This window comes from Curtobacterium sp. VKM Ac-2884 (assembly GCF_015350945.1).
In the GTDB taxonomy this organism is placed as follows: Bacteria; Actinomycetota; Actinomycetes; order Actinomycetales; family Microbacteriaceae; genus Curtobacterium.
The window spans coordinates 171891-284552 of sequence record NZ_JADKSA010000005.1; the positions used below are offsets into that span (position 1 = coordinate 171891).

Here is a 112662-nt window from a genome sequence, read left to right on the forward strand (position 1 = left end):
ACCACCTGCGCCGCCGTCGCCGCCGAACTCGCCCGGTGGGAACCCGCCACCGCCGGCGCGACCCTCACCGTCATCACGAACTCCGTCCCGATCGCCGCGACCCTGCAGCACAGCGAGCACGTCGAGCTGCACCTACTCGGTGGCCGGGTGCGCGGGGTCACGAGCGCCGCCGTCGGGACCGCCACCGTCGAGCAGATCAGCGCCCTGCGGCCCGACATCGCGTTCGTCGGCACGAACGGTCTGTCCGCCGGCTTCGGGCTGAGCACCCCGGACGAGTACGAGGCCGCGGTCAAGGGCGCCTACGTCCTCGCCGCCCGCCGAGCCGTCGTGCTCGCCGACGCCGCGAAGCACGGGGTCGAGGCCCTGATGCGCTTCGCCCGGCTTGACGAGATCGACACCGTGGTCACCGACCAGGAGCCGCCGGCCGACCTCGCCGGTGCCCTGACCGACGCCGACGTCGAGGTCGTGGTCGCATGAGCCGCCGCATCGTCACCGTCACGCCGAACCCGAGCCTCGACCGCACCATCGAGCTCTCCGGCGAACTGCAGCGCGGCGCCGTCCAGCGCGCCACCCGCTCCACCGCGGAGCCCGGCGGCAAGGGCGTCAACGTGTCCCGCGTCGTCGTCGCGAGCGGTGGGGACACCATCGCCGTGCTGCCCGGCGACGAGCTCGACCCCGTGCTGCTCGGGCTCGCCACGCGGGGCATCCCGACCGCCGCCCTGCCGATCGGTGCGCCGCTCCGCTCGAACGTCACCGTCACCGAACCGACCGGCACCACCACGAAGCTCAACGAACCCGGGCCCTCGCTCGCCGGACGCCTCGACGACCTGGCCGACCTGGTCGCCGACACGGCGGCGGCGACCGCCACCGGACCCGCCGCCCGGTGGGTGGTCTTCGCTGGATCGCTCCCGCCCGGACTCCCCGACGACGCGCTCGCCGTGCTCGTCCGCGCCGTCCGTGCACGCCACGGCGAGGACGTCCGGATCGCGGTCGACTCGTCCGGCGTCCCGTTCACTGCACTGCTGCAGTCCGGCGAGCGGATCGACCTGGTCAAGCCGAACGCCGAGGAGCTCGCCGAGGTCGTCGGCGGCGACCCGGACACCTACGAGCAGGACCTCGACGCCGCCGTCGCCGCCGCAGAGCGGTTGCGCGACCGGAACGTCGGCTCGGTCCTGCTGACCCTCGGCAGCGCCGGCGCCGTGCTGGTGTCGGACGAGGGTGCCTTCGCCGCCGCAGCGCCGCGGATCGTCGCCCGCTCCACCGTCGGCGCGGGGGACTCCTCGCTCGCGGGCTACTTGCTCGCCGAGGTGGCCGGAGCGTCCCCCGAGCAGCGCCTCGCCCAGGCCGTCGCGACCGGAGCCGCCGCCGCAGCCCTGCCCGGCAGCGACGTGCCGGCCCTCGACCACACCGACCCGACGGCGATCTCGGTCCGGGTGCTCACGACGCACCCGGCACCCGAGCCCGCCTGACCCCCCCCAGCCCGAACACCGCCCGCTCGAACACCCCCCCCACTCCCCGAACACCTGCACGACCCGCGCGACCAGCGCCATTGCGAAGGAGCAAGCACATGTCCGCAGACTCGAGTCCGCGCCTCATCAGCGCCCAGCTCGTCGGCCTCGACGAGGACCTCGGTGCCACCTCGGCCGACGTCATCCGCGTCCTCGCCGACCGCGTCGCCGCGACCGGCCGCGCCGCCGACGGCCGGGTCCTGGCCGAGGACGCCATCAAGCGCGAGGCCAGCGTCGGCACCGGCGTGCCCGGTGGCATCGCGATCCCGCACGCCCGTTCGGCATCGGTGTCCGAGCCGACCCTCGCGTTCGCGCGTCTCGCCCGGAAGGTGTCGTTCGGCGCCCCGGACGGCGACGCCGACATCGTGTTCATGATCGCTGTACCCGAGGGAGCCGACAAGGACCACCTGACGGTCCTCTCGACCCTGGCCCGCGCGCTCATCCGCGACGACTTCACCGCCGCCCTGCGCGCCGCAGCCACCCCGGACGAGATCGTCCAGCTCGTCGACCGCGAGGTGAGCGGCGAGGTGTCCGAAGCCGGTGTCGGGAAGGCGAGCAGCGCCTCCAGTCCGACCGCCGCACCCGCGCCGGGCCGCAAGGTCTTCGTCGGCGTCACCGCCTGCCCGACCGGCATCGCGCACACCTACATGGCGGCCGACGCCCTCGTTGCCGCGGCGCAGCGCGCCGGCGCCGAGATGCACGTCGAGACCCAGGGGTCCTCGCAGGTCGAGCCCCTCGACCCCGCCCTCATCGCCCGCGCCGATGCCGTCGTGTTCGCGGTCGACGTCGACGTCCGCGACCGCGGCCGCTTCGCAGGGAAACCGCTCGTGTCCGGACCCGTCAAGCGCGGCGTCGACGAGCCCGACAAGATGATCGCCGAGGCCATCCGCGCCTCGGAGGACCCGAACGCTGCACGCGTCCAGGGTGGCGCAGCCGTCGACGGTGGGTCCACCGCCAAGAACGAGCACTTCGGCCAGGCGCTCAAGCGCTGGCTGCTCACCGGCGTCAGCTACATGATCCCGTTCGTCGCGGGCGGCGGGCTGCTCATCGCGCTCGGGTTCCTGCTCGCCGGCTACGGCATCGCGCTCGCGCACGGTGACTCGGGTCAGAACAACGCCGTCTACACGCTGACGAACTACACGCTGCTGAACCTGCCGCCGGAGGGCCTGGCCTACTACCTCGGCGCCGCCGCGTTCCAGATCGGTGGGATCTCCCTCGGCTTCCTGGTCGCAGCACTCGCCGGGTACATCGCGTACGCCATGGCCGACCGACCCGGCATCGCGCCCGGCTTCGTCGCCGGATCCGTCGCCGTCTTCATGAACGCCGGCTTCCTCGGCGGTCTTGTTGGCGGTCTGCTCGCCGGAGCCGCCGCGTACTGGATCGGTCGCATCCCGACCTGGCGCTGGCTGCGTGGCCTGATGCCCGTCGTGATCATCCCGCTGATCGCCTCGATCGTGGCGTCCGGTCTGCTCCTGCTCGTGCTCGGCGGCCCGATCGCCTGGCTGATGACGCAGCTCACGACCTGGCTCAACTCGCTCAACGGCACCTCGGTGATCCTGCTCGGCATCATCCTCGGCCTCATGATGGCGTTCGACCTCGGCGGTCCGGTCAACAAGGTCGCCTACGCGTTCGCCGTGGCCGGGCTCGGAGCGGGCTCCGCGACGAACGTCGTGCCGTTCGAGATCATGGCAGCGGTCATGGGCGCCGGCATGGTCCCGCCGCTGGCCCTGGCACTCGCCTCGACCGTGCTCTACCGCAAGGGCTTCACCAAGCCCGAGCGGGAGAACGGCAAGGCCGCGTGGCTGCTCGGCGCCTCGTTCATCTCCGAGGGTGCGATCCCGTTCGCCGCGGCCGACCCGCTGCGGGTCATCCCGGCCTCGATGGTCGGCGCCGCGGTCACGGGAGCGATCTCGATGGCAGCCGGTGTGACCTCGCGCGCACCGCACGGCGGGGTGTTCGTGTTCTTCGCGATCGACTCGTTCGTGGTCTGGGTGCTCGCGATCCTCGCCGGCACGGTCGTCTCCGCGCTCGTGCTGGTCGGGCTGAAGAAGTGGGTCCGGAAGGCGCCGGCGGCGGATGCCGCCGTGTCGGAGACCGCTGGCGACCGCGTGGCCGTCGCCGCGTAGTCGACGTCACCACCTGACGGACGGGCGCGCCCCGCTCAGCGGCAACGCGAAGCGTTGCGCGGGGCGCGCCGACCGAGCTTGCGAGCGAGGGGTGCCAGCTGGCACCGTGCCTCCCGTCCGTTCGTGGTCGCGACCACCCCGTGAGGTTCCGAGATCTCGGAACCTCACGGACGTACGGGGCCGTTCGTGGAACCTCGGCGGAAGTGAGCGGCGAGTCGTGGAACCTCAGCGCGGTGCGCGAGCGCGCGCGCGAGGCACCGCGCCCGCGCGTGCCCGGTGCCCTACTCCGCGATGTTGGCTGTGACCGCGTCGATGTAGGCGGCACGGTCCTCGCGCGAGTGCGGCCGCCCCGGGACGCCCGGGCGCTGCTCCCACGGGAAGGGCCCGGCCTCGTGCCGGTACTCGATGCCCATCGCCTCGAGCCGCGCGGTGTGCTCGGCCAGCCGGCCGCGGAACTCGGCGACGTCGCGCGGTCCGGTGACGTCGGCCGACCAGAGCGCCTCGGCCAACGCCGCCACCCGCGGGAACAGCTGGTAGTCGAGCTTCCGGGCGGTGTCCACGTGCTCTGTCCACATGTTGCCCTGGCCGCCGATGACGTGGGCACGCTCGGACTCGGTCAGGCCGGACGGCACCGGGTCGAACCCGAAGACGTCGTCGACCGTCAGCACGATGGACACCGGGATCGGCTCGGTCGCCAGGTCGCTCTGGCGGTAGTCGAGGTAGGCCTGGTCGTCGGGCGACGAGATGACGTCGTGTCCGCGCTTCGCCGCCGTCCGGGCGCCGGTCAGACCGCGCCACGACACGATGGTCGCCGAGGGGTCGAGGGTGCCGCCCTCGAGGATCTCGTCCCAGCCGAACGCCTGCCGCCCGTGCGAGGCGACGTGCGCTGCGAGCTGCCCGATGATCCAGGCCTGCAGCTGCTCTTCGTCCTCGAGTCCGAGCGAACGCAGGCGCTCCTGCGTGCGGGGGTCCTCGACCCACTGCACCTTCGGGCACTCGTCGCCGCCGATGCCGATGTAGCGCGAGGGGAAGAGCGCGATGACCTCGTCGAGGACGTCCTTGAAGAAGTCGACGGTGCTGTCGTCAGCGTTCAGGACGTCGTCGGCGATGCCCCACTCGGTCCAGACCTCCACCGGCCTCTCGGGGTGCACACCGAGCGACGGGTAGGCGGCCAACGCGGCACGGACGTGTCCGGGCGTCTCGATCTCGGGGACGACGGTGACGAACCGGTCTGCCGCGTAGGCGACGATCTCGCGGATGTCGTCCTGCGTGTAGTAGCCGCCGTGCGGGCGGCCGTCGAACGATGCCGGGCGCAGCACGCCGTCGGCGTCGGGGACGTGTGCGCCCACCTGGGACTCGCGCCGCCACGACCCGATCTCGGTCAGGCGCGGGTACTTCCGGATCTCGATGCGCCAGCCCTGGTCCTCGGTGAGGTGGAAGTGCAGCCGGTTGATCCGGTGCGCCGCGAGCTGGTCGACGACGCGCATGACCTCGTGCTTGGTGCGGAAGTGCCGGGCGACGTCGAGCATGACGCCGCGCCAGGCGAAGGCGGGCGCGTCCTCGACGATGGTGGACGGGACGGACCACGGCCCGGTGCCGACGCGGCCGCTGCGGTACACATCGGCGGGCAGGAGTTGGAGGAGTGCCTGGACGCCGTAGAACACGCCGGCGGCCGAGCCGCCTGCGACGTCCACGCCGTCGGGGGTGACGGTCAGGCGGAAGGACTCGGCGCGCTCGCCCTCGGGCGACGGCGGGCCGGCGGGCAGGGAGGGATCGTCGCTGACGCGCAGCGAGATGACGCCCGTCCGGACCGACACGTCGGCGGAGGCCGCCCCGTCTTCCGCTGCGTCGCGGACCGGCTGGCCGGTCGACGCCCGGAGCGTCTGCTGCAGGTACAGTCGGACCGATCCGCTCGCTGCGTCGGCTGCGATGCGGGTCGACGGGGTGATCTCGAAGGCGCCGGTGCCGGGGACGGCGCGGCGCGGTCGTGGGATGAGCATGTCGGAGTCCACCATTCCTCAATGATCTTTCGTAATGTGGAGGCTATGGCCGTGGACGAGACCGTGTCAACGATCCCGAGTGTCGTCGGGACGACGCCGGGCGTGCTCCGACTCATGAACTCCCGCGCCATCCTCGACGAGCTCCTGCGCGACGACGCGTCGCGCACCGTCAGCGAGCTCAGCCGCACCGTCGGGCTCTCCCGCCCCACGGTCGAGGCGGCGCTCGGAGACCTGGTCGACGAGGGCTGGGTGACCGAGGCCGAGGCGATCGCCACCCCGAACAAGGCCGGCCGCCGTGCCAAGCGCTTCGCCGCGGACGCCACCGCCGGTTCCGTGCTCGGCGTCGACCTCGGACTGCACGGCATCGTCGGCATCCGCGCCGACCTGCGCGGGAACACCCTCACCCGGGTCGAGGAGCGCTACGCCGACCTCGCCGACGCGGAGCAGGCCTGGACGAGCGTGCAGGACGTCGTCCGCCGCCTGACGGCCGACTCCGAGGTGTCCCCGGTCCTCGCCGCCACGTTCGGTGTCCCCGCCGTCGTCGACCGCGCCGGCGAGATCGACTACACGGTCGCGGTGCCCGAGTGGGTCGAGCGCCGCGTGCCCGGCCGGATCCAGGACCTCTTCCCCGGCATCGCGACGTTCTTCGACAACGACGCCAAGCTCGCCGCCACCGCCGAGGCGATGTGGGGGCGCTTCAGAGGCGTCCAGGACGGCCTGTACCTGGTGATGGGCCGGCAGATCGGTGCGGCCTACGTCATCGACGGGGCGTTGGCGCGCGGGGCGCGCGGTGCGGCTGGCGAGATGGGCGGCCTTGCCTCGACCGGGTGGCCCGGTGCGCCGGCCCGCCTGGAGGCCCGGATCACGTCCGACACGGACCTCGAGTCGGTCTTCGCCGCGGCCGGGCGCGGGTGCGCAGCGCCGGGTCGCGTCGGCGATGGCGTTCCGGATCCGGCGGCAGTCGACGTCGTCCGTGCATTCGCGAACGACGTGGCGCCGGGCGTCGTGCAGCTCGTCACGACGATCGACCCCGAGGTCGTGGTCGTCGGGGGCGAGGTCCTGCCGGCGGCGCCGGTGTTCGCCGAGGCGCTCGCCGCGGTGGTCCTTCCCCAGCTCCGGCACCCCGTCGAGATCGTGCCGTCGACGGTCGGTCGCGACGCCGTCGCCCGCGGTGCCCTCGCGCGGTCGTTGACGCATGTGCGGAGCTCGCACATGGGACTCGGCTGACGTTCAGGTACCGCGCCGGGTCCTGACAGGGCGCTCAGGGATGCTGGGGGCATGACGACTGCCGTGACCGCCCGTGCCATGACCGTCGCCACCGGCGACTCCACCGCTCCCTCGGACCTGGGCGGACTCTCCGGCCTCGTGCTCCAGATCATCGACGCCCTGGGGGAGTGGGGCGTCGCGCTCATGCTCTTCATCGAGACGGTGTTCCCGCCGATCCCGTCCGAGGTCATCCTGCCGCTCGCCGGGTTCCTGGCGGGTGCCGGGCAGATGAACCTCGTGCTCGTCCTCGTGCTGGCGACGCTCGGGTCCTACCTCGGGGCGCTGGTGCTCTACTGGCTCGGCGCGAAGATCGGGTTCGAGCGCACCACACGGTGGTTCGGCAAGCTCCCCCTGGTCGACGAGGACGACTTCCGCAAGGCCGCCGCGTGGTTCCACCGGCACGGCAAGAGCGCGGTGTTCTTCGGTCGTTTCGTCCCGATCGTGCGCAGCCTCATCTCCCTGCCCGCGGGCGCTGACCGCATGCACCTCGGCACGTTCTCGGTGTTCACGATCATCGCGAGCGGCATCTGGAACAGCGCCCTCGTGCTGCTCGGTGCCGCGTTCGGCTCGCAGTACGACCGCGTCGAGCAGTACACCGAGTGGATCGACCGGGTGCTCTACGTCGCGATCGCCGTCGTCGTGGTGACGTTCGTGGTCCGGCGGGTCCGACGGTGGCGGGCAGACCGTCGCGCGGACGGTGGCGGCAACGGCAACGGCAACGGCAACGGCAACGGCGACGGTGCCGCGAGCGGGGGCGCACGAGGTCGTCGTCGCGCCGAGCCCGCCCGCGACTGAGCCGGTCGTCGTCAGGCCTTGGTCAGCGCCGACTCCTTGTGCGCGGCCTGCTTGCCGCTCTTCTCCGACTCGACGATCCAGTACGGATCGTCGTCGGTCGGCTTGAACGTCTGACCGTCGAACTCGAAGTCGCTGGTGCGCTTCTGCACGAGTTTCCCGGTCGTCTTCCCTTGCGAGGTGTTCCAGTGCACCTCGTCACCCTTCGTCAGTGCCATCGCTGTCCTCCTTGCGTGATCGCTCACCCTGGTCGGAGGTCGAACGGTACCCTGATGCATCCGCATGAACACAGGGAAGTACGCCGATCACGATGTCATAACACCCGCCCAAAACGGGAGTCGGACGCGTACCGTTTCTCGTGAGCCAACACGCCGGCAGCAGCCGCGGAACCTGCGGCTCCCGACGGAACGACGGACACCATGACCCTGCTCGACGGCTTGCGGACGGAGACGGTCCTGTCGGGCCGGTACCGGCTGGTGAAGCTCATCGGCACGGGTGGCATGGGGACCGTCTACGAAGCCCGCGACGAGCACACCTACCGCGCCGTCGCCGTGAAGCTCTTCGCGACGCCGGACAAGATGACGACGGCCGACCGCGTCCGGCAGGAGCGCGAGATCCGGCTCCTCAGCATGCTGTCGCACCCCGGGCTCATCCCGCTCTACGACGCCGGCACGCACGACTTCCCCGACGGCCCGCACCGGTTCATCGTGATGGAGCTCATCGCCGACACGACGCTGCTGCGCCGGTTGTCCGAGGGGGCCCTGCACAACTACGAGGTGGCCGACCTCGGCGCCCAGCTCGCCGACGCCCTGGCCTACGTGCACTCGCGCGGCATCGTGCACCGGGACGTCAAGCCCGCCAACATCCTGATCAGCGACGAGGGGTCGTCCGGCTTCGCCCGGACCGTGAAGCTCACCGACTTCGGTGTCGCGCACTTCGTCGACGGCTCCCGCCTGACGAACGACGGCACGATCATCGGCACGGCGGCGTACCTGAGCCCCGAGCAGGTCGCCGGTGAACCGATCAGCTTCGCCACCGACGTGTACTCGCTCGGACTGGTGCTGCTCGAGTCCCTGACCGGCAAGCAGGAATACTCGGGCACCCTGATCGAGGCGGCACTGGCCCGCCTGCGGCACGACCCCGAGATCCCGGATGACGTCGCCTCGGAGTGGCGCGAACTGCTCAGCCGGATGACCGCCCGCGACCCGGAGCGTCGTCCGACCGCGGTCGCGATCGCGAACGCCCTGCGGGGCGGCTCCACGCAGGTCACCGGCCCTGTGCCGCTCGGACCCGAGCGGGTCAAGCACCAGCGCGACCACCGGATGCACCGTGCGGCCCACCGGCACGCGAAGCGCGGCACCTTCTCGGCCGTCCGCCGCTGGCGCCGTCGGAACGTGCTCGTGGGCTCGTTCGCAGCCTTCGGCGTGCTGGTCGCGTGCGGCTCCGCCTACGTCGCGGGCATGCTGCACTGAGGCAGCCCGCGCGTCCCGTTCGTCCGTGGTCCCTGGCAGGATGGACAGCATGACCGACCAGCGCTGGATCAAGATCTGCGGCCTGTCGACGCCCGACACCGTGGACGCCGCCGTCGACGCGGGCGCCGACGCAGTCGGGTTCGTCTTCGCCGCGAACAGCCCCCGCACCGTGACGGCCGACCTGGCGAAGGAACTCGTCGAGCGGCTGCCGGACGGCATCGACGCCGTGGGGGTCTTCCGCGACCAGAAGATCGACGAGATCGTCGGCATCGCGTCCGAGGTCGGGCTCACCACCCTGCAGCTGCACGGTGGCGAGGCCGCGACCGACTTCGCCCGAGCCCGCGACGCCGGCTTCTTCACCATCCGGGCCCTCGCGGCCGAGGACTACCTGCGCGAGACCCCGGAGCAGCGTTCCTCGTACGACCACGACCTGCTGTTGCTCGACGCCGCCGTGCCGGGCAGCGGTCGGCTGATCGACCCCGCCGTGATCGAGGGCGGGATCGACGAGGCCTGGATCCTGGCGGGTGGGCTCACCCCCGCCAACGTCGTCGCCGCGGTCGAGGCGCTCGACCCCGACGGCGTCGACGTGTCGAGCGGCGTCGAGTCGGAGCGCGGGGTCAAGGACCCGGCGAAGATCCGCGCCTTCGTCGAGGCCGTCCGCAGCCTGGGCTGAGCGCGCGCGGCTCTCGACGCGGGGCGACGACGGCCTGGAGGCGCGGGGTCAGCGCGGGGTCAGCGCAGGGTCGGGATGAGCTCGGTCAGGAAGGCGTCGGTGTCCTCCCAGCCCTCGACCGCGTGGCACGGCACACCGAGGGCCTTCACCGGGTAGTCGTTGCCCTCGGGGTCGAGCCGGTCGCCGACGAAGAGCATGTCGTCGAGCGCGATGCCGGTGATCTCGGCGAGACGCTGCATGCCGTACGCCTTGTCGATGCCCTTGCGGGTGATGTCGACGCTGGTCGAGCCGCCGGACCGCACCTCGAGGTCGGGGAGCTCCGCCTGCACCCGGCGACGCAGGTCGTCCTTCTTCGCGCCGGTCGGGTCCCACTGCTTCTTGACGTCGACCGGAGCGGCCTGGCCGAGCGCGGAGAACGTGATCTGCGACCCGCGGTCCTCGAGGATGTCGCCCCAGGTCTCGGACTCCCAGTAGCCGGCGTCCTTCGCGACGGACTCGACCACTGCGAGGGCGCGTGCCTTCTGGTCGTCGGTGAGGTCCTCGGCGTACTGCAGGGCCCAGTCGTCGTCGGCCCAGCGGTAGTACCGCGTGCCGCACGTCGGCAGCAGGTGCAGGTCGTCGAGGGTCAGCCCGTCACGGTGACGGAGCGGGGTGACGAGCTGCTGCTCGAACTGCGTGAAGTTGCCGCCGGAGATGACCGCGACCGGCACGACCTCGAGCAGGGACGCGAAGGTCTCGAGCATGCGGGGGTCGAGGGAGGACTTCGACGGGGCGAGGGTGTCGTCCAGGTCGAAGGCGACGAGGCGGGGCGTGGTCATGCCCCGATCCTGCCAGAGGCCACCGATCACGTGCCGGGTGCGGTGTTCACCGCACGCGACTGCTGCGCGATGTCTGCGGGGTCACGCGGGTCAGGCGCGGTGCGTCGCGGGGACCCGGTCGCGGTCGTACGTGATGTCCTTGTAGCCGTGCGGCGCCGGGTTGCCGTCGTCGTCGAGGTTCACGAACACGACCTCGTCGATGGTGAGGATGCTGCGGTGCGTGAAGAGGTTGCGCGCCTCGGCCCGCATCGTGAGCGAGCTGCGGCCGAAGCGGGTGGCGACGAGGCCGATCTCGACGATGTCACCCTCCTTCGCCGAGGACACGAACTCGATCTCCGACATGTACTTCGTGACGACCTTGCCGTTGCCGAGCTGGATGATCGCGTAGACCGCGGCCTCTTCGTCGATCCAGCGGAGCAGGCTGCCGCCGAACAGGGTGCCGTTGGCGTTCAGGTCCTCGGGGCGGACCCACTTGCGGGTGTAGAAGTTCATCTCGGGCTGCATGTCACGACATTCTACGCGTCGGCGGCGGCAGCAGCGGAGACGACAGCGGCCGCGCCCTACAGGGACGCGGCCGGACGTTGGTGCCGAGGACTACTCCTTGACGAGCACGACCTCGTCGAGGGGCAGGCGGGTGCGCGGTGCGACCTCGCGCTCGGCCGCCTTCTCATCGAGCTGGGACGGGTGCGCGACGGTGCCGATGGCGGTCACGGTGAAGGGCAGGAAGCGCTCCGGCAGGTCGAACGCGGCGCGGAGGCCGGCGGCGTCGATGCCCGCCATCTGGTGCACGTGCAGGCCCTCGGCGTGCGCCTGGACGGTGAGGGCTGCGAGCGACTGGCCGAGGTCGTACTGCGCGAAGGGACGCTCGTCGCCGTCCTCGGTCACGGTCTCGAGCACGCCGACGACGAGGGCGCTGGCGCGGAAGGCCCAGGCGGCGTTGAAGCCGAGCAGGTTCTCGTTGATCTTGCGGAACGTCTCGGTGCCACGACGGCCCGCGATGAAGCGGCGGGGCTGGAAGTTCATCGCCGACGCGGCCCAGCGAGCGGCCTCGAGGACGGCGTCGAACTGCTCGTCCGAGATCGTCGCGGTCTCGTCGTAGGAACGGGGGCTCCAGCGCTCTTCGAGCAGGGGCACGAGGGGCTGGCTGGAGTCGGTGGACCGGGTGAGGGTGTCGGCGTTCGTCGAGGTCATGGTGCCTGCAACGGTATTCGATGCGAACGCATTTCCGACCTGAGCGACGTCACATGGTGCAAGGATGGACGCGATGGGTGGCGTGTTGACCGGCTTCGCGATCATCGGCGCGATCATCGCCGGTGGGTACGTCGTCGGGCGCATCGGACTGCTCGGCCCGCACGCGCAGTTCGTGATGAGTCGCCTCGCGTTCTTCGTGCTCATGCCCTGCCTGCTCTTCCACACCATCGCCTCGGCCGACATCGAGTCGCTGCTGTCCCCGATGCTCTGGGTCTCACTGCTGAGCGCCTCCGTGGTCGCACTCGGAGCGGCGGCCGTCTTCCGGTTCGTGCTGCGGCGACCGGTCACCACCACCACGGTCGGGGCCCTGGCCGCGAGCTACGTCAACGCGAACAACATCGGCCTGCCGGTCGCCGTCTACGTGCTCGGGCAGGCGACCGCGGTCGTGCCGGTGATCCTGCTGCAGCTCATCGTCATCGCGCCGGTCGCGTTGACGATCCTCGACGCCGCGACCTCGGGCGCCGGCGGCTGGGGACGCCGGATCTCCGGGCCGTTCCGGAACCCGATCATCATCGCCTCGCTGGTCGGCCTGGTGTTCTCGGCGACGGACATCACGCTGCCCGACCCCGTGCTCGAGCCGTTCTCGCTGGTCGGCGCGGCTGCCGTGCCCGTCGTCCTGCTGTCGTTCGGGATGAGCCTGCACGGTGCCGCGCCGCTGCGGGACCCGGCGATCCGGACGGACGTCATCGTGGCGTCGTCGATCAAGCTCGTGGTGATGCCGGCGGTCGCGTACGTGTTCGCACGGTTCGTGTTCGGGCTCGGCGACCAGGACGTGTTCGTGCTCACCACGCTGGCGGCGTTGCCGGCGGCGCAGAACGTGTTCAACTACGCGCAGCGCTACGACGCGGCGGTCCCGGTCGCCCGCGACGTGGTGCTCCTCTCGACGATCGGCTCGGTCCCCGTCCTGGTCACGATCGCCGCGCTGCTGCACCCGTAGCGCGCCCTGGGCGCACCGCGAGGCGGACGGGAGGCCCGTGGCGGGGCCGCACCGTGCCTCCCGTCCGCCGTGGGGTCGCGTGCACCGCGGATGGTGAGCAGGAATGGTCGGTTCGCGGTCACCGACCCGACCATTCCTGCTCACGAAGCGCATCGGGGGCGCGCGTACGCTGACACCCACGGGGCGGACCCGCCTCGGGACCACGACGGACGGAGACCTCCGATGGACACGATGGCGATGATGAAGAACATGTCGATGACGGACATGCCCATGGAGATGGACATGGACGTGATGCAGGACACGATGATGGCGATGAACGCCGCGTCGATGGCCGCGACGATGTGCTCCGCGAGCGACATGCGCATGGGCGGCGACATGGCCACGTGCGCCGCGATGTGCTCCAACACGGCGATGATGGCCGACACCGGCATGCGGATGATGATGCGTCCGGCCGGCATGGACCTGCCGAGCATGCAGGCGATGCTCATGGCCGTGATGACGATGGGCACGATGTGCGCCGCCGAGTGCCGGCAGCACATGGACATGGACGAGTCGTGCCGCTACTGCGCCATGGCCTGCGACGAGATGGTCGCGAAGTGCGAGGCGATGCTCGCCTCGATGTCTGCCTGAGCCGACGGGCTACGCGCTGGGTGCCGTGGTCTGACGACCGCCGGCACTGAGGATCTCCGCCACCGGGTGGTGGGCGATCGGGTCGCCGACCGACAGGAAGGCGTCGGCGTCCGCCACCCGGAGCTGGGTCACGCCGCCGTCCAGGAACACCACGACGGCGTCGGCGGGGCGGGTCTCGACGACGATGCCGTCGCGCCAGGCGCCGGGGGCCGCGTTCGCCATGACGCGCTGGATGGGAAGGATCGTCGTGCGGGACATGGCTTCACCTGCTCTCGAAGGGGTTCGGTGCAGGAAATCTACGTCGGCGCTGTCACCTGCTCAACGAGAGCGGACGCCGGGCGTAACAGAACGCGTCACGACCGTGTGACCGCTCAGAAGATCATCGGGCGGTCGTCGTCGAGCGACGTGTCCAGGTCGAGGTCGACCACCACGGGGACGTGGTCGCTCGGGGCGTCGCCCTTCCGCTCGTTGCGGTGGATCGAGGCATCGGTGACGACGTCGGCGAAGGCCTGGGAGCCCATCACGAAGTCGATGCGCATGCCCTCGTTGCGCGGGAACCGCAGCTGCTTGTAGTCCCAGTAGGTGTAGCCGTCGGGGACGATCGGCCGGACGACGTCCTGCAGCCCCTTCGCCTCGAACGCCCGGAACGCGGCGCGCTCGGGTTCGCTGACGTGGGTGTGCCCCTCGAACACGCGCACGTCCCACACGTCGGTGTCGAGCGGTGCGACGTTCCAGTCGCCCATCAGCGCGAGCGGGGTCTCCGGCGACGCGGCGATCCACTCGGCGGTGCGGTCGGCCAGCTGCGCGAGCCAGTCGAGCTTGTACGTGTAGTGCGGGTCGCCGACCTCGCGCCCGTTCGGCACGTACAGGCTCCACAGGCGCACGCCGTCGACGGTGACGCCGATGGCCCGGGCCTCGACGGGCAGGTCCGGCCCCTCGTGCCCCTTGAGGAAGCCGGGCTGGCCGGGGAAGTCGCGGGCCACGTCCTCCATCGGCAGCCGGCTGGCGAACGCGACACCGTTCCACTGGTTCAGGCCGTGCGCCTCGACGTGGTAGCCGGCGTCCTCGAACGCCTGCACCGGGAACTGCTCCGGCTTGCACTTGATCTCCTGCATGCCGAGGACGTCGACGTCCTCGCGCACCAGCCAGTCGACGATCCGCCCCACTCGGGTGCGGACGGAGTTCACGTTCCAGGTCGCCACGCGCATGGCATCGAACCTACCGGGGACGACCGACCCCGCCGTGCAGCGCGCCGCCTGCCGCTCTCGGGCGCAGCGCGGCACGATGGTGTTCGCTGGAAGTCCAGCAAGCGAGCGCAGGAGGCACTGATGGCATCGACGACGAACCGCGTCGACGGGACCGTGACGACCGGCACCACGACCGGCACCACCACCACCACGCAGGTCACGGCCAAGGGCAAGACGATCATCGACGACACCGTCGTCGCCAAGGTCGCGGGCATCGCCGCGCGTGACGTCCCCGGCGTCTACGCCCTCGGCGGGAACGCCTCGCGGGCGTTCGGCGCCATCCGCGACGCGATCGGCTCGAGCGCGCTCGGCCAGGGCGTCCGCGTCGAGGTCGGCGAGACCCAGGTCGCCGTCGACCTGACGATCGTCGTGGACTACCCGATCCCGATGATGGACGTCGCGTCCGCTGTGCGCGCCGCCGTCACGAGCGCCGTCACCGAGCTCGTCGGGCTCGAGGTCACCGAGGTCAACATCGCGATCAACGACGTCAACATCCCGGCACTGAACGGCACCGCCGACGACCTCGACGGCGACGTCCGCGAGGGCCGGGTCCGGTGAACGCCACCGTCGTCGGGATGGGCGTCGGCGCCCTCCTCGCGATCGTCGCGGTGACCCTCGGGTTCTGGGCGTTCGTGGTCGTCGCCGTCTGCATGGCCGTCGGCGGGCTGGTCGCCCGCATCGTCGCCGGCGACGTCGACGTGCGTCGCCTGGTCGACGTGCTGCGCGGACGCCGGAGCTCGTCGTGACCGACGCCGCCGTCGCCACGGTCGGCGACAGCGGCGTCCGGCTCCGCGGCTCCGACCGCATCGGCACGTCGGCGCTGGTGCACACCGCGCAGGCGGTCGCCTCCGAAGCGCTGCGCGTGGCCTTCCGGGAGGTCCGTGCCCGGGTCTCCGACGACGGCCGCGGCGCGCTGGCGGTCGAGATCACCGCCCCGCTCACCCTGCCCGTGCTGGGGAGCCACGCGGTCCCCGACGAACCCGTCGTCACGAGCGCGCACCGGGCCCGCGGCACGATCGCCGAGCGCCTCCGGACCATCACCGGCCGACAGGTGTCCCGGGTGACCGTGACGTTCGCGTCGTCGGTCGTCGACGTCCCCCGGAGGGTCCGGTGACCGCCGTGGACGACCGGACCGCATCGGTTCCCGAAGCCGGCCCCGCCCCGTCGACCGAGCACGCCGCCACCTACCGCCGTCTGCTCCGCCGCGAGACCCACGTGTCCCGGTCGGGTGCCGTCGTCATCGCGATGCTCATCACCCTCGTGCTCGCCGCCGCTGCCGTCTTCGCCGGTGCCCTCGTGCTGCTCGACCAGAACGTCCTCGGCGTCGACCCGCGCGCCGTGGTGGACGCCGCCCTCGCCGCGCCGGACGGCCTCGACACCACGCTCGTCGTCGGGATCGCCGCGATCGTCGCACTCGTCGGTCTGGTGTTCCTGCTGCAGGGGCTCCTGCCGCAGCGGCGTCCGCGCCACGCGATGGCATCCGACCGGCTCGCCGTCGTGGTCGACGACGAGGTGCTCGCCTCCGCCGCGGCACGTGCCGCCCGTTCCGTCACACGGCTCGGGCCGGACGCTGCCGTCGGCACCGTGGGCCGCCGGACCGTCGAGGTGGTGCTGCGCCCCGCCGCCGGTGTGGACGTGCCCGCGGTCGCCGCGACCGAGGCCGTCGAGCACGAGTTCGCCGCGATCGACGCGCTCCCCGCCCTCGCTGCACGGGTGCGCGTCCAGCCGACCGGACGGGTCGACGGATGAACGCGACCAACCGCGGGCTCGGCCGGACGGCGCTCGTCGTCGTCGGGCTCGTCCTGCTCGTCGCCGGGGTCGGTGCGATCTTGGTGCAGACGGCCCAGGGCCTGCCGCTCGTGGCGTCCTGGTGGCGCACGGGCGGCGATGCACTCGCGGGCCTCGGCACGGACACGTCGCGCGATGACTCCCTGTTGTCGTGGACGTGGGTGCTCGGCGGCGGGGTCGTCGTCGGCATCCTGGCGATCGTGGTGCTGACGACGCTCGGCGGTGGCCGCGAGGGCACCGTCGTCGAGAGCGACGGATCAGCCGACGGCGTCGCGGGTTCGGTGCGCGTCGAGTCCACGGCCGTGCAGCACGCGCTGTCGTCGGCGATCGGGGAGCTGCCGCAGGTGGCCTCGCTCGCGGTCGACGTCTACCGCGTCCGCGGCGGCCGGGCGATCCGGGTGCGGGTCCGTCCGCGCCGGGGGGCCTCACCGCGCGAGGTCACCGAACGGGTGGAGGCCGTCGTGGCCGACCTGGACGCACTGCTCGGGGAACGCCTGCCGGTCCTGCTCGAGATCGCACGCGGTGGGGCCGGGTCCTCGCGCCCGGACCGCGTGCACTAGGGCCGTCGTGGTGCGGTCGATCGGCGGGCTGCCGGGGCCGGACTCCGTCCTCCCCGTGCCGCGGGTGGTCGCGGAGGCAGCCCGGGGCCGCGAGGTCGCCCTCGTCTGGCGCAACGAGATCGGGGGCACGACCTTCCGGATCGGCCCGGACGAGCACGCCGACGAGTTCGTCAAGGTCCTGCCGCACGCCTACGGCCGGTGGATCGGCAACGAGGCAGCGCGATTGGAATGGGCGTCACGGTACGTGCGGGTGCCCGAGGTGCTCGACCACGGCGCCGACGACGAGGGCGTCTGGCTGCACACCCGCGCCGTCCCCGGGTGGAGCGCCGTCGACGCGCGCTGGCACGACGAACCCCGGACCGCGGTGATCGCGGTCGGCGAGGGGCTCCGCGCGTTCCACGACACCCTGCCGGTGGACGACTGCCCCTTCGTGTGGTCGACCGTGGCGCGGCTCGACCGGGCCCGCGCGGCGGGTGCCGACACGGATCGTCTCGGGCGGGAGCCTCCCCGCGACCTGACGGTGGTGTGCCACGGGGACCCGTGCACGCCGAACACGCTCATCGGTGCCGACGGTCGGTGGAGCGGGCACGTCGACCTGGACGCCACGGGGGTCGCGGATCGATGGGCCGACCTGGCGGTGGCGACGATGGCGCTGGGGTGGAACTACGGTCCCGGGTGGGAGCCGCTGTTCCACGAGGCGTACGGGGTGCCCGACGACCCAGAGCGGACGGACTGGTACCGGGCGCTCTGGAACGCCGATGTCGACGACGTCTGAGTGACCACGGGCGTGCCGTGTCGGCGGCGTCAGATCTTGGGCTTGTTGACGATGGGGTCGTCCCACTCGGGGAAGTCCGGGTACACACCCGAGCGGGACCGATCCGGGAACGTGACGGTCGAGCGCCCGTAGATGGCAGTGGAGAGGGCGTTGGCGTCGTTGGTCCAGAAGGGTTCGCTGTAGACGGTGAGGGGGTTGTCGCCGTTCTCCTAGGCGGTGTACTGGATCTGCCAGCCGTCGCCGGTGGTGGCCCAGACTTCTCGGTCCCCGGTGATGGTGCGGTGTTCGATGGTCCAGCCCTGCTCGGTGAAGTAGTCGATCATCGGTTGCAGGTCGCGCTCCTGGTCGATCGCGCCGGGTGGGGACCAGAGCCGGGTGCTGCTCATGTCGTAGCTGTTCTTCGTGTCCGACCCCGGCAGCGGAGCGACGCCGTCCCCGCCGATCAGCGGCAGGTCGTCGCCGCCAGCCCACTCCCATTCGCCGTCGTGGACCTGGAGCTGCGCATCTTTGAGGAGTCGTTGCATGTGTTCGTAGTGGTCGCGGAAGGCGTCGAACTCTTGGTGCAGGGACATCTCCGCGACGTCGTCCTGGGTCAGGCCGGCTGCGTCGGTGGGCATCTGGTCTCCTCCTGCCGTGCACCCCGACAACAGCCCGAGGGCCAGGGCTGCCGTCGTGATGGTGCGGAGCATCTCAGATCTTGGGCTCGTTGACGATGGGGTCATCCCAAGAGGGGAACGGCGGGAAGACGCCCGGAATGGACCGGTCGGGAAACTCGACGGTCGAGCGTCCGTAGATGGCATCCGAAAGCGCGTTGCCGTCGTTGGTCCAGAACAGTTCGCTGTAGACGGTGATGGGGTTGTCGCCGTTCTCCTGGGCGGTGTACTGGATCTGCCAGCCGTCGCCGGTGGTGGCCCAGACTTCGCGGTCGCCGGTGATGGTCCGGCGCTCGACCTGCCAGCCCTGTTCGGTGAAGTAGTCGACCATCGGTTGCAGGTCGCGTTCCTGGTCGATCGCGCCGGGTGGGGACCAGAGCCGGGTGCTGCTCATGTCGTAGCTGTTCCTGGTGTCAGAGCCCGGCAACGGCGCGACACCATCACCCCCTATCCCGGGCAGGTCGTCGCCGCCACCCCACTCCCATTCGCCGTCGTGGACCTGGAGCTGGGCCTCTTTGAGGAGCCGTTGCATGTGTTCGTAGTGGTCCCGGAAGGCGTCGAACTCCTGGTGCAGCGACATCTCCGCGACGTCGTCCTGGGTCAGGTCGGCTGCGTCGGTGGGCATCTGGTCTCCTCCTGCTGCGCACCCGGTCAGCAGTCCCAGGGTGAGGACTGCCGTCGTGATGGTGCGGAGCATCGATTGCATGGTGTTCATCATGGCTTCCCGGTGGCGATGATCTTGGCGATGGTCTGCTGCGACGTGGCGTCACGGGACAAGTAGCCGACGCCGCTGTCCGGGTACATGTCGTGGCCGGTGACAGCCTTGCTCCCGGCGGCGGCCTCGGCACTGAACCTGCCGACGTCGGGCAGGTCGCGGGGGTCGGTGCGCCCGATCCTCCCGAATCTCGCGGTGTGGTCCTGCGCACCTTCAGTCGCGTAGACCCGGCCCACCTTGAGGTGCTCCGGTCTCGTGGTGTCGGTGAAACCGACCGAGCCGTAGGTGACGAACGAGTCGACTCGGTGTCGGGTCTGCGCGAGGGCCTCGGCCGCGGTGGTGGAACCGTAGGAGTGTCCGAGGACGGTCACGGATCGCGGTGCCGTGCTGCGGCTGTCGTGGACGCCGTCGAGGAACGAAGCGAGGTTCGCCCCGCCCGCGTACGCACGGTCCTGGCGCGGGACCTCGATGACACCCGGTGCTCGGTACCCGATCCACGAGACCACTGCGAAGGACTCCGCTCGTCGATGCTTCCGGGCGGTTCCCAGAAGGCCGTTGGCGGCGCGGACCTTCTCATCCATGCTGCCGAGCGTGGTCATCGCACCCGGCACGTTGACGGTCACGTTCGACGCCGTGTCCAGGTCGCCGAGTGCGACGGCGGCGACGAGCGCGCCGTTCGAGACGCCGAACCCGACCAGCTGCGCGATCGCTGCCGAGGGCGCCTTCAGGCGGCCCGCGAGCTGATCAGCGCGGTTGAGTCCGTCACGGAGCGCGATGACCTGCTCCGTGAACTCGTCCAGGCTGACCGCCCCGTAGGTGTACGCCAGCCCCATCAGCCGGTACAGCCGCTCCGGATCCCGCACGGCTGCGGAGAGGACTGCGCGAGATGCGATGTCGCGTTGCGCCGCCGGGACCCCGTCGAGTCCCGCGAACTGCAGCTGCGTCGCCAGCGGCAGCGCGCGGACGTCGGCGTCGGTGAAGCCGAGCGCGGCCCAGGCCGCTGCGACCTCGGCCGGTGTCAGGGAGGGATCGAGCAGCCGCTGCAGCCCTGGCGGGAGTGTCGACGCCGCGGCAGCGTCGAGCGCGGTGTTCGCCAGGGAGCCCCCGCCGGCAGCGCTGAAGGCGTCCGCGATCCGGTCGACCCAGGACGCGTCCTCGGCGTTCTCGGCGAGGTAGTCGCCGAACCCGCCCGGCAGCGTGGCACCGTCGATGGGGACCCAGCTGCAGCGGCTCGTGAACGCGGTCCAGGCGTTGCGCACCCGGACCAGGTCCTGTTCCGTCGAGGCGTCCTGTGCTCGGGCGGTCGCGCTGAACTGCCGCAGCCTGGTCGGATCAGCACTGCTGCGTCCGCCGGAGCGACCACCGCCGGTGCGCTGGCGGGCCTGGGCGCTGAAGGTCGCGGACACCGGGGACGGGCGCTTCGGTGTGCTCGACGGCTTCGGGTCGAAGACCGCACTGCTCCAGTCGAGTACGGGCTGCATCGGCACGCCGCCAGCGGTGCGCACGAGCTCACGGTCGGTCTCGCGCTGCCGCCACGAAGCCAGGTCGGCCAGGCGCTGCCGTTCCTCGTCCGCTTGCCGCTGGGCGATCCGAAGCTGGTCGACCATCGCCTCGAGCCCCTTCGCGAGCCGGATGCGGTCGGTCGACTCCGTCAGCCGTGCGGCCTCGAACAGGCGTGCGTACGCACCGTCGAAATCGAGCAGCGCAGCCTCGGCATTGCTCCGGCGCGGTGCGGCGCTGGCACGCAGGGTCATCGCCACCTCCACCGCGCAGTCGACCAACCGCGATGCCGCTGCGTCGTCGAACTCGATCCCCATCGTCCCCCCACCATCCGAAATGACCGATAGGTGAAACGTAGCATTTCAGCGGTGCAGTGTGAAATTGCAGAGACCCGACTGTGGAGAACAGCAAACCGCCGCCCGCGGGGAGCGGACGGCGGTTTGGTGTGCGATCGGAGGGACTAGAAGGCGACGCCCCGCGCGGACATGAACGGGACCGGGTCGGTCGTGGCGCCGTTGATGTGCACCTCGACGTGGCTGTGGCACCCGGTGGAGGCGCCGGTCGAACCGACGAGGGCGATGAGCTGCCCCGCCGAGACCTGCTGTCCCGGGCTGACCCGGAACCCACCGTTGACGATGTGACCGTAGGCCGTCTTCACGCCGTTGCCGTGGTTGATGCGGACGTAGTTGCCGTAGCCGCCGTACCAGCCGACGTAGTCGATGGTGCCGGCGGACGCCGCGACGATGGGTGTCGAGCAGCCGCTGGCGAGGTCGGTGCCGTCGTGCTTGGTGACGATCCCGGTGATCGGGTGCACGCGGTAGCCGTACGGGCTGATCACGTAGCCGCTGGCCGGGCGGACCCAGCCCTGGCCGCCGCCCGAGCCGGCGGAACCGCCACTGCCCGATCCGCTGCTGCCGGAGCCGCCGCCACCGCCGGACGATCCGCTGCCGGCGTTGGCTGCCGCTGCGGCTGCGAGGGCTCGTGCCGCTCGGGCTTCGGCCTCGCGCGCAGCCTTGGCTTCCGCCGCCTTGCGGATCTGCTCACCCTTGGCGAACTCGGCTTCGGTCCGGACACGGCCGGAGACCAGGGTCGCGAGCTGGGCGTCGAGACGGGCCTTGTTCGACTGCTGCTCCTCGTAGGCGGTCTGCACGGCATCGGACGCAGCCTGGGCTTCCTGCATGCGGGCCTCGGCCTTCGCGGCGAGCCGCTCGAGCTCCCCAGCAGCGCGGTCGGCCTGGGCCTCGAGCGAACGAGTGACGCCGGCGTCGACGGCCGCGGCGGCCTGCACACGGTCGGCCTGTTCGGACAGCTTGCTCAGCGCACCGAGGTCGTAGAGCAGGTCGCGGGCGTCCTCGCCCTTGGTGAGCACCGAGGTCGTGACGTCGGCGCCGCCGGAGCGGGCCATCTGCGCGGCGAACTGGCCGGCCTGCGCGGCGCTCTGCTCGGCGACCTTCGCGTGCTCGTCCGCCTTCGCGCGGAGCTGCTGCTCTTCCTCCGCCTTCTCCTGCGAGACGGCCTGGGCCTTGAAGAAGACGTCGCCGAGCTCCTGCGCCTTCGCCTGTGCTGCCTCGACCTTGGCGTCGAGGTCGCTGATGATGCCCTTGATCTCGGTGATCTGCCCCTGCTTCGCGGATTCCTTGCCGCGGGCGTTCTCGACCTCGTCCCACGTGGGGTAGGTCACCGCCTGGGCGGCGGGAGCATCGACGACGACCGTGCCGACGAGGCCCGCGAGTGCCAGTCCGGTGACGGCGAGGCGGAGGCGCACGGAGGCACGAGGGGTGCGGTGGCTGGTGGGGCGAGACATCGACCATGAGCCTATACATCCGTACAGAGAAGATCGGACGCCGACGCGCCGCTGTGGACAACTCCTAGAACCCGCGCTCCTGACGGATCTCGTCCGCGCTGCCGACCACGTCGCGCCGGAGGACGTCCGCGCCGGAGGTCCCCGCGTAGTCGTAGACGTCGAAGCCCGTGCAGTGCGTGATCGTCGCCGGGGCACCGAGGGAGTCCTCGACCGCGGTGGTCCACAGGTCGTGGGACCCGACCACCACGAACGTCGGGTCGGCGTCGCGGTAGGCCCCGAGGTCGACGAGCCACGGGTACGTGTCGAAGGTGTCGCGGACCTGCAGCAGCTGCACGTTCGTCGCGGAGTACGTGGCGAGCGGCCGCACCGTCCAGAACTGCCCGACCCCGGTGACCGACCGTCCGTCCGCCCAGCGGTCCAGGCAGGACGACGGGCTGTACCGGGCTGTGGCGACGGCGTGCGCGGTGCTCGGTGCGGTGGCGACCCCGGCGGCGAGGACGGCGACGGCGGCGATCGCGACGGTGGCCCGGACCCCGCGGAACGGCCGGTGCACGCGGGTGCGGCGGACCGCGGTGCGCGTGAGCTCGGCCACCGCGACGAGGGCCAGCAGCGGTGCGGTGACGACGGGCTCGAGGTACCGCGGCGTCTCCGACCCGACGAGGACCACCCCGATCGACGCCGCGACCACGGTCACCAGGGGCAACGCGGTCGCGACGAGCACGGTGCGCGCGGTCCGGACCCGCCAGGCCCACACCGTGCCGCCGACGGTGACGAGCACCCCGACGAACATCAGGAACAGCCCGGCGTCGCCCGCGGCCGTGCCGGCCCGCACGTCGGTCAGCGCCGCGAAGAACTGCAGGGTCTCCACGGCGCGCGACGGCTGGACGTAGGTGGACGGGTCGAGCGACACGAAGGGCTGCAGCGGGATCCGCACCAGGTACCCGAGCAGCGACCCGACCGTCACGGTGCCGGACAGCAGCAGCGCGGGACGCCACCCCACCCGGCGCACCGCCGCCAGCAGCACGAGCGTGACGACGACGGGTGCGGCCGACCACGGCACGTACAGCGGGTTCGACGCGGTCGTGCAGAGCGCCACCAGCCCGAGCACCACGAGCACGACGACGGACGCCCGCCCGACCCGCACGGCGCGGAGCACGAGCACCGCGGTGCCGAGCATCGCCAGCACCACGCCGTAGTAGTACGTCGTGGTCAGCAGCAGGGACGCCAGCTCGAGCGACGTCGCGGTGCCCGACGACTCCGTCAGCACCAGCAGGGTCACGAACGCCACGCTCACCGCCGACACTGTGATGCGGGCCGCTCGTCCGGCCGACGGCATGAGCTCGTTCGCGGCAGCCCGCACCAGTGCGTACACGGCCAGCAGGACGAGCACCCCGTTCAGCGCCAGGGCCTGCTGCGGGGTACCCGTGACGAGGGCGCAGAGCAGGTAGACCGGCAACTCGGGGAAGAAGAACAGCGCCGGGGACATCGCCCACTCGAACGGCTGCCCGAGCTGCATCGACCGGTGCACCAGGGGCAGCAGCACCGAGTCGCCGTCGTACCAGAGCAAGGCGACCCGTTCCGTGGCGACGACGTGGCGGAGGGCGATGACGGCCAGGGCCAGCGCGACCAGGGCGCCCAGGGCCTCCCGTCCGATCGCCCCGGCCACGCCGCCGGACCGACGGCCGCCGGACGGAGCCGGCGCCACGGCGGAGCGACGCGGTGCTCGGGGCATGTCCCGGAGCGTACCGAGGGCTGCTCGGGACGACCCCACAGGACGGGGCAGCGCGCTGCGAGTCCGACCGGCTACCCTTGTGCGCTGTGACCGACGCGCGCGAACAGTTGATCCAGTACATCTCCTCCGAAGCGGTGTTCCACGGCGACTTCACCCTGACCAGCGGGAAGAAGGCGACGTACTACATCGACCTGCGGAAGGTCAGCCTGGACCACCGGGTCGCGCCGCTGATCGGCCAGGTCATGACCGAGCTCGTGCAGCAGGTGCCGGACGTCTCGGCCGTCGGCGGACTCACCATGGGCGCCGACCCCATCGCCAGCGCCGTGCTGCACCAGGCCGCCGCTCAGGGCCTGACCTACGATGCCTTCGTCGTCCGCAAGGAGCCCAAGGACCACGGCCGCGGCAAGCAGGTCGAGGGCCCGGACCTCACGGGCAAGCGCGTCGTCGTGCTCGAGGACACCTCCACCACGGGCGGCTCGCCGCTCAAGGCGGCCGAAGCGCTCGAGCGCGAGGGCGCGATCATCGCCGCCGTCGCGGTCGTCGTCGACCGCGACACCGGCGCCAAGGAGACCATCGAGGCAGCCGGGTACCCCTACTTCGCGGCCATCGGGTTGGCTGATCTGGGGCTGACCGCGTGAGCGGGGAGCGTCCGGACGACGCGCGCGACCCCGAGGACACGGCCGGCCCCGCAGCGGCGGCCGACGGTGCCGACGGGGTGGACGGCCAGGAGGCCCGGCGCGCGTCCGACCCGGACGCTCCGTTCCACGGTCTCCGCAGCGCCGCGGACATCTTCGGCGCCCCGCGTGGCGAGGAGGACTGGCCCTCGCGACGGGAGCGCCGCGAGGCCGAGCGCACCGCTCGCGAGACGGGGGCACCGCTGCCGGAGCCGTTCGAGGCGACGGCGTCCGAGCCCGAACCCTCCGCACCGGCTGTGCCTGCTCCGACCGCTCCGGACCTGGACGACGCCGCGACGCAGGCGATTTCGATGCCCGAGCAGCTGTCGGCGCCGTCCGAGAGCCCGGACGCCGCCGCCGAGCACGAGCGCTCCACCCTGCACGACCGCATCCCGCCGGCCGCCGTCGTGCCGCCGAACCCCACCGCGCCGCACCCCTCGTCGATCGTGCTCCCGACCGCGCAGACCCACCGCGACGAACGCGCCGCGGCGTCGCAGGCCATCGAGGACGAACGTCGCCGCGTCGACCCGTTCGGCGAGGGCCGTGCCGACGTCGACTGGCTCGGCCGTGCGACCGGGTCCGGCGCGCCCGTCCCGCCCACCGGGCCCGTGGCACACCAGCCGCTCGGCGTCGAGAACGTGCTGCCCCCGTCCGAGGAGCCGCCGAGCTTCACCGACCTGCTCCGGATCACCGGCACGGGTCCCGTGCCCACGCAGGGCGCCGGACCGGACCGGCCGTTCGACTGGGCCATCCGCGACGACGAGACCGGCGAGGTCCCGACGACCCTGACCGGCGACTCGTTCGACACGACGGCGTTCGGTGACGGCGGTTCGTGGTCGTTGGCGGACGAGACCGAGACCGAGGCCGAGGCCGAGGTCGTCTCGGGCGAGGTCGATGCCGAGGTCGTCTCGGGCGAGGTCGACACCCCGGTCGACGGGGTGCCGCAGGCGCGTCGGACGTTCCCGGTGCCCCCGGCCGTGCCGGGTGCCGTCCCGCCGGCCGTCGTGCCGCCTGCTGCTGCTGCCGCTCCTGCTCCTGCTGCTGTTCCTGTTCCTGCTCCTGCTCCTGCGGCGCCGACCGAGGCACTGGACGTGCGTCCGGAGCCCGCCGCCGGTGACGGGGCGGAGTCGGGGACGGGCCTCCCGGAGGACGCGGCGACCACCGCGCTGCCGGCCGCCGCTGCTCCGCCGCTCGTCGAACCCGCTGCGTCGCCCGCGTCCCCAGCGCACCTGCCGCCTGCGGTGGGGCACGACCTGGACGCCGTGCTCGGCCTGCGCGGGGACGACACGGGGGCGCCCACGGCGTTGCCGGCCGCTGCGCCGGACGACCTGGACCAGTCCGAGTGGGACGGCCGCGAGACCAGCGACACGAGTGCGATCAAGGACCTGTTCGGCACCGAGGCCGTCGGGCAGCTCGGCGGCACGGGGTACGACCCGGAGGACACCGGGACGCGGATGATGCCGGCGGCCGCGGTGCCGTCGGCTGCTGCTCCGTCCTCCACGACCGCCGCCGCGTCGACCGGCGAGCGCGACAACTTCATCAACCAGGGGGCGGCGCGCCTGCGGAGCGAGGGCAAGCGCGGCAAGCAGCTGCTCGTCTACGGCTCGATCGCCCTGATCGTCGTGCTCATCGTCCTGGTGTTCCTGCTGTCGAAGTGGATCCTCGGCAACAACATCTCCGACCAGGAGATCGCGCCGACGAAGTCGCCGGCGGCAGCGTCATCGGCTCCGGCGACTCCCTCGGCTGCGGCGTCTGCCGCTCCCTCGGACGAGGCCGCTGCTCCGGCTGCCACGCTCCAGTTCGCCACCACGCCCGCGCTGCCGGGCGAGCACGCCTGGACCGACCTGGCCGGCGGGGAGTGCCTGTCGCCGTTCACCAACGCCTGGGCGCAGAGCTTCACGGTCGTCGACTGCGCGACGCCGCACATCGGGCAGCTCACCGCACGGATCGCGGTCGACGGGGATGCGTACCCGGGGGCCGAGACCCTCGCGACGCAGGCCGCCGACCAGTGCCAGTCGGACGCGGCGCTGAACGCCTCGGCGGCTGCGGCCGTCGGGGACGTGCAGGTGCAGGGGTCGTACGCGCCGGACCAGGCGACGTGGGACCAGGGCGACCGGTTCATCTCGTGCTTCGTGACGCGGTCGTCGGGGCAGGAGCTCACGGCGTCGTTGGCGCCGGGGGCGTAGGGCTGCGGCTGCGGCGGGCTGGTGGGGCGGTCGACGTGGAACGACACCGTCGACGTCGTACGACATCGATCTCGTCGCTCGTTGCGAGCCGGTGATGCCCGCGTGCGCAACGAACGACATCCCCGACGTCGTGCGACGTCGGGGATGTCGTTCGGGGTCGAGGTATGCGCGGGTCAGGCGGCCGCGGGGACCTTCGCCGACACGTCGGACAGGGTCTGCAGCTCGTCGGCGCTGAGCTCGAGCTCCGCCGAGGCCAGGAGCGCCGGCAGCTGCTCGGTGTTGCGGGCGCTGGCGATCGGCGCGACGACGTCCGGCTGCGCCTGCAGCCACGCCAGGGCGACGGTCGCGAGCTCGGTGTCGCGGGCCTCGGCGATGGTGGACAGGGCGTCGACCACGGCGAGCCCCTCGTCGTTGAAGTAGCCCGAGACCTGGCCCTCGCGGTCCTTGCCGGCGAAGTCCTCCTTCGAGCGGTACTTGCCCGTCAGGAACCCGGCGGCGAGCGCGAAGTACGGCACGACGCCGAGGCCGTGCGCGTGGGCGAGCGGGGCGATCTCGGACTCGTACGGCTCGCGGGTGACGAGGTTGTAGTGCGGCTGGATCGCGACCGGCTGCGCGAGGCCGTTCTCGGTCGCGATGCGGATCCACTCCTCGGCGCGGTCCTTCGAGTAGTTCGAGATCGCGGTGTAGCGGACGATGCCGTCCTTCACGAGCTGGTCGAAGGCGCGGACGGTCTCCTCGAGCGGGGTCGACTGGTCGTCGAAGTGCGCGTAGTACAGGTCGATCCGGTCTGTGCCGAGGCGCTGCAGGCTGGCACGGGCGGCAGCGGCGACGGTGTCCGCGCCGAGGCCCTGGAACTGCGGGTGCTGCGAGCCCTTCGTGGCGATGACGACGTCGTCACGCTTGCCCGAGGCCGCGAGCCACGAACCGATCACCCGCTCGGACTCGCCGCCCTCGTTGCCGGGGGCCCACGCGGAGTACACGTCGGCGGTGTCGATGAAGTCGCCGCCCGCCGCGCTGTAGGCGTCGAGGACCTGGTGGGAGGTCGACTCGTCCGCCGTCCACCCGAAGACGTTGCCGCCGAGGGCGAGGGGGAACACGTGGAGGTCGCTGGTACCGATGCGGGGCATACGGGGGTCCTTTCGTGGTCGGGCGAGCGGTCCTCGATGCGAACCGCTCCTCGGCCGACGCTATGCCCCGAGGCTTGACACGGCCCCGGTGGCAGCGGGTTGCATGGACCCATGACCGCACTCACCGATGCCCTCGCCGACCCCCGTTCCTCGGTGCGGCTGCAGGCCGTGATGGCCGCCGGAACCACCCCGGAGGCGGCCGACCTGGACGTGCTCGTCGAGCAGTGCGCCGTCGAGCCGGACTTCTTCGTCCGCGACATGCTCACCTGGGCGCTGACCCGGCACCCGTCGGCCGACGTCGTCGCGCGGGTGGTCCCGTCGCTCACCCGTTCCGAGCCGCAGGCCCGCAGCCAGGCGTTGCACACCCTGTCGAAGGTCGGCGAACCGTCGTCGTGGCCGTCGGTGCGCCCGCTGCTCGCGGACCACGACGACGAAGTGCTGCGCGCCGCCTGGCGGACCGCCGTCGCACTCGTGCCCGACGACGAGCGGGGCGACCTGGCCCGGACGTTGGCGGTGCAGCTCGGGGTCGGTCCGCGCGAACGACGGCTCAGCCTGTCGCGGGCACTGGTCGGGTTGGGCGAGGAGACGGTGGCGCCGGTGCTCGCGGCGGCTGCCGGCCGGGGCTCCGACGCCGTGCGGGACCACGTCGCCGACACGGAGCGGCTGTTGCACGACCCGGACGCGGCGTCCGCGCTCGCTCTCGAGCGGGCTCGGCGCGAGGTGGCGCTCGGCCGGACCCGGTCTGCCAAGGGGTGAGTGCGGCCGTGGACGTCACCGGCTGACGGACGGGAGGCCCGTGGCGACGCCGCCACGGGCCTCCCGTCCGTCACTGGCTGGGCTGGGGGTCGGCTGCCGGGCTCGCGTGAGGTTCCACGACATGCCGTCGGTTCGTCGCCGAGGTTCCACGTGCGGCCCCTGAGCGCGCCGAGGTTCCGAGATTTCGGAACCTCAACGGGCGCGCCCGCGCGCGTCAGTCGGCGTCGGGAGCCAGCCAGATCGCGGTCGCGGCGGCGGCGGGCAGGTCCACGAGCGCCTCGGCGCCGTCGGCCCCACGTCGGGAGACCGCGATGACGCCGGCGTAGTCCCGCACCCGCTCGACCCGCAGGTGGGTGCCGAGGCCGACCCCGAGCTCGTCGAAGTACCGCAGCAGCGAGGGGTCGTCGTCGGACACCCGGTCGACGGTGCCGCACGCACCGGGCTCGATCGCACCGAGCAGCGTGCCGAGCGTGGCGGGCACGGTGCCGTCGGCGGCGGGGATCGGGTCGCCGTGCGGGTCGTGCGTCGGGTGCCCGAGGTCGGCGTCGACCCGGTCGAGGAACCGCTCCGACACCGCGTGCTCGAGCGCCTCGGCCTCGGTGTGGACCTCGTCCCAGGTGTAGCCGAGGCGGGACACCAGGAACGACTCGATCAGCCGGTGCCGTCGGACCATCGCCACGGCGACCTGGTGCCCGAGTGTGGTGAGCACGACGCCGTAGTACGGGGTGTGCTCGATGAGGCCGTCGCGGTCGAGCTTCTTGAGGTTGCCGGACACCGTCGAGGCCGACACCTTCAGCGTCGCCGCGATGTCCCGCGTGGCCAGTCCGGCGCCACCGCGCTCCCCGGCCTTCCAGATGAGCTTGACGTAGTCCTCGGCCATGGTCGACAACGAGGGCAGGCGCATACCGCCAATCGTACGGCTGCACTGGTACAACCGGGACGTGCACCAACCCCGTCGCCGCCGCTGGCCGGTCCCGCCCTCGCTGCTCGTCGGCCTCGCGCCGCTCGTGGTGTTCGCGGCGATCAGCGCGTGGCGGTCGCGCCCGAGCGACGACTACCCGACCCTCGGCCAGACGGTGGACAGCGTCGTCCGGTCGTTGGTCGTCCCCGAGGGCATCGCCGCCGTCGCACTCGCCGTGGTCGTCACGGGACTCGGGTGGTGGCGGATCGCGACCGTCGACCGCACCCGGACACCGCTGCGCTGGTCGGCGCTGGCTCCGGCTCTGGTCCTGGTGGTGTGCGTGGTGCGCCTGCCGTTCATCGACTGGGCAGCGTTGCCCGTGCGCTACTTCCTGCTGCTCACCGTCGGGGTGCTGTTCGTCGGGGTGTTCGAGGAGCTGATGGCCCGGGGAACGCTGCTGGTCGGGCTCCGGCGCCGGGTGCCCGAGTTCGGCGTGTGGGCGCTGTCGTGCGTGCTGTTCGGGCTGCTGCACCTGCTCAACGCGCTCGCCGGGGCCGGCATCGGACCGACGCTGGTCCAGGTCGTGTTCGCGGCGTCGTTCGGCTCCACGCTCTACGTCGCTCGGCGGGTGACCGGGTCACTGCTCGTGCCGGTGCTGCTGCACGCGTTCTGGGACTTCGGGTCGATCGGGTACTCCGCGACCGCCGATCCGTCGGACACCGGTCGGCTCGTGGGCCTCGGGCTGATCGGCCTGTTCTCGTTCCTGGTGCTGGCGTTCGGGATCGTCGCGGGCGGCATGGTCGCGTGGCGCGACGACCGTCCGCGTCGCCTGGCGAAGCGGTGGCGTTCGGTGCCGCCGATGGCGGCGTTCGCCCTGGAGGCCCGTGGCTTCGAACCCGCACAGCCTGCGGTCCGGTTCACCTCGCGGTAGACCCCCGTTCGCGCGCCGGCAACCGCCTCTCCCTACCGTCGTGGTGATTCCAAGTCGGTACCAAGAGAGGAGCGCCGCTCGGTCCCCGAGCGGCCACCACACATGCGCAGAACCGCTGTCCGCGGGGTGACCGTCGCCGTCGCCGCGACCGCACTCGTGCTCGGGACACCCCTCGTCGCCCAGGCGGCCACGACGTACCCGAGCGACTCCGCCAAGCCCGACCTCGTCTCGCTGCTGAGCGGGTACGACCAGTTCTGGACGTCGAGCGGCGCCAACGACCTGCACGGCACCGTCGTCGACCCGGCCACGCTCGCGAAGAACGATCAGCTGACCTCGTGGATCAACCAGAACGCCACCGCGGCGCAGCAGTTCACCGCGCTGCAGGACTCCGAGTACCAGAACGCCACGAACACCGCCTACGACCAGTCCTCCACGGTCGCCCAGGGGCTCGGCGACGTGCTCGAGAAGGCGTACGTGCAGGGCCGGCTCGACGGCGCCCTGCCGTTGACGAGCGCGGTCATCAACAGCTCGAACGGCAGCACCGGCGCGTACGTGAGCACCGGGACCGCGAAGGCCCACTACAGCTACCCGCGCCCCTACCTGCCCGCGACCACCACCTCGACGCTCCCCGCGACCGACGACCAGACCGGCTGCGCCCCCGCGACGGTGAACGCCTCGTCGGTCTCCGCCAACCGCGCCGGCAAGGCATGGGCATCGGCCGACGGCACGCTCGACATCACCCGCGTCCCGGTCGCCACGGACACCACGCACGAGTTCTCGCCGAACGACGTCGTCCTCGACGCCGGCTACGGCACCGCGGGCATCTGCACCGGCGGCTCGTACCCCAGCGGACACACCACCACCGCGTACCAGGCCGGCATCACCCTGGCGACACTCGTCCCCGAACTCGCGCCGGAGATCCTCGCCCGCACGTCGGAGAACGGCAACGACCGCATCGTCCTCGGCGTGCACTACCCGCTCGACATCATGGGTGGGCGCATCGACGGCGAAGCCGCCCTCGCAGCCCGCTGGTCGGACACCCAGTACCGCACCGACGTGCTCGAGCCCGCTCGCGCCGAGCTCGTGCGGTACCTCGAGCAGCAGTGCGGCGACACCCTGGCGAACTGCATCGCCGAGGAGAAGCCCTACACGAACAACCCCTACGGCGGGAAGGCGATCCCCGGCGGCACCGCCCAGGTCGTCACCGACCGCGCCTCGGCCGTGCGGGTCTACCAGGAGCGCATGACCTACGGCTTCGCGAAGACCGGGACCGCCGGCCAGGCGCCGTCCGTCCCCGCCGGCGCGGAGAACCTGCTCCGCACCACGTTCCCGACGCTGACGGACGCCCAGCGCACGTCGGTGCTCGCCCAGACGGAGATCGACTCGGGCTACCCGCTCGACCAGACCGGCACGGCGAACGGCTCGTGGGAGCGACTCGACCTCGCAGCCGCGACGAGCGCGACCGTGTCGGTCGCCACCGACGGTGCCGTGGAGGTCCTGTCGACCGGCGGCACCGCGCGGGTGCTGACCGGTGTCCTCACCGCCCCGCACGGTTCGTCGGTCGCAGCCGGGTCGAAGCTGGCGCTGGCCGGCACGGGCTTCACCGCCGGTGCGACGCTGTCCGTCGTCCTGCACTCCGACCCCGTCACGGTGGGCACCCTGACCGTCGCCGCCGACGGCACGGTCGCCGGCACCGTGACGATCCCCGCCGGCACCGCCACCGGTGCGCACACGGTCGACCTGGTCGCCAGCACGGGCGACTCGGTGCTGGCCGCACCACTCGCCATCACCGTCACTCCGGCGGCGACCGGCGGAACGGGAACGGGAGCCGGCACCGGCGGGACGGGCACGGGCGGGACCGGCACCGGCGTGGCGACCGACCCCGGCGTGACCACGGGCGGCACCGGCATCCACCTGCCGGTCGTCAGCGGCTGACCCGCTCGCACCACCGCACCACCGCACCACCGATGCGACCGGCCGGTGCCCGCACCCCGCGGGCACCGGCCCCACCGCTCTCCACCCTCCCCGCTCGCCACCTTCCTCGGAGCCACGTCATGCGCACGCGCACCATCTGGACCACCGCCGGTGCCACCCTCGCCGTGCTCGCCGCGGCCGGGCTCGTCACGACCGCGCTCCTCGGCAGCGACCGCACCGCCGCCGCACCGGTGACGACCCCGGCCACGACCCCGGCCACGGCCGCGCCCGCGGTCCCGCACGTCGACGCCGCCGCGGTCGCGAAGCTGCCGGAAGCGCAGTACTCCGCCGTCATCGCCGGCCTGATGCCCTTCGACCGCACCGTGCGGTCGGACACCGTGTTCCACCTGACCGCGGACGCGCCCCTGTTCGGTGCCCACCGCCACCGCCCGGTCGCCCGTCTCGCCGCGCAGGACTTCCTGCGGCAACCGACCACCGTCGTCGGGGTCGAACGCGACGGCGACTGGGAGCTCGTCCTCACCCCTGCCCGCCAGCAGCTGCCGTCAGCCGCGGGGACCACCGGCGCCGCCGCGCAGACCGCGGCGTGGGTGCCGGTCCGCGCGCTCCGGAAGACGGCGACACCGCGCTCCCGGATCGTGATCTCGACGACCGAGCAGACCGTGTCCGTCGTGAACGCGGCCGGCACGACCCTGCAGCGGTTCGACGCCGGCGTCGGCACGGCGGACACCCCGACGCCGACGAACGTGACCGGGTACCTCGAACAGCGCTACGTCGACCCGGCCCAGGGCACGGGGGACCACCCGATCCAGCTCACATCGCTGCACTCGGGCGCCGCCGACGAGCCGTACGGCGGCCACGACGGCGGGCTGATCGGCCTGCACTGGAACGCCACGACCTCGGGCACGGTGTCGCACGGCTGCGTCCGGCTCGATGCCGATGCCGTCGCCGCGGTCAACGCGCTGCCGCTCGGCACCCTCGTCACCGTCGAGTGACCCGCCGCTGACGCCTCAGGCTTTGCGGCCGACGGCGAAGACCCGACGGAACGGGTACACCGTGCCGTGGGCGCTCGCCGGGTACGCCTCGCGCAGCGCCACCCGGTACCGCTCGACGTACTCCGCCGTCAGCGCACCGCTCGGGTCGGCGGCGTCGAGGGCAGCCAGTGCCGGTCGCAGCCCGGTGCCGCGCACCCAGTCGAGCACCGGATCCTCGCCCGGCAGCAGCTGCGCGTAGGTCGTCTCCCACGCGCGGGCCGCGAACCCGGCGTCGAGCATGATGCCGAGGTAGCCGGCGGGGTCGAGCACCGGGTCCTCGCGCAGCACGCCGTCGAGCGCCGAGGCCCAGGGCCCGGAGGCCCCGATCGACCGCATCAGCGCGTGCGACGGCGACCCGAAGTTGCCCGGCACCTGCATCGCGAACCACGACCCGGACGGCATCGCGGCGAGCCACCGCGGCAGCAGCGCCACGTGCGACGGCACCCACTGCAGCGCCGCGTTCGTCACGACCACGTCGTCGGTCGGCCCGGGCGTCCAGTCCTCGATCGCACCGAGCTCGAACGACAGGTTCGGCAGGCCCGCCAGAGCGGGGTCGGCCGCAGCCGACGCGAGCATCTCCGCCGAGCTGTCGATCCCGACCACCGGCGACGAACGCCACCGCGCTGCCAGCGTGGCGGTGAGGGCCCCGGGACCGCAGCCCAGGTCGACGACGCGACGCGGGGCCTCCAGTCCGTCACCGGCCGGCCACGCGACCTGCGCGACCAGGTCGTGGAACGGACGCCCGCGGTCGTCCGCGAACGCGGCGTACCGCGACGGGTCCCAGCGCATCGCTACAGCTCGACCTCGAAGGGGGCGGTGCGCACGAGCTCGTGCACGCCGGAGATGACCTCGCTCGGACGGAACGGGTAGCGGTCGATCTCGGCCTGGTCGCTGATGCCCGTCATCACGAGCACGGTGTGGAGCCCCGCCTCGATACCGGCCTGCACGTCGGTGTCCATCCGGTCGCCGATCATGCCGGTGTTCTCGGAGTGCGCACCGATGCGGTTCATCGCCGAGCGGAACATCATCGGGTTCGGCTTGCCGACCACGTACGGCTGCTTGCCGGTCGCCTTCTCGATCATCGCGGCGATCGCGCCCGTGGCGGGCAGGACACCCTCGGCCGACGGGCCGGTGGCGTCGGGGTTCGTGACGATGAAGCGGGCGCCGTCGCGGATCAGGCGGACGGCCTTGGTGATCGCCTCGAACGAGTAGTTGCGGGTCTCGCCGACGACGACGTAGTCGGGGGCGGTCTCGGTCATGATGAACCCGGCTTCGTGCAGGGCGGTGGTCATGCCGGCCTCGCCGATGACGAACGCGGAGCCGCCGGGCATCTGCGACTTGCAGAAGTCGGCCGTGGCGAGGGCGCTCGTCCAGATGCGCTCCTCGGGGACGTGGATGCCGGACCAGCGGAGCCGCGCGCTGAGGTCACGCGGCGTGAAGATCGAGTTGTTCGTCAGGACGAGGAACTCGGTGCCCTCGTCGAGCCACTGCTGGATGAGCTCGGGGGCCCCGGGGAGGGCCTGGTTCTCGTGGACGAGCACGCCGTCCATGTCGGTCAGCCAGCACTCGACGTCGTCGCGGGTCGCCATGGCCTCACCCTACTGCGCACGGCCGACGGGCCGGCCCGTCAGACGGGTTCCTTCGAAGGGGCCGGGAGGCGCGGATCGGCTCTTGCGCGTCGCCCACGGACCCGAGATGGTCGAGTCACCGAACGCCACTCGGCTTTGCCCTAGGCTTTTCGGGACACGTACCGAATCAAGGAGAACCCGCCGTGCTCGTCGAACCCGGATCCCCGACCGCCACGCCCCGCCCCGCTGCGGTGCCGGACCTGGAAGCGGCTCCCGATCTGGTCGAGGCGACGCCGCGGCGGCGACGCGGACGGCCCAACGTGCTGAGCCGCGAGCAGGTGATCGACGCCGCGACGGCGATCGCGAACGAGGACGGCCTCGACCGCCTGTCGTTCCGTGCGCTCGGGGTGCGGCTCGGCGTCGCGCCGATGACCGTGCACCGGACCATCGGCGGCCTCGACGACCTGCACGGTGAACTCGTCCGTCGCACCGTCGACGAGTTCACCGCCACCTTCGTCTGGCCGGACGAGTGGCACGCGGTGGTGCGCACCTTCGCGACGACGTTCCGCGACCTGATGCGCACCCACCCCCTGGTGCTCGAGTCGCACAGCCGGCGCGGTGCCCTGGTGTCCACCGAGTCCGACGCCGTCGTGGCGAAGGTCGTCGGGGCGCTCCGCTCCGCCGGGCTGCCCGATGCCGAGGCGATGTACGCGTTCTTCGTCGTGTACGACTTCGTGGTGGGGCACACCTCGGTGCAGATCGGGCGGGGCGATGCCGAGGCCGGGCGTCCCGAGCGGCACGCCCTCGTCGGAGAGCTCCTGGGGGAGCACTCGTACGACGCACGCTTCGCGCTCGGGCTCGACGTCCTCATCGCGGGGATCGAGTCGCGCGTCGCCCGCGGCGCCTGACCCCCCCCCCCCCCCGCGGCGCCTGGCCCCGGCGCCGCTGTGACCGGGACCTGGTTCCCTGCGCCCGGCCGTACGCTGGTGCGGTGACCACTCCGCCCGAACCGTCGCACGAACTGACGACGAACGGCGTCGGCCCGCACCCGGAACCCTGGCCCGACGACCCACGGCTCGACCCGGAGCTGCTGGCGGCGGGGGACTCACGGAACGTGCTCGACCACTTCCGGTACTGGTCGATGGACGCCATCGTCGCCGAGCTCGACACCCGCCGGCACGCGTTCGACGTGGCGATCGAGAACTGGCAGCACGACCTGAACATCGGGTCGATCGTGCGGAGCGCCAACGCGTTCCTGGCGGGCACGGTCCACATCATCGGGCGGCGGCGCTGGAACAAGCGCGGTGCGATGGTGACCGACCGGTACCAGCACGTCCGGTACCACCCCGACGTGCAGGCGTTCCTGGTCGCGATGGCCGAGGAGCAGCGCCCGGTGATCGCGATCGACAACACCCCCGGTGCCGAGCGCATCGAGACCGCGGCGATCCCGGAGCGCTGCGTGTTCCTGTTCGGTCAAGAGGGCCCCGGGCTCACCGACGAAGCGGTGGCCGGGGCGTCCGGGCACCTGGAGATCACGCAGTTCGGGTCGACGCGGAGCATCAACGCCTCGGCCGCGGCTGCGATCGTCATGCACTCGTGGATCGTGCAGCACGCGGCGCCTGCCGACGCGACTTCCTGAGCAGAAATGGTCGGGTACGGGCCCCGGACCCGACCATTTCTGCTCACGAAGCGGGCGTGACGGACGCCGGACGGGCCTCCCGTCAGCCGCGTCAGCGCGGGGCGGTCGTGCGGCGAGCGACCAGGCGGGGCTCGACCAGGGACTCGGTGGCGGCGAGCCCCGGGTCGGCGATGCGGGCGAGCAGACGCTCGCCGGCGCCGCGGCCGATCTCGACACTACGGTCGTCGATGCTCGTCAGGCCGACGTAGCGCGTGGCGGCGACGGGGGTGTCGTCGTAGCCGATGACGGAGACGTCTTCGGGGACCCGGAGTCCGCGTTCGGCGAGTTCGGACAGTGCTCCGAGGGCCATCACGTCGTTGGCGGCGAACACCGCGGTGACCTCGGGGTGCTCGTCGAGCAGGGCGCCGAGGGCGCGGGAGCCGGCCTCTTCGGTGGGTTCGCCGGGCAGGACCACGACGGCGACCGTCGCGCGGCCGCCCGCCGCCGGCGCCCCGGCTGCTGCGCCCTCGAACCCGGCGCGGCGTTCCTTCGACGCCGCCGAGCTCGCCCCCACGAAGCCGAGCCGCGTGTGGCCGAGTGCGAGCAGGTGCTCCGCCGCCATCCCGCCGCCGGCCCGGTCGTCGTTCGCCACGGTGTCCGCGCGGGGGATCGACACGCGCCCGCCGGCGATGACGACCGGCATCGACGCCGGGATCGCCAGGTCGGTGTCGGGCTCGCCAGCGATGACGATGCCCTCGACGCGCATGGACAGGAAGCCTTCGACCGGCGAGGCGTCGAGCCCCGTGTTGAGGAACCGGTCCGCGACGACGAGACGGTGGCCCTGGTCCTGCAGGGCCTCGCGGAGCCCGGTGAGCAGGTCGACGAACCACTGGTTCCGGAAGTCGTCGAGGACCACGCCGACGGTGCGACTGCGGGTGCCGGCGAGGGACACGGCGGCGGTGGAGGGCCGGTAGTCGAGCTCCTGGATCGCCGTGAGCACGGCGGCCCGGCGCTGGTCACTCACCCGGGGAGAGCGCTGCAGCACCAGGGAGACGAGGGACTTCGAGACCCCGGCGCGCGCGGCGACGTCGTAGATGGTCGCGGGTTTGCCGTCTCCCATGATGCGCTTCGACCTCCGTTGGTTCGTCCGTCGATCGTAGCGGTTGACGTGACATGCGCGGGGTGGGGCGCGGGGCGCGGGGCGCGGGGGGCGGTGCGCTTCGTGAGCAGAAATGGTCGGGTCCGTGGTGCGGACTCGACCGTTTCTGCTCACGAAGTGCGCGTGGTCACTCCTCCACACGGGAGGCCCGGGGCACGTTGTGCACGGAAGGTGCGTTCGCGCGTGTGCACCCTGCGCGGGGGCGCGAGTGTGGACGGCATGCGAGCACGCCCACTTCCACCCCGCCTCCGGTACCGCTCGTTCGACGTCAGGGCCGCTGACCGTGCGGGTGTCGGCCGACAACGACTCCGACGGCGAGACCTGGTCCGGCCGACCCGATCGATCCGCTGGGCGCGGGGACGCCCACCCGACGGCATCGAACGGATCCGGGCGTTCCGGCCGATCCTGCTGCCCGGACAGTTCGTCAGCCACCTCTCGGCAGCCGTGCTGTGGGAGCTGCCGCTACCCGTCGGTGCCGCGGGGAAGGTGCACATCACGAGTCTGATCCCCGCCGCCCAACCACGTCGGACCGGAGTCGTCGGACACCGCATCACCGCCGACCGGGCTGCCGTCGCCGAGCGCTGGGGGATGCCCGTGAGCACTCCGGCGGCGATGTGGGTCGACTGCGGTGCGCTCCTGAGCATCGACCAGCTGGTCGCACTGGGCGATGCGATCGTCACGATCCGGCGGTGTGCCACGACGGTCGACGACCTGCGCGGAGCGCTCGACCGGGCCGGGGCGCGCGCAGGCGTCCGGAAGCTGCGGGTGGCGCTCGAACTCGTGCGGGTCGGCGCTGGCTCACCGCAGGAGACCCGGGCACGGTTGGCCATCGTGCGCGCCGGGCTGCCCGAGCCGGAGCTGCAGGTGGACGTCCTCGACCGGGCCGGGCGGTTCGTGGGGCGCGTCGACATGGCGTACCCGCAGCAGCGCATCGTCATCGAGTACGAGGGGGACCAGCACCGGACGGACGCCGAGCAGTGGGGTCGTGATCTGCGGCGCTACCGCGAGATGGAGCGGCTCGGCTGGGCGGTCGTGCGGTGGACGAAGTCCGACCTGGGCGTGCACGCGGCGGGCGCCGTCGACCACCTGAGGGAACTGCTCGCGCGCCGGGGGTAGCGTCCGCCGCATGGCGACGCTGCTCATCACCGGGGCCGCAGGACGCATCGGGGCGGCTCTCCGGCCCAGGCTCCTGGCGGCCGGACACGACCTCGTCCTGCTCGACGAACGGACGCCCGACGACCCGGTCGTCGCCGGGGAGCGGTTCGTCTCCGGCTCGGTGAACGACCCCGCTGCGCTGGACGACGCGCTCGCCGGGGTGGACACGTTGGTGCACCTGGCAGGGATCCCGACCGAGGCCGCGTGGGACGACCTGCTCGCGGCGAACCTGACCGGCACGAAGAACGTGCTCGAGCGGGCGGCCGCAGCCGGGGTGCTCCGGGTACTGCTCGCGAGCTCGATCCACGCGGTCGGCCGGGTCCCCGAGCCGCTCGACGAACCGGGCAGCGTGCCGGGCGATCGACTTCCGCGGCCGGACACCTACTACGGCGTGACGAAGGCGGGGATGGAACTGCTCGGCAGCCTGTTCGCCGACCGGTACGACATGTCGATCGTCTCGGCGCGCATCGGGGCCTTCGGGGAGCAGCCGTCGTCGTCGCGAGCGCTCCTGATGTGGAGCTCGCCCGACGACTTGGCGCGCCTGGTGCTCGCGACCGTCGACCTGCGCGAACCGGGGCACCACGTCGTGTGGGCACTGTCGCAGAACACCGGGTCGCCGGCCGACCTGACCGCGGGTGAGGCGATCGGCTTCGTCCCGCGCGACGACGCGTCCCGCGCGCTCGACCCCGACGATCGGGCGGACCTGCCGCCGGAGGACCTGCGGTTCCTCGGCGGCGAGATGGTGTCGTTGTCCCTCGGGCGCGGCACTTCGTGAGCAGAAATGGTCGGGTGGCCTGACGCCACCCGACCATTTCTGCTCACCAAGCGAACGCCGCGAACGCGGGCCCCGCGCTACCCGATCAGGCTCGGGCGCAGGTCGCGCAGCGTGCGGGATCGGGTCTGCCGCGCCGTGACCACGAAGGACACCAGCAGCGCTCCGAGCAGCCAGCAGAGCAGCACGCCCGCGTCGGACCACGCGGCGCCGAGGTTCCCGCCGTACATCGTCTGCCGGATCGCGTCGACCGAGTACGTCATCGGCAGCGCGAAGTGCAGCGCGGCCAACGGCCCCGGCAGCGTCTGCCACGGGAACGTCCCGCCGGCGGTGACGAGCTGGACGAGCATGAGCACCAGGCCGAGGAACTGCCCCACCGACCCGAGCAGCACGTTGAGCGCCATGATGACCGCCGCGAAGGTCGCCGAGGCCAGCACCATGATCCCGATCGTGCCGCCGACGTGCACCACGTTCAGGTCGAGGGCGAACCGCACGATGAAGAACAGCGCGACCATCTGCACCAGGCCGAGCAGCGCCGGGGTCAGCCAGCCGCCGAACACCACCGCGAGGGGCTTCCGCACCGCGGTGATCGCCCGCTTCGAGATCGGCTTGAGGATGAGGAACAGCGCGTACATGCCGATCCAGGCCGCGAGCGAGATGAAGAACGGCGCGAGGCCGGCGCCGTAGTTCGACGCGGCGGCGACGTTGTCGTCCCCGACCTTCACCGGGTCGGAGATGACCGAGGCCTGCGACTCGCGCTCCGAGGCGTTCGACGCGGGGATCTTCGTGCGGCCCTCGTCGAGTGACGCGGCGAGCTTCGCGGACCCGGTCTTGAGCTCGTCCAGCCCGGATGCGAGGGACGAAGCACCCTCGTTGGCGGACGCTGCGCCCGTGGCGAGTGACGAAGCACCTGACGACAGCGTGGGTGCGGCGGTCGCGAGCGCAGACGTGCCGGCTGCCACCTGCGAGGCGCCCGACGAGAGCGTGGACGCCCCGGTCGCCGCCGACGCGATGCCGGAGGACAGCTCGGGAGTCGCGGCCGCCAACGACGAGGTACCGGCCGCGACCTGGGCCGATCCGTCGCGGAGCTGGTCCACCGACGACTTCGCGGTGGCGTAGGTCTTCTTCGCCTGTGCGCCCGTGGCGTTCACCTGCGTGACGGCATCCGTGACGGTGGCGGTCAGCGCGGCCTGCTGCTCCTCGGTGAGCTCGACACCCTCGGGCAGGTTGTCGGTGATCCCGGCGAGCACGGTGTCGGCGTCGAGCGGCTGCAGTGCGCCGACGTCGGAGCTGTACCCGTCGATCTGGTCGGCGAGCCGCTTGTTGCCGGCGGCGACCTTCTGCGCCCCGTCGTTCAACTGCTGCGTCTGCGACGGCAGCGCCGCCGTCTGCTGCTGTGCGCTGGCCAGCCCGGACGCCAGGGTCGACGCCCCCGACGCCACCTGCTGCGCCCCGCTGTTCAGCTGCTGGGTCTGCGACGGCAGGTCGGCCGTGCCGGACGCGAGCTCCGCTGCGCCGGACGACAGCTTGCCGGTACCGTCGGCGAGCTGGTGCGCACCCTTGTCCGCCTTCGCGGTGCCGGACGCGAGCTGGTCGGCCCCGTCCACGGCGTCGCCGAGGCTGTCACGGACGTCGGCGAGCCCGACGAGCAGGGTCTTCGCCGCCTGCTTGCCGACGCGCTCGGCGACGGCGGTGCGCATGGTCTTGCCCGCCTGCTCGGCGATCGTCGAGGCCAGGTACGAGTTCGTGTCGGCCGTCGTCATGACGAGCTTCGCCTGCGTCGGGTCGTCGGACTGCGCGGACACCAGGTGCTCGGAGAAGTCGTGCGGGATCGTCACGACGAAGTCGTAGGTGCCGTTCCGCACGCCGGAGCGCGCGTCGGCGGCGCTGGTCTTCGTCCACTTGAAGTCGGCGCCGTCGATCGCCTCCTTCGTGACGTCGGTGCCGTAGTCGACCTGGTCGCCGTCGAGGGTGGCCCCGGCGTCGAGGTTCACGATCGCCGCGGGGATCTGGTCGAGCTTGGCGTACGGGTCGCGGTTCGCCCACAGGTACGCGCCGCCGTACAACAGCGGCACGATCATCAGGGCGATGAACGCCAGTCGTGCGAGCGGGGTCGCGGTGAGTCGCGCCAGTTCGGCGCGGACGAGCGAGGTGGTGGTCACGGGGTTGCCTCCGTCGGGACGGTTGCGGATTCTGCGGTGACGGAAGGGCTGGACGGGAGGCCCGGCTCGGTTCCGTCGGACAGGGCCGCGTCGTCGGGACCCTCGGTTTCGGTCGTGTCGATGGTTCCGGTCGTGTCGGTGGTTCCGGTCGTGTCGACGGTGTCGAGCAGCGTCTCGACGGTCGCGGCTGCGGCCTTCGAGGTGACGAGCACGACGGTGACGCCGCGTCGGGCGACGTCGCGGAGGACCGCGAACCACTCCTCGACGGCGCCGCCGTGCCGCTCGGGCGCGGTGACGACGAGGCCGGTGACGCCGTCGCGGAGCAGGGCGAGCTCGACGAGCAGTCGCACGCGCACGGCGGTCGGCACCCGCTGGACCGGGGTGTCGGCGTAGTGCCGCAGGCCGAGTTCCTCGAGCACGGTGTCGACGTGGTCGCGCGAGGGACGCTGTGCGGCGAACGCGAGCTCCTCGCGCACGATCTGCTTGACGGTCATCACGGGGAAGGGCTCGGCGACGCCCGGGGTGTCGACGAGGGCGAAGGCACGGCGCACGGCGGCGGCGTCCTCGTGCCCGTCGAGCAGCAGCCGCCCGGTGTCGGGCTGCATCCGGCCGCCGGCGACGAGCGAGGCGAGCACGGGGGCCTGCTCGGTCTCGACGGCGACGACCCCGGGACGTCCGGGTGCGGCGACGGCGGAGACGACGGGCAGTGCCGCGCCGGGCTCCTCGCCGATGCCGACGTGGTCCAGTTCGAGCGTCATGCGGGGTCCTTCACGGGGGAGACAGCGGAGCCGGCAGCCGGGGCCGCGGGTTCGGACAGCAGTGCGGTGCGCCAGTCGATGCCGGCCATGCCGAGCGCCGACAGCACCACCATGCGCCGTCCGGCCTCGTCCGGGGTGCCGGACCGGGTGGCCTCGTCGAGGACGGCGATGCACGCGCCCTCGACCAGACGCCCGAGGGTGGCCGGGTCGACGTCGTCGCGCATGGCGCCCTCGGCGATCCCGAGCGCGCACGCTTGACGGACCTGAGCGCGCAGGGGTGCGAACACCTCGGCGACGGGCTCGGCGAAGGGGCTGCGCACGGCGATCCTGGCCATGGAGCGGACGTGCGAGACCTCGGTCCAGAGCGTCACCGCGATGGCAGCGAGCCGCGCGGCCGGCGGCAGCTCCTGCAGGTCCGAGGTGGTCGGCATGGACGCGGCGATCCGAGCGGCGCCGGAGGTCACGACCTCGCGCACGAGGTCGTCCCGTGACGGGAAATGTCCGTACACCGCGCGGCGCGAGAGTCCGGCGGCCGCGGCGATCGTCTCGATGGAGGCATCGGGATCGCGCTGCAGGCAGGCCCGCGCGGCGTCGAGGAGGGCTGCCCGGTTCTCGGTCGCGTCGCGGCGGGGTGCGCGTGCGGGGTGGGAAGCAGTGGTCACGAACCCCATCGTAATAACGTGCACACGTGTGTGCAACTTAACAGGAACACCGGCCCTCGAACGGGGGTGTCCCCCAAAGTGCGGACTGCCCTTTCTGAATGTAAGCGCATAGCTTCACAGCAATCTCATGCGAACCACGGACTGAGCCTGGAGTGCCCTCTTTGAACCGTGCAACACCGAACCACGACCCGAACCCGAACTCCCACCGCATCGCACGCGTCCTGACCGCCGGCATCGCCGCCGTGGCCCTGACGTGCGGCGGCCTCGCAGTCGGGGGCGCGGCCTCCGCAGCTCCGACCGGGGTGTCGGTGGCCGACCTGAAGCTCTCCGCACCGCTGCGTGACGCCAAGCCCACCAAGACCGTCGCCGCCTTCGTGCGCACCACCGGCCAGGGTGCCCTCGAGGTGGACGCAGCCGCGAAGGGCGGTGACCTCGCCAAGTCGCGGACCCAGTCCTCGGCAGCGAAGAGCCGCGTCAAGGCGATCGAGTCGACCACCGCGGCCGTCCGCGCAGCCGTCAAGCGCGCCGACGCCGACTCCACCGAGCTCTACTCGACCGAGTACACCGTCCCCGGTGTCGCGGTCGTCGCCGACGTCTCCGCGCTGCAGGACATCGCGAAGCGCTCCGACGTCGAGAGCATCATCCCGCTCACGCCGAAGAAGATCGTCGAGCCGACGGTCAACGCCGACGCGAGCGCCGCACCGTCCGGTGTGGACCCGAGCCTCGTGAAGCCGGGCGCCGACGGCGTCTCGCCCAAGAACGCCGCGAGCGACGTCTACACGCGCTCGCTCAACGCCTGGCAGCAGACCGGCCACACCGGCAAGGACGTCAACGTCGCCGTCCTCGACACCGGCCTGGACTACACGCAGGCGGACTTCGGCGGGCCCGGCACCACCGCGGCCTACCAGCAGGCCCTGGCGAACGCGAGCTCCGGTGCCCCGGACCCCAGCCTGTACGACGCGTCGAAGTTCCTCGGCGGGTACGACTTCGCCGGTGCGACCTACAACGCCGACCCGACCGACCCGGCCTACGACCCGGTGCCGGCTCCGGACGACAACCCCATCGACGGCACGGGCGGCGACCACGGCACGCACGTGTCCGGTTCGATCGCGGGCTACGGCCTGACCGCCGACAAGCAGCAGTTCGACGGCGACTACACCAAGCTCACCACGCAGCAGGTGCAGGACATGTGGATCGGTCCGGGCACCGCGCCCGAGGCCGGCCTCTACGCCCTCAAGGTGTTCGGTGACGGCGGCGGTTCGACCGACGTCACGGGCGCCGCGCTCGACTGGGTGGGCCAGGCGCTCACCGAGGGCAAGGACATCAACGTCCTGAACCTGTCGCTCGGCTCCGACTACGGCGCACCGGACGACCCCGACAACGCCAAGATCGACGCGCTGACCGCACGCGGGGTCCTTCCCGTGATCGCCTCGGGCAACGCCGACGACTTCACCGACATCGGTGGCTCGCCGGGCAACGCCGAGGGTGCGCTCACCGTCGCCGCGAGCGCCACCGGCCAGTCGCTCTACGACGGCGTGCAGGTCACGGCCCCCGCGAACGTCGCGAAGACCTACCGGTCGCAGTACTCGCAGGACTTCACGGGCACGCTGCCGGTCGAAGGTGACGTCGTGGTCCCGACCGCGAACATCGACGGCTGCGCCGCGTTCAGCGCCGCCGACGCCGCGAAGATCGCGGGCAAGGTCGTCTGGCTGAAGTGGACCGACGGCGCCCTCGAGTGCGGCTCCAAGACCCGCTTCGACAACGTCAAGGCCGCCGGCGGCGTCGGCGTCCTGCTGGCGGGCACGATCAACACCTTCGACGGGGGGATCGCCGGAAACGCGACCATCCCCGGAGCCGAGCTGACGCTGGGTGCCGCCACGAGCCTCCAGGCAGCTGCCAAGGCGGGGACCCTGCACGTGCGCTTCGCGGACGAGCTCAAGGCCTTCGAACTCGCCACCGACCCGGAGGCCGTGAACACGCTCGCCGGGTTCACCAGCCGCGGCGTGCACGGTTCGTTCGACGACATCGTCAAGCCGGACATCGCGGGCCCCGGGGTCAACGTGATCTCGGCGGCCAACGGCACCGGTGACGGCCGCATGTCGATGAGCGGCACGTCGATGGCGACGCCGGACGTCGCGGGCATCGCGGCGCTGACCTTCCAGGCGCACCCCGAGTGGAGCGCACCGCAGGTCAAGGCGGCGCTCATGAACACGGCGACGCACGACGTCAAGGACGGCTCGCGATCGGCGACCCTGCTCCGGCAGGGCACCGGCCGCGTCGACGCCCTGCAGGCCGTGACCGCCGGCACCACCGTGCGGAGCGTCGAGAACGACCTGCTCGTCACCGCCTCGTTCGGTGTCGTCGAGGTCTCGAGCGCGACGACCGAGAGCCGCACCCTGCAGATCGCGAACACCGACGGCGTCGCGCACACCTACGACGTGGCCTACCAGCCGCAGGTGTCGCAGCCCGGCGTGACGTTCGCGCTCAACACGAAGCGGGTCACCGTCCCGGCGAACCGCACCGCGACGGTGAAGCTCACCTTCACGATCGCCGACCCGACGAAGCTCCGCCGCGTCATCGACCCCACCCAGGAGTCGGTGCAGCAGGGCTACCAGCGCGAGTTCGTCAGCGCCGCCTCGGGCATCGTGGCGTTCACGCCGACCGACACGACCGCGGTGCCGCTGCGCGTCGGTGCGTACCTCGCACCGAAGCCCGTCAGCTCCGTGCAGGGTCGCTCCACCGTCGCCTTCACCGGCCCGGGCAAGTCGGCCGACCTGAAGCTCACGGGGCGCACCGTCGACCAGGGTGGCCTGACGACCGGCTACCACGCCGCCGTCGCACCGTTCGTGCTCGGCGGGACCGACCCGGTCGAGTCGTTCCCGGCCGGCTCGGCGGAGCGCTCGCTGCAGGCGGCGGACATCCGCTCCTACGGCGCGAGCTACGACAAGGCCTCGGACACGATCGCGTTCGGCATCCAGACGGCCGGTCCCGACGCCAACCCCGGCGCCGTGACCAACGTCGAGGTGCTCATCGACACGAACCGTGACGGCGAGCCCGACTACCTGGTCTACAACGCCAAGTCCGCCGCGGTGGACGCGACGTTCGCGACGACGATCGACCTGGCCAAGGCCGCGTCGGACGACCCGGACGTCGACCCGGTCGTCGACGTCCAGCCGCTGAACGGCGGGGCACCCGGCCAGGACGTCAACACCTTCGACAGCTCGGTGAAGGTGCTCACGACCACGGGTGCGCTGATCGGTGCGAAGGGGCCGTTCACCTACTCGGTCCTCACCGAGTCGGCGTACGCCCCGGGTGCCGCGACCACCGGTTCGTCCGTGGTGGACGAGACGAAGAGTGCCTCGTTCGACCCGTCGAAGCCGGCACTGTCCTTCGCGCAGGGCCGCAGCACCGGCGTCCTGTTCGCCGACTCCGGCGCCCTCCGGGTCACCCGAGCGTCGGGTGTCACGAAGGCCACCGTGCTGCTCCTGCACCTCGGCAACGCGTCGGGCAAGCAGGCCGGCACGTCGACGATCTCGGTGACCCCGCCCACGCTCGCGCTCGCCGCGGGCAGCAAGGTGACGGTCAGCGGGACGGCGAAGGTCGGCTCGAAGTTGTCGGCCAACCACGGCAAGTGGAGCACGACGAAGGCGACGTACAAGTACCAGTGGCTCCGCGACGGCAAGGTCGTCAAGAAGGCCACCGCTGCGACGTACAAGCTCGGCACGTCCGACGCGGGACACAAGTTCTCCGTCAAGGTGACCGCGCACGCCTCGGGCTACAAGGACGGCACCGCGACGTCCAAGCCGACCGCGAAGGTCGCGCGCAAGTAGTGGCCGCGAGCGCGTCCGCGCGCCGCACACGGTGAGCAGAAGATGTCGGGTCCCGCGTTCGGACCCGACATCTTCTGCTCGCGAAGCGAGGTCCGGCGGGCCGCAGACGCGGAATCAGGACAGGTAGTTAGACAAACTAGTTACTCGATGCCAGGGTTGCAGCATGCAGAACACGCTGAGCCAGCTCCGGGCCAACCCGACCGAGTGGCGCCGCCGGGGGCTCACCCCGCCCGACGTCGTCCAGGCGATGATCGAGCAGCGTCTCGCCGAGCCCGGCTACTCGCAGCCCGTCGGCGACCCGTCGTACCAGGACTTCTTCCGCGCCTGAGCGCTGACCGCTTGCATGCGCCAGGTGGCGCGGAGGTGGCCGTCCGATAGACTCGGGTGGACCACCGGCCCGCCTGGTCGCGTGAGGTCCTCCGCCAACGTGAGGAGAACCAGATGCCCGCAGCAGTCATCATCGGAGCCCAGTGGGGCGACGAGGGCAAGGGGAAGGCCACCGACCTCCTCGGCTCCCGCATCGACTACGTCGTGAAGTTCAACGGCGGCAACAACGCCGGCCACACCGTCGTCGTCGGCGGCGAGAAGTACGCGCTGCACCTGCTGCCCTCCGGCATCCTCACGCCCGGCGTCACGCCGATCATCGGCAACGGCGTGGTCGTCGACCTCGAGGTGCTGTTCCAGGAACTCGACGCGCTGAAGGCCCGCGGCGTCGACACCTCGAAGCTGCTCGTGTCGGCGAACGCCCACCTCATCACGCACTACCACCGCACCATCGACAAGGTGACGGAGCGGTTCCTCGGCAAGCGCCAGATCGGCACCACCGGTCGCGGCATCGGCCCGTCCTACGCCGACAAGATCAACCGCGTCGGCATCCGCATCCAGGACATCTTCGACGAGAACATCCTGCGTCAGAAGGTCGAAGCGGCCCTCGACCAGAAGAACCACCTGCTCGTCAAGGTGTTCAACCGCCGCGCGATCGACGCCGAAGAAGTGGTCGAGTCGCTGCTGTCCTACGCCGAGCGCCTGCGTCCGATGGTCGCGGACACCGCCCTCGAGATCCACCGGGCCCTGGAGCGTGGCGACACCGTCCTGTTCGAGGCCGGTCAGGCGACCATGCTCGACGTCGACCACGGCACCTACCCGTTCGTGACGTCGTCGTCGGCGACCGCCGGTGGCGCCGCGACCGGTTCCGGCATCGGCCCGGGCAAGCTCGAGCGCATCATCGGCATCGTCAAGGCGTACACGACCCGCGTCGGTGCCGGTCCGTTCCCGACCGAGCTGTTCGACGAGTCCGGCGAGTTCCTGCGCGCCAACGGCTTCGAGTTCGGCACCACCACGGGCCGTCCGCGCCGCTGTGGTTGGTACGACGCCCCGATCGCCCGGTACACCGCGCGCATCAACGGCGTGACCGACTTCGTGCTCACCAAGCTCGACGTGCTGACCGGGCTGTCGACGATCCCCGTCTGCGTTGCGTACGAGGTGGACGGCGTCCGCGTGGACGAAGTGCCCGTGAACCAGTCCGACTTCCACCACGCGAAGCCCGTGTACGAAGAGTTCCCCGGTTGGACCGAGGACATCACCGGTGCCCGTTCGTTCGAGGACCTGCCGAAGAACGCCCAGGACTACGTGCTGGCGGTCGAGGCGATGTCCGGCGCGCGGATCTCCGCGATCGGTGTCGGTCCGGGCCGCGACGCCATCGTCGTCCGGCACGACCTGCTCGGCGCCGGCGCCTGACGATGCGGGTCCTGTTCGTCTGCAGCGGCAACATCTGTCGTTCGCCGCTCGGCGCGCAGGTCCTGACGGCGCGACTCGGCCCGGACGCTGCGGCGTTCGTGGTCGAGTCGGCCGGCACCATCGCCGACGACGGTGCCGCGATGGACGGCGCCGCTGCAGCGCAGTCCGTCCGGCTCGGCGGTGACCCGTCCGGGCACGGCTCGCGGTACCTGACGGCCGCGATCGTCGAGGAGGCCGACCTGGTGCTGACGGCCGAACGGTCGCACCGCGCGGCCGTGGTGTCGCTCGCTCCCCGGGCGACGAAGCGGGCGTTCACCATCAAGCAGTTCGCGCGGGTGCTCGCGGGGCTCGAGCCCGGTGACCTGGCCGACGTGCACTCGCCCGAGGCCCTGGTCGAACGGGTCGCACGCCTGCGCGGCACCGTCCCGCCGCCGGCCGACCCCGCGGACGACGACGTCGACGACCCCTACCGCCGGTCCGAGGCGACCCACGCTCGGGTCGCCGACGAGATCGACGCCGCGCTCGCGCTGATCGCCGACGCCCTCCGGGCCGCGCTGCGCTGACGCCGCGCTGCGCTGACGCCGCGCTGCGACCTGCCTCGCACGGTGCGGGCTTGTTCGTCCGGTGCGAGGTTGGTGGCTCGGTGCGGGGTTGTAGCGGCGCACGGAGCGATCAACCTCGCACGGGCCGGCGGACACCGCACCGCGCGCCGCCGCGCGCCGCCCCGCGCCGCGCCACCGCCACCGCCACCGCCACCGCCTGCATCTTTCGGTGCAACTCCGGCAGGTGCATCCCGAAGCCGGTCGTCCCGCGACGCCGCAGTTCCTAGCGTCGATGGCATGACGAACACCACCGAAGTCCGGCCCTCCGCCGGCACCGCCGCACCACGACGCAGGGGAGTCGGCGGCGTCGTCGCCCGGCACCCGCTCGCGTCCTTCTTCACCCTCGCGCTCGGCCTCAGCTGGCTGGCGTGGATCCCGTACATCTTGTCGCCGCACGGCCTGGGCGTGTGGGACCTGCACTTCCCCGAGGTCCTCGGCTCCGCGCAGTTCACCGGCGTGCTGCCCGGGGCGCTGCTCGGTCCGTTGGGCGGCGCGTTCATCGTCACCGCGGTCGCCGACGGTCGTCCGGGGCTGCGTCGCTGGGTCGGTCGGCTGTTCCGTTGGCGGGTCGCCTGGTACTGGTACGCCCTGGCGCTCGTCGTCGTGCCGGCCATGATCGTCGCGTCCGCACTGCCCTTCGCCGGCGGTGACGTGCGCGCTCCCTCGGCGCTGGCGTTCGCCGCCCTGGTGCCCGGCCTGCTCATCCAGCTGTTCTCCACCGGCCTGAGCGAGGAGCCCGGCTGGCGCGACTTCGCCCTGCCCCGCCTGCAGCACCGTTTCGGCGGGCTCGGAGCCGCTGCGATCCTCGGTCCGATCTGGGCGCTCTGGCACATGCCGCTCTACCTCAGCGACTGGGGCGGGTGGCCGAACGCGCACTGGAGCGAGCCTGTCGTCTTCGCCCTGTTCACGATCACGTTCAACGTCGTGATGATCCAGGTGTTCAACAAGACCGGCGAGAGCCTGCCCCTCGCCCTGCTGTTGCACGTCGGCGTGAACAACACGATCTCGACGCTGTTCCCGGAGATGTACCCGAGCATGACCGCCGGCACGCTGATGATCGGCCTGACCATCACCTCGACCGTCGCCGCCGCGGTGCTCCTCGTCGTGACCCGCGGCCGCCTGGGCTACGACCCGGCTCGCCGCGCGCTGCCGATCGACGCCCCGGTCCCCGCCCGCACGCGCCTCGTAGGATCACACGATGGCCTCCGCTGACCCGCGCACCCGCACGCAGCGCGACGGCGCGCAGCGCACCCGCGACCGCCGCGTCGACGTGCTCGTCGCGCTCGGCACGGCCGCCGTGGCCCTCGGCCTGCTCGTCGGCCTGCCCCCGCTCGACGCGATCGACCCCGACGGCTCGACCCTCGGCGCGACCGCCCCGGCACCGCTCAGCACCGCGTGGACCGTCCTGGCCGCCGGGTTGCTGGCGCAGGCAGGGGCACTGCTCGCCGCCCGTCGCGCACCCCGCACGGTGCTGTTCCTGGTCGCGGCGCTGCCGGTGCTGGTCGCGGGCCTCGCTCCGCAGGCCTTCGCGCTGTTCGGCCTGACCGCCCTGCCGGTGGTCGTGGCCGTGGTCCTCGCGGCACTGCGGGTCCCGCTGGCGCGACTCTGGCCGGCGCTGCTCGGGGCCGCCGCACTGGTCGTGGTGGGGCAGTCGATCGGGTTCTACCAGGCCTCCGGTGCCGGTCGCGGTGACGTCGTCCAGGGCATCACCGGGTCCGCCGGCCAGGGCGTCCTGCAGGCCGTCGGCGCCGTCGGGCTCCCGCTCCTGGTCACCCTGCTGGTGCGCTCCCGCCGCGAGGTCCGCGCCGCCCGCACCGCCGAGGCGAGCGCGGTCTTCCGTGAGCAGGACGCCCTGGTCGACGCCGCGGTGTCCCGCGAACGGGCCGCCATGGCCCGCGAGCTCCACGACATCGCCGCCCACCACCTGTCCGGCATCGCCCTGATGGCCGCCGTCATCGACCGGCAGATCGACAGCGACCCGGAGCGCGCGCACGAGGGTGCCCGTCAGGTGCGGGAGCAGAGCACCGCCGTCCTCGACGACCTGCGTCGACTGGTCGGGCTCCTGCGCGAGGACGTCCCCGCCGAACGCGCGGTCGAGACGGTCGCCGGCATCGTCGACCTGGTCGAGCGTGCCCGGTTCCGCAGTGACGTGCGCCTCGACGTACTCGCTGGCGACCACGCGCGAGGAGCACCGTCGCTGGCCGACGGCGTCGGTCCGCTCGCGCAGCTCGCCGCCTACCGGACGGTGCAGGAGGCGCTGGCCAACGCCGCCCTGCACGCCCCGTCCGCCCCGTGCACGGTCACCGTCGACGACCGCGACCCGACCCGGGTGGTGATCCGGGTGGAGAACGCACGGGCCGCCGCTCCGGCAGCGCCGACCTCACCCTCGGGCGGCAACGGCCTGCGGGGGATGCGCGAGCGGGCGGACCTGGTGGGGGCGAGCCTCCAGACCGGTCCCACCGCCACCGGCGGATGGCTGGTGGAGCTGGCGCTCGGACGGGAGGCACCTGCCGCAGTCGCGCAGGCCGCCGACGGTGACGAGGTGGTCGCGTGATCCGCGTGCTGGTGGCGGACGACCAGCCGCTGGTCCGGGCCGGGGTGTCCGCGCTCCTCGGCGCGGAGGCCGACATCGAGGTGGTCGGCGTGGCCGCCGACGGCGGCGAGGCGCTGGCGCTGGCGCGCTCGTTGCGGCCCGACGTCGCCTGCCTGGACATCCGGATGCCGGTGCTGAACGGCATCGAGCTCGCGCGGCTGTTCTGCGCGCCCGACGCCGACCCGGCGATCCCGGTGCTGATGCTCACGACGTTCGACCTGGACGACTACGTGTTCGGGGCGCTCGAGGCCGGTGCCTCCGGATTCCTGCTCAAGGACGCCGAGCCGGACACCATCGTCGACGCCGTGCGGCAGGTCGCCGCGGGGAACGGGACGCTCGACCAGGCCCTGACCCGGCGGGTGCTGCGTGAGTTCGTGTCGCGCCGGAGCCTGCAACCGGTGTCGGGGGACCGGGCCGACGGGGTGCTCACCGCCCGCGAACGCGAGGTCCTGCTGCTGCTCGCGCAGGGCATGTCGAACGAGGAGATCGCGGTCGCACTCGTGCTCGAGGTCTCGACCGTGAAGTCGCACCTGGCGCGGATGCTCCCGAAGCTCGGGGTCCGGTCGCGGTTGCAGGCCGTGGTGTGGGCGTACCAGAACCGGATCGTGGCGGTCCCCGAGCCGTAGACCGCTGCGCTACCGGCGGAGCACGTGACGGTCGCGGCTCGCGGCGGCTCCGGCCACGAACTGCAGCACGAGCAGGACGAGCAGCACCACGATCGGCACGGTCCAGCCCCCGGTCGCGGTGTGCAGCAGGCCGAGGCCGAGCGGCCCGAGCCCCGCCAGCAGGTACCCGATGCCCTGCGCCATCGTCGAGACGTGGGCGGTGTGCCGGGCATCGGGCGATCGCCACACGATGTAGCTCAGCGACAGGCTGATCGCGCCGCCCTGCCCGAGTCCGAGCAGCGTCATCCACACCCAGGCGCCCGCGGCCGGCGCGACGAGCAGTCCGGCGAACCCGGCGGCGCAGAGCACCACGACGACGAGCACCGGCAGCCAGGTCGGGCGGAGGCGTCGGGCGATCGCCGGCCCGGTGATGCCGGTCACGATCCCCGGCAGGCTCGAGTAGGCCAACATCAGGCCGGCAGCGTGCGCCGAGACGCCGGCGTCCTGCAGCACGGTCGGCACCCACGTCAGGAACGCGTAGTACGACAGGCTCTGCAGCCCCATGAAGCCGGTCACCGCGATCGCCACGGGGTCGCGGAGCAGCCGCGCGAAGGTCGGTTCGTCGGCGGCACCCGCGCCGGTGGCACGGACCCGGGCGTCCGGACGCTGCAGCGCTCGCGGCAGCCACACCACGAACGCGATCGCCGCCGGGATCGCCCAGAACGCCAGTGCCGGGCGCCACGACCCGGCGAACGCGGCCATCAGCGGGACGACGGCCGCCGACGCGATCGCCGCACTGAGGAACAGCGCCGTCGAGTACAGGCCCATCATCAACCCGACCCGGTGCGCGAAGTCGCTCTTGATCGCGGCCGGCATGCAGACGTTCGCCACCGCGATCGCCGCTCCGGCCAGGACCGTGCCGCCGGAGAGGGCCCAGCCGTGCGGCTCGAGCCGGAGCGCGATGCCGATCGCCAGCACCGCCATCGTCAGGCCGAGCAGCCGGTGCAGGCCGATGCGCCGACTGAGCACCGGGGTCAGGAACGCGAACGCACCGAACGCGAACACCGGGATCGTCGTGAGCAGGCTCGCCGCCGACGGGGACAGTCTCAACGACCGCTCGATCGCCCCGAGCACGGGCCCGACCGAGGCCACGCCCATCCGCAGGTTGATCGCGATGAGCAGCAGGCCCGCGCCGACGTACCAGCCGGCGAGGAGCCGAGGTCTCGTGGTCGTGACGGGGATCGAGGCGGTGGTCATGGGTCGATCCCACCACTGCTCGCCACCGGCCCGGAACACGTAGACTGCCGCCCGATGTCGGAATCCAGCCAGGTGCCGGTCGACGCGCGGACCGTCGACCTGCGCACCGAGGCCGCCTTCGCCTTCGCGCACGCCGAGACCGTCCCGACGCACACGCACCCGCTCGGTCACCTCGTGCACGCCGCCTCCGGCGTGCTGTCGCTCATCACCGACGACGGCGCGTGGATCGCGCCGCCCAACCGCGTCGCGTGGGTGCCGGCCGGTGCCGAACACCGGCACCGGGCCCACGGGGCGACCGACATGCGGGTCGTGTTCCTGTCGGCGGACGCAGCCACGGGCCTCCCGTCCGGTCCGGCGGTGCTCGCCGTGTCGGCGCTGGCCCGGGAGGCACTGCTCGCGTTGACGACGGACGCTCGCCGTTCCGAGACGGCGATCGAGCACCTGCGGGCGGTCGTCGTGGACGAGCTCGCGTCCGCGCCGGAGCAGCCGCTGCATCTGCCGCAGCCGCGGGATCCGCGGCTGCGGCAGGTGGTGCGCGCGGTCGAACGGGACCTGACCCGGCCACGCGGACTCGGTGAGCTCGCGCGTGAAGTCGGTGTGGGTGAGCGGACGCTCAGTCGCCTGTTCCGGCAGGAGACCGGGATGGGGTACCGGCAGTGGCGGTTACAGTTGCGGGTGCACCGGGCGCTCGTCCTGCTGGCCGGTGGAGCCTCGGTGACCGATGCCGCGGCCGCGTGCGGATGGGCGACGACGAGTCAGTTCATCGACCAGTTCACACCACTCGTGGGCATGACGCCCGGGGTGTACCGGCGACGTCAGCCGGTGGTGCGCGGCGGTCCGTGACCGGATCGTGCTGGTCCGGTTTGCGCGCGATCCCCGTTCGGGGGCTTTGATGGGTCGCATGTGCCTGGTGTGGTGAATGCATGCACATCGAAACGCCGGACCCGGCGTCGCTCCGCTCGACGGTCGTCGAGGGGATGATCCGCGCGCTCCGGGCCCGCCCGCTGCACGAGGTGACCCCGGCCGTCGTCGCAGCCGAAGCCGGGGAGTCGGTGGACGTCGTCGACCAGACGTTCCCGAGCTGGGACGGCCTGCTCCTGGCGACGATCGACCGCTGGAACGACCAGCGCACCACGCCGCTCTTGCCGCTCGCCGAACAGTACGGCACCGTGCCGTTCCTGCGGGCCATCGTCACCGCCAACATCGCCGACCCGTCACTCATGCGGTTCCTCACGGCCAGCCTGAACATCGCCGCCTCGCCGGAACACCCGTTGGCGCCGATGCTGCACTCCCGCTGGCGGCGCTTCCACGCGTTCGTGCAGCACTCCCTCGAGCGGGACATCCTGCTCGGCCGGGAGCCGCGGACCATGGAGCCCGCACGCGGTTCCGAGCAGCTGCTCGCGACCTACGAGGGGCTGCAGTTGCAGTCGATGGTGCGGCCGGAGATGGAGCTGCTGGAGTCCTTCGACCGTGCCGTGACCCGCCTGCGCGAAGGATGGTCGCGGACCTACGTCGCGCCCGTCTGGGACCTCGACCTGGTGAGCTGACCCGGACCTCGTGGGCTGACCCAGACCTCGTGGGATGACCCAGACCCACCACAGACCACGGACGCTAGGGCGTCCGAGGGCAGACGCCAGCCGTCTGCATGCGAGACCGCTCGATTCGGGTTCGAGCGGAAGCGCACCCACCGTGCCGCCGCTCGATTCGGGTTCGAGCGGCGGCACGCACACCGATCACCCACGTGGCACCGCGACGACGCCGTGCCGGCGAGGAACGCACAGCACATGCAGCACCTGACGATCTCGGTCGCGGCCGAGCCCTTCGACCTCGAGGACGCCGTCCGGCTGCGCGCCGCAGCGCGGATCGAGGTCGACCGGATCTACGGGCGGTCGGCCGACACCGGACGGCCGCTCACCGGGGCGACCGCCGCCGTGCACGTCATCGCCCGCGACCCCTCGGGCCTGGCGCTCGGAACCGGTTCGCTCAGTGCCGCGGGGGACGGGGTCTTCGAGATCCGCCGGCTGTTCGTCCGACCAGACTCTCGCGGGCAGGGCGTCGGCGACCTGCTGGTGCTCGAGCTGCTCGCGCAGGCCGAGGAGCTGCAGGCACCCGCGGTCGTGGCGGAGATGGGCGTGCTGCAGCCGCACGCGGCCGCGCTGCTCGCCCGCAACGGGTTCGTGCGGATCCAGCCGTTCGGCCCCTACCGCGACGACCCCGAGTCGGTCTGCTTCTCGCGGGCGCTCTGACAGGGCGGCCGCCGGGTGGCTTCGCGCTTCGGGCGGGCGGCCGGTCGGCTGCAGGGCTCGGCTACGGTCGAGGCATGGGGAACGACGACGTGGCCGGGCAGCAGCGGCAGGATCGGGACCGGTGGTGGCTCTGGTGCGCCGGCGGGTTCGTGCTGTCGCTCGGGCTGCTGCTCGTGCTGGGGCAGTGGTTCCCGGTGAGTGCTGGGGTCCTCGGCGGTTGGTTCGTGCTCGCGTTCTCGTCGCGGGCGATCCCGTCGGGTCGTCAGTCCTCGGCGAACTCGGCCAGCACGATCGCTGCGTTCGTGCTCACGGTCATCGGCCTGGGACTGCTGATCGGCGTGGTCTGGCCGAGCCGGGGCGAGGCTGACCCACGCATCGAGGGGATCGTCCTCGGAGCAGTGCTCACCGCGGTCGGTCTGACGTGGATGATCGTCGTGGAGAAGCGGTTCTCGCGGCGGCAGGTCGATGCCGAGGTCGAGCGGTTCCGGCGCGAGCAGGAGTCACCGACCGGCGACTGACCTCGTCACCTGCGCTCCTGGCGCGCCGGGTGCGCCGGCAGCGCGGAGGCCCCGGTCGCCACCGGTGCTCGTCGGATCGCGATCACGGTCACGTCGTCGTCGTGCGCGACTTCGTCCGCCCGCGCGGACAGTGCCGCCACCAGTGCCGTGGGTTCGGAGCCGCAGGCCCGTGCGAGATCGGCCACGGCGTCGACGGTGTCCTCGCGCCCGCCGAACAGGTCGAGCACGCCGTCACTGAACGAGATGAGCAGGTCGCCGGTGTCGAGGAACCCCTCGGTCGTCGCCCACTCGTCGCGGAGCCCCATCCCGAGCGGAAGGTCGCTCGACCGGAGCCGATCGACGGCGCCGTCTGACCGGAGCACCAGGCTCAGGCCGTGGCCCGCATCCGCCCACCGGAAGGTCCCGTCGGTCGAGATGCGCGCGTGGAACAGCGTGGTGAAGGTCACGTCCGTCGCGCTGCCCTCGGCGGCGAGCCCGTCGGCCGCCCGCAGCAGCGCTTCGGACGGGTCGTCGACGGTGCGGGCACTGCGGACGGTGGCCCGCACGGCTGCCGCGATCAGCCCGGCTCCGACTCCCTTGCCCATCACGTCGCCGAGGCTGACGGCGATCCCGGTGTTCGTCTCGTACCAGTCGAAGAAGTCACCACCGACCGACTTCGCCGGCAGGCAGGCGCCCGCCACCGCCACGTCAGCGCCCAGGTGGTCAGTTGACGTCGGCAGCAGCGAACGCTGGACGGCGGCGGCCCGATCGATCTCCGCGCGGACGCGTTCCTCGCCCAGTCGGGCAGCGCGCACGTTGCGCCGCGCTCGCCGCGAGAGCTCCTGCACGACCGCCGCGACCGTCCCGAACACGATCACGGTGACGCCGAGACGGACCAGCTCGCTCGCGCCGGGCACGTTCGTCGGCGTCAGGAAGTAGGGCGCCATGATCACGAGCGTCACGCCCAGCGCCGCGTACACGACGGTCAGTCGCCCACGGAGGGACCCGCACCAGACGACCGGCAGGACGGCGAGCGAGGTGAAGACCGACGCGCTCGCGCCCGTGCTCGTCCGGAACAGCGCGATCGCCACGAAGTCGAGCACCAGCAATGCCGGCACGAGCCCGACGGAGTGCGGGAGCGCCAGTGCCACCGCCGCCACGACCGTCGCGAGACCGGTGACCGCGAGGCTCGCGACGAACAGGCCGTCGTCCGTCACCTGGAGCGACGGCACCGTGATGCTCAGGACGGCACCGAGCGCCAACAGCGCACTCAACGGAGCCTGCCGGGCGAGGGGGCTCTCGAGGATGCTGGTTGGGCGAGACATTCGAGAAGGACGTTACCGGTCGGGGCGGCTCGTCGTGCGTGGCCTGCGGCGAACGGTCGCAGTGTCCGGGTGGTTCTTCGACGTGCGGTGGCGTGCGGCAATGCGGACCTCCGCAATGTTCTCGCTCTGAGAACCGTGAGAGCCCGCTCAGTCGATACTCTCCTGATCGCGTTGCTACCCGAGCAACACTCATCACGTATCTAGCCAGGAGACTCCGTGTCCGACACCACCTACTCGGCGGCACCCCACCAGCCGGTCGCACCGCCACCCCCGCAGCGCGCCGCTGGCAACGGATTCGGGATCGCCTCGCTGATCCTCGGCATCCTGACGATGGCGGGCTTCGCCATCCCGTTCTTCAACTACGTCACGATCGCCACGGGCGTCGTCGGAGTCGTCCTCGGGATCATCGGGCTCGTCATCAAGTTCCGCCCGCGCAAGGCTGCGGTCGCCGGGCTGATCCTCTCCGGCCTGGGACTGGTCCTGTCGATCATCCTCGCGGTCGTCTACACAGCGATCTTCGCCGGTGCCGCCGAAGCGGTCAGCAAGGCGACGGTTCCGCCCGCTGGGACGTCTGCGTCAGCGGCTCCGGCTGACAGCGCCGCTGAGGACACGTCGAGCGCGACGGCCTCGTTCAAGGACGGCGTCCTGACCACGTCCGAGATGACGATCAAGATCACGAGCCACCGCGTCATCCCGGTCGGCCAGCCCGGCAACGAGTACGGCACCAAGCCGGTCATCGCGATCGTCTACACGACGACGAACCTGACCGACAAGGCGATCAACCCCACCCTTGCCTGGATCGGCTCGTTCGAGGCATTCCAGGACAACGACCCGAACGCGGTCAACAAGCTCGACATCGGTTCCACCCCGGGCGACCAGTACCTCGAGTCGCAGACGGAGGACATCAAGAACGGCGGCACCGTCGAGAATGCGGTCGCCTACGAGCTCGACGACGAGACGACGCCCGTGAAGCTCACCGCCAGCGAGAGCCTCTTCACCGACGACCTCGGGTCCGTCACCTACGAACTGCAGTAATCCCTTCACGACAACGGGCCGGCCTCTTCGGAGACCGGCCCGTTTCGTCTGCACTCATCAGCGGGGCCAGGTGAGCACGACGGCCACGGTGTTGAACAGGACGTGCGCCAGGATCGCCCCGCCGATGCGCCCGGTCATGGCGACGAGCGTCCCCGTCAGCAGACCGAGCACGAACGTCGTCACGAAGACCTCGAACCCCGCGACCGACGACGTGGTCGTGCTGATCGCCAGGTGCATCAGCGCGAACGCGAACGCGGTGACCAGCACCGCCAAGAACCGCGTGCGCGGCGTCAGCTCGGCCGACAGTCGACGCTGCATGACGCCGCGGAACACGATCTCCTCGAGCACCGGACTGACCAGGCACACCCCGATCGCCGAGACCACGAGCAGCAGGACGTCCGGCGTGCCGAGGGTCGGCTGCGGCGTCAGCCCGGTCGCGCCGAAGAACGCGACGGACAGCACGGCGTCGAGCCCGCGGCACACGACGACGATGCCGATCGCCGCGACGACGTCGGCCCACCCGAGCCCGAGCCGACGCACGAGGACGGCCGGAGCTGACTTCCGGAGCACCCATCCGACACCGAGCACGAGCGGCACCCACACCGCCAGGTCGGCGGCGAGCACCTGCGTGATCGGGGCGGGCAGACCCCCAGTCCGGGCGACGCCGCCGACGATGCGGGACAGCAGCACGGCGACGAGCAGCGCGATCACGATGACCTGCAGGTCCCGCACCGCCGAGGAGGGGCGGTCGGCGGTCGGCGCGTCCGGTTCGGGCTGCATGTCGCCACCGTACGGGACGCAGAACGAGACTCGACGTCGTACGACCCCGAGCGCGTCTCATCGATGTGGCAGTATTTCCCTGCCGAACGCTGGGACAATCCTGGCCGACCTGTGACGGGACTTGCAGGACGCGGCGACTTCCGGGGAAGGGTGCCGCGTGGAGCTACGCGACTACATCGCGGTCTTGCGCAAGGGGTGGGTCTTCATCCTGGTGCTGGCATTGGTCGGCGTCGCCGCGGCGGCGGGCTTCTCGCTGCTCAAGCAGCCGGTCTACTCCGCCTCGGCGCAGGTCTTCGTCTCGACGCAGACCAGCGGTAGTGCGAGTGACCTGGCGCAGGGCAACACCTTCACGCAGCAGCGCGTTCTGACCTACTCGAACCTCGTCGAGACGCCGATCGTGCTCCTGCCGGTGATCTCCAGCCTGAAGCTCGACATGACGTCCGACCAGCTCGCCGAGCTCGTCACCTCGGACGCGCCGCTCAACACGACGCTGATCTCGATCACCGTGAACGACACGAACGCCAAGCAGGCCGCCGACATCGCGAACGCGACCTCCGAGAGCCTGACCAACGTCGTGCAGAACATCGAGGCCACCGACGCCGACGGCACCAGCACGGTGAAGCTCACCCGCGTCAAGGAAGCCCAGGTGCCGAACGCACCGGTCAGCCCGAACGTGCCGGTCAACGTCGTGCTGGGCCTGCTCGTCGGTCTCGCGCTCGGCGTCGGTGTCGCGGTCCTGCGCTCGACGCTCGACAACCGCGTCCGTACCGAGTCGGACGTCGAGAAGATCAGCGAGAAGCCGGTCGTCGGTGGGATCGCCTACGACAGCAAGGCGTCGGAGCGCCCCCTCATCGTGCAGGTCGACCCGCGCAGCCCGCGGGCCGAGTCGTTCCGCACGCTCCGCACCAACCTGCAGTTCCTCGACCTCGGCACCGGTTCGCGCACCTTCGTGATGACGTCGTCGGTCGAGTCCGAGGGCAAGAGCACCACCGTCGCGAACCTCGCCATCGCACTCGACAGCGCCGGGTTCCGCGTGATCCTGATCGACGCCGACCTGCGCCGCCCGAAGATCGCGACGTACATGGACCTCGAGGGCGGTGCCGGGCTCACCGACGTGCTCATCGGACGCGCCACGATCGAGGACGTCGCCGTGCCGTGGGGCCGCGGCAACCTCGTCGTGCTCCCCGCCGGACCGATCCCGCCGAACCCGTCCGAGCTGCTCGGTTCCCGCGCGATGCAGGACCTGATCGCCGGCCTGGAGCAGCAGTTCGACTACGTGCTGTTCGACGCCCCGCCCCTGCTGCCCGTCACGGATGCCGCGATCCTGTCGAAGAAGGCCTCCGGCGCGATCGTCGCCGTGGCCTCTGGCCGCACCCACAAGGGCCAGCTCGCCGGTGCAGTCAGTGCGCTCGAGAACGTCGGTGCCCCGATCGCCGGCTTCGTCATGACCATGATGCCGACCAAGGGACCGGGTGCGTACGGCTACGGCCGCTACGGCTACGCGTACGGCTACGGCCTGCAGGACGAGGACACCCCCATGCCGAAGCCCCCGAAGCGCGGCCGCGTCGCAGCTACTCGCGGAGCCGTTCGATGACGGCGGTCCGCACGTGAGTCCGCGCCGAGGGTCCCGCACCCTCGGCAGCGTCTTCTCGCGCCGCATGCTCGTCTGGGTCGCCGTCATCGTCGTCGCCCTGGTGGTCATCGACGTGGTGCTCGTGGCACTCGCGCTGGCGCGGACGGCGCCTTCGTCGAACGGGTCCCCGGGTCCGGTGCCGACCTTCTCGAGTTCACCCCGGTCGCCGGGCACCCGCACGGCCGAGCCGTCCGGCACCGCCACGGCGGATCCCGCAGGGATGGTCGCGCCCGGCCGTCGTCTGCTGTCCGCAGTGGACGGTCAGGAGGCATGGCGCGCCTCCAGTGGGGTCTGTGACGGAACCGACGGGGTGCTGGAACACACCGTGGACGGCGGAACGACGTGGACTCCGGTCGGTCTCGGGGCCGGAGCAGGCGCCTTGCTGGCGCTCCGCGCCGGCACGGACAGCATCTCGGTGGTCACCGGCACGGGCGACGGCTGCGAACCGACGGTCTGGACGTCCGTCGACGACGGGCGGTCGTGGAAGGACGGAGCCGCTGGCGCAGCCGGGGCCGGTGTCGGACCCGACGGGCTGATCCTGTCGACCGGAACCGTCGACTCCCCGTGTACCGACCCCATCGAGGCGTACGAGGGTGAGTTCACCACTGCCGTCGTCTGCGACGACGAGGTGCAGTGGCGTTCGGGCGACGGCGACTGGGTCGCTGTGCCGCTCGCGGGTGTCCGGTCCCTGGCGGACGACGGTGACTCGTACCTCGTCGCGAGTGTCGGTGCGGCCGCGTGTGCTGGTGCGGAGATCCGGTCCCTGCCCGCAGTCGGTGTGACGCCAGGGACGAAGTCCATGGTCGTCGGGTGCGCGGCGGAGGCTGACCCGGACGGGGCGCTCGCCGTCGCGCGGGCTGGGAACGCCGTGTGGCTGTGGTCCGGGAGCGATGCGCTGGTGTCGACGGACGACGGTGTCACGTGGTGAGTGGCGCGCAGGGCAGCTCTGCGCCGTCCCGCGCCGCGCAGTCGTCGACTGCTGACTGGAGCCGGGCTTACGGGCGCCGTGTGCTCTTCACCGACCTGCTCGTCCTGATCTGGGTGGTGTTCGGGGTGCAGATCGCCTGGCTGGGATTCGACTCGAACCTCGCGACGAACACGAACGACCTCCGACTGAACTACACGGGCATCTCGATCATCGTGATCCTGCTGTGGCTCGGTGCCCTGGCCGTGTTCGACACACGTGGTGCTCGTGTGCTCGGGGTCGGCAGCACCGAGTACCGGCTCGTGGCCGACTCGAGCGTCCGCGTGTTCGGAATCCTAGCCATCGCGGCGTTCCTGTTCCACATCGAGCTCGCCCGCGGGTACGTCCTCATCGCGTTCCCCGTCGGGATCCTGTTCCTGCTGCTCTCGCGATGGATGTGGCGACAGTGGTTGGTCGCGCAACGTCGGTCTGGCAGGTACTCCGCCAAGGTCCTGCTGGTCGGTTCCCCGGCGAGCGTGCAGCACATCGCCCAGGAGCTCGCCCGCACGCCCCAGGCCGGCTACCGAGTGCTGGGTGCCACGGTGTCCGGCGGACAGGTCGGCACCCTTCCCGGATCCGGCGTGCAGAGTTACGGCGGCTTCGACGACATCCTGACGGCGCTCGAGCAGAGCGGCGCTGACACCGTCGTCATCACGAGCGCCGACGACCTGCCCCCGGAACGAGTCCGCGAACTCAGCTGGTCCCTGGAACCCGGCAAGCAGCACCTCGTCGTTGCCCCGAGTCTCACTGACATCGGTGGCCCGCGCATCCACACGCGGCCGGTGCAGGGGCTGCCCCTGATCCACGTCGAGACGCCGACGTACGAGGGCCGGAAGCTGTGGACGAAGCGCGCGTTCGACATCGTCGGGTCGCTGCTGCTCATCGTCTTGTTGTCGCCGGTCCTGGCGCTCCTCGCGATCACCGTCCGGGTCAGTTCGGCGGGTCCGGTGCTCTTTCTCCAGGAGCGTGTCGGACTCAACGGCCGACCGTTCCGGATGGTCAAGTTCCGGTCCATGGCGTTCGACGCGGAAGACCGACTCCAAGAGCTCAGCAACCTCGATCGCGCTGCGGGAAATGACGTGTTGTTCAAGATGCGCGACGACCCGCGAGTCACACCGGTCGGTCGGTTCATGCGGCGGTTCAGCCTCGATGAACTGACGCAGCTGTTCAACGTCTTGTCAGGCAGCATGTCGCTCGTCGGACCGCGGCCCCCCTTGCAACGAGAGGTGGAGCGGTACGAGGCGCGGGTGCACCGCCGCTTCCTCGTGAAGCCTGGTGTCACGGGCCTTTGGCAGGTGAGCGGGCGATCCGATCTCGGGTGGGAGGACTCCGTGCGCCTCGACCTGTACTACGTCGAGAACTGGTCACTCGTCGGCGACGTCATCATCCTCTGGCGCACCGCTCGCGCCGTGGTGGGTTCGGCGGGCGCGTACTGACCGAGTCGTCAACCGGCGATGGCCGCGGAGAGCCGTCTGGCGAACTCTGTGTGACCGCGGGCGGACGGGTGCTTGTCGTCTGTGCCGAGGTCGATGTCCCATCGCAGCGCCGAGACGTAGCGCACCTTGGCCAAGCTGGCGGCTTCCTCAAGCGACGCATCGACCTTCGCTTCGCCCGTCACCGCGGGGACGTCCACCGGTCCGACCATGACGATGTCGAAGGCATCGAGCCCACGGAGCATCGAGCGGACCGCGGTCTGTTCGTCTTCGGCAGACGCTCCGACGTCGTTCAGCCCACCTTCGATGATCACCAGGTCGGGCTTCGTCGCGGCAACCCGGTCGACCCGAGACCCGAACGCGTTGTCCCCGCAGAATCCAGGGTTCGTGAACCCGGTGCCACCCTCCGCGAGGACGGTCACCGTCGCGTCCGTTTCGGCGGCGAAGACGTTGACCCACGCGTCGGTGCGGTCGGCCAGGCTGTCACCAGCGGCGTAGGAGTCGCCGATGACGGTGATCCGGAGCGGACCGGAACCGGTCACGTCCACGGTGCCGGCTGACCTTCCGTCCGCGCGGACCGACTCGCACGCTTGGTGGGTGGCGTACGACGCATGCAGCTTGTGCGCTCCGGCGATCAGCCCTGCTACTGCGACCACGGCACTTCCGATGACGATCGCTCGTTGGTTGGAGCGCTTCACATTCGGATTCTAGGAGGCGGTCAGTCGACTGCGCCGAACCCTGTCCGTCTCCCGCGCAGGGATGACGTGGCTGGCACCAGGCTGCGATTCCCGTCGAAGGACGTAGGCGGCGAGCGCCAGTGCGACGATCAGGCGATCCACGTTCCCCATCGGGCTGAACAGCAGGTCCCAGGCCCCGGCCAGGCAGCCGAAGGTCGCGAGGACGCCCCCTGTGCGAGTGAGCCCGATCGCCGAGGGGAGCGCGAAGAGCAGGTACGCGCCGATGATGGCAACGACGACGATTCCGCCGATCCCGAAGTGGTACCAGAGGTCTGCGGTCATCGAGTGGAGGTCGACCCGGCTGCCGAACACGTCGACGAGGAAGTAGTCGGAGGTGTAGTCACCGCCGACTGCTTGGACCCGCGCGATCGCCTCACGCGCGAGACCACCATTCGTGACCTCACCGATCCCGAAGCCCCACGGTTGAACCGAGAAGAGGTGGAGCGTGGCTGCCCACTCGGTACGAGCCGCCTCGACCCACGATCGGCCTGCGATGAACTGGTGCTGTGTCCGCAGCGCGATCGCTGCTCCGAGCAGCCCGGACTGCATCGCGACGATCGCCAACCGGGCAGCGATGAGCGCCGCGGCGATGATGGCGACGCTCCAGCGGACCGGGTGCTGAGCAAATCGTGCACGAGTCTTCGGGCCGATGAACGTCGCTGCCATCGCCAGGAGGGCGATCAGGGTCATGAAGCGCGCGTCACCAACCGCGCTGAGTGCTGCTGAGACGACCAGGATCGCGCGGGCCAGGAACAGCGAGTACCCCCATGCGAACGCGAGCGCGAGCATCGTGGCGAAGATCCCGATGCTCCCCTTCCACGCCAGCGGCTCGTTGACGAGCGCACTCACCAATCCGCCCGCGAGCACCAGCGTCATTGCGGTCCGCTTGCTCACACCGGTGCTGGCCCAGATCACGAGCGCGAGGGTGATGGGGATCGAGTAGATCCACGCGATGAGGGTGGCCTGCACGAACACGTCACCCGGCGAGCCCGAGGTCACTGGAGTGTAAGCGCCGGTGATCAGGCCACTTGCCGTCGCCACGGTGGCTGCGGCGAACAGAACCGCGACGATGCGCTCGTTCAGGAGTGTGCGGGCAACGACCGGCGCGAGGACGAGCCCGAGCAGGAGACCCGGGGCGGGGAACAACGACAGCCCGGGGATCTTCACGACTGCGACGAAGAGCACCAGATACTGCAGGGAGCGTTGCAACGTCGACGCGCCGCTCGACTCGATGGCCTTGTTCATCTCCTGCTGACCCCCAGTCGTGCGTCCACTATGCCTCAGCTCGCTCGGATCGGCCGTGCGGGCACACCCGCAACGGTCTGCATCGGCGCCACGGAGCGTGTGACGACGGCTCCCGCCGCAACGACGGCACCGCGGCCCACCGTGACCCCAGGCAGGACCGTCACTCGGGCGCCGATCCACGCACCATCCTCGATCACGATGGGCTCGGCGGTCTCGCGGCCAGCGCGCTGGTCGGGGGTTCCGATCTCGTGCGAGCCGGTCACGAAGAGGCACTGCATTCCGATGCGGACTTTCCGGCCGATCGTGATCGGCGCCGAGCCGTCGAAGAAGCAGTCGTAGTTGATGAAGGTGCCTGCGCCGATCGACACATTCCGCGCGCCGAAGAAGCACCGCGCCTGTACGTAGGAGCGGTGCACGTCGAGACCGACGACGCGGAGCAGCCGCCAGCGAGCACGGGGGACCACCGCTGCACTGGCGATAACGGTGTTGAGCACGAGGTCTCGCGCTGCTCGGCGCAGTTCACGGCGAAGGCTGGTCACGAGGCCGATCATGCGTGGATCCGTTCTGCATCGGGGGTCGACCTGTTCCAGAGCCGAACGGCGACCGCCGCTGCGATCGCCTTGAGGACTGCCATGCCGACGAGGGCGATCACGAGTCCGTCGAGACCGAGCGTGAGGGTGAGGGCGAGCTGCGTCGCCAGGTCGATGCTGACGACGATCAAGCGGATCCTGTGCGGGACACTCGGTCGAGCGCCGAACCGGACGACGAGGAGCGCGGTGTCCAGCACGAGGTTACCGGCCAGGGCCGCACCGACAGGCACGAGGAACGTGGCGGTGTGGCTGTAGTTCGCGCCCGCCACGCCGGACGCAGCCACTGCCCAGCCGATGAGGCCCGAAACGACGACGCCCGCGAGGCCCGCGGCGACCCATCGCGTCGCTGCTCGTGAGCGAGCCGTCCCTGCGTTCTGGCCGAGGTCGCTCATGTGCACCAAGAGCAGCGGCGTCAGGGCCTGGATGAGGCTGAAGACCGGGGCGAAGACGACCGAGTACGCAAGTCGGATCCCGGTGGTCGCGGAGGGGACCGCGACGAGGTAGATGATCAGGATGCCGAGTTGGGATCCGAGCGCCGAGTAGAGCGCCTCGGCGGAGATGCGCGATGCAGTGCCGAGAAGCCCCGGAATCGGGGACGAGTGCGGGTGCGCGCGGAGGACGGCGAGCCACGATGCTCCGCACGCCACGGTGAGGGCGGTCATCCACAGGACGAGAACGGGAACATCGGTGCCGAGGAGGAGCAAGACCACCGCGACGATGGCGAAAGCGGCGTATGGCAGGGCGCCCACGATCGCCGCGCGGAACCGGCGCTGCAGTGTGAGCAGGTAGTGCGGGCCGTCAGCGAGGACGATCAGCCCTGCGAGCACTGTCGGCGCCAGGGAAGCGGGGGTCGAACCGCTCGCGATCCAGATCGCGCTCGCCGCGGCGGCGATCAGCGCGAAGGTCACCGACGTGAGCGCGACCGCCCGACCGGACATCACCTGGTCGACGGGCAGGCCAGCGCGCGAGCCTGCCACGATCCGACCGTCCATCGCGAACGACCGAGCGCAGGCTGCAGCGATCACGCCGATCGCCGTCACGACGGTGAGCGCGGCGAAACTCCGTGTGCCGAGGGACGCGCTCGCGGTGATCGTGAAGAGGAAGAAAGCAGCCGACCACGAACCCTGGTCGATGAGCCGGAGGACGACGGGGTGCTGCGGGAGCGCCCGGATCCGTGCGAGCGCCGTCATCGTCAGGACGTCCGATCGAGGGCTTCACGAAGGAGGCCCCGTTCGGCTTCGAGCAGCCGGTCCGTCGTCCAGACGGTGCTCGGACGGCGGGGAAGGGACGCAGCACGCAGGACGGCACCGGCGATCGTCCCGATCGAACGGGGTGCCGACCGGGGGACGGTCACGCCCGAGGCGTCGGCGTAGTCGAGGACGGCCGCGGCGCCGGTCCCGGCGAAGGCCACGACGGGCAGGCCGACCGAGGTGGCTTCGCCGACGACGCCGGAGCCGCCCTCACGCGCGGACAGGTGCACGAGCACATCCGCTGCGTGCATTTCACGGACGACGTCGTCGCGAGGGATCTGGCCGAGGAACTCGACACGGGACTCGACTCCGAGGCGACGAGCGAGGTCCAGAAGATCGTTCGTCTGGCCGGGAGCCGGCTTGCCGGCGATTCGGAGGCTGGCCATCGAGAGCTCCGGCGTCGCCAGGGCCGCGATGCTCAGCTCGATGCGCTTGAGCGGCACCAGGTTCCCCACTGACAGGATTCGGATGCCGTCGCGATGGCCTTCGCCACGGGTAGCGGTGTCCGGCTCGGTGGTGAGCGGGCGGGTGTTGGGGAACACGCGCGCTGCTGCTCCCACCGACCGCAGCCGGTCGGCCAAAGCCGACGACGTGACGAGCGTGAGTCCGACGCGGCGGCCGGTCCGACTGGCGGCGATCGCGCTCAGGAAGTCGCGCAGCCGCTGCACGAGGTACCGGCTGCGCCAGTCCGTCGGCCGTGGTTCGTACAGGTAGGCGTCGGCGCGACCCGTCGAGCCGACGGGGCCCCAGACGGTGTGGGCTCGTCGGCGGAGCCAGGTGATCGGGGCAGGGAGGAGCTCGCTGGCAAACGTGACGTGCCGCGCGAGGACGATCCGATCGAGGTCCACGACCCCGCGAACGGCGGTGGGAGTCCGCCATCCCCACACGATGTGTTCGATACGCGTCAGCCGATGGTGGCGGAGGGGCCGGGACCACAGCGGCTCCGGAGGGCTGATCAGCTGCAGTCGTGCGATGTCGACGCCATCGGCGCGCAACCGATCGGCGGTCGCGATCCGGGAGCGCTCGTTCATCACCGCGACGACGTCCAGATCTCGCTCCTCGGCAATCTGGAGCCAGGTCGTCAAGTACTCCCACCCGATCGTCGGTTCGCTGGGGAGTCGCGGATCGCAAGCGAATGCGGTCAGGACGACCACGGGGCGATCGGCAATCACCGCGTGCTCCGGACGAGTGCCCTGCTGTACCCGCTGAACCGACGGGCCGCGGGGCTTCCCGTTCCGTGCCGCACGGCGGCGACGAGCCCGCGGAGACCGAGGCCGGAAGCGACGACGGCGGTCCAGAGCCCCACGGAGCGGCGCGAGAGAGCGAGGTCGGTGGCGTAGAAGTCTCGCAGGTTCAGGACCCAGTCGGCGTTGACCGTCGTCGACGCTGACGAATCGCTCTGGCCGACCAGGTGCGTGGCGCGCGCCTCCGGGGCCAACCAAACCCGGCGCCCCGCGCGTCGGACCCGGTGGCAGAACTCGATGTCCTCGGCGTACATGAACCAGCGCTCGGAGAGCCCGCCGACTTCGTCCCACGTGCGTCGAGCGACGACGAAGCACGCACCGGTCACCCACTCCACGGGCATCGTGCCGTGGACCTGGCGAGGCAGGAGGTAGTGCCCCTCGAGAAGCGGGAGCCGCGCGCTCAGGCGGGACAGCCCGAAGTAGTGCGTGAACATCCGCCAGACGGTCGGCATCCGGCCGGCGGACACGATCCGTTGCGGGGCGGGCTGTTCGACGAACGGCGCGACCACATCACCGGGGTTCGACCCCAGCGCGTCACGGAGCACACGGATGCCGTGCGCCCCGATCTGTGCGTCGGGGTTGAGCAGCATGACGAGATCGCCGTTCGATCGGCGGACCCCCTCGTTCACCGCTCGTGCGAATCCGACGTTCTCGTGGTTCTCGATCACGGTGGCCGACGGCCAGGCGCTCCGGACGACGTCGACGGTGTCGTCGGCCGATGCGTTGTCGATGACCACGAGTTCGAGGTCGTCGATCCCTGTCAGTCCATCGAGTGCGTCGAGGACGACACGGGCGCTGTTGAAGGTCACGATGACCACCGACAGGGTCGACTGGACGCGGTCATCAGTCGTCACGGTCGTCCTTCCGGCTCGTGCGCACCTGCGCTGGGACCCCTGCCACGACGGCGAACGCGGGGACATCTCGGGTGACCACCGCGCCGGCGGCCACGACGGCCCCGGAACCGATGGTGACGCCCTTGAGGATGATCGCGCCGGCTCCGATCCAGCAATCATCGCCGATGACGACGGGACTGCGGTCGTGGCCCTGCTCACGGATCGGGGCGACGCGGGAGTCGAACCGGTGGTTCTCGCTGACGACGGTCACGTTCGGTCCGAGCAGGCAGTCCTCGCCGATCGTGATGCCGCCCTGCCCCCAGATGACGTTCCCGCGTCCGACCGATGTCCGATCGCCGATACGCACGCCGACTCCGGGCTCTGCGACGACACCGCTGCCGCGGATCTCGGCACCGGCGCCGACGGTGACGTTCTCGCCGAGCCACACACCGCGCTTCGCGAAGCCGTCGATCGTGACGTCACGGTTGAGTGAGGTGCCTCGGCCAATCCGGACGTACTGGGGGTGACGGATGACGACGCCACGTGCCCGGAAGCGCGGTCCGATGTCAGCGAACCGTCGGGGCAGCGTGAGCCCGCCGATGGCCTGGAGCCCCTTGACGGCTGCGAACTGGCGCAGGACTCGTGGCGGGACGTCGGCGCTCATCGGCCGACCGCGGAGTCGTGCGTAGAGGGTGTCCAGGATGCTCATCGGCGGGCGTTCTCCCTCTGGTAGCCGGCTCGGATCGCAGCGACCACGTCGGCCCACGGTCGGTTCCCTGGCGCCTGGCTGCTCTCGCGACGCCACGGGTGGTCGAACTCCGCAGCGACGGCGTCGGCGATGGCCACGGTGTCACGCGGGTCGGCGTAGGTCACCGCGTCGCCGAGGACCTCGTGCAGCACAGGACGGTCGGATGCGATGACCGGGGCACCGCTCGCGAGCGCTTCGATCGGTGGTAACCCGTAGCCCTCGTCGAGCGACATGAACAGCATCATGCGGCACTGGCGGTACAGCCACGCGAGGCGTGCGTCGTCGACAGCCCCGGTGAACCGAACGGAGCCGTCCGTCACCGCCGTGCGCGCGGCGGCGGAGAGGGTCTCGGTGCGACCGTCTGGACTGCCCACCACCACGAGCGGGAAATCAGACGAAACGCGCCCGGACCGCACCACCGCGTCGATCACGGTCCCGACGTTCTTGCGGACGTTGAGCCGGCCGACGGTGAGGAGGAAGCGGCCAGGGTGCAGCTCCGGGTCCGCGTCCGTGCTCGCGTGCTCTCGTGTGATGGCGGTCGGAACGCCGAGGCCCGTTGACTCGACGCGCTGCAGTTCGGGGTTCCACGCCTTGATGCGTTCCACCTCGGTGCGCGAGGACGTGAAGACGATGTCGGCTCGGCGAGCGAACCGAGGGATCAAGCTGAGGTAGATCCGCTCCGTTCTCGTGAACCACTCTGGGTTCGACTGGAACAGCACGTCGTGCACGAAGACGCCGCTGTTCCGCGTGCCGGCGGCAAAGTTCTGCGCGAGCGTCGCGTCGAACGGCCCGAGGCGCCGATCGGTGTGTCGGAGAGCCACGCTGTTGATGAGCGGATGGAATCGCAGCGACGTACCAGTGAAGACGAGATCCGGCGACTCTGCGCGAGCGTGGGAGAGATCTACTGCGGGCACGACGAGGTGCAATTCGTCCGCCGGGAAGGACTGCCGCCATGCCCCGACGACCTCGCGGAGCACCATGTGGCCGGACGGCGGCCCGTTCATCCACCAGTAGCCGTCGAAAAGGACCCTCACGGCGAGTCCCCGGGAGGAAGCTGCCGGCGCATGAGCGCTTCGTAGGCCGCGCAGACCTTGTCCCAGGAGTAGACATCGGCGGCGCGCTGCCGGCCGAGCTCCGACAGCTCCCGCCGTCGCACCGAGTCGTCCAGGACCGTGCGCAGCGCGGAGACGATCGCATCGGGTTCGGGTGCGGTGAACGCCCCGCTGTCGCCGAGCACCTCACGGTTGTAGACAGTGTCCCGTGCGACCACCGGAGCGCCGAGCGCCATGGCCTGCACGAGCGCGGGATTCGTGCCGCCGACGCTGTGCCCGTGGAAGTACGCGCCGGACTGTGCCCAGAGCGTGTGCAGGAGTTCGTCGTCGTTGACGTGTCCGAGCCAGTGGATCCGCTCGTGCGCATCAGCGAGCGCCTGGGCCTGTTGATCGAGCTCGCCCCCGAACCCCGACGACCCGACGATCACGACGTCGTGCGTGCGCGCGATTTCAGGCGCTGCCTCGAACAGCTCAGCGATGGTGTTCTCCGGGACGAACCGGGCGACGACGAGGACGTACTTCCCGTCCTCGAACGGCGTCGCGGCGTGAACAGAACGGGGATCGCCGCCGTAGGGGATGAAGTGACCGTCACGGCCGAAGCGCGCTGACCAGTGCGTGCCGATCGCCTTGGCATCGACGATGATCTCGGTCGCCCAACGAGCAGTCATCCGGGCGCCCGTCCGGAACATCGTCCGCGCGAGACGTCCCCACTTCGCCCGTTCCCACTCGATCCCGTCGACGTTCACGATGGTGGCGATCCCTCGGGCGCGGAGCAGGGGGAGCCAGAACCCGTTGGCGACGTTCATCACGAGCGCGACGTCGGGTCGTGTCCACAATGCGTGCAACGAGGACGTGAGCCCGAAGGTCAAGGTGCTGAGGGACTTGCTCTGCAGGCCTCGCGTGACGATCGAGCGAACTCGGGGGTCGGCTTCGAACTCGTCGTCGGTCGTGCCGGGCCGGCCGTAGACGGTGACGTCCCAACCGCTGGCCGCGAGGTGCGGCGCGATGTGGCGAACAGCGGTCTCGAAGCCGCCGTAGAAGCTGGGGTAACCACGCGTGCCGATGATCGCCACCGATGGAAGACCTGTGCCAGTCAACTTGCCCCTCATCACGACCGAAGTCCGCTCGGTCGCTCTCCGGAGCAGTCGGCGGGTCGAACATAGCAAACGCGAGCACCTCTCTTTGCTTTCACGCGCGCTGATATCCCGGAACGCGGCCACGTCTCCGGAGGACGTCGACCCGGCCTCCTAAGCTGAGGCCATGTCGGACGCATCCGAGTCTCGACGTGCTGCTCGGACCCGGGGGCCTCGACGTCGCTGGCTCCTGTGGGGCGTCCTCTTCATCGTCCTGCTCGTGATCGCCGCGGTCGCCTGGGTGACGATCCGCGGGGTGCAGGCGAAGCAGGACCTCGAATCGTCCGTCGCGCACGTCGACACCCTGCGGTCGCAGTTGGCGACGGGCGACACCGCAGCTGCACAGCGCACGGCGGTGCAGCTCGAGTCGAGTGCCGCTGACGCCCGGGCGAAGACGAGCGACCCGGTGTGGGCCGTCTTCGAGCACACGCCGTTCATCGGCGGCAACCTCCGCGCCGTCCGACAGGTGTCCGCGATCGTGGACGACGTGGCGAGCGACGCCGTCCGTCCGGTCGCCGGGATCCTGGGTGACGTCGACGTCGACGCGTTCAAGCCCGAGGGCGGCAAGATCGACCTGCAGCCGCTCGTGGCGGCGCAGCCGGCGGTCGCGAAGGCGACCACCGCGCTCAGCAAGGCGACCAGGGCAGCCGACCGGATCGACACCGGTGACACCGTGTCGGCGGTGACGGACGCGGTGAACCAGCTCCGGGCCTCCTTGGCGTCGGTCTCGGAACAGGCGGCCGTCGCCGACAAGGTGGTGCAGCTGGCGCCGGCGATGCTCGGCGAGGGCGGTGCGAAGCAGTACCTCGTGCTCTTCCAGAACAACGCGGAGTTGCGTGCCGGCGGGGGGATCCCCGGCGCGGTGGCGTTGCTGGACGTCCGCGACGGTGCGATCTCACTCGGGCAGCAGGCGTCGACGTCGGACTTCCCGCAGACCGACGACCCGGTGCTGCCGCTCACCACGGAGACGCAGGGCCTGTACGGCTCGATCACGGGGGAGTTCATCCAGGACGTCACGCTGACGCCACGCTTCGACACCTCGGCGAAGCTGGCACGGGAGATGTGGAAGCGCCAGTTCGGACAGCAGGTCGACGGCGTGCTGTCGATCGACCCGGTGACGCTCGGTTACATCCTGAAGGCGACGGGTCCGGTCACGCTGGCGACGGGGGACCAGCTGACATCGGACAACGCCGTGCAGCTGCTGCTGAGCGAGGCGTACGCGAAGTACCCGGACCCGACCGTGCAGGACGCCTTCTTCGCGTCGGCAGCCAGCGCGGTGTTCACGAAGGTCTCCGAGGGCGGCTTCGACCCGAAGGAGTTCATCGCGGCGCTGACGACCGGTGTCGACGAAGGACGGGTCAAGCTCTGGAGCGCCGACAAGAGCGAGCAGTCGGAGCTCACCGGGACCGCCATCGCAGGGGGACTGCCGATCAGCGACACGAGCTCACAGCAGTTCGGTGTGTACCTCAACGACGCCACCGGCGCGAAGATGGACTACTACCTCGAGAAGACCGTGTCGGTCGGCAGCGAGGTGTGCCGGAAGGACGGCCGACCGACGTGGACGGTCGAGGTCACGCTGAAGAGCACCGCCCCGGCGGACGCGGCGACGAGTCTGCCGGAGTACGTCACCGGAGCCGGAGCGTTCGGCGTACCGCCCGGCGCAGTTCGGACAAACGTCGCGGTCTACGCCCCCTCTTCAGGGGTGTACGTCACATCCGCTCAGGATGGGAAGACGGCGTCTCCGCAGACGGCGACGGACGGTGACCATCCCGTCGCACAGTTCCAGACCACCCTCTCACCAGGGAAAAGCACGACGATCCGGGTGCAGTACCTGGGCGGCGCCGACCAGGGGCGGACCGCGGTCGACGCGGTGTCGACCCCCGGTGTTCATCAGTCGGTTACAAAGCCGCTGGCCACCAGCTGTGAATCCCCGGTAGATTGAGCGAACTTCGCCATCGCGCCTGCAAGTACGGGGGGCTGATCGCACTTCAATCCGCCGGAGACATCAGGGTCCACGAGCGGAGACATCAGGGTCTAGGGGACACATCCATGAAGAAGATCATTGCTGCGGTCGTCCTGGCCGCTGCTGCGTTCGTTGCCGTTCCGTCCGCTGCCAACGCCGCCGGCTACGTGCCCGCGTCGAACGTCAGCGTCTCGGGCTCGGCCGTTTCCGGTGGCACCGCGACCGTCGGCTTCGCCGCCGGTTCGTTCGTCGCCAACGAGACGGTCTCCGTCTCCGTGACCGGTGCTGGCGCCGTCACGCTGGGCGCGCTGCCCATCACCACCGTCTCCAAGACCTACACGGCGTCGTCGACCGGTGCCGCTGCGGTCTCCGTCACGCTGCCGCAGGGCGCGTCGGGCACCTACTCGCTCACCGCGACCGGCGCCACCTCGGGCAACGTGGCCACCTCGGCCCTGACGGTCGTCCCGGCCGACGGCACCGCCGTCGTCCCGGCTGCTGCTGCTGGCACCAACGGCAACGGCGAGCTCGCCTTCACCGGTTCCACGATCTCGATGCTCGCGATCTGGGTCGCCGGCGGCGCCGTCGTCCTCGGTGGTGGCCTGCTGCTGGTCCGCACCTCGGTCCGTCGTCAGCGCGAGTCCGTCTGAGTCTCGACGCACTGCACGAAGCCCCCGGAGCGCATCGCCCCGGGGGCTTCGTCGTGTCCGGGTGTCAGCGACGCCGTCGGGGCGCCGCCCACGACAGCACCAGTACCCCGAGCAGCGAGCCCAGAACCGCACCCAGGCCGTTCGCCAGGACGTCGGCCAGTGACGCGGTGCGCGCGGGCAGGAAGAGCGCCTGGCCGGTCTCGATGCCGACACTGACGGCCAGGCCCGCACCCGCCCCGGCCCACCACCACCGCGCTCCCGCGAGCAGGAGCACGAGCAGACCCAGCGGGACGAAGAACACCACGTTCGACAACGACTCGATCGTGCCGTAGCCGAACCAGTCGGGGGCTCCGTGGCGATGGGCGATCGTGATCACCCGGTCGAGCGTCGGACCGGCCACCGCGTCGACGGGTGAACCCCAGAACCCGACGAGCACCACCGCGACGCCGTAGGCGGCGGCCAGCCACGTCGCGACCCGACGGCTGCGTCCGGTGGCCGGGGCGTGCCCTGGATCGCGGGGACTGTCGGAGGTCACCCGACCGACGGTAGTGAGTCGGGCCTCCCGGATGGGTGTCTCCGTCATTCCGTGACGCATCTCGGAGGTCCGGAAAGCGAGTACCCCGATCTGGCGCGTGTACCCCGGAAAGACGTCACACCGCCCCGGAAACCCGGGGGACGCCGATGGGCCGCATTGAGAGAACCCGTGAATCAACGGGCATCGCTGGCGGTTCGGGCCGTGGTTCTCGTAGCGTTCTGGTGTCAGCAGATGTACCCCGGATCGTGAAGGAGAGCGACATGAGCATCACCGTCAACAACGCGACGCAGGCCGAGGTCACCCTCGACACCGACACGGTCGACACCATCGCGATCCTCGAAGCCGACGCGGCGCCCTCGACCCGTCCGACCCGCGCCAAGGTCACCTGGGTGCAGGAAGACCAGGGCGAGTGGATCGCTGGCTACGGCGGGTACTTCGGCGGCAGCGTCGACAAGCGCGACGGCCGCTTCGTCGCCTCGGACACCTTCGGCCTGGTCGTCGGTGAGTTCGCATCGCTGGAAGAAGCGCAGACCAAGCTCGAGGACCAGCTCCACGTCATGCTCCCGTCGGTCATCCGACCGGTCGAGTAGGCACCACCGCACCACCGCACCACCGCACCACCACGCCCCCGCGCCACGGGCACCGTCGGCGCCCGTTCCATCACGCACCATCGGCGTCCGCGACGCCCGCAGCACCGGCACGCAGCACGAAGCACCAGCACGCAGCACAGCCCGAAGGAGCACGACCATGAGCATGACCGCCGATCACCACCAGCAGACCGAAGTGACGCTGGACACCCGGACGATCGAGGTCATCGACGAGATCGAGGCGCAGGTCGTCGCCGACACCGCGCCTGCTCGTGTCCGCATCAGCTGGGCGCAGCCCGACACCGGGCTCTGGGTCGCGAACTACGGCGGGTACTACGGCGGCACCGTCGACCGGCAGGGCACGCACTTCTTCGTCGCCGACACGTTCGGCGAGTACGTGGGGGACTTCCGCTCCCTCGACGAGGCGAAGGGGCGTCTGGCCGAACGGCTGCACGTGCTGCTGCCGGACGTGATCCGCGCCACCGCCTGATCCAGCCCACGCTCGAACCCCCGAAACCCCACCGGATCCCGGTGGGGTTTTCTTGTGCCCCGAGCGGGTGGCGCGGCCCTGAGATGCGCCTACCCCCACAACGAGTGGTCCCCCCTATTGGGGACCCGCACCGACCCCACTTCGGTGTCGAGACCTGCCAGTATCGACCCGGCGCCAACGACCGTTCTCCCTGAACCGACGGCCGTTGCTCAGCGCCCGCATCGTCTCGACCCGAAAGTGATCATGCTGCCTGGAAACCAGGGCACCGCTGTGCCTCGACGCCGCTTCGGCGTCCGAACCGTCGCCATGTTCGGCGCTGCGCTGCTCGTCGGCGCCGGTCTCTCGACGACCACGGCGGTCATCGCGGCCGAGCCGGCCTCGGCCGTCACCGCGATCTCGAACGGTGCACTGGTGTGCGACCAGAACACGCTCTACGCCATCGACAGCACGGGCAAGGTCGTCGCCGTGGACATCACCACCGGCGACTCCAAGGGCACGACCGCGGACGTCACGAACCTCGGCACCGGGGCCAACAACGGCCTCGGTATCTCGCGTGAGGGCGTGTCGATGTTCGCCGCGTCGAACAACGTCAGCGCCACGCTCCGGCAGTACAACCCGAAGGACGGGAGCGTGTCCGACCCGATCACGACGGACCAGAAGCGCGTCGTGATCCGCGGTGCGGTGAACCCGAAGGACGGCATCTACTACTACGGCGACAACGCCGGGTGGCTCGGCGCCTACGACCCGGCCACCAGCACGTACCTGGGCCAGGTCGGGCAGATCAACGGCTTGAAGGCCGGCAACGGTGACTTCGCGTTCAGCTCGCGCGGCCTGTTCTTCGTCGTCGCGGCCGACACGGTCTACCGCGTCAACACCGACGAGGTCTCGAGCACCCCGGGCGCCACCGCCATGTCGACCTCCGCCATCGCGACCCTGCCGGCGGGCACCAGCAGCCCGGGCATCGCGTTCTCGTCCGACGGCTACCTGTACGTGTCGAACACCGTGACGGCGAACAACGTCTCCACGACCACGATCTACCAGCTCGACCCCACCTCGGGCGCGCAGGTCCGCAGTTTCCCGATCGTCGGCAACTACGCCGCCACCGACCTCGCCAGCTGCAACTACGCCGACACCGTCACCGGTGAGGCGAGCGTCGACAAGCGCTGGAACGCGGGCGACCAGTTCGGCCTCGCCATCACCGGCGGCGGCATCGACCCCACGAAGCCCGGCACCTCGGCGACGACGACCGGCACGGGCACCGGCACCCAGTCGCAGCGCGCCGGCGCCGTCCTCAGCACACCGAACAAGGACTACACGGTCACGCAGACCGCCTCGGGCACCACCGACCTGGCGAACTACAGCACGTCGTGGGTGGCACGGAACCAGACGACCGGCGCGCTGGTCGCCGACGGCAAGGGGAACACCGGCACCTTCACGTTCCCCGCAGCCACGACCGCCGACGGCACCGACGTCATGGTGACCTTCACCAACACGCTCAAGGCCGTCCACGTCACCACGACCTCGGACACCGGCAACACGCCGAACGGCACCACGCTGACGGTGCCCGCGTCCAAGGGCGTGCTGTCGAACGACAGCGGCACCGGCCTGTCCGTCGTGTCGAACACCACGCCCGCCCACGGCACCGCGACCGTGCAGCCCGACGGCTCGTACACGTACACCCCGGCCGACGGCTTCTCAGGCACGGACACCTTCCAGTACACGGCGAAGGACTCGTCGGGCCAGACCTCGACCAGCACGGTGACGATCACCGTCGCCCCGGCGGGCACCGACGACGCGTTCAGCGTGCACGCCGGCCAGACCGCCACCGCGGACGCGAAGACGGGTCTGCTCGCGAACGACCACGGCACCGGATTGACGGTCACGGGCAACACCAAGCCCGCCCACGGTGACCTGACCGTCGGCAAGGACGGTTCGTACTCGTACACCCCGACCGCCGGGTACTCCGGCCCGGACTCCTTCACCTACACGGCGAAGGACGGCGACGGCGCACCGATCAGCGGCACGGTCACCATCACGGTGCTGCCGACCGCGGTCGCCGACACGATCACCGCGACGGCGGGCACCACCGCCCCCGGCACCGCGCCCGGCCTGCTCGCCAACGACCTCGGCTCGGACCTGACGGTCACGGGCAGCACCAAGCCGTCGCACGGTGACGTCGTCGTCGCGAAGGACGGCAGCTCCACCTACACCCCGGCCACCGGCTACTCCGGCCCCGACTCCTTCACGTACACGGTCACCGACGGCAACGGGAAGAGCGACACCGTCACCGTGACCGTGAACGTCGCCCCGCTGGCGAAGGACGACACCGTCCGCGTCGCCGCCGGCACCACGTACACCGCCGACACCCGCGCCACCGGCGTCCTGGGCAACGACCTCGGCACCGGCCTGACCGTCTCGTCGAACACGAAGCCCGCGCACGGCGAGCTCACCCTCGACAAGGCGACCGGTGCGACCACCTACACGCCGGCCGACGGTTTCTCGGGCACGGACTCGTTCCGGTACACCGCGACGGACACCGCCGGTGCGCCGACGACCGCCACGGTGACCATCACGGTCAACCCGACGATCGCGAACGACTCCACGACGACGAGCGCCGGCACCCCGGTGAACGTCGACGTGCAGCACAACGACCGCGGCACGGACCTGGTCACCACGATCGTCACCGGTCCGGCGAACGGCACCGCCGTGGTCGCCGAGGACGGCACCGTCGACTACACGCCGACGGGTGACTTCTCCGGCACCGACTCGTTCACCTACACCGTGACCGACGGCGACAAGGTCACCACCAGCCCGGCGACGGTCACCGTCACCGTCAAGCCGGTCGCGAACGGCGACACCGTGTCGACGAAGTCCGGCGAGACGCTGACCATCGCGCCGGAGACGCTCACCGGCAACGACACGGGAACGAAGCTGACCGTCACCGACGCGGCCGCCGTGCCGGACGCCGACGGCACGACGCACGGCGACGTCACGATCGACCCGGCCACCGGCGTGATCACGTACACGCCGAAGCCCGGATTCTCGGGCACCGACACCGTCACCTACACGGTGCGGGACGACTCCGGCCAGACCACGACCGGCACGATCACCGTCGTCGTCGGCCCGATGGCCACCCTGGACACCGCGACCGCCACTGCCGGCACCACGCTGACCGTGGGCGGGGACGGCGACGACCGCACGGGCGTGCTCGCGAACGACGAGGGCACGAAGCTCACCGCCACGGTCGACCTCGAACCGGCGAACGGCGACCTCGAGCTGGCGGAGGACGGGTCGTACACGTACACCCCGAAGGACGGCTTCTCGGGCACGGACACCTTCACCTACACGGCGAAGGACCCCTCCGGCGGGACCGCCACGGGTGTGGTGACCATCACGGTCGAGCCCGGCACCGAGCCGGACGAGATCACGGTCAAGGCAGGCGGCAGCAAGACGGTCACCTCCGCCGACCTGACCGGCAACGACCACGGCACCGGCCTGTCCGTGCTCGACATCCTCGTCGGCAAGAGCGGCACGAACGGCACCGCGGTCCGGAACGACGACGGCACGGTCACCTACACGCCGAAGCCGGGCTTCTCGGGCACCGACGAGTTCACGTACACGGTCACGGACCGCAACGGCCTCACGAACACCGGCACCGTCTCCGTCCGGGTCACCCCCGTCACGGCGGGCGGCTCGACCACGGCCGACGCCGACGGCTCGACCACCGTGCCGGCCGACAAGGGCGTGCTCGAGGGCGCCACCGGCACCGACCTGCACGTCACGGACAACACCGACCCGTCGCACGGTGACGTCGTCGTCGAGAAAGACGGCGGCTACACCTACACGCCGAAGCCCGGCTACTCCGGTCCGGACTCGTTCGACTACACCGTCACCGACGGCGCCGGCGGCACCACGACCGGCACCGTGACGATCGTCGTCGCCCCGAAGGCCGTCGCCGACACCGCGACCACCACCGCCTCGACCCTGGTCGACGTCGTGGTCACGGGCAACGACTCCGGTACGAAGCTCTCCGTCACCGCGGTCACCAAGCCCGGTCACGGCGAGGCCGCGATCACCGGAGGCGGAGGCGGAGGCGGAGGTGGAGCCAGCACCGGCACCACCGGCACCGTCACGTACACGCCGGCCGACGGCTTCTCCGGTACGGACACGTTCACCTACACGGTGACCGACCCGACCGGCGGCACCGCGACGGCGACCGTCACGGTGACGGTCGAGCCCGTCGCCGTCGCGGACGCCGTGCACACCACCGCGGGGACGGCGCTGGCGATCGCCGGCACGACGCTGACGGCCAACGACCACGGCACGACGCTCACGGTCACCGGCCACGGTGACGCCGCACACGGCGACGTGACCAAGGGCACCGAGCCCGGCTCGCTCGTCTACCTGCCGAAGAAGGGCTTCTCCGGCACGGACACGTTCACGTACACCGTCACGGACGGCTCCGGTCAGACCGCCACGGCGACCGTCACCGTCCTGGTCGGCACCATGGCGACGCCCGACACCGGCCGCACCGCCACCAACGGCACCGTGACCGCCACCGTCGGCACGGGCGTCCTGTCCGACGACGAGGGCACCGACCTGTGGGCGAAGACCGACCGCAAGCCGGCACACGGCACCGTGGTGCTGGCGAAGGACGGCTCGTACGTCTACACGCCGGAGCACGACTGGTCGGGCATCGACACCTTCACCTACACGGCGGTCGACCGCGACGGCAACACCGCGACCGGCCTCGTCACGATCACCGTCACCCCGACGGCGACGAACGACAAGGCAGCCACGAAGGCCGGCAAGCCGGTCACCGTCGCCGGCCCCGGTGTGCTCGGCAACGACCACGGCAGTGACCTGACGGTCGTGACCTCCGGCACGGCGGAGCACGGCACGGTCTCGATCGCCGCGGACGGCACGTTCGTCTACACCCCGGCGAAGGGCTTCTCCGGCACCGACACCGTGACCTACCGGGCACAGGACGGATCGGGCCAGCAGGTCGACGCCACCGTCACCGTCACCGTCGGCATCGACGCGACGAAGGACGCCGGCCGCACCGTCGCCGGCACCCCGATCGCCCGTGACACCGCCCACGGTCTGCTCGCCAACGACCAGGGCACCCGCCTCACCGCGGCCCTGGACCGGCGGCCGGCCCACGGCACGGTGACGGTCCAGCCCACCGGCGCGTACGTCTACACCCCGGCCGCCGGCTTCACCGGCACGGACACCTTCACCTACACGGTGACGGACGCCTCGGGGCAGACCACCACCGCCACCGCCACGATGACGGTCGTCGCCGCCGCGGTCGCGAAGGACGACTCCGCCACCGGGACCGTCGGGCACCAGGTCACGATCGACCCGCTCGACAACGACTCCGCCTCGGGCGGTGCCACCTTCGAGGCGGGCACCCTGCACCTGATCGACCCGGAGACGGGCAAGCAGTCCGACCGCGTCGTCGTCAGCCACGAGGGCACCTGGACCGTCCGCGACGGCAAGGTCGTCTTCACCCCGGCGAAGGGCCACACCGGCACCACCTTCATCGGGTACACGCTGACGGACAGCAATGGCCAGACGGTGACGGCGACCATCACGGTCACCTACCCGACCGGCATCGCGGCAGCGGTCCACACCGCGGAGCTCGCCTTCACCGGTGCGACCGGCCTCGTCGGCCTCGGCCTCGCGGCGATCGCGCTGCTCCTGGCCGGCGTGCTGCTCGTGACGCGTCGCCGCATCGCGGCGGGCATCGCAGCCGCCCCGGGGATCCGACGCAGCGCGCGTCCGTAACCACCGCGGTCGACCGGGAGGCCCGGATCACGTCAGCCGACAGGCGCACGTGATCCGGGCCTCCCGTCTTCCTGCCCGGTCGCGTGCGCGCGGCCGCGCGTCGACCCGCCGCTACGCGACGGGCTCGATGAGCTGCGGGCCGTCGTTCTTCACGCTGTTCACGGTGCGCGCGACCTCGTACTGCTCCAGGCCGGCCGCGACCGTCAGCGACTCGTGGTCGAGCAGGGCCAGCAGGTCGTCGGTGCCGAGGCCCCCGGCGCCACCGGTGCCGCCGCCGAGCCAGTCGTCGTAGCCGTCGGGCGTCAGGAACGCCGGCATGCGGTCGTGCACCTCGCCCGGGGCCACGTGGGCATCCCGCGTGATGATCGCCAGGGAGAGCCGCCACTTGTCCGGGTCGCCTTCGGGCTTCGTCGGGTCCGGCCAGGCGCTCACGACCCCGGCCATCGCCAGGGCGCCACCGGGCTCGTGGACGAAGTGGGGCTCCTTGCCGTCCTCGCGCACCACCCACTCGTAGTAGCCCTGCGCCGGCACGATGCAGCGGTTCGTCGCGAAGGCCCGCTTGAACATGCCGCTCGTCGCGACCGTCTCGATGCGGGCGTTGATCGGCTTCGGGCGCTGCTTCTGGAAGTCCTTCGCCCAGCTCGGCACGAAGCCCCAGCTGATCTGCGGCAGCTCGCGTTCGCCGTGCCGCTGGCGCACCGCGGACACGGGGTCGGTCGGGGCGACGTTCCAGCTCGGCACCAGGCCCGTCCCCACGACGCCGGTGTCCTGGTCCACGTGCTCGGTCCGGCCGGCGAGCTCACCGAGGAGCTCGGGCAACAGATCAGCCGTGGTGTCGGAGACGACGAACCTTCCACACATGCGCCCAGTGTGCTCTGTGCCCCCGACAGTCGCGCGGCCGGTGCTGTTGCGTCGTGTCGGCCTGTTCCGCTTCGTGAGCAGAAATGGTCGGGTCCCGTCACGCCACCCGACCATTTCTGCTCACGAGGTCGGGCCGGCGGGGACCTCGAGCGGCTCGGCGGCCTCGGCGGCGACCCGGGCGCGCTCGGAGCAGCCGAGGCGGACGACGTACTCGACGGGTCAGTCGCCCGGCAGCGAGAGCTTGCTGCCCTTCGGGGTGCCGGGACGGCCGCGGGCGGGCGGTGCCGGGGGGACGGGCGGGAGGGCCTCGGCCTCGACGCGCAGCTGCTCCTGACGGCTGAGGGTGCGGATGCCCCCGATGGCGGTGACGGCACCGCTCGCCGGGATGAGGATCCAGACCGCGGAGAGACCGACGATGTCGTCGTTCGTCGAGACTGTGAAGACGTTGAGCAGCACGGTCGCGAGCAACGCGAGCGCCCACCCTCCCAGCAGCAGGTACCCGCGGAACGCTGCCCGGACCAGCAGATCCCGGGTCTCGGGCATGCCGTGCAGGACGGCGTCACGGTGCTTCGGGTCGACCGCGGGAGGGTTGCGGCGGTAGTAGCGGGCGACCGCCTCTTGGGTGCGCCAGCCGATGCCGGGGATCGGCGGGACGTTCCAGCCCTTCGGCCCGACCGGTACGAAGCACGTGCCGATGAGTCCGATGCCGGAGGCGAACAGCACCGCCACGACGATCGCAGCGGCGACGGGGAGGGAGCCGTCGTCGAAGAACAGTCCGAGGACGACGAGTCCCGCCAGCGCGACGACAGCCACGATCACGCCGACGACCACGATGCGGCGGCGGCGCTGCACGCTGACGAGGGCGGGCAGTCGCTCCCGGTACACCTGCCACCCGATCTTGAACACGTGTCATGTCTACCCGGGCGTGCGGCGTCGTGGCTCGGGCGCTCGGTACTTCGTGAGCAGAAATGGTCGAGTGCGCTCGTGGGACCCGACCATTTCTGCTCACGAAGTGCGGCGCGGGTGCGGCGCGGTTGCGGCGCGGTTGCGGCGCGGGTGCGGCGCCGGCACGCCGCGGACACGCCCGGCGGCCCGGGCACGCGCGGGCTCCCGGGCCCGGCACCCCGGGCACGCGCAGCACACGTCCAGGTGGGCGCGATGACCTCGGATCCATGAGTCTCGACATCGTCTACACCGCAGCCGCCCACGCCACCGGAGGCGGCCGCGACGGGCACGTCCGCAGCGAGGACGACCGGCTCGACCTGGACACCCGCCCGCCGAAGGAGATGGGCGGCAGCGGCGAGGGCACCAACCCCGAGCAGCTGTTCGCCGCCGGGTACGCCGCGTGCTTCCTCGGCGCACTGCACGCCGCGGGCAAGGAACTCGACCTCGACACCACCGGCGCCGAGGTCTCCGCCGAGGTCGGCATCGGCAGCGCCGGCAACGGCGCCTTCGGCCTGGCCGTCGAGCTCGACGTCTACGCGCCGGCCGCCCCGCAGGAGCAGCGCCAGCGCCTGGCCGAGCGCGCGCACGAGATCTGCCCGTACTCGAACGCCACCCGCGGCAACATCACCGTCACGCTGTCGATCGTCGACTAGCGTTCCGGCGTGGTCACCGACGAGACGCGCTGCCCCTGCCTGAGCGGCAACCCCTACGGCGAGTGCTGCGGCCCCCTGCACCGCGGTGCGGCCGCGCCGACCGCGGAGCGCCTGATGCGCTCCCGCTTCAGTGCGTTCGCACTGGGACTACCGGAGTACCTGCTGCTCACCTGGCACCCGCGCACCCGTCCGGCGGGCCTCGAGTTGGACGCGTCCCAGCGCTGGACCCGGTTGGACGTCCTGACGACGACCTCGGGAGGCCCGTTCGACTCCCGGGGCACGGTCGCGTTCCGCGCGTGGTGGCGTTCCGACGACGACCGCGGGACGCTCGAGGAGACGAGCGAGTTCCTCCGCGAGCAGGGACGATGGTTCTACGTGGACGGTGTCGTCGCCTGACGGCTCCGCACCACGCCAGCTGACAGGAGTCGACATGCCCGCACGCGACCTCACCCGCTTCGGCGACCGGACCACGGCCGCCGAGGTCGTCGACGGCCTCGACCTGACGGGACGCACGGCGATCGTCACCGGCGCCGCGTCCGGCATCGGGGTGGAGACCACCCGAGCACTCGCCGGAGCCGGGGCGCGCGTGACGCTCGCCGTGCGGGACGTCGACGTCGGCCGACGGGTCGCGGACGACATCGCCCGGTCGACGGGGACGGACGCACCGGCCGTCGTCGAACTGCACCTGGACCGCCCGGGCTCCGTCGAGGCGTTCACCGCAGCGTGGTCTGGGCCGCTCGACGTCCTCGTCGCCAACGCCGGCATCATGGACGCGCCCGAGTCGTACACGCCCGCCGGGTGGGAGTCGCAGTTCGCCACGAACCACCTCGGGCACTTCGCCCTCGCGCTCGGGCTGCACGACGCCCTGGCGGCCTCGGGTTCGGCCCGCATCGTCTCGGTGTCGTCGAGCGGCCACGGCGGCTCGCCCGTCGTGTTCGACGACCTGTTCTTCCGCCGGCGTCCCTACGAGCCCGGTCTCGCCTACGGCCAGTCGAAGACCGCCAACGTGCTGTTCGCCGTCGCTGCCGGCCGGCGGTGGGCCGCCGACGGCATCACCGCGAACGCCCTGATGCCCGGCGGGATCTGGACCGGGCTGCAGAAGCACTGGGACCCGGAGGTCCTCGCCGCCACGAAGATCGCCGCCGCCGATGCCGTGAAGACCCCCGAGCAAGGAGCCGCGACCTCGGTCCTCCTCGCCACCGCACCCGAACTCGACGGGGTCACCGGCCGCTACTTCGAGGACTGCCACGAGGCAGCGGTGGTCGAACGGATCGAGGACGGCCTGCACGGCGTGCTGCCCTGGGCGCTCGACCCGGACCAGGCCGACCGGCTGTGGGACGTGTCCGTCGCGCTGCTCGACGCCGAGGCGCGGTCCCGCAGCTGACCACCGGGGGCGCCAGGGTCGTCGTCGTCGGCTAGTTGCTGATGACGGCGGGCAGGCCGACGGCCGCGCGCATCGCACGACGGACGGCGGCCTCGTCGGGCAGCAGCTCGTCCTCGTCACCGGTCAGGAAGAAGCGGATCTGCCCGATCGCCTGTTCGGTGAGCATGTCGAGACCGTTCAGCACCCGGCCGCCCGCACCGGCCCAACGCGACGCGACGGCGGTCGGCCACGGTTCGTAGGCGACGTCGAACAGCACGGCGTCCGACCCCGACGGCACCAGCTCGAGCGGGTCGGCCGCGCCGCCGGGAAGCGTCGACAGGACGAACCCGTGGTGGGTGCCGGGCAGGTCGCTGAGCGGCAGGACCTCGAGCGAGACGCCGAGCCGCACGGCCAGCTCCACGAGCGACCCGGCCTTCGCGGTGTCGCGCAGGAACACGCGCACGAGCGACGCCCCGAGCCGCACGGCCGCGGTCAGAGCGCTCGCCGCGGTCGCGCCACCGCCCAGGATCGTGGCCTCGCCGGGCACGTGCCCGAGCGCCTCGACCGGACGGACGAGACCTTGGACATCGGTGTTGGCGCCCGCGCGGACGATGCTGGAGCCCTCGTGGCGGAACGCCACCGTGTTGGCGACCCCGAGCTCATCGACCAACGGGGTCGTGCGGTCGAGGAGCGGCAGCACCTCGCGCTTGAGGGGCATCGTGAGACTCAGCCCGCGCCATCCGGGACCCAGCCCCGCGACGAACGCGTCGAGCCCGCCGGACGCGACCTCGTGCCTCCCGTACGACCACCCCAACCCGAGCGCGTCGTAGGCCGCTTCGTGGAGCGCGGGGGAGAGCGAATGCGCGATGGGGGAGCCGAGCACCGCGAGGCGCGTGCGGTCTGGATCTGGGACGGCCACGATCACCCAGCCTATCCAGCCGATTTCCTGAGCGCCCCGTTAGGTTAGGCTACCCTTCGTGATTCGCTCATCCCTTCGTCTCCGACGTGTCCTCGCCGCTGCGGGTGCCGTCGTCGCAGCCTCCCTCGTCCTCGCCGGCTGTGCCTCCGGCTCCAGCTCGTCCGAGTCGTCCTCGGGATCGTCGTCCGACGGCGCCTTCCCGGTGTCCATCACGACCGGCCTCGGCACCACGACGATCGACTCGCAGCCCAAGCGCGTCGTCGCACTCGGCTGGGGCGACGCCGAGACCGCGCTCGAGCTCGGCGTGCAGCCGGTCGGCGCGAGTGACTGGCTCGCCTTCGGTGGCGACGGTGTCGGCCCGTGGCTGAAGGACGCGTACACGAAGTCACCGAAGATCATCCAGACGCTCGAGCCGAGCTACGAGGACATCCTCAAGCTCAACCCGGACCTGATCCTCGACGTGAAGTCGTCGGGCGACAAGGACCGCTACGACAAGCTGTCCGCGATCGCGCCGACCGTCGCGATCCCGAAGGGCGGCGAGAACTACCTCGCCTCAACCGAGCAGCAGACCACGATGATCGCGAAGGCGCTCGGCAAGGAGTCCGAGGGCAAGAAGCTGCTCTCCGGCCTCGACGACGCGTACGCCGCGGCGCGCAAGGCGCACCCGGACTTCGAGGGCAAGACCGCCGTCGTCGGTGCGTACAGCTCCGAGGGCTTCGGCGCGTACGCCTCCACCGACAGCCGCTCGTCGTTCATGAAGAACCTCGGGTTCACGATCCCGTCGGCCATCGACAAGGAAGCCGGCAAGGCGTTCTCCGTCACGCTGTCCGACGAGAACCTCGACCTGCTCGACGCCGACCTGACGCTGATCCTGCCGATCTACGTCGACGCGTCGAAGGCCGAGGCTGACCCGCTGTTCCAGAAGGTGCCGTCGGTCGAGGCCGGCCATTACATCGTCTTCGACGACAAGGACGTGTCGTCGGCGTTCTCGATGGGCACCACCGCTGCGATCGAGTGGGCGCTCGACAAGCTGCCGGCCCAGTTCGAGGACAAGCTCGGCTGACCTGGCCTGACTTCACCCGCGAAAGCGACAGGGTGCCGCCGATGTTCGGCGGCACCCTGTCGCTTTCGCGGGGTGTTCGGGGCTGACGGTGTGGTCGGGACGGCTCAGACGGGGAAGCTCGAGCCGAGCAGCGCGAACAGCAGCGTGATCAGCGGGAGCGTGCCCTGCTTGAACGCGGAGTTGACGTACTTGCGGCCGGAGCCGATCAGGATCACCGCGGCGCCGAGCATGCTCGCGGTCGAGAACACGACGAGGGTCCAGCCGGTCGCGGTGTTGCCCGCCAGCACCAGCACGACACCGAGGATCGCGCCGATCGCCAGGAACAGGTTGTAGAACCCCTGGTTGAACGCGAGGGAGCGGGTCGCGTCGGCCTCGGTCTCGGTCGCGATGCCGAACACCTTGCGGGCGCGTGGACTCGTCCAGATGATGGATTCGAGGAACCAGATGTACACGTGGACGAGGCCAGCGAGGACCGCACACACGCCCGAGATCACGAGCAAGACCGACATGTGCTCATTCTCGCAGGCGTCGGCGGGGTTCGGCTGCGCGTCCGCCAGTAGGCTCGGGGCATGAGCGACGACGTCACCCCGCCCGAGCCCGAAGCGACGGCTGTCGCCGAACTCCGGAGCATCCGGCAGAGCATCGACAACATCGACGCCGCCGTCATCCACATGCTCGCCGAGCGCTTCAAGTACACCCAGCGAGTGGGGCACCTGAAGGCCGAATCGGGCATGCCCGCCGCCGACCCGGACCGCGAACAGATCCAGGTCGCACGGCTCCGGACCCTCGCCGCCGAGGCGCACCTCGACCCCGCCTTCGCGGAGAAGTTCCTCAACTTCATCGTCGCCGAGGTCATCCACCACCACGAGCGCATCGCCGGACGCGACGAATGAGCGTCGACCTGCCGACCCTGCTCGTCGGTTCCTACACCGCCACCGGCGGAGGGAACGCGACCGGCATCTCCCTGGTCGACGGCGGCGCTGCCCGCACGGGCGCCCGTGCGGACGCGGGCGCTCGTACCGTCGCGGTCGCTCGTACCGTCGCGGTGCTCGACGATCCCTCGTTCCTCGCCGTGTCGGGCGACCGTGTCTACGCCGTGTCCGAGACGAACGACGGCGGTGTCTCGGCCTTCCGGATGCAGAACGGCGCGCTCGAACACCTGTGGGACGCCTCCGCCGGCGGGGACGCCCCGTGCCACCTGCGGGTCGACCCGTCCGGGGCCCTCATCGTCACCAACTACGTCTCCGGCACCGTCACCGCCGTCTCCCTGGCGTCGGCCGAGTCGTTCTCCGCCTCGGTGCTCGCGAGCGACGGCGTCGTCCTGCCCGCCGACGGCGTGCACGGCCGCACCGACCGGCTCGCCGTCCCCGCCTCGGCCATCGCCGTCGCGACCCTGCCCGCCGCCACCGGCCCGGTGCAGGACCGGCAGGATGCGCCGCACGCGCACCAGTCCGTCGCGACGCCCGACGGCACGGTGCTCGTCGCCGACCTCGGCGGCGATGCACTGCACGAGTTCCGTGTGACCGTGTCGGCCGACGGCGTCCCCACGCTCGAGGCGCTGCGCGTGCACCACGTGGCGGCCGGCGTCGGCCCGCGGCACCTGGCCTGGTACGACGGCGACCTGTTCGTCGCCGGTGAGCTCGACGGCGCGGTCCACCGACTCCGCCGCGACGAGTCCGGCTCGCTCGTGACGATCGCCTCGACCCCGACGTTCGAGGGTGCGGTGGGGGAGTCGCTCCTCAGCCACATCGAGGTCGACGAAGCCGGACTCGTCACCGTCGCCGTCCGTGGCCGCGACCTGATCGTGGTGCTCGACGCTGCCGACGACGGGCTCGCGCTCGTCGGGTCCGCGTCGTGCGGGGGTGCCTGGCCGCGGCACTTCGCCCGGGTGCCCGGGTACGTGCTCGTCGCCAACGAGCGGTCGGACGCGATCGCCGTGCTGCCGATCGGTGCCGACGGTGTGCCGGGCGAGGCCGTCGAGCAGATCGCCGTCGGGACCCCGACGTGCATCGTCCCGCTCTGACGGCGTGTTTGCTGGTGCGCGCCTGACGCCGTCGTGTTGCGACAACGCCTCCATGTTCACGAGACGCCGCTGAACCCGGGGGCGTTTCGTCGACACGGAGGCGTCGCGCGCAGACGACGGCGTGTTCCGACTGGTCGCTAGCGCTCGATCAGGTTCTCGAACGGGCGACCCTCGGCCAGCGCGGCGACCTGCCGACGCATCAGCTCGATCGACCGCGGGACGCTCAGGTCGGTGTTGCCCCCGACGTGCGGCGTGAGGACCGTGTTCGGCGTCGTCCACAGCGGGTGGCCGTCGGGCAGGGGCTCGGGGTCGGTGACGTCGAGCGCCGCGAACAGCCGCTCGGACTGCAGCTCCGCCACCAGTGCATCGGTGTCGACGACCTTGCCGCGGGCGACGTTCACCACCAGGGCGCCGTCGGGCAGCGCGGCCAGCAGCTCGGCGTCGACCAGCCGCTCGGTCTCGTCCGTCAGCGGCGCGATGAGCACGAGGACGTCCGTCGTCGGTGCCAGCTCGGGCAGCTCGCCGAACGCGTGCACGTTGCGACCGTCCTGGTCGCGAGCGGTGCGGGCCACCACGGTGACCTCGGTGCGGAACGCCTCGAACCGGGTGGCGATCGCCGACCCGATCGCGCCGTAGCCGACGACCGTGACCCGGCGGTCGGCCAGGGAACGGGTCTTCCGGGCGTCCCACACCCCGTTGGCGCGATCGGCCTGGAACGCCCCGAGTTCACGCAGCGAAGTCAGCGCCAGCCCGACGGCGAGCTCGGCCGTCTCGTCGTCGTGGATCCCCCGACCGTTCGCCAGCTGGGCGTGACCGGGCACGTGCGGCACCGCGTGCTCGTAGCCGGCGCTCGGCAGCTGTAGGAGCTCGAGCGCCGGCAGGTCGTGCACGAACTGCCAGCGGTGCCGTCCACCGAAGTAGAACGGCAGGAACGTGATGGCGACGTCGTCCGGGCGACCGTACGGCGCCTCGACGTCCCACACGTCCAGCTCGATGCCGTCCGGCACGGGGCCGAACCGGTCGACGAGCTCCGCGAAGGGCAGGGTGACGATGAGCACGCGGTGTCCGCCGGGCCTAGGAGTCCGTGCGCGGCGAGAACGCACCGTCGGAGTCGAGCGGCCCACGGCCGACGTACCCCTCGGTGACGTCCTCGACGATCACGTCGCCGAAGCGGGCCGGCAGCGTCGCGTTGTGCGTGCCGCGGAGCTCGTCGAGCGTCGCCGTGAACGCACCCTGGACCTCGAGCGCGTTCGACGTGGCGTCGGTCACGCCGATGCGCAGGACCGGGAAGCCCCGACCGGCGCACAGGCCCTGGAAGCGGACGTCGTCCTCGCGCCGGACGGTCACGATGACGCGACCGGTCGACTCGGAGAACAGCGCGGTCGCCGTGTCGACGCCGTCGCGGGACTCGAGCTCGTCGAGGACCACGCGGGCGCCGAGGCCGAAGCGGAGCACGGACTCGGCGAGCGACTGGCCGAGGCCACCGTCCGCCAGGTCGTGCGCACTCGTCAGCAGCTGCTCGCCGCTCGCTGCGAAGAGCAGCTCGGCGAGCTCCTTCTCGCGACCGAGGTCCACCGCCGGCGGACGACCGCCGAGGTGTCCGTGCACCGTGCCGGCCCAGGCCGAACCGTCGAGCTCGAGGCTCGTCGTGCCGAGCAGGTAGATGTTGTGGCCGTCGTCCTGCCAGCCCGACGGGACGCGCTTGGCGACGTCGTCGATGACACCGAGCACACCGACGACCGGGGTCGGGTGGATCGGGGTCGAGCCGGTCTGGTTGTAGAACGACACGTTGCCGCCGGTGACCGGGATGCCGAGCTCCATGCAGCCGTCGGCCAGGCCCTCGACCGCCTCGGAGAACTGCCACATGACCTCGGGGTTCTCAGGGGAGCCGAAGTTCAAGCAGTCGGTGACCGCGGCGGGGACGGCACCGGTGACGGCGACGTTCCGGTACGCCTCGGCCAGGGCCAGACGAGCGCCCTGCTTCGGGTCGAGCTGGCAGTAGCGGCCGTTGGCGTCAGTGGCGATGGCGACACCGAGACCCGTTTCCTCGTCGACGCGGATCATGCCGCCGTCGTCGGGGAACGACAGCGCGGTGTTGCCGAGCACGTAGGTGTCGTACTGGTTCGTGACCCAGTTCTTCGACGCCAGGTTCGGCGAACCGAGCAGGCTGAGGAACTGCGCCTTGAGGGCGGGGCCGTCGGCTGGACGGTCGAGCGACGCCGCGGTGTCGGCCTGCAGTGCATCGATCCAGGTCGGGTAGGCGACCGGGCGGTCGTAGACCGGGCCGTCGACGGCGACGGTGCGCGGGTCGACGTTGACGATCTCTTGGCCCTGCCAGTCGATGACGAGACGGCCGGTGCCGGTGACCTCGCCCAGGACGCTGGTCTCGACCTCCCACTTGCCGACCACGGCGAGGAACTCGTCGAGCTTGTCGGGGCGGACGACCGCCATCATGCGCTCCTGGCTCTCCGACATCAGGATCTCTTCGGCCGTGAGCGTGGGGTCGCGCAGCAGGACGTCGTCGAGCGAGATGTGCATGCCGCCGTCGCCGTTGCTCGCGAGCTCGGACGTGGCGCAGGAGATGCCCGCGGCGCCGAGGTCCTGGATGCCCTCGACCAGTTCCTTCTGGAACAGCTCGAGGCAGCACTCGATCAGGACCTTCTCGGCGAAGGGGTCACCGACCTGGACGGCGGGACGCTTGGTCGGGCCGCCCTCGGTGAAGGTGTCGGACGCCAGGATCGACGCGCCGCCGATGCCGTCGCCACCGGTGCGGGCACCGAACAGCACGACCTTGTTGCCGGCACCGGACGCGTTCGCCAGGTGCAGGTCCTCGTGCCGCAGGACGCCGACCGCCAGGGCGTTGACCAGCGGGTTGCCCTGGTACACCGGGTCGAAGTAGGTCTCGCCGCCGATGTTCGGCAGGCCGAGGCAGTTGCCGTAGAACGAGATGCCACCGACGACGCCGTGCACGACGCGTGCGGTGTCCTCGTGGTCGATCGCGCCGAAGCGGAGCTGGTCCATCACGGCGACCGGGCGGGCGCCCATCGAGATGATGTCGCGGACGATGCCGCCGACGCCGGTCGCGGCGCCCTGGTACGGCTCGACGTAGGACGGGTGGTTGTGCGACTCGACCTTGAAGGTGACCGCCCAGCCGTTGCCGACGTCGACGACACCGGCGTTCTCGCCCATGCCGACCATCAGGTTCTTCGTCATCTCCGGCGTGACCTTCTTGCCGAACTGACGGAGGTAGTTCTTCGAGGACTTGTAGGAGCAGTGCTCGGACCACATGACGGAGTACATCGCCAGCTCGCCCGAGGTGGGGCGGCGGCCGAGGATCTCCTTGATGCGGGCGTACTCGTCCGGCTTCAGGCCCAGCGCGTCGTACGGCTGGTCCTTGTCGGGAGTCGCCGCGGCATCCTGCACGGTGTCGGGCTTCGGGCGCACGTAAGTCGTCACGGTGTTGTCGTTCCCTGTCACTGGAGTCGCGGCCGTCACTTGACGAGCGTCGACTCGATCACGGAGGTGAAGAAGGTGAGGCCGTCCGTGCCGGAGGCCATGGCAGCGGCGGTGTCCGGGCCGAAGCCGGGCTCGGTCGCGTGCTCGGGGTGCGGCATCAGGCCCACGACGTTGCCACGCTCGTTCGAGACGCCGGCGATGTCGTCGATGGACCCGTTCGGGTTCACGCCGACGTAGCGGAACACGACCTGGCCGTTGTCCTCGATGCGCTTGATCTCGTCGGCGTCGGCGACGAACCGGCCGTCGGCGTTCTTGAGCGGGATCGTGATCTCCTGCTGCGCGGTGAACCCGGAGGTCCAGGCGGTCGAGGTGGTCTCGACGCGGAGCTTCTGGTCGCGGCGGATGAACTGCTGGTGCGCGTTGCGGGTGTGCGCGCCGGGGACCAGGCGGGCCTCGGCCAGCATCTGGAAACCGTTGCAGATGCCGAGCACGGGCATGCCCTTGCCGGCGGCGTCGATGACCTCGGCCATGATCGGTGCCTTCGCGGCGATCGCACCGGCGCGCAGGTAGTCGCCGTACGAGAACCCACCGGGCAGCACGATGGCGTCGACGCCCTGCAGGTCGTGGTCGCCGTGCCAGAGGGCGACGGGGTCGGCGCCGGCGAGTCGGACCGCGCGCTGGGCGTCACGGTCGTCGAGGGAGCCGGGGAAGGTGATGACGCCGATGCGCATCCGGGTCACTGACCTTCGACGGTCACGGAGACGACGTCCTCGATGACCGCGTTCGAGAAGACGTCGGCGGCGATGTCGCGGACCTCGGCCAGCTTGGCGTCGTCGACGGGGCCGTCGACGGTCACCTCGAAGCGCTTGCCGATGCGGACGTTGGTCAGGTCGGCCTTGCCCAGACGGGCGAGGGCGTTGCCCACCGCCTTGCCCTGGGGGTCGAGGATCTCAGCCTTGGGCATGACCTCGACGACGATCGTTGGCACGTGTTCTCTCCAGCGCTTCAGGGGTGGGGGACGCGACCAGTCTACGGGGCGCGCGCGACACGCCGGGACGGATCCGGGCCTCCTGTGGAGAACGTGCTGTGCGTTTGCTCACCTGTGTTCGACTCCGTATATTCGAAGTCGAATAGTCCAGTCGGAAGACTGCCGCACCGATCCGTCAGGAGGCCCGCATGGCGTCGCTCACGCCCCTCGCGTTCGCCGCGCTCGACCTGCTGAACGAGGCACCGATGCACCCGTACGAGATGTTCCAGACGATGGTCCACCGGCAGGAGGAGCGGAACGTCAAGGTCCGCCCGGGCACGCTCTACCACCAGGTCGGCCGCCTTGCTGAGCTCGGGTTCGCCGAGGTCGTGGGCACCGACCGCGACGGCAACCGGCCGGAACGCACCACCTACACGATCACCGAAGCCGGTCGCGCAGCACTCGCGGACGGGCTCCGCCGCATGGTGGCGGAGCCCGCGGACGAGTACCCGGAGTTCCACCTGGCCCTCTCCGTGCTCGAGAACCTGCCGCACGCCGAGGCGGTCGGTGCCGTCCGGGCCCGGATCGTCGCACTCGAACAGGAGCGCGACGACTACGACCAGGCACTCCAGCGTGTGCAGGCCAAGCAGCTGACCGAGCGGTACTGGCTCGACGTGTCGTACGTCCGTGCGATGCTCGCCGCGCAGATCGAGTGGCTCAGCACCACCGTCGACCGCATCGCCAGCGGCGACCTCCCCTGGGACGGCCCGGCCGTCCCCACAGACACTGACTTCCCCACGAACAGCAAGGACACCACTCGATGACCACCGTCACGCCTCCGCGGACGACCGAGAAGAAGCCGTGGCCCGCCCTCTGGGCGCTCGTCGTGGGCTTCTTCATGATCCTCGTCGACTCGACCATCGTGTCGGTCGCCACCCCCACCATCGCCCAGAAGCTCGACGCGGACATCAACTCCGTGATCTGGGTGACGAGCGCGTACCTGCTCGCCTACGCCGTGCCGCTGCTCATCACCGGCCGTCTCGGTGACCGCTTCGGCCCGAAGGTCATGTACCAGATCGGCCTCGTGGTGTTCACGCTCGCCAGCCTCTGGTGCGGTCTGGCCGGGTCGATCGAGATGCTCATCGTGGCCCGCGTCGTGCAGGGCCTCGGCGCCGCGATGATGAGCCCGCAGACGATGTCCGTCATCACGCGCATCTTCCCGCCGCAGAACCGCGGTGCCGCGATGGGGCTCTGGGGCGCCGTCGCCGGTGTCGCCTCGCTCGTCGGCCCGATCGTCGGCGGCCTGCTCGTCGACGGCTTCGGCTGGGAGTGGATCTTCTTCGTGAACGTCCCGGTCGGTGTCGTGGCGTTCGTGCTCGCGCAGCGCTTCGTGCCGTCGTTCGACCGCCACGGGCACCGCTTCGACTACCTCGGCATCTTCCTGTCGGCGGCTGGCCTGTTCCTGCTCGTCTTCGGCATCCAGGAAGGCGAGACCTACGACTGGGGCGTCATCGCCGGGCCGATCTCGGTGTGGTCGCTCATCATCGTCGGGATCGTGGTGCTCGCCGGGTTCGTCGTCTGGCAGGGCGTGCAGAAGGGTGAGCCGCTGCTGCCCCTCGGCCTGTTCAAGGACCGCAACTTCACCCTGGCCAACGTCGCCATCACGGCCGTCGGTGTCGCGATCGCCTCGTTCGCGCTGCCGATCATGCTCTGGGCGCAGGACGTCCTGCGGTTCTCGCCGACCCAGGCGGCACTGCTCCTCGTGCCGCAGGCCGTGCTGTCCGCTGGCCTCGCCCCGCTCGTCGGCAAGAACCTCAACCGGTGGAACCCGCGCTGGGTCGCCGCGTTCGGTCTCGCGTGCTTCTCGGCCGGGCTGTTCTGGTTCGGCGCTCTGCTGTCGTCGAGTGCCGACTGGGGATGGGTGCTCCTGCCGAGCGCGCTCCTCGGCATCGCCAACGCCTGCATGTGGGGACCGCTGTCCGTCTCGGCGACGCGCAACCTGCCGCCGAAGCTGGCCGGTGCCGGCTCGGGCGTCTACAACACGACGCGTCAGATCGGTGCCGTGCTCGGTTCGGCCGGCATCGCGGCGCTGATGGAGGCCCGGATCACCGCGAACTTCCCGGCGTCGGCCGGCGGGACCTCCGCCGGTGGTGCCGAGCAGCAGGTCGGCGGACTGCCCGGGTTCCTGCTCGAGCCGTTCTCGCGGGCCATGGGTGAGTCGCTGTTCCTGCCGGCGATCGTGCTCATCGCGGCGATCGTGGCGGCGCTGTTCCTGGCGAAGCCGAAGCAGACCGTCGCCTGGCAGCAGACCGGTGGCGTGACCGCGCAGCCCGACGCGGAGGGCACTGCGCCGGCCGAGGGCGACGCGAAGCCGACCGAGCACGGCGTGCACGCTGCGGCAGCTGCTCCGGCGACTGCCGAGGCCGAGCTCGCCGCCATCGACCACCACGGCAAGCACGCCGACGCCTGACCCGCGCCGACCACCCGGGCCCCGGGCTGCTCCCACGAGCGGCCCGGGGCCTGCGTGCTTGCGACACCCTCGACGTCGTTCGACATCGAGGTCGTCGTTCGGGGTCGGCGCCCCGCCCGCGCGCTCAACCCCGGCGCTGCAGGTGCTCCCGCGTCAATTCGTCGATCTGCTCGTCGGTCAGGGCGTCGACGGCGTGGGCCTCGCGGCGATCGGTCCGCTGCCACCGGATGAACAGCGAGATGAGCACCGGGATGTCCGCCACCTCGGCGATGAACCACAGCAGGTCGCCAGCCAGGTGCTGATCGCGCAGCGGCGACGGGAACCACGGCTGCCCCACGGCTTGCACCACCGACCCGTCGAGCACGTGGTTCGTGATCCGCAGCACGATGCCCGGCACCGCGTCGATCATCAGCTCCACGAAGGCGAGGAGGAACTCCGCGGTGACGAACGTCGACGACCGCAGCACCCCGGGTTCCGACAGGGGAGCGAGCAACCCGAACCCGAGCATCGGCACCGTCACCGTGATCACGACGGCCCAGACGGACGATTCGCGGAGGGTCGCCGCGAACGGTGTCAGCAACAGGCCGAACAGGACGAGGGCGACGAGCGGCGCGACGATCGCGTTGCCGAGCAGGCGCACTGGACGCGACCGCATGGCGGCGTCGGCGGCGTGTGCGAGGCGATCCGGGCCTCCTGTCCGGAGCAACGAGACGGGCGCACCGAGCGCGGCGAAGGTGGGGACCGCGAAGAAGAGCAGGGCGGACCGCAGCACGAACGCCCACCGGAGCTGCTGGTCGTACACGCCGACGATGCCGAACTGCAGGATCCCGAACAGCACCAGTGCGGCGACGAACGCGAGAGTGCGCCACCAGGGCCAGCGTGCGCCGCGACGTGCGGCGCCGACGACCCACCAGCCGTAGGCGCCCGCGGCGACGGCGATCATCACCGCGGACAGGGGATCGAACCGCCAGGTGCTCCAGAACTCGGGTGTCGACGGCGTCGGGTGCCTCCAGGGGATCGGCCTGCCGCCATCCTCTGCCCGGCGTGTGTGCCGGTGCAGGCCCGAGCAGCCCCGAACGGTGAGAACCGGTTCAGATCCGGGTGACGCCCCGGGCTGGCGTGGTCCGCGAGAGCAACCACACCCCGATCGGCACGGCCACGGCGCCGATGACCGCGACCCCGAGCGACAGGTGCAGCTGCATCACCAGGAACGCCGGACCGATCGTGCAGAGCGCAGCGAGAGCGACGACCGGCCAGGACGGGCGGTCGGCCGAGGGCAGCAGCCGGGGGAGCGGGCGGTCGAACCACCGGAGCGCGCGAGCAACCCCGAGTGCGACGGCGAGCACCGCGACCAGTGCGATCAGCCGGGACGCCCACCACCCGCCGGAGCCCGGCGACGGGAACGGCACCCCGACCAGCAGGGCGATCCCGTTCAGTGCGATGAACAGCGGCAGGTGCCACAGGTAGATGGTCATGCCGTCGCGGCCGAGGACGAACACGGCGCCGAGCGCGGCCCTGGTGCGCATCAGGCGGGTGAGCGGAGCGTGCACGAGCTGGACCAGGCAGGCCTGCGCGATCGCGAGGAACGCCAGCGGGAGCATCGGCGGGTTGAGGTCCTGCAGCATGTCCGGTGCCCACAAGCCGATCGAGGTCATCGGGATGAGCACGGCGTAGGCGGCGACGGCCACCGCGAGCAGGAGCGTCTTCGACCGCCGTGCGAACCAGCCGTCGGCCCAGAGGAACCCGAGCTGTTGCGCGAAGAGCCACACCGGCCCGAGGTTGAGCAGTCCGACCTCGGCGACCCCGGTGGCCAGGCGGACCGCGTCGATCACCGCGGCGAGCACGAGCAACACGCCGAGCGTCGCCCAGGGTGCGCGCTCGTGGAACCGCATCATCAGCGGCACGCAGCACTGCGTGATGCCGTACGCGGCGAGGAACCAGAGCGGCGAGCCGATGCCGAACGCGACCTCGGCGAGGAGGCCTGGTGGGGTGCCGGCGGCCGTGGCCACACCGAGCCCGAGCGCGAGGAACACGAACAGCGGGACAGCGGGAAGGAACAGCCGCACGAGGCGGGTGGCCAGGTAGTCGCGAGCAGGGCTCGGCGCACCGCGGGCGACGGTGCTGCGCCAGCCGACTGCGCTCGCGAAGCCGCCGACCACGAAGAAGAGGGGCATCACCTGCCCGATCCACGTGGCGGCGACGTACCACGGGAGTTCCTGCAGGGGGCTCGTCACCCGCACCCCGTGGTCGTCGGACGCGACGCCGACCATCGTGACGTGCACGATGACGACGAGGACGACGCAGGCCGTCCGGATGAGGTCGACGACCAGGTCCCGCTTCGCGATGATCCCCCGGACGTCCGGTGCGCTGTTCGCCTGTTCAGACAGGCCGTGGCTCGTGGACATGTCCGGACGCTAGCGTGCGGAACGGTCGGTCCAGCGTTGGTCCAGCTGATCGCGACCGGATCGTGACACTGCGTATTCCGGTCGGGGCATGTGTCGGCGTCCTGGCCCCCGCTGGAAGCCCCGGGGGCGGCTCGTGTACAGTGGCCTCGTTGTCTTGATTCCTGCAAAAGAAAGGCTCAGCATGGACGCCGACGCCGATCTGCTCCGCACCTCGGGCCTCCGGGTCACGACGCCGCGACTCGCGGTGCTCCGGGCCACCGAATCGATGCCGCACGCCACCGCCGACGACATCGTCACGGCGCTCACGGCGGAGCTCCCGACGACCAGCCACCAGGCCGTGTACGGCGTGCTCGCCGCGCTGACCGGCGTCGGCCTCGTCCGACGCATCGAGCCGGCCGGCAGCCCCGCTCGGTACGAGCGACGCACCGGCGACAACCACCACCACATCGTCTGCACCCTGTGCGGCGCGATCGAGGACGTCGACTGCGCCGTCGGGCACTCGCCCTGCCTGACCCCGTCGGACGCGCACGGCTTCGCCGTCACCACCGCCGAGGTCACCTACTGGGGCATCTGCGAGCGGTGCGCCGCGGCCGAGCGCGACGACGCGGGCGATGACGCAGCCCGCGACGCCGGCGATGACGCAGCCAGCGACGCCGGCGCACCAAGCGCAAGCGCAAGCGCAGACGAGTCCGACGCCCCGCGCGTCCCCTGAACCACCCGAGCACCCCTGACCGAACCAACCGTTCCACCCAAGGAGGAACCGTGTCCGACCAGAACACGACGCCCGGCCAGCCGGCCGGCACCCCCACCACGACCACCAACTCCGGCGCTCCCGTCTCGAGCGACGAGCACTCGATGGGCGTCGGGGCCGACGGCCCCCTCGCGCTGCACGACCACTACCTGGTCGAGAAGCTCGCCCAGTTCAACCGCGAGCGCGTGCCGGAGCGCGTCGTCCACGCGAAGGGCGGCGGTGCCTTCGGTACCTTCACCGTCACGCAGGACGTCAGCAAGTACACCCGCGCCGCGTTCCTGCAGCCAGGTCAGCAGACCGAGATGCTCACGCGCTTCTCGTCCGTCGCCGGTGAGCAGGGTTCGCCCGACACGTGGCGCGACCCCCGCGGCTTCGCGCTGAAGTTCTACACGTCCGAGGGCAACTACGACCTCGTCGGGAACAACACGCCCGTCTTCTTCATCCGCGACGGCATCAAGTTCCCCGACTTCATCCGCTCGCAGAAGCGCCTGCCCGGCTCGCACCTGCGCGACCACGACATGCAGTGGGACTTCTGGACCCTGTCGCCCGAGTCCGCGCACCAGGTCACCTGGCTGATGGGCGACCGCGGCCTGCCCGCGTCGTGGCGTGAGATGGACGGCTTCGGCTCGCACACGTACCAGTGGATCAACGCCGAGGGCGAGCGCTTCTGGGTGAAGTACCACTTCCTGACCGAGCAGGGGCACAAGACCCTGACGCAGGAGGATGCCGACCGCATCGCCGGCGAGGACGCGGACTTCCACATCCGCGACCTGCACGCTGCGATCGAGCGCGGCGACCACCCGCGTTGGACGCTCAAGGTGCAGGTCATGCCCTACGAGGACGCCGCGAGCTACCGCTTCAACCCGTTCGACCTGACGAAGGTGTGGCCGCACGCGGACTACCCGCTCATCGAGGTCGGCACGATGGAGCTCAACCGCAACCCGGAGAACTACTTCGCCGAGATCGAGCAGGCGACGTTCGCCCCGTCGAACTTCGTGCCCGGCATCGCCGCCAGCCCGGACAAGATGCTCCTCGCGCGCATCTTCAGCTACGCGGACGCCCACCGCTACCGCGTCGGCACCAACCACGCGCAGCTGCCGGTGAACGCCCCGAAGAACGAGGTGCACTCGTACTCGAAGGACGGCGCCATGCGCTTCGACTTCCAGAAGTCCGAGGTGCCCGTGTACGCGCCGAACTCGCTCGGCGGCGCACACGCCGACCCGACCGCGACCGACGACGTGCCCGGCTGGGAGTCGGACGGCGCGCTGCAGCGCTCCGCCGCGACCCTGCACCCGGAGGACGACGACTTCGGCCAGGCCGGCACGCTCGTCCGCGAGGTCCTCGACGACGCCGCCCGTGCGCGCCTGGTCGGCAACATCGCCGGTCACGTCTCGAAGGTGACGCGCGACGACCTGCGCGAGCGCGTGTTCGCGTACTGGACGAACGTCGACGCCGACCTCGGTGCGCGCGTGCGCGCCGCGGTCGTGCCGAGCGCGCCGGGTTCGAACGAGGACCCGGAGACCGTCGCGGTCGAGGCGTAGTCCGGTGGACGCGGGGGCGTGAGCCCCGGTCCACCACCTGACGGACGGGAGGCGCGGTGCCAGCTGGCACCGTGCCTCCCGTCCGTTCGTGGTCTGGTCCTAGACCTCCTGGCCGTTCAGCCAGATCGGGCCGGCCGGCCAGTCCTCCAGTGCTGCGGCCACCGGCCGCACCATCCAGCCGCCCTGCTCCGTGTTCGTGATGCCGGCGCCCTCGGCGGTGAACGCCGAGAAGGTGCCGACGACCTCGGGGAACTCGTGCCAGCCGAGCTTCGCGTAGAAGGGGATGCGGTTCTCGCCCGCGCCGAGGAAGCCGTACGGCACCGCGAGCCCGTCGAGCACGGCGTGCGTGCGCTCCATGAGTTCCCGTCCCCTGCCCGATCCCTGCAGCCGCGGCGACACGGCGACGAGGCCGGTGTCTCCGACCAGGACGTCGCGCCCGCCGACCGTGATGAACATGCGGCGGATGCCGACATGCGCCAGGACGACGCCGTCCTGGTCGCGGGCGAGGACGCGGCGCTCGGGCTGCATGCCGGACCAGCTGCGGCCGCCCACGTACCAGTGGGACCAGTCCGGGAACGCCTGCGCCAGCAGTGCGGCGATCGCTTCGTGGTCCGGGAGCGAGAGGGAGCTCTCCTCGACCACCTCCCACCGGATGTCATCAGTCACGCGTCCATCCTGCACGGATGTGGCGGTGGTCGTTGCATCCCCGTACTGAACGGTAATACGTTAACGGTGACATCGGGGAGGTGTCGCAACGAAAGGGGAGATCGATGTCGATCAAGAACGTCGTGCTGGGTGCGGTCGTGTTGGGGAGTGTCGTGGGCGGTGGGATCGCGGTCGACACCGCGACGGCGCCGGAGGCGAGTGCTGCGTGCTACGGGTCGGTGACGCTGACCAAGGGGAAGAACAACTCCTGCGGCAACGGCGCGCGGCACTGGAACGCGATCAAGAACGCGTCCTCGAAGTACGGGGCCTGGGTGGGGAAGGGGCACATCTCGGCGCAGAAGCTGTGTTGGGCGAACGTCGTCTCGTACGGCATGACGGCGCGGTAGTGCGCCATCTGTTCGGTGGCCGTGCCGCTGTGTGCGTCGCGGCCACCACGGTCCTCGTCCTGTCTGGCTGTAGCAGCGCTGTGGAGACCACGATGTCGTCGGAGGTAACCCTTGAATCGGCGGGGCCGTGGGCTGAAGAGTTCCGAGCCGCGCTCGATGACGGTGTGTCGGACTTCGAGTTCAGGATCCTCGCTGACGGTGATGTGACCACTGCGGAGCTCGAGGCCGCGCACGACCGCGTGGGTCGGTGCCTCGCGGACTCCGGACTGCGGATCGACTACGACCCGGACGGTGGATTCGGCCTCGAATCACTCGATGGGCGCTACCCCGACGACTTCTTCGAGCGCTCGGACCCGATCCTCCGAAAATGCGAGGAGACCGCCGACGAGTACGTCACACAGCTCTTCGAGGAGACGCGCCGGAATCCTCAACGTCTCGATGACGCGAAGATCACGGTTCCCTGCCTGCGGGATTCCGGCTTGGTGGGAAAGGACTACACCGAGCGGCAGTGGCGGAAGGACTACGACGCCGACACGTTCCCGTTCGACGAGACGAGCGACGCTGCGATCCAGTGCCGTGTCGACCCGCTCGGGCTCTGGCGGCAGTGATGCGCTTCCCGTCTGCCGCACTCCTGGCGCTCGGGGCGATGGTGGTCGCGGCGGCGACGGCCGCCGCCATCGTGGTCACTGTGCCGGCCGAGGTGCCGGCTGCACTCCGGACAGCGGCTCCCGCGAGCACCGTCCGGGTGACCGAGCGCACCGATGCCGATGAACGACAGGTGCAGCTCGCACTCGACACCGGTGCCCCACGGGCGGTCGTGACGTCGCGGACCGGCACGGTGACGACGTCGACGTGCTCGACCGGGACGCCCGTGCGGAGTGGGGACGTCCTCGCGCGGGTCGACGGGCGGCCGGTGATCGCGCTCGCCAGTGACGAGCCGCTGTGGCGCGACCTCGAGCTCGGCGACCGCGGGGCCGACGTCACGGGGTTGCAGCGGGAACTCACGCGCCTCGGTGCCGGACTGAGCATCGACGGCGTCCTCGGCCCGGGCACGCTCCACGCTGCGCAGCAGTTCCTGGTCGACCGAGGCGTCGACCGCGACGACCTGCCCGACGACGTCGTGCCGCGGGACCCGTTCGCATGGGTGTCAGCCGCCGAGAACACCGTCCTGGCGTGCGTGGCCGTCGTCGGGGCAGCGGTCGGGCCCGACGGCGTCCTCGTCGAACTCCCGGCCGAACTCCGCGGTGCGCGCATCGAGGCGCTCCCGGTCGATCCGGCGCCGGGGGAGCGCGTGCTGCGGATCGGGAACGCCGACGTCCCGACCGACGCCGCCGGGGTGGTGTCGTCGCCGACGGCCCTCTCCACGATCACCGCCCTGCCGGAGTACGCGGCCACGGTCGCTTCGGCCGACGGCACACCGACGGTGGCCGCGACGTGGGCGCTCAGCCGGCCACGAACGGTCCAGGTGGTGCCACCGACGGCCCTCTGGGACCTCGAGGGTGACCGGGCGTGCCTGCAACCGACGACGGGGCGGTCGCTCCGGGTCGAGGTCCTCGGGTCGGAGCTCGGGCAGTCGTTCGTCCGGGTGCCCAGCGGACGAACGCTCGACCGGATCCGTGCCGAGCCGGACCGGTCCAGCTCGTGTCGGTGACGCTCGAGGGCGTCGGGCACGTCTGGCCGAACGGCACCGTGCTGTTCGACCGCGTCGACCGCACCTTCGCCGAGGGGAGCGTGACCGCGGTCGTCGGGCCGAGCGGCTCCGGCAAGTCAACGCTGCTCGCGATCCTCGCCGGGATGCTCCGTCCGACGCGCGGCGCCGCCGTCCGTCCGCCGGGCTGTCGGCCGCTCTGGGTGTTCCAGAACCCGCACGGGGTTGCCCGCCGCCGCGTGCTCGACCACGTCGCGCTGCCGTTCGTCGCCCAGGGCGCGGATCGTCGGACCGCAGACGTCCGGGCACTCGAGGTCCTCGAGCGCTTCGGGCTCGGCTCGCGAGCGCACGCGCGGTTCGCCGAACTGTCCGGTGGCGAGGCGCAACGCCTGATGCTCGCGCGCGCGATCGCGAGTGCGCCGGGTCTGATGCTGGTCGACGAGCCGACGGCGCAACTCGACCGGGCGACCGCGATCGAGGTGAACCGTGGGATCGGTGCGCTCGCCGCGTCGGGGACGGTCGTCGTCGTCGCCACGCACGACGACGCGACCCGTGACGCCTGCGACGGAGTGCTCGACCTCGGTCGGTACCGATGAGCCCCCGCCGGATGCAGGTGACCGAGGTCTGGCGGGAGGCGTGGCGCGACATCGCCTCCGGAGCTTCATGGGCAGCCACGGCCGCTGTCGTCCTCGCGGTGCTGCTCAGTGGTGTCGTTGGCCTGCGCGCCGCAGCGGTCGCCGATGACGTCCGGGCTGCTGCGGAGTTCGTCGCGAGCGTTGCGGCGACGACCGTCCAGCGGGCCGAGGGCCGGATCGACGGCCGCGTGTGCGATGCCCTCGCGGATGCCGAAGGGGTCATCGCGTCCGGTGCGCTCCGGCGCCTCGACGCCGGAGTCGTCCCCGCCGCGCTGCCGGGCTCGGCGATCCCGACCTACGAGGTGACCGCCGGGGTGCGTGGTCTGCTCGGCGGCTCGGCTGCCGACGGGGCCGCGGGAGTGATCATCTCGCCCACGGTGCACGAGACCCTGGGGCTTGCTGCCGGCGATCGCCTCGTGACGGTGGGCGGCGCGGGCACCGGAGTCGCCGGTGTGTACGACCACCCCGACGACGGCCGGGACCCCGACCTGGAGTACGCGGTCCTCGCGCCGACGGTGGACGACGGGTCGCCGTTCGACGCCTGCTGGGTGACGGTGTGGCCGCAGCGCGACGACACGGTCTCGATGCTCCGGCGCACCGTCCTGCCGACGAGCGGGGCCGAGGGCGAAGACCGACCGACCGCCGGGCAGCTCAACCCGACCCTGGGCGCGGTCTTCACCCCCGCGGTGCGGCAGCCAGTGCTCGTCCCGTTCGGTGCAGCGGCCCTCGTGGGGCTGACGATCGGCGCGGCAGCGGTCGCACGGCGCCGGCTCGCCCTGGCCTCCGACCGGCACGTCGGGGTACCGCGGAGCGCGCAGGTCCTCGGCATCGTCCTGCAGCACGTGGTCTGGGGATCGGTCGGGGCCCTGGTCGCGACCAGCGTCGCGGTGGTGTCGGTGCGTGGCCTCGACGTCGACGACGCGCTGCCGATCGTGCGCGAGGCGATCGCGATCGCGTCCCTCGGGCTCGTCGGCGCGTTGCTCGGTGGGGCGCTCGCCGCAGCCGCGATCCGCGAGCGCGCGCTGCACCGCTACTTCCGCTCCCGCTGACCGCGACTGGCGAGTCGGACGCGCACCTGGCCGCCCGTCGCCTGCGCGCCCGGTCCGCTGCTCGTCTCGTCCGCCAAAGCGACAGATCGCCGCGAACTGTTCGCGGCGATCTGTCGCTTTGGCGGACACCTCGCACCGGGGTCGCGTGGATCTGTCGCTTTGGCGCAGGCGACCGGCGCCCATTTGGTTGACGCGTCAACCAAATGGGCGCACACTGGTGCCATGCACACGCAGGACCTCCTCGCCGCCGACACCGGGATGGGTGCCGTCACCCTCCGCGTCGCGAACCTCGACCGGATGATCGGCTACTACCGCGACGGCGTCCAGCTCGCGCTGCTCTCGAACGAGGGCGGCGTCGCCGTGCTGGGGCGACCGGGCGCCGGTGGCCTGGCGATCCCGATCGTGATCCTCGAGCACGCGCCGTCGATGCAGCACGCCGGCCCGCACGACGCCGGCCTGTTCCACACCGCGATCCTGTTCGACACGAGGGCCGACCTGGCCGCCGCGCTCTACTCGGTCGCGACGAAGTTCCCGCAGACCTTCACCGGCAGTGCCGATCACCTGGTGAGCAACGCGTTCTACTTCACCGATCCCGAGGGCAACGGCGTCGAGCTGTACTGGGACCGCGACCGCACAGAGTGGTCGTGGACGCACGGCATGGTCGACATGGACACGAAGTACGTCGACCCGAACGCGTTCCTGCAGGAGCACCTGACGGCCGACGCGGTGGAGTCCGCGCCGAACGCGCCGGGTCGGGTCGGCCACGTGCACCTGTCGGTCGGCGACGTCGCCAGCGCGAAGGACTTCTACGTCGACAAGCTCGGCTTCGCGACGACGGCCGGGTGGGGCGAGGCACTGTTCGTCAGCGCCGGCGGGTACCACCACCACATGGCGATGAACACCTGGAACTCCCGCGGCGCCGGGCGCCGCCAGCTCGCGCTCGGGCTGGGGCTCGTGCGGATCGAGGTGCCCGGGTCGGACGACCTCGGTGCCCTCGTCGCACGCATGCACGACACCGGGGTGCAGACCGCCGACGACGGCCGGACGGTCGCGTTCGAGGACCCGTGGGCGAACCGCATCGAGGTGACCGCGCCCGGTCGCGGCTGAGCCCGCGGGCGGCCGAGACTCGGGCTGAGCGACACTTCTCGCGCCCGCAGCCACGAGCAGTGTCGCTGACCCCGAGACTCGGCGCCGGCTGCCGACTGCGCGGGTCACGCGCGGTTCGAGATCCCGCCGTCCGACGTCAGCAGCTGCCCGTTCACCCAGCGTCCCTGCTCCGAGCAGAGGAACCCGACGAGTGCAGCGGTGTCCGACGGTCGTCCGAGCCGGCCGAGCGGCGTGCCCTCGACCGCCCAGCGCTTGACGTCGTCGGACATCCACCCGGTGTCGTTCGGGCCGGGGTTCACCACGTTCGCGCTGACGCCGAGGCTGCCGAGCTCCTTCGCGGCACCGAACACGAGGCGGTCGAGTGCCCCCTTCGACGCCCCGTACGGCAGGTTGTACGCGATGTGGTCGCTCGTCAGTGCGACGATCCGCCGTCGGTCCCGCGGCGCGGCGTCGCCAGCGCGTTCGAGTGCCGCCGCGTACGCCTGCACGAGCAGGAACGGCGCGCGGGCGTTGACCGCGAAGTGCCGGTCCCACGACTCGACCGACGTGGTCCGGACGTCCGAGTCGACCGATTCGCAGTGCGACATCACCAGCGCGGTGACGGGTGCGCCCGCCTCGGTCTCGGCGCGGCCGACCAGGGCGGCCGCCTGGTCCGGGTCCTCCAGGTCGACCGGGAGGCGCGTCACGCGTGCACCCACCGACTCGCACTCCTGCACGACGGATTCGACCCCGTCGGGATCCGCCCCACCGCTCACGCGGTCGTCGTACGGGCCCCACCACGAGATGGCCAGGTCCCAGCCGTCGGTCGCCAGACGGGTGGCGAGCGCCGCGCCGATGCCGGCTCTGCGGCCCACGCCGGTCACCAGGGCGAGTGGTCGTGCGGACGTCATACGGGCCTCCTGTCCGGTGCGCCGTCGCACCGATCGCCACCCAGTCTGCCGGAACCGGCCACGCGTGTGGCCATCGCACTCGGTGTCCTGTCGGCGAGGACCGGCACGTGAGGGCCAAGATGGACGGATGCCACGCACACGACCCCCGCTCGGACGCGGACGCGGACCCCGCGGCGGTCGTCCGGACCCGCGCGACCTGCCGATCGAGCACGTGCGTGACCGGATGTCGTCCTACATCTACGGCAACATCACGGTGCTCGCCGCCGCGATCGCCGTCGACCCGGCCGCGATCCACCACGGTTCGGCGATCTGGGCCGTCCTGGCGACCGCGGTCCTGACCTACCTGGCGCACGTGCTCGCGCACCTGGTGGCGCACGGCCTCGGCGGCGACGACTCCCAGACGGACGACGCCCGCCGCGAATCGGTCGTGACGATCATGCGGAACGCGAACCCGATCGCGACGTCCGGGCTCATCCCCGCGGTGCTGTACGCGGTGGCCTGGATCGGGTGGATCCCGACGGGGTGGGCGCAGACGGCCGCCCTGGTCATCCTGGTCGTGCGCATCGGGATGGTCGGCGTCTTCATGCAGCGCTTCAGCGGCAAGCGGCCCACGTTCCTCGGGCTCTGGGGTGGCATCGTGCTGGCCGCCGTGGCGTTCGTGATCGGTCTCGTGAAGGTGGTGTTGACGCATTGAGCGCCACCGAGTCCGAGCCGAAGCCGAAGCGCGCCGGCTGGAGGTTCCTCCGCGACCTCGTCGTCATCGTCGTCGTGGCGCTGCTGGCGTCGTTCCTGGTGAAGACCTACCTGGTCCGGTCCTTCTACATCCCGTCCGCGTCGATGGAGAACACGCTGCTCATCGGCGACCGTGTGCTCGTCAACGAACTCGTCCCCGGCGCCGTGCCGCTGCAGCGCGGTGACGTCGTCGTGTTCCAGGACCCGGGCGGCTGGCTCGGCACCGGGCAGGGAGACGACCTGATCAAGCGCGTGATCGGCCTGCCCGGCGACACCGTCTCGTGCTGCGGCACCGGTGGTCGGCTGTCGGTGAACGGCCACCCGGTCGACGAACCGTACGTGGTGCCCGAGATCGGGTCGGACCGGGTCTCCGGCACCGACTTCGACATCACCGTGCCGAAGGGGCGCATCTGGGTGATGGGCGACAACCGGTACAACTCGGCGGACTCCCGCGTGCACGGCACGGTGCCGGTCGACGACGTGGTCGGTCGTGCGTTCATCACCACGTGGCCGGTGTCACGGTGGACGGTGCTCTCGCGGTACGCGGACGAGTGGGACCAGGTGCCCGACCCGTGACGACTTCCGATGCTGCACCCGTGGACGCTGCGCCCATGGACGCGGTGCCCATCAACGCTGTGCCGATCAACGCTGCGCCGATCAACGCTGCGCCGATCAACGCTGCGCCGATCAACGCTGCGCCCATGGACGCTGTGCCCATCAACTACGTGACCGGGGGTGACGCAGAGCTGTCGATCCGGCGCATCGGGACGCACGGACACCGCTCCGGCACGATCGGCCCCCGACCGGACCACGTGGTCTTCTGGCTCGCCGACGGCCGTGCCCGCCTGACCGCGGACGACGGCTCGAGCTGGGACGTCGGCGCCGAACGCCCGATGATGCTCTCCGCCTCGGTGGCGTACGGCTTCGACACCGACGCCACGGCGATGACCCTGCTGCACCTGTCTCCGGCGTTGCTCGGCGGGCGCGCGGGCGACGGCGACCGCCACGGCGACGGCGACCGCGGCGGCGGCGGCCCAGCGGCCGAGTTCCGGCAACCGGACGCCGCCGACCCCCGGATCGAGCCCCTCCGAGCACTGCTCCGCGACGTCACCGGTCGCGTCCTCGACCCCGCGCTGCTGCCCGACGAGCGGGCCGCCCTGAACCGACGCATCGCGACGGTCGTGCTCTCGACGTTCTCACCGTCACGGTCCGACGTCGAGCACCGCATGCGTCGTGCGATCCGCTTCGTGCACGAGCAGGCCGACCGGCCGCTCTCGGTGGCCGACATCGCGGACTCGTGCGGCCTGAGCGAGCGCGGCGTGCAGGACCTCTTCCGCCGGCGGCTCGCGGTGACGCCGATGCAGTACCTGCGCGAGGTCCGGCTCGACCGGGTCCACCTCGAACTCGGCCGGTCGCGGTCGGGCGCGCTGCTCGTGAGCGACGTCGCCCGGCGCTGGCAGTTCACGCACCTCGGTCGCTTCGCCGCCCACTACCGCGCACGCTTCGGCGAGCAGCCGCACGAGACGATCGCGCGAGGTCCCGGCGCGGTCTGAACCGACCCGCGCTCAGCAGCCCGTTGTCGTCAGGGTGACCGTCGCGACGGCGTCGTTCGTCACCGTCGTCGTCTGCGGACACAGCGAGCCCGCGCGGACCGTCACCTTGCCGAGCGGGACGCCCGCGAAGTCCGCGGTGCCACCGGGGAACACCCGCTGGTGCTCGGAGAGCTTGCCCGTCGACGCGAAGACCTTGACCTCGTACGGGTGGTCGGCGGCGTTGTCCGACACGGTGACCGAGACCTGGCCGGTCGAGTCGTGGGCGCCGCACCCCGCGAGCGTCAGCAGGGCCGCCGCGGCGAGGGCGACAGCGGGCAGGACACGACGGGACACGCGTCCAGGGTAGTCCGGCACCGGGTCGCGCCGGACCAGGGCCGGCCGCCGAGCGCTCGGCGAGCCTGCCCCGTGGACTGGGGTGGTGCGTCCTCCGTAGTGGGGACAGGCCCTGTCCGGTTGGCGCGTTAGCGTGGGTGCATGCACTCGGAGACAGCGACGACCGTCCCAGTCACCGGCGCGCCCGACGCCGTACGCCGCGCAGCGCTGCTCGCCGCACTCGACGTGGTCGAGGGTGGCGCCGAGGAGCGCTTCGACCGGATCACCCGCATCGCGCGTGAAGCCCTCGGCGTCTCCGGCTCCTTCCTGAACCTGGCGGGCGAGACATCGCTGACCATCAAGTCCCAGCAGAGCGACAGCCACTTCGGACCGGTCATCCCGCTGCAGGACACCTTCTGCGGGCGCACCCTGGGGGAGCGCGGCCCCGTGCTCGTGCCGGATGCGCGCATCGACGCCCGCTACTCCGACATGCCGATGGTCGTCGGCGACCCGAACGTGCGCTTCTACGCCGGGGTCCCGCTGCGGCTCGGCGACGACGACGTCAAGGTCGGCACGCTCTGCCTCATCGACCCGGAACCGCGGACCCTCGACGCCGACGAGGTCGCCCTGCTCCAGGAACTCGGTGTCTGGGCCGAGCGGGAACTGGCAGCCGGCGCCGACGAGGACCGCCTGCGGTCCGTGCTCGCGGGGCTCGAACCCGGCACGGTCGACGTACCCGGCTACCGGATCGCGGGGCTGTCGGTGCCGCACGGCGTCGTCTCCGGCGACTTCCACGACTGGCACCGTTCCGGCGACGACGCCGTGCACCTGACCGTGGCGGACGTCATGGGCAAGGGCATGTCGGCTGGGCTGCTCGCCGCGAACATCCGCGGCGCACTGCTCGCCCGCGGCGACCTGGCACCCGACGTCGCCGTCGCCGAGCTCGAGGCGCAGGTCGCACCCGACCTCAGCCGCGCCGAGTCGTTCGCGACGATGTTCCACGGCCGGCTCACGCCCTCGACCGGCCGGATCGACTTCACCGACGCCGGACACGGGCTCGTCCTGCAGCTCCGCGACGACGGCGCCGAGCGCATCCTGCGGTCGTCGGACCTGCCGATCGGGCTGCACCCCGCGGGCATCGAACGTGCCTCCGGCTCGCTCGTCATGCGTCCGGGTGACGTGGTCATCGTGGTCAGCGACGGCGCGCTCGAGCTGTGGGACTCCACCCTCGCGTCGCTGTCGCA

111 protein-coding genes (2 of these 111 running past the window's edge) are annotated in these 112662 nt (G+C 71.3%); 65 read left to right on the top strand and 46 right to left on the bottom strand.

The window, feature by feature from the left end; genetic code table 11:
- The 3 genes from ITJ60_RS14620 to ITJ60_RS14630 all read left to right on the top strand — a co-directional run.
- On the top strand, positions 1-477 hold the 3' portion of the coding sequence (locus tag ITJ60_RS14620) for a DeoR/GlpR family DNA-binding transcription regulator (protein WP_194648441.1). 312 nt of this gene lie to the left of the window's left edge; 477 of the gene's 789 nt are visible here — the last part of the coding sequence; the start codon falls outside the window, past its left edge; the stop codon is at positions 475-477.
- The gene (locus ITJ60_RS14625) at positions 474-1469 is read left to right on the top strand and encodes a 1-phosphofructokinase family hexose kinase (protein WP_194648442.1); all 996 of its coding nucleotides are present in this window, start codon (positions 474-476) and stop codon (positions 1467-1469) included. Before ITJ60_RS14620 ends, ITJ60_RS14625 begins: the two co-directional genes overlap by 4 nt.
- A 98-nt stretch (positions 1470-1567) precedes the next feature.
- Positions 1568-3634 (top strand): PTS fructose transporter subunit IIABC, encoded by a 2067-nt coding sequence (locus tag ITJ60_RS14630; RefSeq protein WP_194648443.1) that lies wholly within the window; start codon positions 1568-1570, stop codon positions 3632-3634.
- A gap of 281 nt (positions 3635-3915) precedes the next feature.
- On the opposite strand, the gene ITJ60_RS14635 is transcribed toward ITJ60_RS14630, so the two are convergent.
- Positions 3916-5649: a beta-N-acetylhexosaminidase gene (locus ITJ60_RS14635; protein WP_194648444.1), complete on the bottom strand. Its 1734-nt coding sequence runs from the start codon at positions 5647-5649 to the stop codon at positions 3916-3918.
- A 36-nt stretch (positions 5650-5685) separates the two neighbouring features.
- Here ITJ60_RS14635 and ITJ60_RS14640 point away from each other — a divergent pair, with 36 nt between their 5' ends.
- Positions 5686-6861 carry an ROK family transcriptional regulator gene (locus ITJ60_RS14640; protein ID WP_194648445.1) on the top strand — a complete coding sequence of 392 codons (1176 nt, stop codon included), beginning with the start codon at positions 5686-5688 and terminating at the stop codon, positions 6859-6861.
- 51 nt (positions 6862-6912) lie between these two features.
- On the top strand, positions 6913-7695 hold the full coding sequence (locus ITJ60_RS14645) for a DedA family protein (protein ID WP_194648446.1): 783 nt from the start codon (positions 6913-6915) through the stop codon (positions 7693-7695).
- A gap of 11 nt (positions 7696-7706) precedes the next feature.
- Here the strand turns inward: ITJ60_RS14645 and ITJ60_RS14650 are convergent, their stop codons facing one another.
- Positions 7707-7910, bottom strand: a complete 204-nt coding sequence (locus ITJ60_RS14650; protein WP_194648447.1) for a DUF2945 domain-containing protein — start codon at positions 7908-7910, stop codon at positions 7707-7709.
- A 201-nt stretch (positions 7911-8111) separates the two neighbouring features.
- On the opposite strand from ITJ60_RS14650, the gene ITJ60_RS14655 reads away from it, so the two are divergent.
- Positions 8112-9164 carry a serine/threonine-protein kinase gene (locus ITJ60_RS14655; protein ID WP_123293556.1) on the top strand — a complete coding sequence of 351 codons (1053 nt, stop codon included), beginning with the start codon at positions 8112-8114 and terminating at the stop codon, positions 9162-9164.
- A gap of 49 nt (positions 9165-9213) precedes the next feature.
- Positions 9214-9837: a phosphoribosylanthranilate isomerase gene (locus ITJ60_RS14660; RefSeq protein WP_194648448.1), complete on the top strand. Its 624-nt coding sequence runs from the start codon at positions 9214-9216 to the stop codon at positions 9835-9837.
- Positions 9838-9896: 59 nt separating this feature from the next.
- Here ITJ60_RS14660 and ITJ60_RS14665 read toward each other — a convergent pair whose 3' ends face one another.
- The 3 genes from ITJ60_RS14665 to ITJ60_RS14675 all read right to left on the bottom strand — a co-directional run bounded on the left by ITJ60_RS14665 (position 9897) and on the right by ITJ60_RS14675 (position 11846).
- Entirely contained in the window at positions 9897-10655 is a 759-nt protein-coding gene (locus ITJ60_RS14665) for an HAD-IIB family hydrolase (RefSeq protein WP_194648449.1), read from the bottom strand.
- Between the two features lie 90 nt (positions 10656-10745).
- Complete coding sequence (locus ITJ60_RS14670) at positions 10746-11159, bottom strand: acyl-CoA thioesterase (protein ID WP_194648450.1); 414 nt, start codon at positions 11157-11159, stop codon at positions 10746-10748.
- A 90-nt stretch (positions 11160-11249) separates the two neighbouring features.
- Positions 11250-11846 (bottom strand): nitroreductase family protein, encoded by a 597-nt coding sequence (locus tag ITJ60_RS14675; RefSeq protein ID WP_111086179.1) that lies wholly within the window; start codon positions 11844-11846, stop codon positions 11250-11252.
- 73 nt (positions 11847-11919) lie between these two features.
- Here ITJ60_RS14675 and ITJ60_RS14680 point away from each other — a divergent pair, with 73 nt between their 5' ends.
- Together ITJ60_RS14680 and ITJ60_RS14685 are read left to right on the top strand one after the other, a co-directional pair.
- Positions 11920-12843, top strand: coding sequence for an AEC family transporter (locus ITJ60_RS14680; protein ID WP_194648451.1), 924 nt, complete (start codon positions 11920-11922; stop codon positions 12841-12843).
- Between the two features lie 222 nt (positions 12844-13065).
- Positions 13066-13473 carry an aldehyde dehydrogenase gene (locus ITJ60_RS14685; protein ID WP_194648452.1) on the top strand — a complete coding sequence of 136 codons (408 nt, stop codon included), beginning with the start codon at positions 13066-13068 and terminating at the stop codon, positions 13471-13473.
- Positions 13474-13482: 9 nt separating this feature from the next.
- Here ITJ60_RS14685 and ITJ60_RS14690 read toward each other — a convergent pair whose 3' ends face one another.
- Positions 13483-13731, bottom strand: coding sequence for a nuclease (locus ITJ60_RS14690; RefSeq protein ID WP_194648453.1), 249 nt, complete (start codon positions 13729-13731; stop codon positions 13483-13485).
- A gap of 113 nt (positions 13732-13844) precedes the next feature.
- Positions 13845-14681: an exodeoxyribonuclease III gene (locus ITJ60_RS14695; protein ID WP_194648454.1), complete on the bottom strand. Its 837-nt coding sequence runs from the start codon at positions 14679-14681 to the stop codon at positions 13845-13847.
- 120 nt (positions 14682-14801) lie between these two features.
- Here ITJ60_RS14695 and ITJ60_RS14700 point away from each other — a divergent pair, with 120 nt between their 5' ends.
- From ITJ60_RS14700 to ITJ60_RS14725, 6 genes are read left to right on the top strand one after another with little or no spacing between them, the layout of a single operon-like run.
- Entirely contained in the window at positions 14802-15278 is a 477-nt protein-coding gene (locus ITJ60_RS14700) for an Asp23/Gls24 family envelope stress response protein (RefSeq protein WP_194648455.1), read from the top strand.
- Positions 15275-15466: a DUF2273 domain-containing protein gene (locus ITJ60_RS14705; protein ID WP_111086173.1), complete on the top strand. Its 192-nt coding sequence runs from the start codon at positions 15275-15277 to the stop codon at positions 15464-15466. Before ITJ60_RS14700 ends, ITJ60_RS14705 begins: the two co-directional genes overlap by 4 nt.
- Complete coding sequence (locus ITJ60_RS14710; protein WP_194648456.1) at positions 15463-15834, top strand: hypothetical protein; 372 nt, start codon at positions 15463-15465, stop codon at positions 15832-15834. The genes ITJ60_RS14705 and ITJ60_RS14710 overlap by 4 nt, the downstream gene beginning before the upstream one ends.
- Entirely contained in the window at positions 15831-16469 is a 639-nt protein-coding gene (locus ITJ60_RS14715; protein ID WP_194648457.1) for a hypothetical protein, read from the top strand. The genes ITJ60_RS14710 and ITJ60_RS14715 overlap by 4 nt, the downstream gene beginning before the upstream one ends.
- Positions 16466-17068 (top strand): hypothetical protein, encoded by a 603-nt coding sequence (locus ITJ60_RS14720; RefSeq protein WP_194648458.1) that lies wholly within the window; start codon positions 16466-16468, stop codon positions 17066-17068. The genes ITJ60_RS14715 and ITJ60_RS14720 overlap by 4 nt, the downstream gene beginning before the upstream one ends.
- A gap of 10 nt (positions 17069-17078) precedes the next feature.
- Positions 17079-17843, top strand: coding sequence for an aminoglycoside 3'-phosphotransferase (locus tag ITJ60_RS14725; protein WP_323749187.1), 765 nt, complete (start codon positions 17079-17081; stop codon positions 17841-17843).
- Positions 17844-18052: 209 nt separating this feature from the next.
- Here ITJ60_RS14725 and ITJ60_RS14730 read toward each other — a convergent pair whose 3' ends face one another.
- The 5 genes from ITJ60_RS14730 to ITJ60_RS14750 form a co-directional block, all read right to left on the bottom strand.
- Positions 18053-18460: a hypothetical protein gene (locus tag ITJ60_RS14730; protein ID WP_194648460.1), complete on the bottom strand. Its 408-nt coding sequence runs from the start codon at positions 18458-18460 to the stop codon at positions 18053-18055.
- Between the two features lie 73 nt (positions 18461-18533).
- The gene (locus ITJ60_RS14735; protein WP_194648461.1) at positions 18534-19211 is read right to left on the bottom strand and encodes a hypothetical protein; all 678 of its coding nucleotides are present in this window, start codon (positions 19209-19211) and stop codon (positions 18534-18536) included.
- Entirely contained in the window at positions 19211-21028 is a 1818-nt protein-coding gene (locus tag ITJ60_RS14740) for an alpha/beta hydrolase (protein ID WP_194648462.1), read from the bottom strand. Before ITJ60_RS14740 ends, ITJ60_RS14735 begins: the two co-directional genes overlap by 1 nt.
- Before the next feature lie 143 nt (positions 21029-21171).
- Positions 21172-22515 carry a peptidoglycan DD-metalloendopeptidase family protein gene (locus tag ITJ60_RS14745; RefSeq protein WP_194648463.1) on the bottom strand — a complete coding sequence of 448 codons (1344 nt, stop codon included), beginning with the start codon at positions 22513-22515 and terminating at the stop codon, positions 21172-21174.
- A 64-nt stretch (positions 22516-22579) separates the two neighbouring features.
- Positions 22580-24247 carry a hypothetical protein gene (locus ITJ60_RS14750; protein WP_194648464.1) on the bottom strand — a complete coding sequence of 556 codons (1668 nt, stop codon included), beginning with the start codon at positions 24245-24247 and terminating at the stop codon, positions 22580-22582.
- Positions 24248-24333: 86 nt separating this feature from the next.
- On the opposite strand from ITJ60_RS14750, the gene pyrE reads away from it, so the two are divergent.
- Both pyrE and ITJ60_RS19375 read left to right on the top strand, forming a co-directional pair.
- The gene (gene pyrE, locus ITJ60_RS14755) at positions 24334-24885 is read left to right on the top strand and encodes an orotate phosphoribosyltransferase (protein WP_194648465.1); all 552 of its coding nucleotides are present in this window, start codon (positions 24334-24336) and stop codon (positions 24883-24885) included.
- Positions 24882-27107 (top strand): septum formation family protein, encoded by a 2226-nt coding sequence (locus tag ITJ60_RS19375; RefSeq protein ID WP_194648466.1) that lies wholly within the window; start codon positions 24882-24884, stop codon positions 27105-27107. Before pyrE ends, ITJ60_RS19375 begins: the two co-directional genes overlap by 4 nt.
- Before the next feature lie 173 nt (positions 27108-27280).
- Here the strand turns inward: ITJ60_RS19375 and ITJ60_RS14765 are convergent, their stop codons facing one another.
- Entirely contained in the window at positions 27281-28234 is a 954-nt protein-coding gene (locus tag ITJ60_RS14765) for an aldo/keto reductase (protein WP_194648467.1), read from the bottom strand.
- Between the two features lie 111 nt (positions 28235-28345).
- Between ITJ60_RS14765 and ITJ60_RS14770 the strand changes: the two genes are divergently transcribed.
- On the top strand, positions 28346-28990 hold the full coding sequence (locus tag ITJ60_RS14770) for a HEAT repeat domain-containing protein (RefSeq protein WP_194648468.1): 645 nt from the start codon (positions 28346-28348) through the stop codon (positions 28988-28990).
- Between the two features lie 214 nt (positions 28991-29204).
- On the opposite strand, the gene ITJ60_RS14775 is transcribed toward ITJ60_RS14770, so the two are convergent.
- The gene (locus tag ITJ60_RS14775) at positions 29205-29894 is read right to left on the bottom strand and encodes a metal-dependent transcriptional regulator (RefSeq protein WP_194648469.1); all 690 of its coding nucleotides are present in this window, start codon (positions 29892-29894) and stop codon (positions 29205-29207) included.
- Positions 29895-29931: 37 nt separating this feature from the next.
- Between ITJ60_RS14775 and ITJ60_RS14780 the strand changes: the two genes are divergently transcribed.
- From ITJ60_RS14780 to ITJ60_RS14790, 3 genes are all read left to right on the top strand, one after another.
- A complete protein-coding gene (locus ITJ60_RS14780) occupies positions 29932-30822 on the top strand; it encodes a CPBP family intramembrane glutamic endopeptidase (RefSeq protein ID WP_185002644.1) in 891 nt (296 codons plus the stop codon).
- Positions 30823-30924: 102 nt separating this feature from the next.
- Positions 30925-32757, top strand: a complete 1833-nt coding sequence (locus ITJ60_RS14785; RefSeq protein WP_194648470.1) for a phosphatase PAP2 family protein — start codon at positions 30925-30927, stop codon at positions 32755-32757.
- A 119-nt stretch (positions 32758-32876) separates the two neighbouring features.
- The gene (locus tag ITJ60_RS14790; RefSeq protein ID WP_194648471.1) at positions 32877-33749 is read left to right on the top strand and encodes a L,D-transpeptidase; all 873 of its coding nucleotides are present in this window, start codon (positions 32877-32879) and stop codon (positions 33747-33749) included.
- 15 nt (positions 33750-33764) lie between these two features.
- Here ITJ60_RS14790 and ITJ60_RS14795 read toward each other — a convergent pair whose 3' ends face one another.
- Positions 33765-34577: a methyltransferase domain-containing protein gene (locus ITJ60_RS14795; RefSeq protein WP_194648472.1), complete on the bottom strand. Its 813-nt coding sequence runs from the start codon at positions 34575-34577 to the stop codon at positions 33765-33767.
- 2 nt (positions 34578-34579) lie between these two features.
- The gene (locus ITJ60_RS14800) at positions 34580-35377 is read right to left on the bottom strand and encodes an HAD-IIA family hydrolase (RefSeq protein WP_123310397.1); all 798 of its coding nucleotides are present in this window, start codon (positions 35375-35377) and stop codon (positions 34580-34582) included.
- A 182-nt stretch (positions 35378-35559) separates the two neighbouring features.
- Here ITJ60_RS14800 and ITJ60_RS14805 point away from each other — a divergent pair, with 182 nt between their 5' ends.
- Both ITJ60_RS14805 and ITJ60_RS14810 read left to right on the top strand, forming a co-directional pair.
- Complete coding sequence (locus ITJ60_RS14805; RefSeq protein WP_194648473.1) at positions 35560-36264, top strand: TetR/AcrR family transcriptional regulator C-terminal domain-containing protein; 705 nt, start codon at positions 35560-35562, stop codon at positions 36262-36264.
- A gap of 83 nt (positions 36265-36347) precedes the next feature.
- Entirely contained in the window at positions 36348-36995 is a 648-nt protein-coding gene (locus tag ITJ60_RS14810; RefSeq protein ID WP_194648474.1) for a TrmH family RNA methyltransferase, read from the top strand.
- 91 nt (positions 36996-37086) lie between these two features.
- Here ITJ60_RS14810 and ITJ60_RS14815 read toward each other — a convergent pair whose 3' ends face one another.
- Positions 37087-38094 (bottom strand): LacI family DNA-binding transcriptional regulator, encoded by a 1008-nt coding sequence (locus ITJ60_RS14815; RefSeq protein ID WP_194648475.1) that lies wholly within the window; start codon positions 38092-38094, stop codon positions 37087-37089.
- 258 nt (positions 38095-38352) lie between these two features.
- Here ITJ60_RS14815 and ITJ60_RS14820 point away from each other — a divergent pair, with 258 nt between their 5' ends.
- Together ITJ60_RS14820 and ITJ60_RS14825 are read left to right on the top strand one after the other, a co-directional pair.
- Complete coding sequence (locus ITJ60_RS14820) at positions 38353-39249, top strand: endonuclease domain-containing protein (RefSeq protein WP_194648476.1); 897 nt, start codon at positions 38353-38355, stop codon at positions 39247-39249.
- Between the two features lie 10 nt (positions 39250-39259).
- Positions 39260-40063, top strand: a complete 804-nt coding sequence (locus tag ITJ60_RS14825) for an NAD-dependent epimerase/dehydratase family protein (RefSeq protein ID WP_194648477.1) — start codon at positions 39260-39262, stop codon at positions 40061-40063.
- A 77-nt stretch (positions 40064-40140) separates the two neighbouring features.
- On the opposite strand, the gene ITJ60_RS14830 is transcribed toward ITJ60_RS14825, so the two are convergent.
- The 3 genes from ITJ60_RS14830 to ITJ60_RS14840 are packed head-to-tail and all read right to left on the bottom strand — an operon-like array spanning position 40141 to position 43642.
- Positions 40141-42222, bottom strand: coding sequence for a YhgE/Pip family protein (locus ITJ60_RS14830; protein WP_194648478.1), 2082 nt, complete (start codon positions 42220-42222; stop codon positions 40141-40143).
- Positions 42219-42980 (bottom strand): hypothetical protein, encoded by a 762-nt coding sequence (locus ITJ60_RS14835; protein ID WP_194648479.1) that lies wholly within the window; start codon positions 42978-42980, stop codon positions 42219-42221. Before ITJ60_RS14835 ends, ITJ60_RS14830 begins: the two co-directional genes overlap by 4 nt.
- Positions 42977-43642 (bottom strand): TetR/AcrR family transcriptional regulator, encoded by a 666-nt coding sequence (locus ITJ60_RS14840; protein WP_194648480.1) that lies wholly within the window; start codon positions 43640-43642, stop codon positions 42977-42979. The genes ITJ60_RS14835 and ITJ60_RS14840 overlap by 4 nt, the downstream gene beginning before the upstream one ends.
- Positions 43643-43803: 161 nt before the next feature.
- Between ITJ60_RS14840 and ITJ60_RS14845 the strand changes: the two genes are divergently transcribed.
- From ITJ60_RS14845 to ITJ60_RS14875, 7 genes are all read left to right on the top strand, one after another.
- Positions 43804-47472 (top strand): S8 family peptidase, encoded by a 3669-nt coding sequence (locus ITJ60_RS14845; RefSeq protein ID WP_194648481.1) that lies wholly within the window; start codon positions 43804-43806, stop codon positions 47470-47472.
- A 163-nt stretch (positions 47473-47635) separates the two neighbouring features.
- On the top strand, positions 47636-47800 hold the full coding sequence (locus ITJ60_RS14850) for a hypothetical protein (RefSeq protein ID WP_159573348.1): 165 nt from the start codon (positions 47636-47638) through the stop codon (positions 47798-47800).
- A 113-nt stretch (positions 47801-47913) separates the two neighbouring features.
- Positions 47914-49209, top strand: coding sequence for an adenylosuccinate synthase (locus ITJ60_RS14855; RefSeq protein WP_194648482.1), 1296 nt, complete (start codon positions 47914-47916; stop codon positions 49207-49209).
- Between the two features lie 2 nt (positions 49210-49211).
- The gene (locus tag ITJ60_RS14860) at positions 49212-49772 is read left to right on the top strand and encodes a low molecular weight phosphatase family protein (protein ID WP_131847040.1); all 561 of its coding nucleotides are present in this window, start codon (positions 49212-49214) and stop codon (positions 49770-49772) included.
- A 276-nt stretch (positions 49773-50048) separates the two neighbouring features.
- A complete protein-coding gene (locus tag ITJ60_RS14865; protein WP_194648483.1) occupies positions 50049-51023 on the top strand; it encodes a type II CAAX prenyl endopeptidase Rce1 family protein in 975 nt (324 codons plus the stop codon).
- The gene (locus ITJ60_RS14870; protein ID WP_194648484.1) at positions 51010-52365 is read left to right on the top strand and encodes a sensor histidine kinase; all 1356 of its coding nucleotides are present in this window, start codon (positions 51010-51012) and stop codon (positions 52363-52365) included. The genes ITJ60_RS14865 and ITJ60_RS14870 overlap by 14 nt, the downstream gene beginning before the upstream one ends.
- Complete coding sequence (locus tag ITJ60_RS14875) at positions 52362-53030, top strand: response regulator (protein WP_131881145.1); 669 nt, start codon at positions 52362-52364, stop codon at positions 53028-53030. The genes ITJ60_RS14870 and ITJ60_RS14875 overlap by 4 nt, the downstream gene beginning before the upstream one ends.
- A 9-nt stretch (positions 53031-53039) precedes the next feature.
- Here the strand turns inward: ITJ60_RS14875 and ITJ60_RS14880 are convergent, their stop codons facing one another.
- Entirely contained in the window at positions 53040-54266 is a 1227-nt protein-coding gene (locus ITJ60_RS14880; RefSeq protein WP_194648485.1) for an MFS transporter, read from the bottom strand.
- A 54-nt stretch (positions 54267-54320) separates the two neighbouring features.
- Between ITJ60_RS14880 and ITJ60_RS14885 the strand changes: the two genes are divergently transcribed.
- The 4 genes from ITJ60_RS14885 to ITJ60_RS14900 all read left to right on the top strand — a co-directional run bounded on the left by ITJ60_RS14885 (position 54321) and on the right by ITJ60_RS14900 (position 57030).
- Positions 54321-55109 (top strand): AraC family transcriptional regulator, encoded by a 789-nt coding sequence (locus ITJ60_RS14885; RefSeq protein WP_194648486.1) that lies wholly within the window; start codon positions 54321-54323, stop codon positions 55107-55109.
- 80 nt (positions 55110-55189) lie between these two features.
- Entirely contained in the window at positions 55190-55813 is a 624-nt protein-coding gene (locus ITJ60_RS14890; protein WP_194648487.1) for a TetR/AcrR family transcriptional regulator, read from the top strand.
- Between the two features lie 237 nt (positions 55814-56050).
- Positions 56051-56512 carry a GNAT family N-acetyltransferase gene (locus ITJ60_RS14895; protein ID WP_194648488.1) on the top strand — a complete coding sequence of 154 codons (462 nt, stop codon included), beginning with the start codon at positions 56051-56053 and terminating at the stop codon, positions 56510-56512.
- Between the two features lie 74 nt (positions 56513-56586).
- The gene (locus ITJ60_RS14900) at positions 56587-57030 is read left to right on the top strand and encodes a hypothetical protein (RefSeq protein WP_194648489.1); all 444 of its coding nucleotides are present in this window, start codon (positions 56587-56589) and stop codon (positions 57028-57030) included.
- A gap of 5 nt (positions 57031-57035) precedes the next feature.
- On the opposite strand, the gene ITJ60_RS14905 is transcribed toward ITJ60_RS14900, so the two are convergent.
- Positions 57036-58334 carry a PP2C family protein-serine/threonine phosphatase gene (locus tag ITJ60_RS14905; RefSeq protein WP_194648490.1) on the bottom strand — a complete coding sequence of 433 codons (1299 nt, stop codon included), beginning with the start codon at positions 58332-58334 and terminating at the stop codon, positions 57036-57038.
- 216 nt (positions 58335-58550) lie between these two features.
- Between ITJ60_RS14905 and ITJ60_RS14910 the strand changes: the two genes are divergently transcribed.
- The gene (locus ITJ60_RS14910) at positions 58551-59369 is read left to right on the top strand and encodes a DUF5067 domain-containing protein (protein WP_323749188.1); all 819 of its coding nucleotides are present in this window, start codon (positions 58551-58553) and stop codon (positions 59367-59369) included.
- Between the two features lie 57 nt (positions 59370-59426).
- Here ITJ60_RS14910 and ITJ60_RS14915 read toward each other — a convergent pair whose 3' ends face one another.
- Entirely contained in the window at positions 59427-60149 is a 723-nt protein-coding gene (locus tag ITJ60_RS14915; RefSeq protein WP_123672010.1) for a CPBP family intramembrane glutamic endopeptidase, read from the bottom strand.
- A 157-nt stretch (positions 60150-60306) separates the two neighbouring features.
- Between ITJ60_RS14915 and ITJ60_RS14920 the strand changes: the two genes are divergently transcribed.
- Genes ITJ60_RS14920 through ITJ60_RS14930 form a run of 3 tightly spaced genes read left to right on the top strand, consistent with a single transcriptional unit; the run spans position 60307 to position 64182 of the window.
- Positions 60307-61743: a polysaccharide biosynthesis tyrosine autokinase gene (locus tag ITJ60_RS14920; protein ID WP_194648491.1), complete on the top strand. Its 1437-nt coding sequence runs from the start codon at positions 60307-60309 to the stop codon at positions 61741-61743.
- A gap of 13 nt (positions 61744-61756) precedes the next feature.
- The gene (locus ITJ60_RS14925) at positions 61757-62710 is read left to right on the top strand and encodes a hypothetical protein (protein WP_194648492.1); all 954 of its coding nucleotides are present in this window, start codon (positions 61757-61759) and stop codon (positions 62708-62710) included.
- Positions 62707-64182 carry a sugar transferase gene (locus tag ITJ60_RS14930; protein ID WP_416371915.1) on the top strand — a complete coding sequence of 492 codons (1476 nt, stop codon included), beginning with the start codon at positions 62707-62709 and terminating at the stop codon, positions 64180-64182. The genes ITJ60_RS14925 and ITJ60_RS14930 overlap by 4 nt, the downstream gene beginning before the upstream one ends.
- An 8-nt stretch (positions 64183-64190) precedes the next feature.
- Here the strand turns inward: ITJ60_RS14930 and ITJ60_RS14935 are convergent, their stop codons facing one another.
- From ITJ60_RS14935 to ITJ60_RS14975, 9 genes are all read right to left on the bottom strand, one after another.
- The gene (locus tag ITJ60_RS14935) at positions 64191-64877 is read right to left on the bottom strand and encodes an SGNH/GDSL hydrolase family protein (protein ID WP_123340098.1); all 687 of its coding nucleotides are present in this window, start codon (positions 64875-64877) and stop codon (positions 64191-64193) included.
- Positions 64878-64886: 9 nt separating this feature from the next.
- Positions 64887-66161, bottom strand: coding sequence for a hypothetical protein (locus ITJ60_RS14940; protein WP_194648494.1), 1275 nt, complete (start codon positions 66159-66161; stop codon positions 64887-64889).
- 35 nt (positions 66162-66196) lie between these two features.
- Entirely contained in the window at positions 66197-66712 is a 516-nt protein-coding gene (locus ITJ60_RS14945; protein WP_194648495.1) for an acyltransferase, read from the bottom strand.
- On the bottom strand, positions 66709-67941 hold the full coding sequence (locus tag ITJ60_RS14950) for a hypothetical protein (RefSeq protein WP_194648496.1): 1233 nt from the start codon (positions 67939-67941) through the stop codon (positions 66709-66711). The genes ITJ60_RS14945 and ITJ60_RS14950 overlap by 4 nt, the downstream gene beginning before the upstream one ends.
- Positions 67942-67943: 2 nt before the next feature.
- Positions 67944-69086, bottom strand: a complete 1143-nt coding sequence (locus ITJ60_RS14955; protein ID WP_194648497.1) for a glycosyltransferase — start codon at positions 69084-69086, stop codon at positions 67944-67946.
- 83 nt (positions 69087-69169) lie between these two features.
- A complete protein-coding gene (locus ITJ60_RS14960) occupies positions 69170-70099 on the bottom strand; it encodes a glycosyltransferase family 2 protein (RefSeq protein ID WP_194648498.1) in 930 nt (309 codons plus the stop codon).
- Positions 70089-70787: an acyltransferase gene (locus ITJ60_RS14965; protein WP_228510415.1), complete on the bottom strand. Its 699-nt coding sequence runs from the start codon at positions 70785-70787 to the stop codon at positions 70089-70091. Before ITJ60_RS14965 ends, ITJ60_RS14960 begins: the two co-directional genes overlap by 11 nt.
- Positions 70784-71860 (bottom strand): glycosyltransferase family 4 protein, encoded by a 1077-nt coding sequence (locus ITJ60_RS14970; protein WP_194648499.1) that lies wholly within the window; start codon positions 71858-71860, stop codon positions 70784-70786. Before ITJ60_RS14970 ends, ITJ60_RS14965 begins: the two co-directional genes overlap by 4 nt.
- Positions 71857-72975 (bottom strand): glycosyltransferase, encoded by a 1119-nt coding sequence (locus ITJ60_RS14975; RefSeq protein ID WP_228510417.1) that lies wholly within the window; start codon positions 72973-72975, stop codon positions 71857-71859. Before ITJ60_RS14975 ends, ITJ60_RS14970 begins: the two co-directional genes overlap by 4 nt.
- A gap of 163 nt (positions 72976-73138) precedes the next feature.
- Between ITJ60_RS14975 and ITJ60_RS14980 the strand changes: the two genes are divergently transcribed.
- Both ITJ60_RS14980 and ITJ60_RS14985 read left to right on the top strand, forming a co-directional pair.
- A complete protein-coding gene (locus tag ITJ60_RS14980; RefSeq protein ID WP_194648501.1) occupies positions 73139-74953 on the top strand; it encodes a DUF4012 domain-containing protein in 1815 nt (604 codons plus the stop codon).
- A 107-nt stretch (positions 74954-75060) separates the two neighbouring features.
- On the top strand, positions 75061-75621 hold the full coding sequence (locus tag ITJ60_RS14985; protein WP_123293616.1) for a sortase: 561 nt from the start codon (positions 75061-75063) through the stop codon (positions 75619-75621).
- A 64-nt stretch (positions 75622-75685) separates the two neighbouring features.
- On the opposite strand, the gene ITJ60_RS14990 is transcribed toward ITJ60_RS14985, so the two are convergent.
- A complete protein-coding gene (locus ITJ60_RS14990; protein ID WP_194648502.1) occupies positions 75686-76156 on the bottom strand; it encodes a VanZ family protein in 471 nt (156 codons plus the stop codon).
- A 260-nt stretch (positions 76157-76416) separates the two neighbouring features.
- Between ITJ60_RS14990 and ITJ60_RS14995 the strand changes: the two genes are divergently transcribed.
- The 3 genes from ITJ60_RS14995 to ITJ60_RS15005 all read left to right on the top strand — a co-directional run bounded on the left by ITJ60_RS14995 (position 76417) and on the right by ITJ60_RS15005 (position 83023).
- A complete protein-coding gene (locus ITJ60_RS14995; RefSeq protein WP_123340108.1) occupies positions 76417-76746 on the top strand; it encodes a hypothetical protein in 330 nt (109 codons plus the stop codon).
- 157 nt (positions 76747-76903) lie between these two features.
- Complete coding sequence (locus tag ITJ60_RS15000) at positions 76904-77233, top strand: hypothetical protein (protein ID WP_228510421.1); 330 nt, start codon at positions 76904-76906, stop codon at positions 77231-77233.
- Between the two features lie 270 nt (positions 77234-77503).
- Entirely contained in the window at positions 77504-83023 is a 5520-nt protein-coding gene (locus ITJ60_RS15005) for an Ig-like domain-containing protein (RefSeq protein ID WP_194648503.1), read from the top strand.
- A 111-nt stretch (positions 83024-83134) separates the two neighbouring features.
- Here the strand turns inward: ITJ60_RS15005 and ITJ60_RS15010 are convergent, their stop codons facing one another.
- A complete protein-coding gene (locus ITJ60_RS15010; RefSeq protein ID WP_194648504.1) occupies positions 83135-83884 on the bottom strand; it encodes an SOS response-associated peptidase in 750 nt (249 codons plus the stop codon).
- 219 nt (positions 83885-84103) lie between these two features.
- The gene (locus tag ITJ60_RS15015; protein ID WP_194648505.1) at positions 84104-84790 is read right to left on the bottom strand and encodes a hypothetical protein; all 687 of its coding nucleotides are present in this window, start codon (positions 84788-84790) and stop codon (positions 84104-84106) included.
- Between the two features lie 266 nt (positions 84791-85056).
- Between ITJ60_RS15015 and ITJ60_RS15020 the strand changes: the two genes are divergently transcribed.
- Genes ITJ60_RS15020 through ITJ60_RS15030 form a run of 3 tightly spaced genes read left to right on the top strand, consistent with a single transcriptional unit; the run spans position 85057 to position 86866 of the window.
- Positions 85057-85482 carry an organic hydroperoxide resistance protein gene (locus tag ITJ60_RS15020; RefSeq protein WP_194648506.1) on the top strand — a complete coding sequence of 142 codons (426 nt, stop codon included), beginning with the start codon at positions 85057-85059 and terminating at the stop codon, positions 85480-85482.
- Positions 85483-85491: 9 nt separating this feature from the next.
- Entirely contained in the window at positions 85492-85878 is a 387-nt protein-coding gene (locus tag ITJ60_RS15025) for a YchJ family protein (protein WP_194648507.1), read from the top strand.
- A gap of 34 nt (positions 85879-85912) precedes the next feature.
- Positions 85913-86866 carry an SDR family NAD(P)-dependent oxidoreductase gene (locus tag ITJ60_RS15030; protein ID WP_194648508.1) on the top strand — a complete coding sequence of 318 codons (954 nt, stop codon included), beginning with the start codon at positions 85913-85915 and terminating at the stop codon, positions 86864-86866.
- 31 nt (positions 86867-86897) lie between these two features.
- Here the strand turns inward: ITJ60_RS15030 and ITJ60_RS15035 are convergent, their stop codons facing one another.
- Complete coding sequence (locus ITJ60_RS15035; RefSeq protein WP_194648509.1) at positions 86898-87764, bottom strand: shikimate dehydrogenase family protein; 867 nt, start codon at positions 87762-87764, stop codon at positions 86898-86900.
- 58 nt (positions 87765-87822) lie between these two features.
- Between ITJ60_RS15035 and ITJ60_RS15040 the strand changes: the two genes are divergently transcribed.
- Positions 87823-88827 (top strand): iron-siderophore ABC transporter substrate-binding protein, encoded by a 1005-nt coding sequence (locus tag ITJ60_RS15040; RefSeq protein ID WP_194648510.1) that lies wholly within the window; start codon positions 87823-87825, stop codon positions 88825-88827.
- A gap of 104 nt (positions 88828-88931) precedes the next feature.
- Here ITJ60_RS15040 and ITJ60_RS15045 read toward each other — a convergent pair whose 3' ends face one another.
- The gene (locus ITJ60_RS15045; protein WP_123340116.1) at positions 88932-89336 is read right to left on the bottom strand and encodes a DUF1304 domain-containing protein; all 405 of its coding nucleotides are present in this window, start codon (positions 89334-89336) and stop codon (positions 88932-88934) included.
- 60 nt (positions 89337-89396) lie between these two features.
- On the opposite strand from ITJ60_RS15045, the gene ITJ60_RS15050 reads away from it, so the two are divergent.
- Both ITJ60_RS15050 and ITJ60_RS15055 read left to right on the top strand, forming a co-directional pair.
- Positions 89397-89720 (top strand): chorismate mutase, encoded by a 324-nt coding sequence (locus ITJ60_RS15050; protein WP_194648511.1) that lies wholly within the window; start codon positions 89397-89399, stop codon positions 89718-89720.
- Positions 89717-90850, top strand: a complete 1134-nt coding sequence (locus ITJ60_RS15055; RefSeq protein ID WP_194648512.1) for a lactonase family protein — start codon at positions 89717-89719, stop codon at positions 90848-90850. Before ITJ60_RS15050 ends, ITJ60_RS15055 begins: the two co-directional genes overlap by 4 nt.
- A 137-nt stretch (positions 90851-90987) precedes the next feature.
- Here the strand turns inward: ITJ60_RS15055 and ITJ60_RS15060 are convergent, their stop codons facing one another.
- The 4 genes from ITJ60_RS15060 to purS are packed head-to-tail and all read right to left on the bottom strand — an operon-like array spanning position 90988 to position 95294.
- Positions 90988-91908 (bottom strand): 2-hydroxyacid dehydrogenase, encoded by a 921-nt coding sequence (locus ITJ60_RS15060; RefSeq protein WP_194648513.1) that lies wholly within the window; start codon positions 91906-91908, stop codon positions 90988-90990.
- 16 nt (positions 91909-91924) lie between these two features.
- Positions 91925-94306, bottom strand: a complete 2382-nt coding sequence (gene purL / locus ITJ60_RS15065; protein ID WP_243692490.1) for a phosphoribosylformylglycinamidine synthase subunit PurL — start codon at positions 94304-94306, stop codon at positions 91925-91927.
- A gap of 35 nt (positions 94307-94341) precedes the next feature.
- The gene (purQ, locus tag ITJ60_RS15070; RefSeq protein ID WP_111085606.1) at positions 94342-95037 is read right to left on the bottom strand and encodes a phosphoribosylformylglycinamidine synthase subunit PurQ; all 696 of its coding nucleotides are present in this window, start codon (positions 95035-95037) and stop codon (positions 94342-94344) included.
- A 5-nt stretch (positions 95038-95042) separates the two neighbouring features.
- Entirely contained in the window at positions 95043-95294 is a 252-nt protein-coding gene (gene purS / locus ITJ60_RS15075) for a phosphoribosylformylglycinamidine synthase subunit PurS (protein WP_017886272.1), read from the bottom strand.
- A 188-nt stretch (positions 95295-95482) separates the two neighbouring features.
- On the opposite strand from purS, the gene ITJ60_RS15080 reads away from it, so the two are divergent.
- Together ITJ60_RS15080 and ITJ60_RS15085 are read left to right on the top strand one after the other, a co-directional pair.
- Positions 95483-96097 (top strand): PadR family transcriptional regulator, encoded by a 615-nt coding sequence (locus ITJ60_RS15080; RefSeq protein WP_194648514.1) that lies wholly within the window; start codon positions 95483-95485, stop codon positions 96095-96097.
- Positions 96094-97743 (top strand): DHA2 family efflux MFS transporter permease subunit, encoded by a 1650-nt coding sequence (locus ITJ60_RS15085; RefSeq protein WP_194648515.1) that lies wholly within the window; start codon positions 96094-96096, stop codon positions 97741-97743. Before ITJ60_RS15080 ends, ITJ60_RS15085 begins: the two co-directional genes overlap by 4 nt.
- Before the next feature lie 124 nt (positions 97744-97867).
- On the opposite strand, the gene ITJ60_RS15090 is transcribed toward ITJ60_RS15085, so the two are convergent.
- Both ITJ60_RS15090 and ITJ60_RS15095 read right to left on the bottom strand, forming a co-directional pair.
- Complete coding sequence (locus tag ITJ60_RS15090) at positions 97868-98686, bottom strand: cytochrome c oxidase assembly protein (protein WP_194648612.1); 819 nt, start codon at positions 98684-98686, stop codon at positions 97868-97870.
- Between the two features lie 148 nt (positions 98687-98834).
- On the bottom strand, positions 98835-100148 hold the full coding sequence (locus ITJ60_RS15095; RefSeq protein WP_194648516.1) for an acyltransferase family protein: 1314 nt from the start codon (positions 100146-100148) through the stop codon (positions 98835-98837).
- 181 nt (positions 100149-100329) lie between these two features.
- Between ITJ60_RS15095 and ITJ60_RS15100 the strand changes: the two genes are divergently transcribed.
- A complete protein-coding gene (locus tag ITJ60_RS15100) occupies positions 100330-100860 on the top strand; it encodes a Fur family transcriptional regulator (RefSeq protein ID WP_228510423.1) in 531 nt (176 codons plus the stop codon).
- 50 nt (positions 100861-100910) lie between these two features.
- A complete protein-coding gene (locus ITJ60_RS15105; RefSeq protein ID WP_194648517.1) occupies positions 100911-102440 on the top strand; it encodes a catalase in 1530 nt (509 codons plus the stop codon).
- Between the two features lie 99 nt (positions 102441-102539).
- Here ITJ60_RS15105 and ITJ60_RS15110 read toward each other — a convergent pair whose 3' ends face one another.
- Positions 102540-103106, bottom strand: a complete 567-nt coding sequence (locus ITJ60_RS15110) for a GNAT family N-acetyltransferase (protein WP_194648518.1) — start codon at positions 103104-103106, stop codon at positions 102540-102542.
- A gap of 104 nt (positions 103107-103210) precedes the next feature.
- On the opposite strand from ITJ60_RS15110, the gene ITJ60_RS15115 reads away from it, so the two are divergent.
- The 6 genes from ITJ60_RS15115 to ITJ60_RS15140 all read left to right on the top strand — a co-directional run bounded on the left by ITJ60_RS15115 (position 103211) and on the right by ITJ60_RS15140 (position 107931).
- Positions 103211-103492, top strand: a complete 282-nt coding sequence (locus ITJ60_RS15115) for a hypothetical protein (RefSeq protein WP_194648519.1) — start codon at positions 103211-103213, stop codon at positions 103490-103492.
- Between the two features lie 80 nt (positions 103493-103572).
- Positions 103573-104100, top strand: coding sequence for a hypothetical protein (locus ITJ60_RS15120; protein ID WP_194648520.1), 528 nt, complete (start codon positions 103573-103575; stop codon positions 104098-104100).
- Positions 104100-105143, top strand: a complete 1044-nt coding sequence (locus ITJ60_RS15125) for a peptidoglycan-binding domain-containing protein (RefSeq protein WP_194648521.1) — start codon at positions 104100-104102, stop codon at positions 105141-105143. Before ITJ60_RS15120 ends, ITJ60_RS15125 begins: the two co-directional genes overlap by 1 nt.
- On the top strand, positions 105134-105736 hold the full coding sequence (locus ITJ60_RS15130) for an ABC transporter ATP-binding protein (protein ID WP_194648522.1): 603 nt from the start codon (positions 105134-105136) through the stop codon (positions 105734-105736). The genes ITJ60_RS15125 and ITJ60_RS15130 overlap by 10 nt, the downstream gene beginning before the upstream one ends.
- Positions 105733-106824, top strand: a complete 1092-nt coding sequence (locus ITJ60_RS15135; RefSeq protein WP_194648523.1) for a hypothetical protein — start codon at positions 105733-105735, stop codon at positions 106822-106824. Before ITJ60_RS15130 ends, ITJ60_RS15135 begins: the two co-directional genes overlap by 4 nt.
- A 222-nt stretch (positions 106825-107046) precedes the next feature.
- On the top strand, positions 107047-107931 hold the full coding sequence (locus ITJ60_RS15140) for a VOC family protein (protein WP_123340130.1): 885 nt from the start codon (positions 107047-107049) through the stop codon (positions 107929-107931).
- Between the two features lie 104 nt (positions 107932-108035).
- Here the strand turns inward: ITJ60_RS15140 and ITJ60_RS15145 are convergent, their stop codons facing one another.
- Positions 108036-108821, bottom strand: coding sequence for an SDR family oxidoreductase (locus ITJ60_RS15145; RefSeq protein ID WP_194648524.1), 786 nt, complete (start codon positions 108819-108821; stop codon positions 108036-108038).
- 127 nt (positions 108822-108948) lie between these two features.
- Here ITJ60_RS15145 and ITJ60_RS15150 point away from each other — a divergent pair, with 127 nt between their 5' ends.
- Genes ITJ60_RS15150 through ITJ60_RS15160 form a run of 3 tightly spaced genes read left to right on the top strand, consistent with a single transcriptional unit; the run spans position 108949 to position 111106 of the window.
- Complete coding sequence (locus tag ITJ60_RS15150; RefSeq protein ID WP_123937518.1) at positions 108949-109515, top strand: hypothetical protein; 567 nt, start codon at positions 108949-108951, stop codon at positions 109513-109515.
- Entirely contained in the window at positions 109512-110129 is a 618-nt protein-coding gene (gene lepB, locus ITJ60_RS15155; RefSeq protein ID WP_194648525.1) for a signal peptidase I, read from the top strand. Before ITJ60_RS15150 ends, lepB begins: the two co-directional genes overlap by 4 nt.
- 35 nt (positions 110130-110164) lie before the next feature.
- Positions 110165-111106: a helix-turn-helix transcriptional regulator gene (locus tag ITJ60_RS15160; protein ID WP_194648526.1), complete on the top strand. Its 942-nt coding sequence runs from the start codon at positions 110165-110167 to the stop codon at positions 111104-111106.
- Positions 111107-111118: 12 nt separating this feature from the next.
- Here ITJ60_RS15160 and ITJ60_RS15165 read toward each other — a convergent pair whose 3' ends face one another.
- Positions 111119-111439 (bottom strand): hypothetical protein, encoded by a 321-nt coding sequence (locus ITJ60_RS15165; protein WP_194648527.1) that lies wholly within the window; start codon positions 111437-111439, stop codon positions 111119-111121.
- Positions 111440-111580: 141 nt separating this feature from the next.
- On the opposite strand from ITJ60_RS15165, the gene ITJ60_RS15170 reads away from it, so the two are divergent.
- Positions 111581-112662, top strand: the 5' portion of a protein-coding gene (locus ITJ60_RS15170) for a PP2C family protein-serine/threonine phosphatase (protein ID WP_123340135.1). Its footprint extends 121 nt past the window's final position; the window shows 1082 of its 1203 coding nt (coding positions 1-1082); its start codon is at positions 111581-111583; the stop codon falls past the right edge of the window.

Excerpts from the sequence above, each read along its gene's own strand:
- ITJ60_RS14625 (WP_194648442.1), top strand. The coding sequence starts at position 474 with ATGAGCCGCCGCATCGTCACCGTCACGCCGAACCCGAGCCTCGACCGC.
- ITJ60_RS14630 (WP_194648443.1), top strand. The coding sequence starts at position 1,568 with ATGTCCGCAGACTCGAGTCCGCGCCTCATCAGCGCCCAGCTCGTCGGC.
- ITJ60_RS14635 (WP_194648444.1), bottom strand. The coding sequence starts at position 5,649 with ATGGTGGACTCCGACATGCTCATCCCACGACCGCGCCGCGCCGTCCCC.
- ITJ60_RS14645 (WP_194648446.1), top strand. The coding sequence starts at position 6,913 with ATGACGACTGCCGTGACCGCCCGTGCCATGACCGTCGCCACCGGCGAC.
- ITJ60_RS14650 (WP_194648447.1), bottom strand. The coding sequence starts at position 7,910 with ATGGCACTGACGAAGGGTGACGAGGTGCACTGGAACACCTCGCAAGGG.
- ITJ60_RS14655 (WP_123293556.1), top strand. The coding sequence starts at position 8,112 with ATGACCCTGCTCGACGGCTTGCGGACGGAGACGGTCCTGTCGGGCCGG.
- ITJ60_RS14660 (WP_194648448.1), top strand. The coding sequence starts at position 9,214 with ATGACCGACCAGCGCTGGATCAAGATCTGCGGCCTGTCGACGCCCGAC.
- ITJ60_RS14665 (WP_194648449.1), bottom strand. The coding sequence starts at position 10,655 with ATGACCACGCCCCGCCTCGTCGCCTTCGACCTGGACGACACCCTCGCC.
- ITJ60_RS14670 (WP_194648450.1), bottom strand. The coding sequence starts at position 11,159 with ATGCAGCCCGAGATGAACTTCTACACCCGCAAGTGGGTCCGCCCCGAG.
- ITJ60_RS14675 (WP_111086179.1), bottom strand. The coding sequence starts at position 11,846 with ATGACCTCGACGAACGCCGACACCCTCACCCGGTCCACCGACTCCAGC.
- ITJ60_RS14680 (WP_194648451.1), top strand. The coding sequence starts at position 11,920 with ATGGGTGGCGTGTTGACCGGCTTCGCGATCATCGGCGCGATCATCGCC.
- ITJ60_RS14685 (WP_194648452.1), top strand. The coding sequence starts at position 13,066 with ATGGACACGATGGCGATGATGAAGAACATGTCGATGACGGACATGCCC.
- ITJ60_RS14690 (WP_194648453.1), bottom strand. The coding sequence starts at position 13,731 with ATGTCCCGCACGACGATCCTTCCCATCCAGCGCGTCATGGCGAACGCG.
- ITJ60_RS14695 (WP_194648454.1), bottom strand. The coding sequence starts at position 14,681 with ATGCGCGTGGCGACCTGGAACGTGAACTCCGTCCGCACCCGAGTGGGG.
- ITJ60_RS14700 (WP_194648455.1), top strand. The coding sequence starts at position 14,802 with ATGGCATCGACGACGAACCGCGTCGACGGGACCGTGACGACCGGCACC.
- ITJ60_RS14720 (WP_194648458.1), top strand. The coding sequence starts at position 16,466 with ATGAACGCGACCAACCGCGGGCTCGGCCGGACGGCGCTCGTCGTCGTC.
- ITJ60_RS14730 (WP_194648460.1), bottom strand. The coding sequence starts at position 18,460 with ATGCCCACCGACGCAGCCGGCCTGACCCAGGACGACGTCGCGGAGATG.
- ITJ60_RS14735 (WP_194648461.1), bottom strand. The coding sequence starts at position 19,211 with ATGAACACCATGCAATCGATGCTCCGCACCATCACGACGGCAGTCCTC.
- ITJ60_RS14740 (WP_194648462.1), bottom strand. The coding sequence starts at position 21,028 with ATGGGGATCGAGTTCGACGACGCAGCGGCATCGCGGTTGGTCGACTGC.
- ITJ60_RS14745 (WP_194648463.1), bottom strand. The coding sequence starts at position 22,515 with ATGTCTCGCCCCACCAGCCACCGCACCCCTCGTGCCTCCGTGCGCCTC.
- ITJ60_RS14750 (WP_194648464.1), bottom strand. The coding sequence starts at position 24,247 with ATGCCCCGAGCACCGCGTCGCTCCGCCGTGGCGCCGGCTCCGTCCGGC.
- ITJ60_RS14765 (WP_194648467.1), bottom strand. The coding sequence starts at position 28,234 with ATGCCCCGCATCGGTACCAGCGACCTCCACGTGTTCCCCCTCGCCCTC.
- ITJ60_RS14770 (WP_194648468.1), top strand. The coding sequence starts at position 28,346 with ATGACCGCACTCACCGATGCCCTCGCCGACCCCCGTTCCTCGGTGCGG.
- ITJ60_RS14775 (WP_194648469.1), bottom strand. The coding sequence starts at position 29,894 with ATGCGCCTGCCCTCGTTGTCGACCATGGCCGAGGACTACGTCAAGCTC.
- ITJ60_RS14785 (WP_194648470.1), top strand. The coding sequence starts at position 30,925 with ATGCGCAGAACCGCTGTCCGCGGGGTGACCGTCGCCGTCGCCGCGACC.
- ITJ60_RS14790 (WP_194648471.1), top strand. The coding sequence starts at position 32,877 with ATGCGCACGCGCACCATCTGGACCACCGCCGGTGCCACCCTCGCCGTG.
- ITJ60_RS14795 (WP_194648472.1), bottom strand. The coding sequence starts at position 34,577 with ATGCGCTGGGACCCGTCGCGGTACGCCGCGTTCGCGGACGACCGCGGG.
- ITJ60_RS14800 (WP_123310397.1), bottom strand. The coding sequence starts at position 35,377 with ATGGCGACCCGCGACGACGTCGAGTGCTGGCTGACCGACATGGACGGC.
- ITJ60_RS14815 (WP_194648475.1), bottom strand. The coding sequence starts at position 38,094 with ATGGGAGACGGCAAACCCGCGACCATCTACGACGTCGCCGCGCGCGCC.
- ITJ60_RS14820 (WP_194648476.1), top strand. The coding sequence starts at position 38,353 with ATGCGAGCACGCCCACTTCCACCCCGCCTCCGGTACCGCTCGTTCGAC.
- ITJ60_RS14825 (WP_194648477.1), top strand. The coding sequence starts at position 39,260 with ATGGCGACGCTGCTCATCACCGGGGCCGCAGGACGCATCGGGGCGGCT.
- ITJ60_RS14835 (WP_194648479.1), bottom strand. The coding sequence starts at position 42,980 with ATGACGCTCGAACTGGACCACGTCGGCATCGGCGAGGAGCCCGGCGCG.
- ITJ60_RS14850 (WP_159573348.1), top strand. The coding sequence starts at position 47,636 with ATGCAGAACACGCTGAGCCAGCTCCGGGCCAACCCGACCGAGTGGCGC.
- ITJ60_RS14855 (WP_194648482.1), top strand. The coding sequence starts at position 47,914 with ATGCCCGCAGCAGTCATCATCGGAGCCCAGTGGGGCGACGAGGGCAAG.
- ITJ60_RS14860 (WP_131847040.1), top strand. The coding sequence starts at position 49,212 with ATGCGGGTCCTGTTCGTCTGCAGCGGCAACATCTGTCGTTCGCCGCTC.
- ITJ60_RS14865 (WP_194648483.1), top strand. The coding sequence starts at position 50,049 with ATGACGAACACCACCGAAGTCCGGCCCTCCGCCGGCACCGCCGCACCA.
- ITJ60_RS14870 (WP_194648484.1), top strand. The coding sequence starts at position 51,010 with ATGGCCTCCGCTGACCCGCGCACCCGCACGCAGCGCGACGGCGCGCAG.
- ITJ60_RS14880 (WP_194648485.1), bottom strand. The coding sequence starts at position 54,266 with ATGACCACCGCCTCGATCCCCGTCACGACCACGAGACCTCGGCTCCTC.
- ITJ60_RS14885 (WP_194648486.1), top strand. The coding sequence starts at position 54,321 with ATGTCGGAATCCAGCCAGGTGCCGGTCGACGCGCGGACCGTCGACCTG.
- ITJ60_RS14890 (WP_194648487.1), top strand. The coding sequence starts at position 55,190 with ATGCACATCGAAACGCCGGACCCGGCGTCGCTCCGCTCGACGGTCGTC.
- ITJ60_RS14895 (WP_194648488.1), top strand. The coding sequence starts at position 56,051 with ATGCAGCACCTGACGATCTCGGTCGCGGCCGAGCCCTTCGACCTCGAG.
- ITJ60_RS14900 (WP_194648489.1), top strand. The coding sequence starts at position 56,587 with ATGGGGAACGACGACGTGGCCGGGCAGCAGCGGCAGGATCGGGACCGG.
- ITJ60_RS14905 (WP_194648490.1), bottom strand. The coding sequence starts at position 58,334 with ATGTCTCGCCCAACCAGCATCCTCGAGAGCCCCCTCGCCCGGCAGGCT.
- ITJ60_RS14915 (WP_123672010.1), bottom strand. The coding sequence starts at position 60,149 with ATGCAGCCCGAACCGGACGCGCCGACCGCCGACCGCCCCTCCTCGGCG.
- ITJ60_RS14940 (WP_194648494.1), bottom strand. The coding sequence starts at position 66,161 with ATGAACAAGGCCATCGAGTCGAGCGGCGCGTCGACGTTGCAACGCTCC.
- ITJ60_RS14945 (WP_194648495.1), bottom strand. The coding sequence starts at position 66,712 with ATGATCGGCCTCGTGACCAGCCTTCGCCGTGAACTGCGCCGAGCAGCG.
- ITJ60_RS14950 (WP_194648496.1), bottom strand. The coding sequence starts at position 67,941 with ATGACGGCGCTCGCACGGATCCGGGCGCTCCCGCAGCACCCCGTCGTC.
- ITJ60_RS14965 (WP_228510415.1), bottom strand. The coding sequence starts at position 70,787 with ATGAGCATCCTGGACACCCTCTACGCACGACTCCGCGGTCGGCCGATG.
- ITJ60_RS14980 (WP_194648501.1), top strand. The coding sequence starts at position 73,139 with ATGTCGGACGCATCCGAGTCTCGACGTGCTGCTCGGACCCGGGGGCCT.
- ITJ60_RS14985 (WP_123293616.1), top strand. The coding sequence starts at position 75,061 with ATGAAGAAGATCATTGCTGCGGTCGTCCTGGCCGCTGCTGCGTTCGTT.
- ITJ60_RS14995 (WP_123340108.1), top strand. The coding sequence starts at position 76,417 with ATGAGCATCACCGTCAACAACGCGACGCAGGCCGAGGTCACCCTCGAC.
- ITJ60_RS15000 (WP_228510421.1), top strand. The coding sequence starts at position 76,904 with ATGAGCATGACCGCCGATCACCACCAGCAGACCGAAGTGACGCTGGAC.
- ITJ60_RS15010 (WP_194648504.1), bottom strand. The coding sequence starts at position 83,884 with ATGTGTGGAAGGTTCGTCGTCTCCGACACCACGGCTGATCTGTTGCCC.
- ITJ60_RS15020 (WP_194648506.1), top strand. The coding sequence starts at position 85,057 with ATGAGTCTCGACATCGTCTACACCGCAGCCGCCCACGCCACCGGAGGC.
- ITJ60_RS15030 (WP_194648508.1), top strand. The coding sequence starts at position 85,913 with ATGCCCGCACGCGACCTCACCCGCTTCGGCGACCGGACCACGGCCGCC.
- ITJ60_RS15045 (WP_123340116.1), bottom strand. The coding sequence starts at position 89,336 with ATGTCGGTCTTGCTCGTGATCTCGGGCGTGTGTGCGGTCCTCGCTGGC.
- ITJ60_RS15050 (WP_194648511.1), top strand. The coding sequence starts at position 89,397 with ATGAGCGACGACGTCACCCCGCCCGAGCCCGAAGCGACGGCTGTCGCC.
- ITJ60_RS15055 (WP_194648512.1), top strand. The coding sequence starts at position 89,717 with ATGAGCGTCGACCTGCCGACCCTGCTCGTCGGTTCCTACACCGCCACC.
- purQ (WP_111085606.1), bottom strand. The coding sequence starts at position 95,037 with ATGCGCATCGGCGTCATCACCTTCCCCGGCTCCCTCGACGACCGTGAC.
- ITJ60_RS15080 (WP_194648514.1), top strand. The coding sequence starts at position 95,483 with ATGGCGTCGCTCACGCCCCTCGCGTTCGCCGCGCTCGACCTGCTGAAC.
- ITJ60_RS15085 (WP_194648515.1), top strand. The coding sequence starts at position 96,094 with ATGACCACCGTCACGCCTCCGCGGACGACCGAGAAGAAGCCGTGGCCC.
- ITJ60_RS15090 (WP_194648612.1), bottom strand. The coding sequence starts at position 98,686 with ATGATCGCCGTCGCCGCGGGCGCCTACGGCTGGTGGGTCGTCGGCGCC.
- ITJ60_RS15095 (WP_194648516.1), bottom strand. The coding sequence starts at position 100,148 with ATGTCCACGAGCCACGGCCTGTCTGAACAGGCGAACAGCGCACCGGAC.
- ITJ60_RS15100 (WP_228510423.1), top strand. The coding sequence starts at position 100,330 with ATGGACGCCGACGCCGATCTGCTCCGCACCTCGGGCCTCCGGGTCACG.
- ITJ60_RS15115 (WP_194648519.1), top strand. The coding sequence starts at position 103,211 with ATGTCGATCAAGAACGTCGTGCTGGGTGCGGTCGTGTTGGGGAGTGTC.
- ITJ60_RS15125 (WP_194648521.1), top strand. The coding sequence starts at position 104,100 with ATGCGCTTCCCGTCTGCCGCACTCCTGGCGCTCGGGGCGATGGTGGTC.
- ITJ60_RS15135 (WP_194648523.1), top strand. The coding sequence starts at position 105,733 with ATGAGCCCCCGCCGGATGCAGGTGACCGAGGTCTGGCGGGAGGCGTGG.
- ITJ60_RS15140 (WP_123340130.1), top strand. The coding sequence starts at position 107,047 with ATGCACACGCAGGACCTCCTCGCCGCCGACACCGGGATGGGTGCCGTC.
- ITJ60_RS15145 (WP_194648524.1), bottom strand. The coding sequence starts at position 108,821 with ATGACGTCCGCACGACCACTCGCCCTGGTGACCGGCGTGGGCCGCAGA.
- ITJ60_RS15150 (WP_123937518.1), top strand. The coding sequence starts at position 108,949 with ATGCCACGCACACGACCCCCGCTCGGACGCGGACGCGGACCCCGCGGC.
- ITJ60_RS15160 (WP_194648526.1), top strand. The coding sequence starts at position 110,165 with ATGGACGCGGTGCCCATCAACGCTGTGCCGATCAACGCTGCGCCGATC.